The organism is Pseudomonas sp. GL_139_B (assembly GCF_057834475.1).
The window spans coordinates 2082500-2196579 of sequence record NZ_CM174403.1 but is presented as its reverse complement, the minus strand read 5'-3'; the positions used below and the strand labels follow the sequence as shown (position 1 = coordinate 2196579).

Below are 114080 nucleotides of genomic sequence, written 5' to 3'. Positions count from 1 at the left end.
GCGAGTAGCAACAACGACTGGCTCGGTCTGGCCGGCAAAGTGTGCGTGGTAAATGGCGCTGCCAGCGGGATTGGCGCCGCAATTGCTACCGCACTGGCGGAACTCGGTGCGCATGTCGCCCTGCTCGACCGCAATGTTCAAGGTTGCGAGGCCTTGCATCAGACGCTCGCCGATCTGCCCGGACGCCGACTCAGCCTAGGTTGCGACATTGCCGATGAAGCTCAGGTCAAGGCAGCGGCTGAAGCCGTCGCCCGCGAGTTCGGTGCCTGTGATGCGTTGGTCAACGCCGCCGGCATTTTGCGTTCGGTGAACCTGGCGGATATCGAACTGGCCGACTGGAACGCGATGCTTTCGGTCAACCTCAACGGCTACTTGTTGTGCGCACGCGAGTTCGGTCGGCAAATGCGCAACGCGGGTGCAGGCAGCATCGTGCACATCAGCTCGATCGCCGCGCACAATCCCCAGCCGTACAGCGGCGCCTATACGCCAAGCAAGGCCGCAGTGTCGGCATTGTCCCAGCAACTGGCCGTGGAATGGGGGCCGCACGGAGTACGCAGTAACTGTGTGGCTCCGGGCATGATCCGCACCGCATTGACCGCTGCCTACTACGACCACCCCGGCATCACCGAAGCGCGCGAAGGGTTTACTGCCACCCGCCGCATCGGCACGCCCGAGGACATCGCCAACGCGGTGTTGTTTCTGCTCAGTGAACGGTCCTCCTACATCACCGGCAGCGAAGTCGAAGTGAACGGTGGTTTGTCGTGCATGTTGATGGGCAAAATCCCGCGGCCAGGGTTCTCCGCTAATCCACAGTAACCTGTAGGAGCAAGCTTGCTACGGGCGGCGTTCCGACGATGGTCGTTAACGATAACGCTGGCAGCCTGACAACCCGCGGTGGTCTCGGGTCTTTCGCGAGCAAGCTCGCTCCTACAGTTACAGTTACAGTTACAGTTACAGTTCCAGTTCCAGTTCCAGTTACAGCCCTAAAGCCTTTCGGGCCTGGGCAATCGAAGCCGGTGCAATCCCGGCGAACAGATTCGCCGTACTTTTCACCAGCCCGGTGCACTGCGCCACACCCACCATGGCCTCCAGGTACTTGAGCGCCACCGTCGACGAGTCCACCACCGGCACATCGGTGCCCTGCACCTGGCGATAGCCGGCTCGACGCAACAGCGGCCCGTAATAGGCGCAACCCACCAGAATCACATCCGCCCCCTCTTCGATGCATTGCCGCGCCACGGCTTCCAGCCTTGGAATGAAGTGCTCCGCCGGAGAATGTGTGGCTTCCAGCAGCAACGAGGCATCCGAAAACGGGTGGATCGAGCGCACTGGCCGGTGGATGCAACGCTCGCTCAGACCATAGCCGATGATATCGCGCTCTATCGCAACAGCCGTTTTCTCCGACACCGTAATCACCGCAAACCGTTGTCCCATGGCGAGCGCTGCCAACATCGACTGCTCACCCACCGAGGCCACCGGGATGTCGAGCATTTCCCGGGCTTCCCAGAGTGGATCATTCCAGCAGCCGAGTAAGACTCCGTCGTAACCGTCAGCCTGGGCCTTGATCGCGGCCTCCACCATCAACACTGAGTTCAGGTGTTCGGCGTAAAGCGAACGGGTAAAGCCACCGCTGTTGTCGAGGAAGCGAAAGTCGAGTTTCGTGCCCTGCGCCAGAGCACCGCCAAGCTCGTCATGAATGGTGTTCCACAAGGGTTCCAGAGTCGCATTACGGCCCGTGGGATGAATCCAGCAAAGTTTCATGGGAAAGCCTTCCAGTCGGCCAAAAAAAACCGGCGACACGGGTCGCCGGTTGGGAAAGTGATACAGCTCAGGGCATTGGTTTGCCGGTGCGGTCTTCGGTCATCAGGATCGCAATCAGTCCCACGACGGCGGCGGCAATCAGGTAGTAAGCGGGGATCATCGTATTGCCGGTTTCGCCAATCAGCCAGGTATTGATCAGCGGCGCGGTGCCACCGAATGCCGACACCGAGATGTTGTAGCTCAGGGCCAGGGCACTGAAGCGCACGGGTGCCTTGAACAGCGAGACCAGCGTTGCACCCATCGCCCCTTCGAACAGCAATTGGGCAACCAACAGACCGAGTACCGCGACGTAGACCAGCACCACATTGTGGGTCTGCAACATGGTGAAGGCAGGAATCGAGAACACAATCAGCAGGATGCAGCCCAGGGCCACCAGACGGTTGCGACCAACCTTGTCGGCGAGCAACCCGGAAAATGGAACCAGCAGCAACATGCTGAGTGTGCCGACCATGCCCAGCACGCTGCCAAAGCTGCTGGAATAGCCCAGTTCGTTGGTCAGATAGCCCGGAATGTAGCCCAGCACGACGTAGTAGCAAACGTTGTAGATGGCGACCAGGCCCATGCTCTTGAGCAAATTCGGCCACTCTTCGATGAGCATCGAGGTTAGGCTTTTCTTGTTCGTCACCTGCTTGAGTTCGTTCTCTTGCATTTCCTTGAAGATCGGAGTTTCTTCCAGGTTCAAGCGCAGGTACAGGGCGATCATGCCCAGCAGCCCGCCGATCACGAACGGAATCCTCCAGCCCCAGGCACGCATGGTTTCTTCACCCAGCGCGAGCATCAGCACACTGACCACCGCCCCGCCGAGCAGGAACCCGGAGAGAATCCCTACCTCCAGCCAACTGGTGAGAAAGCTTCGACGGTTGTCCGGTGCGTGTTCTGCGATGAAGATCACCGAGCCGCCGTATTCGCCGCCGGTGGACAGCCCCTGAAGCATGCGCATGGCCACCAACAGTATGGGTGCCATGATGCCAATGCTTTCATACGAGGGTATCAGTGCAATGCAGAAGGTTGCGATCGCCATCAGGGCGATGCTCAGGGTCAGTGCCGCACGACGGCCAAAGCGGTCACCGATGGGGCCGAATACCAGGCTGCCGAGGGGCCGCATCAGGAAGCCTGCGGCAAAGGTGGCATAGATGGCGATGAGTTGGGTGGTTTGGCTTTCACTGTGAAAGAAGATGTCGCCGATCATCACTGCCATCGACGAATACAGGGCGAAGTCGAACCACTCCACCATGTTGCCCAGGGTCACCCCCAGTACGGCCTTGTTCAGCGGCTTGCTCTTTGCCTTGGTTGACTGAGTCGACTGCGGGTCGTTGCCCACAAGCCCTTCGATAATGCCGGGTGCTGCTGTTGAAGTACCGTTCATGATGCACGCCTCTGAAATTATTGTAATTCGTGGCAGAGAGTTGGATGGGGCGGTCGGAACGGCAGGATCAAGTCTTGGCTGCAATCTTCTGCTGAGTGTTCCGGCCCCTTGTAACAAGAGCGATCGGGACCCGTGGGCGCATTGTTGCGCTCTTTTTGCAGAGGGATGAACAGGACGATTCCAGTGTGTGGCATAGGCGATGCCTATACCTGACAGGCAGGTCAGCCCGTGGGAACGGCGTGGCATTGAAGTACGAGACGATAAGTCAAACTCGATTTGTCGCGACCGCATTTTGCTGATCGCGGTCAAAGCTCACTGGCAGCTAAGGGTCGATTGCTGCCCTTCGTAATCGGCAGCAAAGCATCCGCAAACGATGCTGCTAGGTCGCCTGCGAAAACCTCATGGCAAGATACAGCAAGACTTGAATTTATCCCTTTTCCCACTAGGCCATCTAGCTACCGAGATAGCGTTGGGCTCCCGCTATTATTCCCCGACTTGTACATACAACCCTTCCCGCCGATCCCCATGCAAATCATTGCGCGCACTAATCCGCTTATTCCGCGCCTCGGCAAGGTTGAGGGTTGCCAACAAAACCCGCTCCCCCCCCTGCTCCGCCGGCCCCGCCAACGGATACCCATCCGCATCAACAATCACCGACCCCTGCACCCAACCCACTCCCCGCTCAAATCCATGCCGATCACACGCAGCTATAAACATCCGATTCACCGAAGCATTCGCCTGAACCCGCACCACTTCCGCCGGACGCTCCGTCGGCGGCCTGGGCCCATCCGGCCAATTAACCGGCGCACACAGCAAATCCGCACCCGCCAGCGCCGGTAGCCGCACCCACTCCGGAAACTCCAGGTCATAACAAATCAACATCCCAATCCGCCCGTGAACCGTTTCAACCACCGGCGGTGCGACATCACCGGCAGTGAAGATTTCACTCTCCGCATCCCACAGATGCGCCTTGCGGTACACGGCGCGCAGGCCTTTGGCATCAATCATCGCCGCGCTGTTGGCCAGTTCATCGCCTTCCAGTCGCTCGCAAAATCCACCGACCACGACGATGTTCAGTTCGCGGGCGAGCGCCTCCCACAGACGCAAGGTCGGCCCATCAACCGTTTCCGACAGCGACAACGCTTCATTGCGGTCATTGAACACATACCCGCTCTGCACCAACTCAGGCAACACCACAACCTGCGCCCCTTGATGCGCCGCCGAACGAATCGCGCGTTCGGTCAGCGTCCGGTTGAAAGCAAGATCACCAATCTTCGGCGCCACTTGGCAGCAAGCAACTACCGTATTTTTTGCAGTGTTCAACGTCCCTCCTCCACAGCCGGTTGGGTCATGGCAATGATGTCGCTCTCGGTAATTGCGTCGATGATCCGGCGCTCGGCCGCGAGGTCTATTGAACGGCTGAGGATGTAATACGTCAGGCCCGACACCACCAGCCCCACCAGCCAGGCGATGTCCACGCCTTCGAGCATGCGCGCCAGCGGGCCGACGAAGACTTCTTTGTTCGCCGCCGCATCAAAGATGTAGAAGAACGGGACCATCGCGGCAAAGCCGATCAGGTACGAGACGATGCCGCGAAATTGCCAGGCGCCGTAGATGCCGTTCGGGGTGAAGAAGTGCGGGATGGCGTAGCGGCCTTTGCGCACGAAGAAGTAATCGACCAGGTTGACGGCGGTCCAGGGCACGAGGAAGTACAGCATCAAGACGAGGAAGGTGTTCAACAGCGCGATGCCATCGCCTTTGACCGACAACACGCAGGTCAGCAGGATTGCGCTGATCGCGGCAATGGACAGGATGCGGGCGCGGGGGGTCGGGGTGATTTTCTTGATCGAATCGGCACCGGTGAGCAGCGTGAGCATGGCGCTGTAGGTGTTGAGCGCGATGATCGGCAGGAAACCCGCCACCGAGACGATCACCAGCACATTGCCCAGCCCCGGAATCATCGAAGAGCCGACTTGGTTCAACGCCACCAGCGCATCCACTGCTTTCAGCTGCTGTGCCAGCCACGCACCGAGGCCGATCATCCAGCCACCGGACAGCGAGGCACCGATGAACACGGCGGCGATCAGTTTTGGGCGGCTGGTGTTTTTCGGCAGGTAACGGGAGTAGTCGGAGACGTAGGGTGCGTAGGAAATGTTGTAGCTGGCGCCGATGGCGAACAGCGTGGCGAACGCGACCCAGTTGAAGCCGAGGTCCGTCGCAGGGGTAACGCCCTCCTGGCCGGCGCCGAACATCAGGGCGATGGTGACCAGCGCGTACAGCGGCAAGGTGGCGAGCAACGCCCATTTGAAGGCTTTGTGCATCAGGTCGTGGCCGTAGATAGACAGCAGCGCGCCAATCAGCACCACCGCCACCGCGACAATCGTCGGGTTGAATCCGAAGACATGTTCGAGGCCGCTCATGATCAGCGAGATGTTCACCACGTTGAAGCCGACGAACACAAACATTGTCGCCATCAAGGCCAGGATCACGCCGCGATAACCGAACTGGGCGCGGGACTGGATCATTTGCGGCAGGCCCATTTCCGGACCTTGCGAGCCGTGGAACGCCATGAAAATCGTGCCGAACATGATGCCCAGCGCACCGGCGAGCATGGTCCACAGCGCCGACAAGCCGAGGCTTGGGCCGACGAAACCGATGGAGATGGTGAAGAAGTGGAAGTTGCCCAGAAACCAGAACGGTCCCTGGCTGCTGAGTTTGGCGTGACGTTCGTTTTCCGGAATGTAATCGATCGAGTGGCCTTCGATGGCCAACCCGCTGCTCGCTTCGAGGGCGTGCGCAGATTGTGGGGACCCTGACATACGAATGTTCCTATGCTGGTGATTGTTGTTTTTATGGGCAAAACGCCGGTTTCATTGCAATGTAGGGCGTTGGTCAGGACGGTAAAATACCGAAGGCGCACTGTTTACATAGATCGGCGCCTATGTAATGAACATCGGAGGCAATACATGCTGGGCACTGTATCGGAGCTGGACCTGCGCTTGATCCGGGTCTTTTTGACTGTCGTCGAGGCCGGCGGAATCTCGGCCGCGCAAACGGCGCTGAATACCACGCAACCCACCATCAGCGCGCAATTGGCGACGCTGGAAGCGCGGGTAGGTTTTCGCCTGTGCGAGCGCGGGCGCGGCGGGTTTTCGGTGACGCCCAAGGGTGGCCAGTTTGTCGACGCGGCCCGTCGGTTACTGGCGGCGACCGAGGGCTTTCGGGTTGAAGTACAGCACATCAACCGCAAGGTGTCGGGCACTATCAATATCGGTTTGCTCGGTCAAATCGACCCGTCCGCCAACAAGAACATCGCCCTGGCCATTGCCCGTTTGCGCTCGCGACATGAAGGGTTGTACTTCCACTTCACCGAACTGTCGTCATCGCTGCTGGAAGAGAAAATCATCAACGGCCATATCGATCTGGCCATCGGTTATTTCTGGCACCGCTTGCCCAACATCGATTACTACCCGTTGTTCCAGGAAACCCAAATCGCCTACTGCGCCCCGGCGCATCCGCTGTTCGATCACGTCGGTGCGCTGAGCCGCGAGGACGTGCGCGATTACGATTGGGTCTGGCCCAGCCACCCTTTGCCGGAAATGCCCGCGCCCACGTCCATCGAGCGCTTGACGGTACTCACCGACAGCATGGACGGCGCCGCCCTGCTGATTCTGTCGGGGCAGCATTTGGGCTTTTTGCCACAGCACTACGCGGCCAAACATGAACAGCTGGGGCAATTGCATCCGCTGAATTCGGAGCAGTTGCGCTATGAGGTTGGCTTCCATGCCGCCGTTCGACATTCGGCGCGACAACGGGAGGTGGTGAGTGCATTTCTGGCGGAGTTGATCGGGATTTTTGCAGCCGGGTGAGTTCACAAACAGGTGTACGGCGACTTCGCAGCTGGCCCTTACGCTATATAGTTTTGTATATTGCGCAGCTCGAATCGCCAAGACCTCCTCCATGAGCCGCATTCGCCAACACAATCAGCACCTCATTCTGGCCGCCGCCAGAGAAGAGTTCGCCGCCAACGGTTTCGATGCCACCCAGACCCGGGACATCGCAGCGCGTGCGGGTGTGCCCAAGGCGAATCTGTATTACTACTTTCAAAGCAAAGAACACCTCTACGCCTGCGTACTGCTCGGGTTTGTCGAGCCGCTGCTGCAAGCCTCGGCTGTGCTGCGCGAAAGTGATGATCCGGTGGTGGGATTGCAGGCCTACATCGCCGCGCGGATCCGCATCGCCCGGGAGCATCCACACATTGCGAAAGTGTTCAGCGGGGAACTGCTGCTGGGGGCCCGGCAATTGCCTGAAGATTGCAGGGACCTGCTGTATGCCGAGGCACAGCGCAATGTTGACTGCCTGCGCAGCTGGATTGATCGGGGCTTGCTGGCGCCGGTGGACCCGGAACATTTGATGCTTTTCATCTGGTCGGCTACCCGGACCTACACCAATCTGGGCTGGCAAATGGCGCATATCACCGGTCAGGAAACGCCGCGGGACGAGGACTACGCAATGGCGGCGGCGACGATTACCCGGCTGGTATTGGGGGGTGTGGTGCCGGAAGTTGAGCAAGCGCCAAGGTTGTTGTTTGCAACTTGAGCGTTGAGGGCTGCTGCGCAGCTTGAAGCGTGCGAGCCACAGGGCTGAAAGCGGAATCAGATGCGGATTTCACCCGAAGACATGACGCCAATCCGGGCCACCGAGCCGCGAGTCAGGGACGAAAATAGATCCGTCCCCTTTTAGACACTCAATGTTCTTCAAGCACACCGAAGCGTAGGTTGTTGGCCACGTAATCCGGATGGAAGACATCCTGATCGAGCTGGAACAGTTCTTTGTGCTGCTGCGGACTCTCGTTGAATGGGCCTTCGGGGATCACGCCTGTTAGCTCGGCGAGAAGTTCGCCAATCAGTTTTTCTACGCTCATTTTATTTTTCTCTTGACGGCTGAAGGTCTGCGCGGTCGAACCGCCGAATTGCGGGGCTTGCAGCGCAGATCTGAACAGAGTTTTACAGGCGGGGGCGTTATCAATTTTTCAATCGGCGACAGCGTTTTATCATTTCATGACAATTTATGTCCGTTGATCCGGCAGTCGTTTCAGATGCGGATTTCCCCCGCAGGCATGACGTCAATCCGCGCCACTGAACCGGTCAGGTGCGCCAAATCCTTGTTGTACTCGGTGATGATGTCTTCGGCGCTAAGGTTGCCGTTGTCGACGGTGGAGTGCGCGTCCGACGCCAGCACCACGTCGTACCCCAGTTTCAGCGCCTGGCGCACGGTCGCGTTTACGCAGTAGTCGGTTTGCAGCCCGCAGATGATCAGGCGCTCGAATTCATCTCTCGGCAGCTGGTTTTCCAAGTGGGTCTGGTAGAACGAATCCGGGGTGGTTTTGCGTACGCGGATATCTTCGGGGGCGGTTTCCAGCGCTTCGGCCAGTTGCCAGCCAGCGGTGTCGTGCACCAGAGGACCGTCCGCGTCTTCGTGCTGGATGAACACGACCGGAATCCCGGCTATCCGGGCTCTGATGCTCAGGTGATTGATGTTCTCGATGACACGGTTGATCTCAAAGCACTCATCCTCGCCAGCGCAGAGCGCCTGCTGGACGTCGATGATTAACAGCGCAGAGGCCATGATCCGCTCCTTGAAAATCAGTGAATCAGGGGACGAAAATAGACCCGTCCCCTTTCAAACTCAACCCTTAGTAGCCGAGCGACAACCCGGTGTTTCGACGAGGGTCGTTGGCGCCGTAGAAGCAGTTTTTGCCGACCGGTTTACCTTCCAGTGAAGGCGCGCCGACCATGATCGCCGCGACGTGGTTGGCATCCTGTGGCCCGGCAAATTTATGCCCCCAGCTTTCGAGGATCTTCACCGTGTCCGGACTGCTGGTGAAGGTCTCCAGGTTGGTTTCTTCCGGCAACCACTGCTGATGGAAACGCGGCGCGTCCACCGCTTCCTGGATGTTCATGCCATAGTCGATCGCGTTGAGCATGGTCAGCAAGGTGGCGGTGATGATACGACTGCCGCCGGGGGTGCCGAGGACCATCACCACCTTGCCGTCCTTGGTGACGATGGTCGGGCTCATCGACGATAGCGGCGCTTTGCCGGGAGCGATGGCGTTGGCCTCCCCTTGCACCAGGCCGTACATGTTCGGCACACCGACTTTCGAGGTGAAGTCGTCCATTTCATCGTTGAGGATGACCCCGGTTTTACTGGCCATGACACCGGCGCCAAACCAGTCGTTGAGGGTGTAGGTCATCGACACCGCATTCCCCCATTTGTCGACGATGGAGAAGTGCGTGGTGTTGCTGCCCTCATGCGGTGCTACGCCGGGTTTGATGTCGCGGGACACGCCGGCCTTTTGCGGTTGGATAGCGGCGCGCAGTTGGGTGGCGTAGTTTTTGTCCAGCAGGTGCGCGATCGGATTTTTCACGAAGTCCGGGTCGCCGAGGTAGCTGTTGCGGTCCACATACGCGTGACGCATGGCTTCGATCTGATAGTGCATGCCTTGGGCCGAGTGGTAGCCCAGGTCTTTGATCGGGTAGCCTTCGAGGATGTTCATGATCTCGCAGATCACCACCCCGCCGGAGCTTGGCGGCGGTGCCGAGACCACGTGGTAGCCACGGTAATCGCACTCAATCGGCGCCAGTTCGCGGGTTTTGTATTTGTCGAGGTCGGCCTGGGTGATGATGCCTTTGTTGGCCTGACTGGAGGTGACGATGGCGTCGGCGACCCAGCCTTTATAGAACCCGTCGGCGCCCTTCGCGGAAATTTCCCGCAGGGTCTTGGCCAGATCCTTCTGCACCAGTTTTTGCCCGACCTGCATCGGCTCGCCATTGCTCAGGAAAATCGCGCCCGAGTCTTTCATGTCTTTCTTGAACACGTCGGTGGCGTAGTCCAGCAAATCGACATCGCCCTGCTCCAGGACAAAACCGTCTTCGGCCAGTTTGATCGCCGGGGCGATCACTTCCTTGCGTGGTTTGGTGCCGTACTTGGACAGGGCCAACTCCATGCCGGACACAGTTCCTGGCACGCCGACGGCCAAGTGGCCACGGGTACTGAGGTCTGGAACGACATTGCCTTCTTTATCGAGGTACATGTTGGCGGTGGCGGCCAGCGGTGCTTTTTCACGGAAATCGAGGAAGGTCTTGCGCCCGTCCGCCAACTGAATGGTCATGAAACCGCCGCCACCCAGGTTACCCGCCGCGGGATACACCACCGCCAGCGCATAAGCCACCGCGACGCCGGCATCGACAGCGTTGCCGCCGTTCTTTAACACATCGACCCCCACCTGGGAGGCCAGATGCTGGGCCGTGACCACCATGCCGTTTTCGGCCGCGACGGGGGCCACGGAGGCGGCGTAGGCAGTCAGGCAGCTGAGCGCCAAGGAAGTCGCGATGAGCGATTTGGCAAAAGGTTCGTACTTCATGAGTCGGTCTCTTTTTTGTTTTCGGGCTCGGTTCAAAAGCACAGGCAAGTATGGTCGGGATTGCGTATTGCGCCTCCCCGTCGAAGCAGTATGCTGAGCCCCTGTTCAGCCCTTCTGCGGAGACCGCCAGCATGACCTACACCTTCACCACCCTGGCGTCTCCGGTCGGCGAACTGAAGCTGGTGGCGAAAGATGCACGACTGGCAGCCATCCTCTGGGAAAACGACAAACCAAACCGGGTGCGGCTTGGCCCGATGCACGAAGCCCCGGACAACCCGATCCTGGTGCGCGCCGTTCAGCAGTTGCAGGAATACTTTGCCGGTACGCGAAATCGCTTCGAGCTGGAACTGGATTTTGCCGGGACAGACTTTCAGAAGAAGGTCTGGCAGGCCCTGCTGACCATCCCGTTCGGAGAGACACGCAGCTATAGCCAGATTGCCCAACAGATCGGCAATCCGAGCGCGGTGCGGGCGGTGGGCGCGGCGAATGGGAAGAACCCGATCTCGATTGTTGCACCCTGCCATCGGGTGATCGGCGCCTCGGGCAAGCTCACCGGGTTTGCCGGCGGGCTTGAAGCGAAAGAGCGGTTGCTGACGCTTGAAGGGTGCGAGTGGTCAGGTGTCGGCCGGATGGATGATCTGTTTTGAAGTGCGCTCAAGGCGCCGAGAAGATGTCCTTCATCGCCGCATATTGCAGGAGCATGATGGTCTTGGCGTCGCAGATCTCACCGCGGTAAAACGCCTCCAGTGCCTCGTCGAAGGCCCACTCCAGTACTTCCAGCTCCTCGGTCTCTTCTTCCAGCCCGCCGCCCTCGCTGACTTTCAATCCAGCGTCATATTCGGCGATGAAGAAGTGCAGCTTTTCGGTGACCGAACCCGGGCTCATATAGGACTCGAAGACCTTCTGCACATGGTGCACGCGATAGCCGGTTTCTTCTTCGGCCTCGGCGCGAATGCGTTCTTCGGGATCGGCACCCTCAAGCAACCCGGCCGCCACTTCGATCAGCAAACCATCATGACCGTTGACGAACACCGGCAGCCGAAACTGGCGTGTCAGCACAATGGTTTTCTTCGCGCGATTGAACAACAGAATCGCCACGCCGTTACCCCGGTCGTAGACCTCGCGGGTCTGGCGCTGCCAATCGCCGTTGTTGCGTTGATAGTCGAAGGTGATTTTCTTCAGCAGGTACCAGTCGTGGGACAACACCTGGGATTCGATGATGTTGACCCGTTCGGCTGTGTTCGCCATGACACCGTATCCTTTTTTTTCGTCGGAGTGGCCCATGGTAGGCGAAAACGAAAAAGCCCGGCATCCCCCCGAGTTCAGGACAGCTGAGCCTTGTATTCCTTTTCATATTGGCCGGCGAGTGCTTCTTTCTGCTTGTCATCGAGTAGCTTGCCGGCCATCTGGAAGAACTTCTGCTCTTCCTCCTCCAAGTGGTGATGCACTTTCTCGGTGAGTTTTTTCGCGGTCGCCAGCCAAGCCGGGCTGGACATATCGGTCTCGTCCAGTGCCTCCATCATTTCGTCCATTTCATGGTGTTCGGCGATGGCGTGGCGGCTCAGGTCGACGCCATTGTCGAACTCCATCAGCGGAATATAGAAATAGCGCTCTTCAGCGGTTTCATGGGCCTGCAGTTCGGACTTGAGCTGCTTGTAAGCTTCGACCCGTTCCGGGGTGTCACCACTGGTTTTGACCAGGGCTTTGGAATAGCTGCGTTGACGCTCGTGGCTTTCACGCAAGGCTTCGAAAATATTCACGGGGTGTCCTCGTTGGCCGCGTTCCGAAATGACGCTGTTTAGGCTAGACATCCGCGCGACTGCGACGGTTCCACTCGCGTCGGGGGGATAGAACAATCGCCGCGAGCGCGATAGGCTCCAGACTCATTGCCATAAGGATGTAGCTCATGACCCTGCGAATCGAACGCTCGCAAAACCCCACCGATGAAGAGCGCGAGGCCATCCTCACGCCGCTGCGCGCCTATAACGCGGCACAGGCCGGACCGTCGAATGCGCAACCACTGGCCTTGCTGGTGCGCGACGACAACGGCGAAATTCTCGGCGGGTTGTATGGCCGGTTTTTTTACCAGTGGTTGCTCATCGAATTGCTGTCCGTGCCCGAACAGGCCCGGGGACAGGGTCTGGGCTCGAAACTGATGCAGATGGCCGAGGATCTGGCGCGGGAAAAGGAATGCGTGGGGATCTGGCTGGACACCTTCGACTTTCAGGCGCCCGAGTTCTACAAACGGCTCGGCTACAGCGAATTGGGACAGATTGCCGACTACCCGCCGGGGCACAAGCGCTTTTTTTTCCAGAAACGCCTGATCAACTGATCAACACACAAAACCCTGTAGGAGCGGACTTGCCCGCGAAGGGGCCATCAGCTTCAACATAAACGTTGACTGACATACCGCTTTCGCGGGCAAGCCCGCGCCTACAGGGGTATGCGTCAGCCTTGGATTAGAGGCAAGTCGCCAACGCCGCCAAGCGGCGCTTGGCGACGAAGTCGTCATGCTGCGCGTAATAATTCAACACGGTGCCGGAAGCGTCGGTGGTCACGTCCACAAAGGATTCCGCCGACCGCGTGTAGACCGTCGAACCGCCATTTTTACCGGGCTGCAAATAGGCGGCAGCGTCCACACCGAACACCGCCTCGTCCTGCCAGGAAAACTGCACGCATTGGGCCACGACCAAATGCGGTTTGTCCGACTTCAGGGTTTTGTACGGGGTCTTGGTGCGAGCATCGTCCATCACCGAGCCCGCGCATCCCGCCAGCAACGTTACGGCCAGCGCCACCATCAGAATTCGCATTACGTTCGCTCATCAAGAAAAAGCGGACTTTATCACCGTGGCGCAGCGTTTCGTTCTGCTTTACTTCATTTATACCGCGACACCGCGTAACGATTCGCGCACCCTGTCGCGCCATAAACACCGTATCGCGCCTTTTTTCTGGAAACCCCAATGACACCCAACGCCGAATTCTACAAACCGACCCCTGAATACGCCGACAAGCTGATCAGCCAGATCGGCCAGACACCGTCCTGGATTGCCAAGCGCATTGGCGTCACCGACAAACGCATCCGTTACATCCTCGACGGCGAACGCACCGTCAAAGGCGAAACCACGCCGATCAAAATGACCTACACCGAGCAGTTCGCCCTCGAATGCCTGGCCGCAGCGGCCAAGGCCAGCAAGAAACAATCTTCTTAACCCGTGACCAAGGAGCGACCATGGCGGCAACCGATCAGCAACACGAACAGGCGCTGAAGAAGTTTCTCGATGAGCGCCCCGAACTGCGCCACGAACTCGACAACCTCAACCCGCTGCTGGCTCAGGCCAAGGGTGAAACCCCCGCGCAGTACCGCGACGAGCGACTGCACGAGGCGTTCGAAGCTGAAGCCGAACGCCAGGGGCTGTTCGCCTGGGAACTGACGCTGTTCCTGACGGCCGCCACACCTCAGGAATACGAGGCCCAGCGCCGGGAAGTACATATCGAAGTCGCAGAGATGGCCGCAATGGACTGGCTGGATTATTGCGAGTTGTACGGGATAGAACCCTAACCACTGCTCAAGGATGTCCTCGCCGATGCTGCCTTCCGCTTCGTCTACCCACGCCAGCCCTGGCCACCTGCACACGCAAAAGTGGCGTGGGCGCATCGGCATGACGCTGGTGGCCATGCTCTCGGTGCTCGCCGGCATGACCGACGCCATCGGCTTCATGGCCAGCGGCGATTTTGTCTCGTTCATGAGCGGCAACACCACCCGCCTCGCCGTCGCCATCAGCGTCGGCGACCTGGGGCTGACCGGGCGACTGCTACTGCTCGTGGCCACCTTCATCGTCGGCAATGCCTTCGGCATTATGGTCAGCCGCCTCGGCGGGCGGCGGGCGCTGCCGTTGATGCTGAGCATCGCCGCACTGCTGTGCGCCGCCGCGATCTGGCCGTTTGACGAACAACTGCCCGCACTGCTGGCCGCGATCATCGCCATGGGCATGCTCAACGCCGCTGTCGAGGAAGTGAACGGTCTGCCGGTCGGCCTGACCTATGTCACCGGCGCCCTGTCGCGCTTCGGACGCGGGCTGGGGCGCTGGCTGCTCGGCGAGCGGCGCAATGGCTGGCGGGTGCAACTAATCCCGTGGACAGGCATGTTTGCCGGGGCTGTCCTTGGAGCAGTGCTGGAGCATCATTTGGGGCTTCAGGCGTTGTTTGCCAGCGGGTTGCTGGCGGGGGTGCTGGGGGTGGTGTCGTTGAAGATTCCGCGGCGGTGGCAGTTGGGGTATATGCCTCGCTGAATTTTGTATTGACCATGCGGGCCCCTTCGCTGGCAAGCCAGCGAAGGCGGCCTGACAGACAACATCGATTTAGCCCCCCCGCCGATAAAGCTTTATCATGGCCGCAGTTTCGCTGATCGAGTCCGTCATGAAGTTCGCCATCGCAGTGTTTTCCGCCGCCCATGCGCCCTCCTCGCGCCGCGCCCTGTTGTTTGCCCAGGCTGCGCTGGCCGGTGGTCATGAGATTGTCCGGCTGTTTTTTTATCAGGACGGCATCTACAATGCCTCCGCCAGTGTGGTCACGCCGCAAGATGAACTGGACCTGCCCAAGCAATGGCGCGCGTTTGTCAGCGAGCATCAACTGGACGGCGTCGTGTGTATCGCCGCCGCCTTGCGCCGTGGTGTGTTGAACGAGGAAGAAGCCGGACGCTATCAGCGTGACGCTGTTGCCGTGGGCGCGCCGTGGGAATTGTCGGGGCTGGGTCAGTTGCACGACGCGGTGCAGGACGCTGACCGCCTGATCTGTTTCGGAGGCGCGTGAGATGCCTAAATCCTTGCTGATTATCAGCCGTCAGGCGCCATGGTCCGGCCCGAATGCGCGCGAAGCACTGGACATCGTGCTCGCCGGCGGCGCCTTCGATCTGCCCATCGGCCTGTTGTTTCTCGATGACGGCGTGTTTCAGCTCGCCGCGAAACAGGAAGCCAAAGCGCTGCAACAAAAAGACCTGAGCGCCAACCTGCAAGCCTTGCCGATGTTCGGTGTCGAGGAACTGTTCGTCTGCGCTGACAGTGCCGCAGAACGTGGGCTGGACCCTTCCGGTTTCTCGCTGGAAGAAGCCCGAGCGCTGACCGCCCACGACATCACCGCCCTTATTGACCGTTACGACCAGGTGATCACCCTCTGATGTCGACTTTGCATGTGTTGTCTCATTCCCCGTTCGGCGGCGATCGCCTGACCAGTTGCCTGCGCGTGATCGGCGCCAACGATGCGCTGCTACTGACCGGCGACGCGGTCTATGCCCTGCAGCCGGGTACCGCGCCTTTCAACGCGCTGAATACTCGCGGCCTGAAGCTGTTCGTACTGACCGAAGACGTTCAAGCCCGGTCCATTGAAGTGCCAGATTGGGCCAAGTCGATCGATTACCCGGCCTTCGTCGAGCTGTCGATTCACTACGACAAGGTCAACAGTTGGCTATGAATTCCCTGACTGTCGGCGCTCGCGCCATCGAGTTGGACAAGGACGGTTTCCTGGTTGAACTGAGCGACTGGTCCGCCGATGTGGCCAGCGCCCTGGCCGCCGCCGAAGACATCGAGTTGAGCCCTGAGCATTGGGAAATCCTCGAACTGCTGCGCCGTTTCTACGACGAATACCAGCTGTCGCCGGCCACCCGCCCGTTGATCAAATACACCGCGTTGAAGCTCGGCCCGGAAAAAGGTAACAGCCTGCACCTGAACCGACTGTTCAAAGGCACCCCTGCCAAACTCGCCGCGAAACTGGCGGGCCTGCCCAAACCGACGAATTGCTTATGACCGACTTTCCAGCACTGACCCTCGAAACACCCGCCGAGCACCCGTTCGCCCAGTTCGTGCGAATCCTCGGTAAAGGCAAACGTGGAGCCCGCGACCTGACCCGCGAAGAAGCACGCGACGCCATGGGCATGGTGCTCGACGACAAGGTCGAAGACACCCAGCTCGGCGCGTTTCTGATGTTGCTGCGCCACAAGGAAGAAAGCGCCGAGGAAATGGCCGGTTTTACTGAGGCCCTGCGTGAACGTTTGCAAGCTCCCACGTTAAATGTCGATCTGGACTGGCCGACGTATGCCGGCAAGAAGCGTCATCTGCCGTGGTACCTGCTGGCGGCCAAGTGCCTGGCGCAGAACGGCGTACGCATTTTCATGCATGGCGCCGGCGCCCACACGGCCGGACGGCTGTACAGCGAACAACTGCTGGAAGGACTTGGCATTCCGCTGTGCCGGAATTGGCAACAGGTGGGTGCGGCACTCGATAACGGCGGTCTGGCGTTCATGCCGTTGGTGGATTGGGCGCCGCAACTGCAGCGCATGATCGACCTGCGTAACACCTTGGGCCTGCGCTCTCCAATTCATTCCCTCACGCGCATCCTCAATCCGTTGGGGGCCCGTTGCGGACTGCAAAGTATTTTCCACCCCGGCTATCAGGCCGTGCACCGCGATGCCAGCGGCTTACTGGGCGATACGGCGATTGTGGTCAAAGGCGACGGCGGCGAGATCGAGATCAACCCGGACGCCGACAGCCACTTGTATGGCACCACCGGCGGAGAAAGTTGGGATGAGGAATGGCCGCAACGGTCGGCCCAGCGTCACGTCAAACCCGCCGCCCTCGACCCTGAGCACATGAAGGCGGTCTGGCGTGGTGACGTGGTCGACAGCTACCCGCAAATGGCCCTGATTTCGACCATGGCCTTGGCCCTGCGTGGGCTCGGTCAATCCCGTGATCAGGCGTTCGAAACCGCCCAGAAATACTGGGACGCTCGCGACAGATCGATTTAACCGATCATAACTGCCCAACCTTTGCGCTATTTGTTCGAACTCATGAGCATAGACTCCTCTCCAACGATTTAGGGTTTGAGGAGTCTTGATCATGGGTTTATTAGTCGAAGGCCACTGGCAGGACCAGTGGTACGAAAGCAGCAAAGACGGCGCGTTTCAGCGTGAGCAGGCACAGCGCCGCAACTGGGTGACCGCCGACGGCAAACCGGGCCTGACCGGTGTCGGTGGCTTTGCCGCTGAAGCCGGCCGCTATCACCTCTACGTGTCCCTTGCCTGTCCGTGGGCGCACCGCACACTGATCCTGCGCAAACTCAAAGGTCTCGAAAGCCTGATCGACGTGTCGGTGGTCAGTTGGCTGATGCTGGAAAACGGCTGGACCTTCGATCAGAGCCTCGGCTCCACCGGCGACAAACTCGATCACCTCGACTTCATGCACCAGCGCTACACCGCCGATACCGCCGACTACACCGGCCGCGTCACCGTACCGGTGCTGTGGGACAAACAACAGAATCGCATCGTCAACAATGAATCGGCAGAAATCATCCGCATGTTCAACAGCGCATTCGACGACCTGACCGGCAATGACCTGGACTTCTACCCAGCGCCACTGCGCAGTGAGATCGACGCGTTAAATGAGCGGATTTACCCGGCAGTAAACAACGGCGTTTATCGCGCCGGGTTTGCGACCTCGCAACACGCCTATGAAGAAGCGTTCGATGGACTGTTTGAAGAGCTGGATCGACTGGAGCAACTGTTAAGCGCCAATCGTTACCTGACCGGTGAATACCTGACCGAAGCGGACATTCGGCTGTTCACCACGTTGATTCGTTTTGACGCGGTGTACTACGGGCACTTCAAGTGCAACCTGCGGCGGATTGCCGATTATCCGAATCTGTCGAACTGGTTGCGCGAGATTTATCAGTGGCCGGGGATTGCCGAGACGGTGGATTTCGAGCACATCAAGAACCACTACTATGGCAGCCACAAGACCATCAACCCGACGGGAGTGGTGCCGAAAGGACCGGCGCAGGATTTCACCGCGGCGCATGATCGAGCACGGCTGAACGGGAAAGGAGTTTGGCGCAAGGCCTGAGGTTTGTGCTGGATTTGAAGGCCCCATCGCGAGCAGGCTCGCTCCCACATTGGATCTGTGTCGTTCACAAATCCCCTGTGGGAGCGAGCCTGCTCGCGATGGCGACAACTCGGTATTCAGACCTGCGCCTGAGCCCCTTCAAACCACGCCAATTTCTCGCGCAGTTGCACCACTTCCCCGACAATCACCAACGTCGGCGCATGCACTTCATGCTCCGCCACCAACCGTGGCAAATCCGCCAACGTGCCGGTAAACACCCGCTGATTGACCGTGGTGCCCTGCTGGATCAACGCCGCCGGGGTGTCTGCCCCACGACCGTGCTTGATCAACTGCTCGCAGATGATCGGCAAGCCCACCAGACCCATATAGAACACCAACGTCTGCGCCGGCGCGACCAGGTCGGCCCACGGCAGATCGGTGGAACCGTCCTTCAAATGTCCGGTGACAAACCGCACCGACTGCGCGTAATCGCGGTGGGTCAGCGGAATCCCGGCATACGCCGCGCAACCGCTGGCCGCCGTGATACCCGGCACCACCTGGAACGGGATGCCCTGGGCTGCCAGTTCTTCGATCTCTTCACCGCCGCGACCGAAGATGAACGGATCACCGCCCTTCAGCCGCACCACCCGCTTGCCCTGTTTGGCCAGGTCCACCAATTGCTGGTTGATCTGATCCTGCGGCACCGCGTGATCGGCGCGGCGTTTGCCGACATAGACCCGCTCGGCATCGCGACGGCACAACTCCAGAATGGCCGGAGCCACCAGGCGGTCATACAGCACCACATCGGCTTGCTGCATCAGGCGCAAGGCGCGGAACGTCAGCAGGTCGGGATCACCCGGCCCGGCCCCCACCAAGTAAACCTCGCCCGTGGCTTCCGGCGCCTTACCTTCGATTTTTACTTGCAGCAGACGCTCTGCTTCGGCGCCCTGCCCGGCCAGTTGCCGGTCGGCAATCGGGCCCTGGAACACATCTTCCCAGAACGCCCGGCGTTGCTGCACGTCCGGGAACAGACGTTTGACCTGGCCGCGAAAACGCGCAGCCAGACCGGCCAATTGGCCGTAGGTGGACGGTATCCAGGTTTCAATCTTGGCGCGGATCAATCGTGCCAGCACCGGCGCATCGCCGCCGCTGGACACTGCAATAATCAAGGGTGATCGATCGACAATGGCCGGAAAGATCACGCTGCACAGGGCCGGCGCGTCCACAACGTTGACCGGCACACAACGCCGATGGGCGTCGGCAGAGACTTGCGCGTTCAATGGCTCGTCGTCGGTGGCGGCAATGATCAGCCCGCAACCGTCCAGATCCGTCTCGGCATAACCGCGCAACAGGCACTCGCCACCGCTGCCGACCACCAATTCGCGCAGTTGCGGTTCGATTTCAGGTGTAACCACCCGCAGCAGCGCACCGGCGTCGGCCAGCAGGCGGGATTTGCGCAAGGCAATTTCCCCCCCACCGACAACCAACACACGACTGCCGCGCAGGTTGTGAAACAGCGGCAGATAGTTCATTTAGCCGATGACCTCAAGGCCACCCATGTACGGCTTCAGGACTTCAGGCACACGGATCGAACCGTCGGCCTGCTGATAGTTTTCCACCACGGCCACCAGGGTACGACCGACCGCCAGGCCGGAACCGTTCAAGGTGTGAACCAGCTCAGGCTTGCCGGTTTCCGGGTTACGGAAACGCGCTTGCATACGACGGGCCTGGAAATCGCCGCAGTTGGAGCACGACGAAATTTCGCGGTACTTGTCCTGGCTCGGGATCCACACTTCCAGGTCGTAAGTCTTGACCGCACTGAAGCCCATGTCGCCGGTGCATAGCGCCAGGGTGCGGTAAGGCAGCTCCAGCAGTTGCAGGACTTTCTCGGCGTTGGCGGTCAGGCCTTCCAGCGCTTCCATCGACGTCGATGGCTCAACGATCTGGACCATTTCGACTTTGTCGAACTGGTGCTGACGGATCATGCCGCGGGTGTCACGACCCGACGCGCCGGCTTCACTGCGGAAGCAGGGCGTGTGCGCAACGAACTTGATCGGCAGCAGCTTCGAATCGACGATTTCGCCGGCGACGATGTTGGTCAGCGACACTTCGGCAGTCGGGATCAGGTACAGATCAGCTTCGCCTTCACGAGCGATCTTGAACAGGTCTTCTTCGAACTTCGGCAGTTGACCGGTGCCTTGCAGCGCCGGGGCCTGGACCAGATAAGGCGTGTAAGCCTCTTCGTAGCCGTGCTCGGTGACGTGCAGGTTGATCATGAACTGCGCCAGGGCGCGGTGCAGACGGGCAATCGGGCCGCGCAACAGGGCGAAACGCGCGCCGGAGAGCTTGGCGGCGGTTTCGAAGTCCAGCCAGCCGAATTTCTCACCCAGGGCGACGTGGTCCTGAACCGGGAAATCGAACGCGGTCGGGGTGCCCCAGCGGCGCACTTCGACGTTGCCGTCTTCGTCATCGCCAATCGGCACCGATTCGTGCGGCAGGTTCGGAATGCCCAGCAGGATCGAGTCCAGATCGGTCTGGATGGCGTCCAGCTCGACTTTACCGGCGCTCAACTCGGTGGCCATGCGCTCGACGTCAGCCATCAGTGGCGCGATGTCTTCGCCGCGCTGCTTGGCCTGACCGATGGATTTGGAACGGGCATTACGTTCAGCCTGCAGTGCTTCAGTGCGGGTCTGGACGGTCTTGCGCTGTTCTTCCAGCGCTTCGATGCGCGCGACATCCAGCGTGTAGCCACGGGATGCCAGGCGGTCCGCTACGTCCTGAAGGTTGCTACGTAACAGTTTGGAATCGAGCATGTCGGTTTCTCGTTTATCAAAGTTTGGTCAAGGACAGGCCGGCCCAGGTGGCAAGCAGCCCGCCGAATACGCTGAGCGTCGCATAGCCCAAAGCCAGCGGCACTTGCCCGCTTTCCAGCAAGCGCACCGTATCCAGTGAAAAGGATGAAAAAGTCGTCAGCCCTCCGAGGAAGCCGACGATCAACCCGGCACGCACCTCAAACGGCACCTCCGGGCGTATCAAAAACAGACCGTATAGAACGCCGATCAGCAAACAGCCCACGATATTAACGGCCAGCGTAGCCGTATAGAAGTGCCTCGGCCAATTAGCATTGATCCAGTTTCCGGTCGCGAACCGCAACAGCGTGCCGGCGACACCGCCGATGGACACCGCGATGACCAATGGAATCACTATTTTCTCCGCTGCCGGGGGCTCAAACGGTCAAGTTGGGCGAGGTGATTGAGCTTCTCGCCGATCTTAAGCTCCAGGCCACGCGGCACCGGCTGATAGAACGGCTGCGGTTCGAGTTCTTCCGGGAAATAATCTTCGCCAGCGGCATAGGCATCCGGCTCATCGTGGGCGTAACGGTATTCGTCGCCGTAACCGAGTTGTTTCATCAGTTTGGTCGGGGCGTTGCGCAGGTGCAGCGGCACTTCCAGCGAACCGTGCTCGGTGGCACTGCGCATGGCGGCCTTGAAGCCCATGTACACCGCATTGCTTTTCGGCGCGCAGGCCAGATACGTGATGGCCTGGGCCACCGCCAATTCACCTTCGGGGCTGCCCAGGCGCTCCTGCACTTCCCACGCGGCCAGGCACAGGCTCAGGGCGCGCGGGTCGGCGTTACCGATGTCTTCGCTGGCCATGCGCACCACGCGGCGAGCCAGGTACAGCGGATCGCAACCACCGTCGATCATCCGCGCGAACCAATACAGCGCGCCGTCGGGGTTGGAGCCGCGTACGGATTTATGCAGCGCGGAAATCTGGTCGTAGAACGCCTCGCCGCCCTTGTCGAAACGCCGACGGGTATCACCGAGCAGGCTTTGCAGCAGATCGACGCCGATTTCGCTGTTGTCTTCGGCCAGGTCCGACGCGTTTTCCAGCAGATTCAGCAGTCGCCGGCCATCGCCATCGGCGGCGGACAGTAGCATCTGGAAGCCTTCATCACTTAGCGTCAGTTGCCGCTTGCCCAAGCCACGCTCTTCAGTCAGTGCGCGATGCACCAACTTGCGCAGAGCCGCTTCGTCGAGGCTTTTGAGCACATAGACGCGGGCCCGCGAGAGCAAGGCGTTATTGAGTTCGAACGAGGGGTTTTCGGTGGTCGCGCCGATGAAAATCAGCGTGCCGTCTTCAACGTACGGCAGGAACGCATCCTGCTGGGACTTGTTGAAGCGGTGTACTTCATCGACAAACAAAATGGTGCGCTTGCCGTACTGCCCGGCTTGCTGTTTGGCAATTTCTACCGCCTGCCGGATTTCCTTCACACCGGCCAGCACCGCCGAGACCGTTTCGAAGTGCGCATCCGAGACTTCCGCCAGCAGCCGCGCCAGGGTGGTTTTGCCCACACCCGGTGGGCCCCAGAAAATCATCGAATGCAAGGCACCCTGCTCCAGGGCTTCGCGCAAAGGTTTGCCGCGAGCCAACAGGTGTTCCTGACCGACGTACTCGTCCAGATTGGCCGCACGCAAGCGGGCGGCCAAGGGCTGAGCTATCGGGGCGCTGCGAAACAGGTCCATCACTACTTGCGAAACCTCACTGACTATCAGCCAATCACTTGAACACCGCCGCTCCCACAGGTCCGGTGCCTTACTCTTGGATCACGTCCGCCCCTTTAGGGATGTCGAACTTGAACTTGGACGGCGGAATCGGCTCGTTGGCCTTCACGCCGGTGAACAGAATATTGGTGCGCTGACCAACGCTGTCGATCATTTGCATGTCGTTGACCAGACCGTTACGGAACGACAAACGCAGGCTGTCGAACAGGGTGTCTTTGGTTTTCGGCTTCAGGGTGAAGTCGATCACGCCGCCGGCTTCCTTGGAGGTAATGTCGAAGCTCTGGCTGATCTTGGACACATCACCGGACAACAACAGTGCAGGCGTCTGGGTCAGGCGTTGATCGAGTTTCTTGATCGTGGCCTGCTCCAGGTCCGGGTCCCACAGGGTGACCTTTTGGCCGTCGGAGACCATTGTTTGTTCAGCCGGTGCATTGGTGTGCCAATAGAACAGGCCCGGACGCTGCAACGACATCTCGCCAGCGGTTTCCTGCAACTGGGTACCGCTGCCATCCAGCGTCAGCTGGGAGAAACGCGCAGTCAATGTCTGGGATTTTTCCAGCAATTGGGTCAGGCGCGCCACATCCTTGTCATCGGCGTGAGCCGAGAGCGTGGTCAAAGCCAATACCGGCAGCAACAGCATGCGGATAAGACGCATGGGAGTCCTCATAACATTCGTAGGGGATCGGGCGGCGCGTGTGCGCCACTCGCTTTTCAATTTAAGGAGGCGATTCAAATCTAATCAGTCGCGCACCGGGCCCGGGGCCAGGACTTCACGCGAACCGTTGGTGTTCATGGACGTCACGACCCCGGCCATTTCCATGGCTTCGATCATGCGCGCGGCGCGGTTGTAGCCGATTTTCAGTTTGCGCTGAACCGCAGAGATGGACGCGCGACGGCTTTCCAGGACGAACTGCACCGCTTCGTCATAAAGCGCATCGGTTTCGGCATCATCATCGCCACCACCACCGCCATTCTCGAAGCCGCTGCCGGCTTCTTCGACACCGGCGAGGATGTCGTCGTTGTATTCCGGCGCGCCGCGCAGTTTCCAGGCTTCTACCACGCGGTGAACCTCGTCATCGGAGACGAACGCGCCGTGAACACGAATTGGCAGACTGGTGCCCGGCGGCATGTAGAGCATGTCACCGTGACCCAGCAGTTGTTCGGCGCCGCCCTGGTCGATGATGGTCCGGGAGTCGATTTTGCTCGACACCTGGAACGCCATACGCGTCGGGATGTTGGCCTTGATCAGGCCGGTGATCACATCCACCGACGGACGCTGGGTGGCGAGGATCAAATGAATACCAGCGGCACGGGCCTTCTGGGCGATACGGGCGATCAGTTCTTCGACCTTCTTGCCGACGATCATCATCATGTCGGCGAACTCATCGACGACCACGACGATGGTTGGCAGCTTGGTCAGCAGCGGTGCTTCGTCATGAATGCTTTCGCGTTTGTACAGCGGATCGGTCAGCGGCGTGCCGGCGTCCTGGGCTTCCTTGACCTTGGCGTTGAAGCCGGACAGGTTACGCACGCCCATCTTCGCCATCAATTTGTAGCGACGCTCCATCTCCGCCACGCTCCAGCGCAGGGCGTTGGCTGCGTCCTTCATGTCGGTGACGACCGGGCACAACAGGTGCGGGATGCCTTCGTAGATCGACAGTTCAAGCATCTTCGGGTCGATCATGATCAGCTTGGCGTCTTCCGGGCCGGACTTGAACAGGATCGACAGGATCATCGCGTTCACACCCACCGACTTACCGGAACCGGTCGTACCGGCCACCAATAAGTGCGGCATTTTCGCCAGGTCAGTGATGACCGGCTTGCCGCCGATGTCGTGACCGAGGGCCAGGGTGACCGGCGACTTGAAGTTGTCGTACTCGGGGGTCGACAGCACTTCGGAGAAGCGCACGATTTGCCGGTCTTCGTTCGGGATCTCGATACCGACGGTGGTCTTGCCGGGAATCACTTCAACCACACGCACGCTGGTCACGGCCAGGGAGCGCGCCAGGTCTTTCGCCAGGTTGGAGATGCGGCTGACCTTCACGCCTGCGGCCGGCTGAATTTCGTAACGGGTAATCACCGGGCCGGGGTGAATCGAATCCACCGAGACTTCGACGCCAAATTCCTTGAGCTTGATTTCCAGCAAATGGCCAACCGCAGCCAGGGATTCGGGCGAGTAATTGAGTTGTTTCTTTTCCGCGGGATCGAGAATGGAGATCGGTGGCAAGGTGCCTTCCACGGCGCTGTCGATGAACAACGGCGTCTGTTTCTCTTTTTCCACTCGCTGGCTCGGTGCAGCCGGTTTCGGCGGCGCTGGTGCAATGACCGGCGGAACCTGCTTTTCGCGTTCCGACATGTGCTTGCTCAGGGCTTGCTCACGTTCGATCAGGCGTTCCTTGACCTTGGCCTGCTCGCGCTTGTCGGTAACGGTTGGCGCGACCACCTCATTCACGCGATCGTCGACTTCACGCAGTTGCGCCACCAGTTGCTTGCGTTCGTTACGGGCCGCCCACCAGCGATTGGCCGCGCCCTGGAACAGTTCGAACAGGTCGAGGGTAATCTTGCCGGTGAGGTCCATCACCTTGAACCACGACAGGTCGGTAAACACCGTCAGGCCGAACAGGAACAGAGCGATGAACAGCAATGTGCTGCCCTGAACGTTCAGCGCGTTCCTGGCCAGATCGCCGAGGCTTTCACCCAGCGCTCCGCCGGCACCTGCCGGCAGACCCGTGGCGGCGTGGAAATGGATGTGCGCCAGCGCAGCACCCGACAGCACCAGGAACACCAGGCCAATCAGGCGCCAGGAGAATAGCCAGCCGCTCCACTGCCACGGTTCGTGGCGCTGACGGAAGATCTGATAGACCTTGACCGCGAGCAACAACGGGAAGATGTAGGCGAAGTAACCGAGCACCATGAACAGAATGTCGGCGCTGTAAGAACCGGCCGGGCCGCCGAAATTCTGCACGTCATCAATCTTGCTGTTATGGCTCCAGCCCGGATCGTCCTTGCCGTAGGTCAGCAATGCCATCATCAGGAACAGGCACAAGGCGCCGATGGCGATCAATGCACCTTCCTTGAGCCGGTAGTGCAAATGCTGGCGCCAGAGCGGCACGACTGTTTTGGGTGCTGCGGTGGATTTCTTCAAAACGTTACTTTTCCTGCGCCTGGGGCGCGTCCATCTGTTGAATGACTATAAAAAACTGCCCAATCCAGGCAGGTAAAAAAGTTAACAGGCGCAACCGGGACTACTTTTAACACTGCACCCGGTGTTTTATAAACACGGAGCGCACTGCTTATTTTGTTACACCCCCCTTTGCACGCAGGCATTGTACGGGTTTGTTCGCCCGATAACATGCGTGAGGCATTGGGTACAGCATAGCCAAAAAGTGCCGGTACATGCGGCCAATTTGAGCATGCATTCTCTTTCGTGACAAAGGCTTATGAGGTGTTTTTATGAGCGAAGCGAAGCATTCACGCCTGATCATTCTGGGTTCCGGCCCTGCCGGTTACAGCGCAGCCGTTTATGCCGCCCGCGCCAACCTCAAACCCGTTGTCATTACCGGCATACAGGCAGGTGGCCAGCTCACAACCACCGTCGAAGTCGACAACTGGCCCGGCGACGTCGAAGGCCTCACCGGCCCGGTACTGATGGAACGCATGCAAAAACACGCCGAACGCTTTGACACAGAGATCGTTTACGACCACATCCATACCGCCAAGTTGCAACAGCGCCCATTCGAACTCATCGGTGACGGCGGTACCTACACCTGCGACGCCCTGATTATCGCCACCGGCGCTTCGGCGCAATATCTGGGGTTGCCCTCGGAAGAGACGTTCGCCGGCAAAGGCGTTTCAGCCTGCGCCACCTGCGACGGGTTCTTTTATCGCAATCAGGTGGTGGCGGTAGTCGGCGGCGGCAATACCGCCGTCGAAGAAGCCTTGTACTTGTCGAACATCGCCAAGGAAGTCCACCTGATTCACCGCCGCGATAAATTGCGCTCGGAAAAAATCCTCCAGGACAAGCTGTTCGAAAAGGCAGCCAACGGCAATATTCGCCTGCACTGGAATCAGAATCTGGATGAAGTGCTGGGCGATGCCAGTGGTGTGACCGGCGCCCGCCTGCGTGACAGCAAGACCGGCGAAACTCGTGAATTGGCGCTGGCCGGGGTGTTCATCGCCATCGGCCACAAACCCAACACCGATCTGTTTGTCGATCAATTGCCCATGCGCGACGGTTATCTGCTGATCAAAAGCGGCAACGAAGGCGACGCCACTGCCACTGCAATCCCCGGCGTGTTTGCCGCCGGCGATGTCGCCGATCACGTTTACCGCCAAGCTGTCACGTCTGCCGGGGCCGGCTGCATGGCCGCGCTGGACGCCGAGAAATACCTCGACGACATTCCCGGCGTTTAACGGCACACTTTACGGCGGGCCGACCAGCCCGCCTCTGCCCTCCCCTTCTGCAAGCCCGGATGCCATGCTGACTTGGTTACAACGTAATACCCTGACCTTCCCCCCGCTGGAAAAAGCCATGCGCGACCCCAACGGGCTGCTGGCTGCAGGTGGAGATTTGTCTGCCGATCGTCTGATTCAGGCCTATCGCCATGGATGTTTTCCATGGTTCTCCGAAGGCCAGCCGATTCTTTGGTGGTCGCCGGATCCGCGCACGGTGCTGTTTCCCGACGAACTGCACGTTTCCCGCAGCCTGGGCAAATTGCTGCGCCAACAACGCTATCAAGTGACCTTCGATCAGGATTTCGCCGCCGTCATCCGCGCCTGCGCCGCACCGCGTGATTACGCCGACGGCACCTGGATCACCCAGGCCATGCAGAACGCTTACATTGAACTGCACAGACGCGGTCACGCGCATTCAGTGGAAGTCTGGGACCAGAGTGAGCTGGTCGGCGGGCTGTACGGACTGGCGATGGGGCAGCTGTTTTTTGGCGAGTCCATGTTCAGCCGCGCCGACAATGCGTCCAAATATGGCTTTGCCACACTGGTGCGACATCTGAAAGACTCGGGTTTTGTGCTGATCGACTGCCAGATGCCGACCGATCATCTGCACAGCCTTGGCGCACGAGCGATTCCTCGCCGCGAATTTGCTGGCTACCTGGCGCAGCATCTGGATCAACCCAACCGCGCCACATGGGTTTGCTGAGCGACTTTTGCGCAGGTGGCTTACACTTAGGGGGCGTTCTCAACGAGTTTCGCGGCGGTGAAACTCATTGAGAACGAACGCCCCCAATCAAAGCTTATCCCGAGGGTTGATCATGACCGAGTTGGCGCGTTTGAAGTTCTATGCCACTCAGCCCCACTCTTGCAGCTATCTGCCAGATGAACAGGCTACAACCCTGTTCCTCGACCCTAGTCAGCCCATGGATGTGCATGTCTACGCAGATTTGTCTGAAATGGGTTTTCGTCGCAGTGGCGATCATCTTTACCGGCCACATTGCCAGAACTGCAATGCGTGCGTGCCGGCGCGCATCCCTGTTGCGCAATTTACCCCCAACCGCCAACAGAAACGCATTTTCAAACGCAATGCCGACCTGCAGGTTCGCCCGGCTCGGGCACAGTTCACCGAAGAATATTTCGGCCTCTATCAGCGCTATATTGAACAGCGGCACGCCGATGGCGACATGTACCCGCCAAGTCGCGATCAGTTCGCGACCTTCCTGGTGCGCGACCTGCCGTTCTCGCGCTTCTACGAATTTCGCCTCGAAGGACGGCTGCTGGCGGTAGCGGTCACCGACTTACTGCCGAACGGCCTGTCGGCGGTGTATACCTTTTACGAACCCGACGAAGAACGCCGCAGCCTGGGGCGCTACGCGATTCTCTGGCAGATCGGCGAGACCCGCCGCCTCGGACTGGACGCTGTCTACCTCGGCTACTGGATCAAAAACTGCAAAAAGATGAGCTACAAGACCCAATATCGGCCTATCGAACTGCTGATTAATCAACGCTGGGTCGTCCTGAACTAGAACCCCTTGGCTTAACCCCCATTTTTCGGGCACAATGCACGCCGCTTTTGCCTGGCGCAGTTGCACCGGGCCATTCATTGGACACCGAGGGCTTTACTGCATGTCGAAAGAAGACAGCTTCGAAATGGAAGGCACTGTCGTCGACACCCTGCCCAACACCATGTTTCGTGTGGAGTTGGAAAATGGGCACGTCGTAACCGCGCATATCTCCGGCAAGATGCGCAAGAACTACATCCGTATTCTTACCGGTGACAAAGTGCGCGTCGAGCTGACGCCCTATGACTTGAGCAAAGGGCGCATCACTTACCGCGCTCGCTAATCAAGTCAATACAAAACGCCCGGCTCTGCCGGGCGTTTTTGTTTGCCTGCGATTTGATGCAGCACGCCGACCCCATGTAGGAGCTGGCTTGCCAGCGAAGGCGTCGGCATGTCTTGTATTAGTGTTGCCTGCTCCATAGCTTTCGCTGGCAAGCCTGCTCCTACAGTTGATCTCGGGTGCTCTCTGGACAGCAAAAAGGCGCCTCTCGGCGCCTTTTGCTTTGGAGCGGTTAACGTCAGGCCATTTCAGCCGTGGTCTCGAACTCGAAGGTCAGCTCGCCGTCCTTGAGATCGATATGCACCACACCGCCATGGTCGGCCAGTTCGCCAAAGAGGATCTCTTCGGCTAGCGGACGCTTGATCTTGTCCTGGATCAAACGCGCCATTGGTCGAGCGCCCATTGCCGTGTCGTAGCCACCCACTGCCAGCCAGCCGCGCGCCGCGTCCGTCACTTCCAACTGCACGCGCTTGTCTTCCAGCTGCGCCTGAAGCTCGGTAAGGAACTTGTCCACCACGCTTTTGATGACCTCATGACTGAGGCGACCAAACTGGATAATGGTGTCCAGACGGTTGCGGAACTCTGGCGTGAAGCTCTTCTTGATCACTTCCATCGCATCGGACGAGTGGTCCTGATGGGTGAAACCGATCGAAGCACGCGCTGCTGTTTCGGCACCGGCGTTGGTCGTCATGATGACGATCACGTTACGGAAATCCGCCTTGCGCCCGTTGTTATCGGTCAGCGTACCGTGGTCCATGACCTGCAGCAGCAGGTTGAAGACTTCCGGATGCGCCTTCTCGATCTCATCGAGCAATAGCACGCAGTGAGGCTGCTTGGTGATGGCTTCAGTCAGCAGGCCGCCCTGATCGAACCCGACGTAACCTGGAGGCGCACCGATCAGACGCGATACGGTGTGGCGTTCCATGTATTCGGACATGTCGAAGCGAACCAGCTCGATGCCCAACGCCTTGGCCAACTGACGCGCCGCTTCGGTTTTACCGACACCGGTCGGCCCTGCGAACAGGAACGAACCGACAGGCTTGTCAGGCGACTTGAGGCCGGCACGGGACAGTTTGATCGCCGTCGACAACGAGTCGATGGCGGCATCCTGGCCAAATACGGTCAGCTTCAGGTCACGCTCAAGGTTACGCAGCAACTCTTTGTCAGAGCTGGTAACGTGCTTGGGCGGAATCCGCGCGATTTTCGCTACGATGTCCTCGACCTGAGGCACCTCGATGCGCTTCACACGCTTCTCGATCGGTTGCAGACGCTGATAGGCGCCCGCCTCGTCGATCACGTCGATGGCCTTGTCCGGCATGTGCCGGTCATTGATATAGCGCGAAGCCAGTTCGGCAGCCGCACGCAGCGCTTCATCACTGTATTCGATGTTGTGGTGCGCTTCGAAACGCCCCTTCAGGCCGCGCAGGATGCCGATGGTGTCTTCCACCGAAGGTTCCGACACATCGACCTTCTGGAAGCGCCGGGCCAAGGCACGGTCCTTCTCGAAGATCCCGCGAAATTCCTGGAACGTGGTCGAACCGATGCAACGGATATCACCCGAGGACAGCAGTGGCTTGAGCAGGTTCGAGGCATCCATGACGCCACCGGACGCGGCGCCCGCACCGATAATGGTGTGGATTTCGTCGATGAACAGGATCGCCTGCGGACGTTTTTTCAGCTCATTGAGCAGCGCCTTGAAGCGCTTCTCGAAATCGCCACGGTATTTGGTCCCGGCCAGCAAGGCACCCAAGTCGAGGGAATACACCACACTGTTGGCCAGCAAGTCCGGCACCTGGTTGTCGACAATGCGCTTGGCCAAGCCTTCGGCAATCGCGGTTTTACCCACGCCCGCCTCGCCCACCAGCAGCGGATTGTTTTTGCGACGGCGCGCCAGAATCTGCGCAACGCGTTCGACTTCCAGCTCACGGCCTACCAATGGATCGATTCGACCCTGACGCGCGAGCTCGTTGAGGTTGCTGGCATAAGCATCCAGAGGATTGCCTGAAGAAGAAGACTCACCGCCCTCGTCGTCCTGCATATCTTGCTCACCTTCAGAGTGATCGCCATGCCCCGGCACTTTGGAAATGCCATGAGCGATGTAGTTGACGACATCGATGCGCGCAACGCTCTGCTGTTTCAGCAGGAACACAGCTTGACTCTCTTGCTCACTGAAAATGGCGACCAGCACGTTGGCACCAGTCACTTCACGCTTGCCCGAGCTCTGTACGTGAAAAACAGCACGCTGCAGTACACGCTGGAAGCCCAAGGTTGGCTGGGTTTCGCGATCCTCATCATGAACGGGGATCAATGGCGTGGTGGAATCGATGAACTCCTGCAGGTCATGCTTGAGTTTGTCGAGGTTTGCGCCGCAGGCACGCAAAACGGTGGCGGCAGCCTCATTGTCCAATAGGGCCAGCAGGAGATGTTCGACGGTCATGAATTCATGACGCTTCGAACGGGCCTCCTTGAAGGCAAGATTGAGGGTGACTTCGAGCTCGCGGTTTAACATAGCTTCACCTCATACCCAAGTGGTCGGCGATTAACCGTCCTTCTCGATTTCACAGAGTAGCGGATGCTGGCTTTCCCTGGCGTACTGGTTGACCTGCATGGCCTTTGTCTCGGCAATGTCGCGGGTAAACACGCCACATACTGCCCGCCCTTCTGTATGGACGGCCAGCATGACCTTGGTCGCCAGCTCGCGATTCAGGTTAAAAAACACCTCGAGCACTTCGACGACGAAATCCATCGGTGTGTAGTCATCGTTGAACAAAACCACCTTGTACATCGGCGGCGCCTGTAACGCAGGCTTCGCCTCCTGAACAGCAATGCCTGCGGAATCGTCGTCGTGTTCCTCCGGGCGATCTTTCTGGAGAGTCGGGCGATCCTGATTGAATGTTAGTCGAATCTGGCTGATTGCATGCATGGAAAGAAAGGTTCGTCAGTTGTGCTAATACAGTGGTGGGGGCGTTTATGGACGATTTCAACACCGACCACCCGGTCACCTTGACTATCGGGAAAACGGTGTTACAACCAATAGAGCCCACAGTGGGTAAAAAAGGTCCGCAGAGTCAATCTAATTTATAAAGACTGACTGTGGATGTACCGGATGATACTCCAGTGATGGAGTCTGTTGCAGAGGGATATGAGCATGTCAGTCGGCAAGGTGAAATGGTTCAACAATGCCAAGGGATTCGGTTTCATTAACACCGACGCCAGAGAAGGCCGTGACGAGGATGGCAAGGAAATCGATTTCTTTGCCCACTATTCGGCCATTGAGATGGACGGCTACAAGACCCTCAAAGCCGGACAGATCATCAACTTCGAGATCGTTCAGGGCCCCAAAGGTTTGCATGCAGTGAAGATTACCGCTGCCACGCTCGCGAGCGAACAGACAGCGCCCGTCACCCAGCAAGAAACGGTGTCGAGCTGACGCAACCCGTCATCCAGCCATAAAAAACCGCCCGCCTCAACGTATTGAGGCGGGCGGTTTTGGTGTGGCCGTGATTCAGCTACACAGGCCGCTTACATGTGCGAGATGAGCGCATCACCAAACGCAGACGAAGACAACAGGGTAGCCCCTTCCATCAGACGTTCGAAGTCATAGGTCACGGTCTTGGCGGAGATCGCGCCATTGGTGCCCTTGATGATCAGATCTGCCGCTTCGGTCCAGCCCATGTGACGCAGCATCATTTCAGCCGACAGGATCAGCGAACCCGGGTTGACCTGGTCCTTGCCGGCGTACTTCGGTGCAGTACCGTGGGTCGCTTCGAACATGGCAATGGTGTCGGAAAGGTTGGCACCCGGTGCGATACCGATACCGCCCACTTCCGCCGCCAGGGCGTCGGAGAGGTAGTCGCCGTTCAGGTTCAGGGTCGCGATCACATCGTACTCGGCCGGGCGCAGCAGGATCTGCTGGAGCATGGCATCGGCGATGGCATCCTTGACGATGACATTTTTGCCGGTTTTCGGGTTCTTGAACTGCATCCACGGACCACCGTCGAGCAGGGTTGCGCCGAACTCTTCAGCGGCCACTTCGTAGGCCCATTCCTTGAAGGCACCTTCGGTGAACTTCATGATGTTGCCTTTGTGCACGATGGTCAGCGAGTCGCGGTCATTGTCGACCACATACTGCAGGGCCTTGCGTGCCAGACGCTTGGTGCCTTGCAGCGAAACCGGCTTGATGCCGATACCGCAGTTTTCGTCGAAACGGATCTTGGTGACGCCCATTTCATCTTTAAGGAACTTGATGACTTTGGTCGCTTCCGGCGAACCGGCTTTCCATTCGATACCGGCGTAGATGTCTTCCGAGTTCTCACGGAAGATCGTCATGTCGACGTCGCCTGGCTTTTTAACCGGGCTAGGCACGCCTTCGAACCAGCGCACAGGGCGCAGGCACACATAAAGGTCGAGCTGCTGGCGCAGGGCCACGTTCAGGGAACGAATGCCGCCACCGACCGGAGTGGTCAGAGGGCCCTTGATGGAAACCACGTAATCCTTGACCGCGTCCAGGGTTTCCTGAGGTAGCCAGGTGTCCTGATCGTAAACCTGAGTCGCTTTCTCCCCGGCGTAGACTTCCATCCAGGAAATATTTCGCTCGCCGCCGTAAGCCTTCTTAACAGCAGCATCGACAACCTTGATCATGACCGGGCTGATATCAACACCAATACCATCGCCCTCGATGAAGGGAATGATCGGGTTGTTAGGAACATTGAGAGAATGGTCCGCGTTGACGGTGATTTTGTCGCCGACGGCTGGAACCTGAATCTTCTTGTATCCCATGCTGAACTCCATTGTTTGGATTGAACATCTGGCTTGGTTCGAGCGTAACCCAGTTAAATCGGCGCGCAAACCCTATGTTCCATTCATCTGCCGCAAAGCGGCATGCGTCGCGAGCTACAAGCCTGAAAGCAAAGGGAAAAACGCCAAACTCAAGCACGCCGAACGAATCTACGCGCAGCCCGCCCCTGCGACCTTTAGACCAATGGACGAGAATTGTCATGCATCAACCATCGGCAGATTGCCAGCTACCTATGTATAATGCCGCCGCTGACTAAAGGGTCACGAAGGCTGGACGGCTCTATGATGAGCCTTTCGCCGGAAAAGCCGGTCTGTTACCGCAGCCCGAACGCTTGACGCCCTACTGATGCACCCAACATCACAGCAACGAAATCTCGATATTCGGCTCATGGATGACTTTGAACGAACGCGCTTACCCGGCGCCCCTCGAGTTTCTGCGCACGCTTTAGCAAAGAAGAGAGAGTTAATCCGAATATGCCCACCCGCTCGAAGATCATCTATACCTTCACCGACGAAGCCCCAGCCCTCGCCACCTATTCACTGTTGCCTATCGTAGAGGCTTTCACCGCCTCGGCTGATATCGCCGTTGAAACCCGCGATATCTCTCTTGCAGGACGCATTCTGGCCAGCTTCCCCGAGCAACTGGGTGATAAAGCCGTAGCCGACCACCTCGCCGAACTGGGCGACCTGGCCGTTACGCCAGAAGCCAACATCATCAAGTTGCCAAACATCAGCGCTTCCGTTCCGCAGCTGCAAGCAGCCATCAAAGAACTGCAAGCCCAGGGCTTCGCGCTTCCTGACTACCCGGAAACCGTGACCAGCGACGCCGACAAACTCGCCAAATCGCGCTACGACAAGATCAAGGGCAGCGCCGTAAACCCGGTTCTGCGCGAAGGCAACTCCGATCGTCGTGCACCACTGTCGGTCAAGAACTACGCACGCAAGCACCCGCACAAAATGGGCGCCTGGGCTGCTGACTCCAAGTCCCACGTCGCACACATGAGCACCGGCGATTTCTACGGCAGCGAAAAAGCCGCCCTGATCGAAGCCGCTGACGCCGTCAAAATCGAACTGATCGCTCAAGACGGCACCACCACCGTCCTGAAAGAAAAAACCACCGTACAAGCCGGTGAGATCCTCGATTGCGCGGTTATGAGCAAAAACGCTCTGCGCAGCTTCATCGCTGCCGAGATCGAAGACGCCAAAGCCGAAGGCGTGCTGCTGTCGGTTCACCTCAAAGCCACCATGATGAAGGTCTCCGACCCGATCATGTTCGGCCAGATCGTTGCCGAATTCTATAAAGACGCACTGGCCAAGCACGCTGACGTGCTGGCTCAGATCGGCTTCAACCTGAACAACGGCATCGGCGACCTGTACGCTCGCATCAAAGCCCTGCCGGCTGAGCAGCAGGCTGCCATCGAAGCCGACATTCAGGCGGTCTACGCCGTTCGTCCGTCGCTGGCCATGGTCAACTCCGACAAAGGCATCACCAACCTGCACGTGCCGAGCGACGTCATCGTCGACGCCTCGATGCCGGCAATGATCCGTGACTCCGGCAAAATGTGGGGAACTGACGGCCAGCTGCACGACACCAAGGCCGTGATCCCGGATCGCTGCTACGCGACCATCTACCAGGCGGTCATCGAAGACTGCAAGGCAAACGGCGCTTTCGACCCAACCACCATGGGCAGCGTGCCAAACGTCGGCCTGATGGCGAAGAAAGCCGAAGAGTACGGTTCGCACGACAAGACTTTCCAGATCAAGGCCAACGGCGTTGTCCGCGTGACCGATAGCAAAGGCACCCTGCTGCTGGAGCAATCGGTTGAAGCCGGCGACATCTTCCGCATGTGCCAGACCAAAGACGCGCCGATCCAGGATTGGGTCAAACTGGCCGTCAACCGTGCTCGCGCAAGCAGCACCCCAGCGATTTTCTGGCTGGACCCGATGCGCGCTCACGATGGCGTAGTGATCGAAAAAGTTCAGGCCTACCTGAAGGATCACGACACTGCCGGCCTGGACATCCAGATCATGGCACCCGTCGACGCCATGAAATTCACCCTGCAGCGCACTCGCGAAGGCAAGGACACCATCTCGGTGACTGGCAACGTATTGCGCGACTACCTGACTGACCTGTTCCCGATCATGGAACTGGGCACCAGCGCCAAGATGCTGTCGATCGTTCCGCTGATGAATGGCGGCGGCCTGTTCGAAACCGGCGCTGGCGGCTCGGCACCGAAGCACGTCCAACAGCTGCTGGAAGAAAACTTCCTGCGCTGGGATTCCCTGGGCGAGTTCCTGGCCCTGGCCGCTTCCCTTGAGCACTTGGGAGTGACCTACAACAACCCTAAGGCGCTGGTTCTGGCCAAGACCCTGGATCAGGCCACCGGCCAATTCCTGGACAACAACAAGTCGCCATCGCGTAAAGTCGGCAACATCGACAACCGCGGCAGCCATTTCTACCTGGCGCTGTACTGGGCTCAAGCCCTGGCTGCCCAGACTGAAGACGCTGCACTGCAAGCGCAGTTCACGACTTTGGCCAAAACCCTGACCGAGAACGAAGCAACCATCGTTGCCGAGCTCAACGCCGTTCAGGGCAAGCCAGTGGACATCGGCGGTTACTACCACGCCAATGCCGAGCTGATCAGCAAGGCCATGCGCCCTAGCCCAACCTTCAACGCGGCAGTAGCTGCGCTGGTTTAAGGTTGTAAGGATGCATCACAAACCCCGGCCATGTGCCGGGGTTTGTGTTTTCGGGCTAAACACACATTTAACTATTTGAACCGGACCCTGTGGGAGCGAGCCTGCTCGCGAATGCGGTATATCCTTCAACACTGCATTGACCGGCCTACCGCTTTCGCGAGCAGGCTCGCTCCCACACTGATTTTTATTCCAACTTCAGAATCGAGGAAGCTTCATGGACTGGAAACCCCACATCACCGTCGCCACCATCGTCGAAGACAACGGCCGCTTCCTGATGGTCGAAGAACTCAAACACGACCGTGTCGTAATCAATCAACCCGCCGGCCACCTCGACCCGAATGAAACCCTGATCGAAGCCGCGGTACGCGAAACCCTCGAAGAAACCGGCTGGGACGTCGAAGCCACCGGCGTAGTCGGCATTTACCTCTACACAGCCCCGAGCAACGGCGTGACTTACCAGCGCGTTTGCTTCACGGCAAAACCGCTCAAACACCACCCGGACTATCAGCTGGACGACGGCATCGTCGGCACCAAGTGGCTGACGCGTGACGAATTGCTGGAACAGCGCGCAAACTGGCGCAGTGAGCTGATCATCCGCTGCATCGATGATTATCTGGACGGTAAACACTTCGGTCTCGAACTGATCCGCCCTTCTCTTTAGCCTTGCGGGCTCCGGCCTGTTAGAATCGCGTCCTTTTTCAAGACACTCATTGAATCCCTATGCGTGATCCAGCCCCTTCTGACACACAAAAGAAGCGCGTCATTGTCGGTATGTCCGGCGGCGTGGACTCTTCCGTTTCCGCCCTCCTGCTGATCGAGCAGGGCTACGAGGTGGAAGGCCTGTTCATGAAGAACTGGGAAGAAGACGATGGAACGGAATACTGCACTGCCATGGACGACCTGGCGGACGCCCAGGCTGTGTGCGACAAAATTGGTATCAAGCTGCACACCGCCAACTTCGCCGCCGAGTACTGGGACAACGTGTTCGAGCACTTCCTGGCCGAATACAAGGCCGGGCGCACGCCGAACCCGGACATCCTGTGCAACCGCGAGATCAAGTTCAAGGCGTTCCTCGACTACGCCATGATATTGGGCGCCGACCTGATCGCCACTGGCCACTACGTGCGCCGCCGCGATATCGCCGGTCGTACCGAGTTGCTCAAGGGTCTGGACGCGAACAAGGACCAGAGTTACTTCCTGCACGCCGTTGGCGGCGAACAAATCGCCAAGACCCTGTTCCCGGTCGGCGAACTGGAAAAGCCCGAAGTGCGCGCGATTGCCGAGAAGTACGAGCTGGCGACCGCGAAGAAAAAGGACTCCACCGGCATCTGCTTTATCGGCGAACGCCGCTTCAGCGACTTCCTCAAGCAGTACCTGCCCGCGCAACCGGGCGAGATCAAGACCACCGAAGGCGAAGTGATCGGCCGTCACCACGGCTTGATGTACCACACCATCGGCCAGCGTCAGGGTCTGGGCATCGGCGGCTTGAAAGACGCCAGTGACGAGCCGTGGTACGTGCTGATCAAGGACCTGGAACACAACGAGCTGATCGTCGGCCAGGGCAATGACCATCCGTACTTGTTCTCCCGCGCCCTGCTCGCTTCGGACATCTATTGGGTCAACCCGATTGATTTGACCGAGCCGCGCAAGTTGACCGCCAAAGTCCGCTATCGCCAGAGTGATCAGCCTTGCACGCTGGAGAAAACCGCCACCGGCTACCGCGCAACCTTCGATGACCCGCAACGCGCGGTTACCCCAGGTCAGTCTGTGGTGTTCTATGACGGAGAAATCTGCCTGGGTGGTGGCGTGATTGAAATTGCCGAGCCATGGACCAGCAAAGGCCAGCATCAATGAGCCCGACCCAGGAGCAACTGACGGCGCTGGGCGGCGTATTTCTCGCCGCTGTCCTGGTCGACAAGATTGCCAAGAGCGGCCAAACCTCTGAAGCCGGCCTGACCTGCATGCTCGGCAGCCTGCTGATTCGTGACCCCAAGGACACGCTGGAAGTCTACGGCGGTGACGACCTTAATCTGCGCGAAGGCTATCGCGCCCTGGTCGGCGCACTTGAACGCGACCCGAGCGCCCTTCAGCGTGAGCCCTTGCGTTACGCGCTGGCAATGCTGGGTCTGGAGCGTCAGCTGGCCAAGCGCGGCGACATGCTGGAGGTGATCGGCAAGCGCTTGCCGCAGATCCAGTCCCAGGTCGAGCACTTCGGCCCGGCCCATGAAAATGTAATTGCCGCGTGCGGCGCACTGTACCAAGACACCCTGAGCACCTTGCGCCAACGGATTCAGGTCCACGGCGACATGCGCAACCTTCAGCAGCCGAGCAACGCCTCGAAAATCCGCGCCCTGTTACTGGCAGGGATTCGCTCGGCACGCCTGTGGCGGCAGTTGGGCGGCCATCGCTGGCAACTGGTGATCAGCCGCCGCAAGTTGCTGAAAGAGCTTTACCCCTTGATGCGTAACGAATAAGTCGCGCAGACAACCATTTACTCTGCATTACGCGTAATACGCCGGTCAGTTGGCGACGGACCGGCGGATTTTTTCATGTATGATACGCGCCCCATTTCGTTGCCCGACTGTCCGAGAACACCCCATGCAGCTTTCTTCGCTCACTGCGGTTTCCCCTGTTGACGGCCGCTACGCCGGCAAAACCCAGGCCCTGCGCCCGATTTTCAGCGAATACGGTCTGATCCGTGCTCGCGTCCTGGTTGAAGTGCGCTGGCTCCAGCGCCTGGCCGCTCACTCTGCCATCAGCGAAGTACCGGCGTTCTCCGCCGAAGCCAACGCTGTGCTGAACACCCTGGCGGAAAACTTCTCTCTGGAGCACGCCGAACGCGTCAAAGAGATCGAGCGCACCACCAACCACGACGTCAAAGCCATTGAATACCTGCTCAAAGAGCAAGCGGCCAAACTGCCGGAGTTGGCTGCCGTCAGCGAATTCATCCACTTTGCCTGCACCAGCGAGGACATCAACAACCTGTCCCACGCCCTGATGCTGCGCGAAGGCCGTGATGATGTGATGCTGCCGCTGATGCGCCAAACCGCCGAAGCCATCCGCGAACTGGCCATCCGCTTCGCTGACGTGCCGATGCTGTCGCGCACCCACGGTCAGCCGGCTTCGCCGACTACCCTGGGCAAAGAGCTGGCGAACGTGGTTTACCGTCTGGAGCGTCAAATCGCTCAGGTCGCTGCCGTTCCGCTGCTGGGCAAGATCAACGGCGCTGTCGGCAACTACAACGCTCACCTGTCGGCCTACCCTGAGATCGACTGGGAAGAAAACGCCCGCGCCTTCATCGAAGACGAACTGGGCCTGGGTTTCAACCCGTACACCACGCAGATCGAACCGCACGACTACATTGCCGAGCTGTTCGACGCCATCGCGCGCTTCAACACCATCCTGATCGACTTCGACCGCGACATCTGGGGCTACATCTCCCTGGGTTATTTCAAACAGCGCACCATCGCTGGCGAAATCGGTTCGTCGACCATGCCGCACAAGGTCAACCCGATCGACTTCGAAAACTCCGAAGGCAACCTGGGCATCGCCAACGCACTGTTCCAGCACTTGGCGAGCAAACTGCCAATTTCCCGCTGGCAGCGTGACCTGACCGACTCCACCGTACTGCGCAACCTCGGTGTCGGCTTCGCCCACAGCGTGATCGCGTACGAAGCGAGCCTCAAAGGCATCAGCAAGCTTGAGCTCAACGCTCAGAAAATCGCTGCCGACCTGGACGCCTGCTGGGAAGTGCTGGCCGAGCCGATCCAGACCGTGATGCGCCGCTACAACATCGAAAACCCGTACGAAAAACTGAAAGAGTTGACGCGCGGCAAGGGCATCAGCCCAGAAGCGCTGCAAACTTTCATCGACGGCCTGGACATGCCAGCCGCTGCCAAGGCCGAGCTGAAACTGCTCACCCCGGCGAACTACATCGGTAACGCTGTAGAACAAGCCAAACGCATCTGATTGACCGCTGGACATGCTTGAAACGCCCGGCCGCGCCGGGCGTTTTTATTCATGTCTCAAAAGTGCTTTTTTTCAATAGGTTACACATGAATCCTGACATTCCTCTTCAACTTCTGGGCGGCATCACGGCACGCGAATTCCTGCGCGATTACTGGCAGAAAAAACCGCTGCTGATCCGCCAGGCGATTCCTGATTTCGAAAGCCCGATCGACGCCGACGAACTGGCCGGTCTGGCACTGGAAGAAGAAGTCGAATCGCGCCTGGTGATCGAGCACGGCGAGCATCCTTGGGAATTGCGCCGCGGCCCGTTCGCCGAAGACGAATTCAGCAAACTGCCGGAACGCGAGTGGACCCTGCTGGTTCAAGCGGTCGATCAGTTTGTGCCCGAAGTCAGCGAACTGCTGGAACACTTCCGCTTTCTGCCGAGCTGGCGCGTCGACGACGTGATGATCAGCTTCGCCGCCCCAGGTGGCAGCGTCGGTCCGCACTTCGACAACTACGACGTATTCCTGCTGCAAGGCCACGGCAAGCGCAACTGGAAAATCGGTCAGATGTGCAACTCCGAGAGCGCACTGCTGCAACACGCAGACCTGCGCATCCTCGCTGACTTCGAAGCCACCGATGAGTGGGTGCTGGAACCGGGCGACATGCTGTATCTGCCACCACGCCTTGCCCATTGCGGCGTCGCGGTCGATGATTGCATGACGTACTCCGTCGGTTTCCGTGCACCGAGCGCCGCTGAAGTGCTGACCCATTTCACCGACTTCCTCAGCCAGTTCCTGACAGACGAAGAGCGCTACACCGACGCCGACGCGCTGCCTGCGGTGGATCCGCACCAGATCCAGCACGACGCCCTTGATCGCCTCAAAGCCCTGCTGGCAGAGCACATGAGCGACGAGCGCCTGCTGCTGACCTGGTTCGGCCAGTTCATGACCGAGCCGCGCTACCCGGAACTCGTGGCAGGCCCGGAAGAGATCGAGGAAGACGACCTGCTCGCCAGCCTTGAGCAAGGCGCCGTCTTGATCCGCAACCCAAGCGCCCGCCTGGCCTGGTCCGAAGTCGATGACGACCTGCTGCTGTTCGCCAGCGGCCAAAGCCGCTATCTGCCGGGCAAGTTGCGCGAACTGCTTAAAATGATCTGCGCCGCCGACGCGCTGCACATCGACAACCTTGGCGAGTGGCTGGCCGACGAAGACGGTCGCGGCCTGCTGTGCGAACTGATCAAGCAAGGAAGCCTGGGGTTTGCTGATGAATAAAATTCACGTAAGTGTCGCAGACTGGCAGAAGGATATCGCCGAGATCCGGCGCATTCGTGAGACGGTGTTCATCGCCGAGCAACACGTTCCACCTGAGCTGGAATGGGATGCCGATGACGCCACCGCGGTGCATTTCCTGGCCTTCGAAGGGGACTTCCCGATTGGCACCGCCCGCTTGTTGCCGGACGGTCACATTGGCCGGGTATCGGTACTCAAGGACTGGCGCGGCCTGAAGGTCGGCGATGCACTGATGCAAGCGTTGATCGGTGAAGCCGAAAAGCGCGGGCTGAAGCATCAAATGCTCAGCGCACAGGTGCAGGCTACGGCGTTCTATGAGCGCCTGGGCTTTCACATTGTCAGTGAGGAGTTCCTGGAAGCCGGGATTCCGCATGTTGACATGGTGCGTCACTCCGCTTGAGACCCTGTAGTGAGGGGCTTGCCCCCTCGCCACAGAGAACACCACAAAACGCCCCGCCATTTTCGGATGTCGGGGCGTTTTGCTGTCTACGATTCAACTTGCGCCATGCCGGGCCGACAAACTGGCACTATCAAGGCATTAGAAGTCGGAGATAACGGATATGTCCCTACGCACCCTGCTCACCACCCTGCTGCTGACCTGCAGTTTTTCAGCCGTAGCCGCCACCGAAATCGTGCCCCTGAACTTCCGCACCAGCGCCGACATGCTGCCCGTGGCGCAGGATTTCATTGGCAACGAAGGCCAGGTCAGCGCCTATGGCAATCAGCTGATCGTTAACGCGGATCAGCGCAAGATCGACGAACTTAAAGCCCTGATCAGCCAACTCGATGTCACCGCCAAGCGCCTGCTGATCACCGTCGACACCAGTGACAACAATTACCAAGGCAACGGCGCCAAGGCGAACCAGACCCGAATTATCCATCGCAGCACCGCCAGCCGTGACGGCGGAGTCCAGCAGGTACAGGCCAGCGAAGGCACACCCGCACTGATCCAGGTCGGCCAGAGCGTTCCACTCGTGAGCGCGCAGACCGACTCCTACGGTGATTTGCGCAGTCAGACCGAATACCGCAACGTCACTCAGGGCTTCTACGTCACCGCCAGCGTCACCGGTGAAATCGTTCACTTGGCGATCAGCACCAACCATGACCGCATGAGCCAGGAACGTCCCGATGTAGTGAACGTGCAAAGTACCGACACAACTGTCACAGGTCGCCTCGGCGAATGGATTACGGTGGCCGGCATCAACCACCAGAACCTGGCTGACAAACGGACCCAAACCCGCAACTACGCGACTCAGGGCCGGGACGACATGACCTTGCGAGTGAAAGTCGATACTTTGGACTAAAGCACCGATAACTGACTGATTAGTCGTATTAGACCAAAGATGTAGTGGTTGAAAAAAAGCACTACAAAATGTTTGACGATCGAAAAAAGCAAAGGCATGATGGCCTCGCTCCCGCTAATCAGGGGCCCTGGCAAGGGCCTTCGAAGCGATGCTCGCACCTATCCCGCGAGCCGCTTCGTGTCTGTACCGCCCACAAGGTGTGTTTGACGAGGTTGCCGACTGGAACGAAGTTGTCCCGAGGGACGGAAGCGTAATTAGGTAACCCGGCACCACACTGAAGTTCGCAACAAGGCCCACGATGCCCGAATGCGCTCACCAGTTTGCCCTTACCTGCTCACTTCCCCTCGAGCCCATCGTTCATCCCGTCGCTACCCCGCCGAATCCGACTTGACCATCCAAGCTTCTGGTCAGCGAGCGCATGAATTTTCCACCGCAGAACAACTTTCCGTAAAAGACGCGACGAGGTTTATCTCCATGGCACTGACACGCGAACAGCAAATTGCAGCCCTCGAAAAAGATTGGGCTGAAAACCCACGCTGGAAAGGCGTGACACGCGCTTACTCCGCTGCTGACGTCGTCCGCCTGCGTGGCTCGGTTCAACCTGAGCACACCTTTGCAAAACTGGGCGCCGAGAAGCTGTGGAACCTGGTCACCCAGGGCGCCAAGCCTTCCTTCCGCCCCGAGAAAGATTTCGTCAACTGCATGGGCGCCCTGACCGGCGGCCAGGCTGTACAACAAGTCAAAGCCGGTATCCAGGCGATCTACCTGTCGGGCTGGCAAGTCGCTGCGGACAACAACTCCGCCGAATCGATGTACCCGGACCAGTCGCTGTACCCGGTGGACTCGGTTCCGACCGTGGTCAAGCGCATCAACAACTCGTTCCGTCGTGCTGACCAGATCCAGTGGAAAGCCGGTAAAGGCCCGGGCGACGAAGGTTACATCGACTACTTCGCTCCGATCGTGGCTGACGCTGAAGCCGGTTTCGGCGGTGTACTGAACGCTTACGAGCTGATGAAGAGCATGATCGAAGCAGGCGCCGCCGGCGTTCACTTCGAAGACCAACTGGCCTCCGTGAAAAAATGCGGCCACATGGGCGGCAAAGTACTGGTTCCAACTCAGGAAGCCGTACAGAAGCTGACCGCTGCTCGCTTGGCTGCTGACGTTGCCGGTACTCCGACCATCATCCTGGCCCGTACCGACGCAAACGCAGCTGACCTGTTGACCTCCGACTGCGACCCGTACGACCAGCCATTCGTGACTGGCGAACGTACCCAGGAAGGTTTCTACAAAGTGCGCGCCGGTCTGGACCAGGCCATCGCTCGCGGCCTGGCTTACGCTCCGTACGCCGACCTGATCTGGTGCGAAACCGCCAAGCCGGATCTGGACGAGGCTCGTCGCTTCGCTGAAGCGATCAAAAAGGAATACCCGGACCAACTGCTGTCGTACAACTGCTCGCCTTCCTTCAACTGGAAGAAAAACCTGGACGACGCGACCATCGCCAAGTTCCAGCGCGAACTGTCCGCCATGGGTTACAAGCACCAGTTCATCACCCTGGCCGGCATTCACAACATGTGGCACAGCATGTTCAACCTGGCGCACGACTACGCCCGCAACGACATGACTGCCTACGTGAAGCTGCAAGAGCAAGAGTTCGCTGACGCTGCCAAGGGTTACACCTTCGTGGCTCACCAGCAGGAAGTGGGCACCGGCTACTTCGACGACATGACCACTGTGATCCAAGGTGGCTCGTCTTCGGTAACCGCACTGACCGGTTCGACTGAAGAAGAACAGTTCCACTGATTGGCTTCGCCTGAGTCAACGGCCGTTGCGGACCGGATAGAAAGCTAACCGCAACGCTGCACTTCTGACGCCCCGACTGGTTCGGGGCGTTTTTTTGCCTGCGATTTTCGACCACTGCATAACCTGTGGGAGCCGGGCTTGCCCGCGATGGCGGTCTTTCAGTCAACATCTACAGCGCCTGACACGCCGCCATCGCGGGCAAGACCGACTCCCACAGGGAATGTGCAGGCCGAAAACCGCGGCCAAAAACATTGATGCAGCGCGGTATCGGCACCAGAAAAACCCACTAAAACACTCACTGTCGCTACTTGCAGTAATGCGCACAAAAGACAACTTTGCGGCCCCCACCCCGTTAATCAGTTTAAAAACCAGCGCAAACAATATTGATTATCATTTAACTACAACTATGTTCGTTGCATTTCCCACAAAACAATATTGATGAAAAGCCGGCTAATGCCCGCCATGCATGGGCTGTGGGGCTTTGGAGGTGCGCCATGTCCTTATTCCTATAAATAATTTCGCTATAGGAATTTTACTTGCTGAGTGTTGTGCCATAAAATCAGCGGGATTGATTGCTGCGACATATCGTCACTGCGTTGTTACTTTTTCAAGCTCAGAGACCTTTGCTCTCTGTTAAGGATTACCAGCATGCCCGAAGCGACAGGACTCATGGCCCACAACTGGGGCTTTGCCATTTTCCTTCTGGGCGTCGTCGGCCTATGCGCCTTCATGCTCGGCGTCTCCAGCCTCCTCGGGTCAAAAGCCTGGGGTCGCAGCAAAAATGAACCGTTTGAATCCGGCATGCTGCCTACAGGTGGCGCCCGTTTGCGGCTCTCAGCCAAATTCTATCTGGTCGCGATGCTCTTCGTGATCTTCGATATCGAAGCCCTTTTTCTCTTTGCATGGTCTGTGTCCGTCCGCGAAAGCGGCTGGACCGGATTCGTCGAAGCTCTCGTTTTCATAGCAATTCTGTTGGCAGGCCTTGTCTACCTATTCCGAGTGGGCGCCCTTGACTGGGCTCCGGAAGCTCGTCGTAAGCGGCAAGCGAAGCTGAAACAATGAGGCTTTGGCAATGCAATACAATCTCACCAGGATCGACCCCGATGCTCCTAACGAGCAGTATCCGATTGGCGAACGGGAAACCGTTTCCGATCCGTTAGAAGATCAAGTCCACAAAAACATCTTCATGGGCAAGCTCGAAGACGTGCTTAACGGCACGATCAACTGGGGGCGCAAAAACTCCCTGTGGCCGTATAACTTCGGTCTTTCGTGCTGTTACGTGGAAATGACCACCGCCTTCACGGCGCCCCACGACATCGCGCGCTTTGGCGCCGAGGTTATCCGGGCATCGCCGCGTCAGGCGGATTTCATGGTTATCGCCGGTACCTGCTTCATCAAGATGGCGCCGATCATCCAGCGTCTCTACGAGCAAATGCTCGAACCTAAATGGGTTATCTCCATGGGTTCGTGCGCCAACTCCGGTGGCATGTACGACATCTACTCTGTCGTTCAAGGGGTGGACAAGTTCCTTCCCGTGGACGTCTACGTGCCTGGCTGCCCGCCCCGTCCTGAAGCTTTTCTGCAAGGCTTGATGCTCTTGCAAGAGTCGATTGGACAGGAGCGTCGTCCGCTTTCCTGGGTCGTCGGCGATCAAGGCGTATACCGCGCCGAGATGCCTTCCGAGAAGGAAAAGCGCCGCGAACAGCGAATCGCAGTCACCAACCTGCGCAGCCCCGACGAAGTCTGATCCAGATCTGCTTCTTTAATAGAACGAGACACTGGCTTCATTCTTTACGTTGACCGAAAGCGATAAATAACCATGACTACAGGCAGTGCTCTGTACATCCCGCCTTATAAGGCAGACGACCAGGATGTGGTCGTCGAACTGAACAACCGTTTTGGCCCCGAGGCGTTTACCGCCCAGCCAACCCGCACCGGCATGCCGGTGCTTTGGGTTGCGCGTGCCAAACTCGTCGAAGTACTGACCTTCCTGCGTAACCTGCCCAAGCCGTACGTCATGCTCTATGACCTGCACGGTGTGGACGAGCGCCTGCGCACCAAGCGTCAAGGGCTGCCAAGCGGCGCCGACTTCACTGTGTTCTATCACTTGATGTCGATCGAACGTAATAGTGACGTGATGATCAAGGTCGCCTTGTCCGAGAGCGACCTCAACGTGCCGACCGTGACCGGTCTGTGGCCGAACGCCAACTGGTACGAGCGTGAAGTGTGGGACATGTACGGCATCAACTTTGCCGGTCACCCGCACCTGACCCGCATCATGATGCCGCCGACCTGGGAAGGTCACCCGCTGCGCAAAGACTTCCCGGCCCGCGCCACCGAGTTCGACCCGTTCACCCTGAACCTCGCCAAACAACAGCTTGAGGAAGAAGCCGCGCGCTTCAAGCCTGAAGACTGGGGCATGAAGCGTTCCGGTGCGAACGAGGACTACATGTTCCTCAACCTCGGCCCTAACCACCCTTCCGCGCACGGTGCGTTCCGCATCATCCTGCAGCTGGACGGTGAAGAGATCGTCGACTGCGTGCCGGACGTTGGCTACCACCACCGTGGTGCCGAGAAAATGGCCGAGCGTCAGTCCTGGCACAGTTTCATCCCGTACACCGACCGTATCGACTACCTCGGCGGCGTGATGAACAACCTGCCGTACGTGCTCTCGGTCGAGAAGCTGGCCGGCATCAAGGTGCCGGACAAGGTCGACGTCATTCGCATCATGATGGCCGAGTTCTTCCGGATCACCAGCCACCTGCTGTTCCTGGGGACTTACATCCAGGACGTCGGCGCCATGACCCCGGTGTTCTTCACGTTCACCGACCGTCAGAAGGCGTACACGGTGATCGAAGCCATTACCGGTTTCCGTCTGCACCCGGCCTGGTACCGCATTGGAGGCGTTGCTCACGACCTGCCGCGCGGCTGGGAAAAACTGGTGAAAGACTTCGTCGAGTGGATGCCAAAGCGTCTGGACGAATACCAGAAAGCCGCCCTGGACAACAGCATCCTGCGTGGCCGGACCATCGGCGTCGCCGCCTACAACACCAAAGAGGCCCTGGAATGGGGCGTCACCGGTGCCGGCCTGCGTTCGACCGGTTGCGACTTCGACCTGCGCAAGGCTCGCCCATACTCCGGTTACGAAAACTTCGAATTCGAAGTGCCGCTGGCCGCTAATGGCGATGCCTACGATCGTTGCATCGTACGCGTCGAAGAAATGCGCCAAAGCATCAAGATCATCGAGCAGTGCATGCGCAACATGCCGGAAGGCCCGTACAAGGCGGATCACCCGCTGACCACGCCGCCGCCGAAAGAGCGCACCCTGCAACACATCGAGACCCTGATCACGCACTTCCTGCAAGTTTCGTGGGGCCCGGTCATGCCGGCCAACGAATCCTTCCAGATGATCGAAGCGACCAAGGGCATCAACAGTTATTACCTGACGAGCGATGGCGGCACCATGAGCTACCGCACCCGGATTCGTACCCCAAGCTTCCCGCACTTGCAGCAGATCCCTTCGGTGATCAAAGGCAGCATGGTCGCGGACTTGATTGCGTACCTGGGTAGTATCGATTTCGTTATGGCCGACGTGGACCGCTAAGCATGAACAGCACGCTTATCCAGACAGACCGTTTCACCTTGAGTGAAACCGAGCGCTCGGCCATCGAGCACGAGTTGCATCACTACGAAGACCCGCGCGCGGCGTCGATCGAAGCCCTGAAGATCGTCCAGAAGGAACGTGGCTGGGTGCCGGACGGCGCTCTGTACGCCATCGGCGAGATCCTCGGCATTCCGGCGAGCGACGTCGAAGGGGTGGCTACTTTCTATAGCCAGATCTTCCGCCAGCCAGTGGGCCGCCACATCATTCGCGTTTGCGACAGCATGGTCTGCTACATCGGTGGTCACGAATCCGTGGTCAGCGAAATCCAGAGCAAGCTGGGCATCGGCCTGGGTCAGACCACCGCCGACGGTCGTTTCACCCTGCTGCCGGTCTGCTGCCTCGGCAACTGTGACAAGGCGCCGGCGTTGATGATCGACGACGACACGTTCGGCGATGTGCAGCCTGCCGGCGTTGCCAAATTGCTCGAGGGCTACGTATGACCCTGACTTCCTTCGGCCCTGCCAACCGCATCAAGCGGTCGGCCGAGACTCACCCGCTCACCTGGCGTCTGCGTGACGACGGCGAAGCCGTGTGGCTCGACGAGTACCAGGCCAAGAACGGTTACGCCGCTGCGCGCAAAGCCTTCGCCGACATGGCTCAGGACGACATCGTCCAGACCGTGAAGGATTCCGGCTTGAAAGGTCGCGGCGGTGCAGGCTTCCCCACGGGCGTGAAGTGGGGCCTGATGCCAAAAGACGAATCCATCAACATCCGCTACCTGCTGTGCAACGCGGATGAAATGGAGCCGAACACCTGGAAAGACCGCATGCTGATGGAGCAACTGCCCCATCTGCTGATCGAAGGCATGCTGATCAGTGCTCGCGCGCTGAAAACCTACCGTGGCTACATCTTCCTGCGTGGCGAATACACCACCGCCGCCAAGCACCTCAACCGTGCCGTGGAAGAAGCCAAGGCAGCGGGCCTGCTGGGCAAGAACATCCTGGGCAGCGGCTTCGATTTCGAACTGTTCGTCCACACCGGCGCCGGGCGTTACATCTGCGGTGAAGAAACCGCACTGATCAACTCCCTCGAAGGCCGCCGCGCCAACCCGCGCTCCAAGCCGCCCTTCCCTGCCGCCGTTGGCGTGTGGGGCAAGCCGACCTGCGTGAACAACGTTGAAACCCTGTGCAACGTCCCGGCGATCATCGCCGACGGCGTGGACTGGTACAAATCGTTGGCCCGCGAAGGCAGCGAAGACATGGGCACCAAGCTCATGGGCTTCTCCGGCAAGGTCAAGAACCCTGGGCTGTGGGAACTGCCATTCGGCGTTACCGGCCGCGAGCTGTTCGAAGACTACGCCGGCGGCATGCGCGACGGTTACACGCTCAAGTGCTGGCAGCCAGGTGGCGCCGGTACCGGTTTCCTGTTGCCGGAACACCTCGACGCACAAATGTATGCCGGCGGCATCGCCAAAGTGGGCACCCGTATGGGTACCGGCCTGGCCATGGCGGTGGACGACAGCGTCAACATGGTGTCCCTGCTGCGCAACATGGAAGAGTTCTTCTCCCGTGAGTCGTGCGGTTTCTGCACCCCGTGCCGTGACGGTTTGCCGTGGAGCGTCAAGCTCCTGCGTGCGATCGAGAACGGTGAAGGGCAAGCCGGCGACATCGAGACCCTGCTGGGTCTGGTCGGTTTCCTCGGCCCTGGCAAGACCTTCTGTGCTCACGCACCGGGCGCCGTGGAACCGTTGGGCAGCGCAATCAAATACTTCCGTCCAGAGTTCGAAGCCGGCATCGCTCCCACCAGCGCCGTCGTCCCGCCTCTGGCAAGGCCGATCGTAGTCGGCGCGTAAACGCTTAAAAAAGGCGAAGGGTCCGTGCCCTTCGCTTTCTCGCGTGATGACGCCTTTAAACGGCTGTATTGATTCACGCGAATACAAGATTCCATTAGCCACGCCCGCTGACACCGGGCCAACGAAGAACTTTGAACCATGGCCACTATCCACGTAGACGGCAAAGAGCTCGAAGTCGATGGGGCAGACAACCTGTTACAGGCATGTCTGTCGCTAGGCCTCGATATCCCGTATTTCTGCTGGCACCCAGCCCTTGGCAGCGTTGGCGCTTGCCGCCAGTGCGCGGTCAAGCAGTACACCGACGAGAACGACAAGCGTGGTCGGATCGTCATGTCGTGCATGACCCCCGCCACCGATGGCAGCTGGATCTCCATCGACGACGAAGAAGCGAAAGTGTTTCGCGCCAGCGTCGTTGAATGGCTGATGACCAACCACCCTCACGACTGCCCGGTCTGTGAAGAAGGCGGTCACTGCCACCTGCAAGACATGACGGTAATGACCGGCCACAACGAGCGCCGTTACCGCTTTACCAAGCGTACTCACCAGAACCAGCAACTGGGCCCGTTCATTTCCCACGAAATGAACCGCTGCATCGCTTGCTACCGCTGCGTGCGCTTCTATAAAGACTACGCTGGCGGCACCGACCTCGGTGTGTTCGGCGCCCACGACAACGTGTACTTCGGTCGCGTTGAAGATGGCACCCTGGAAAGCGAGTTCTCCGGCAACCTCACCGAGGTCTGCCCGACCGGTGTGTTCACCGACAAGACTCACTCCGAGCGTTACAACCGTAAGTGGGACATGCAGTTCTCGCCGAGCATCTGCCATGGTTGCTCCAGCGGTTGCAACATCTCCCCGGGCGAGCGCTACGGTGAACTGCGTCGTATCGAAAACCGTTTCAACGGTTCGGTAAACCAGTACTTCCTGTGTGACCGTGGCCGTTTCGGCTATGGCTACGTCAACCGCGAAGATCGTCCGCGTCAGCCTTTGCTGGCCAACGGCGCCAAGCTGAGCCTCGACGAAGCGCTGGATAAAGCCGCTGACCTGCTGCGCGGTCGCAACATCGTCGGTATCGGTTCGCCGCGTGCCAGCCTTGAAAGCAACTACGCGTTGCGCGAACTGGTCGGCGCCGAGCACTTCTACTCCGGTATCGAAGCTGCCGAGCTGGACCGCATCCGTCTGGTCATGCAGGTGCTGAAAGACAGCCCGCTGCCGATCCCGAACATGCGCGACATCGAAGACCATGACGCGATTTTCGTCCTCGGTGAAGACCTGACCCAGACCGCTGCGCGCATGGCCCTGTCCCTGCGTCAGTCGGTCAAAGGCAAGGCCGAAGACATGGCCGACGCCATGCGCGTTCAGCCTTGGCTCGACGCCGCCGTGAAGAACATCGGTCAGCACGCGCTGAACCCGCTGTTCATCGCCAGCCTGGCTGAAACCAAGCTCGACGACGTCGCCGAAGAATGCGTTCATGCAGCACCGGACGACCTGGCCCGCATTGGTTTCGCCGTGGCTCACGCCCTCGACGCCAGCGCTCCAGCGGTTGAAGGTCTGGATGCTGAAGCCCTCGAACTGGCCAAGCGCATTGCCGACGCCCTGCTCGCCGCCAAGCGTCCATTGATCATTGCCGGCACCTCGCTGGGTTCCAAGGCGCTGATCGAAGCCGCCGCGAACATCGCCAAAGCCCTGAAGCTGCGCGAGAAGAACGGTTCCATCAGCCTGATCGTGCCAGAGGCCAACAGCCTCGGCCTGGCCATGCTCGGTGGTGACTCGGTCGACGCCGCGCTGCAAGCGGTGATCGATGGCAAAGCCGACGCCATCGTCGTGCTGGAAAACGATCTGTACACCCGTACCGACAAAGCCAAGGTTGATGCCGCACTGAGCGCCGCGAAAGTGGTGATCGTTGCCGACCATCAGAAGACTGCTACCAGCGACCGCGCGCACCTGGTTCTGCCAGCGGCGAGTTTCGCTGAAGGCGACGGTACGCTGGTCAGCCAGGAAGGCCGCGCCCAGCGCTTCTTCCAGGTCTTCGATCCTAAATACATGGACGCCAGCATCCTGGTTCACGAAGGCTGGCGCTGGCTGCATGCCCTGCGCGCCACCCTGCTGAACCAGCCGATCAACTGGACCCAGCTGGACCACGTCACCGCTGCCGTCGCTTCGAGCACGCCGCAACTGGCGCGTATCGTTGATGCTGCACCGTCCGCCTCGTTCCGCATCAAGGGCATGAAACTGGCCCGCGAACCGCTGCGTTATTCCGGTCGTACCGCCATGCGCGCTGACATCAACGTGCACGAACCGCGTACCCCACAAGACAACGACACCGCGTTCAACTTCTCGATGGAAGGTTACTCGGGCTCGGTCGAACCGCGTCAGCAAGTGCCATTCGCCTGGTCTCCGGGCTGGAACTCGCCGCAAGCCTGGAACAAGTTCCAGGACGAAGTCGGTGGTCACATCCGCGCTGGCGACCCGGGCACCCGCCTGATCGAAAGCACCGGTGACTCGCTGAACTGGTTCGCCGCTGTGCCGCGTGCATTCAACCCGGCTCCGGGCACCTGGCAGGTTGTGCCGTTCTTCCACCTGCTGGGCAGCGAAGAGACCTCTTCGAAAGCCGCGCCGGTTCAGGAACGCATTCCGGCCGCTTACGTCGCTTTGGCCAAGTCCGAAGCTGATCGTCTGGGTGTCAACGATGGCGCCATGCTCAGCTTGAGCGTGGCTGGCCAGACCCTGCGTCTGCCGCTGCGCATCAATGAAGAGCTGGGTGCCGGTCTGGTTGCATTGCCTGCGGGCATCGCCGGCATTCCGCCAGCGATCTTTGGCAAATCCGTTGACGGTCTGCAGGAGGCAGCGCAATGACTTGGTTCACTCCTGAAGTGATCGCCGTGATCATCTCGGTCATCCAGGCCATCGTGATTCTGCTCGCCGTGGTGGTGTGCGGCGCGCTGCTCAGCTGGGTCGAGCGTCGTTTGCTCGCCCTCTGGCAGGACCGTTACGGTCCGAACCGCGTCGGCCCGTTCGGCGCGTTCCAGATCGCGGCCGACATGATCAAGATGTTCTTCAAGGAAGACTGGACCCCGCCGTTCGCCGACAAGATGATTTTCACCTTGGCACCAGTCGTGGCCATGAGCGCCCTGCTGATTGCCTTCGCGATTATCCCGATCACCCCGACCTGGGGCGTGGCGGATCTGAACATCGGCATCCTGTTCTTCTTTGCCATGGCCGGACTGTCGGTCTACGCGGTGTTGTTCGCCGGTTGGTCGAGTAACAACAAGTTCGCCCTGCTGGGCAGCTTGCGGGCCTCGGCGCAAACCGTGTCGTACGAAGTGTTCATGGGCCTGTCGTTGATGGGCATCGTGATCCAGGTCGGCTCGTTCAACATGCGCGACATCGTTGATTACCAGGCCCAGCACCTGTGGTTCATCATTCCGCAGATCTTCGGTTTCCTGACCTTCTTCATCGCTGGCGTGGCCGTGACTCACCGTCACCCGTTCGACCAGCCGGAAGCGGAACAGGAACTGGCCGACGGTTACCACATCGAATACGCCGGCATGAAATGGGGCATGTTTTTCGTCGGCGAGTACATCGGTATCGTGCTGATTTCGGCGCTGCTGGTGACCTTGTTCTTCGGTGGCTGGCACGGTCCGTTCGATATCCTGCCGCAGATCCCGTTCATCTGGTTCGCACTGAAAACCGCGTTCTTCATCATGATTTTCATCCTGCTGCGCGCTTCGATCCCGCGCCCACGGTATGACCAAGTGATGGATTTCAGCTGGAAGTTCTGCCTGCCGCTGACCCTCGTCAACATGCTGGTGACCGCTGCGATCGTGTTGCTCAACACGCCCGCCGTCGCGGCTCAGTGAGGATAGAGAATCATGAAGTACATATTTGACATCGTGCATGGCTTCTTCACCCAGCTTCGCAGCCTGGTGATGATTTTCGGCCACGCCTTCCGCAAGCGCGACACGCTGCAGTACCCGGAAGAAGCCGTGTACCTGCCGCCGCGCTACCGTGGCCGTATCGTCCTGACCCGCGACCCTGATGGCGAAGAGCGTTGTGTAGCCTGCAACCTGTGTGCCGTGGCGTGCCCGGTTGGCTGCATCTCGCTGCAGAAAGCTGAAACCGAAGACGGTCGCTGGTACCCGGACTTCTTCCGCATCAACTTCTCGCGCTGCATTTTCTGCGGCCTCTGCGAGGAAGCCTGCCCGACCACCGCGATCCAGCTGACACCGGATTTCGAGATGGCCGAGTTCAAACGTCAGGACCTGGTTTACGAGAAAGAAGATCTGCTGATCTCCGGCCCCGGCAAAAACCCTGATTACAACTTCTATCGTGTTGCAGGTATGGCGATTGCCGGGAAGCCGAAAGGCTCCGCGCAAAATGAAGCCCAGCCGATCAACGTGAAGAGCTTGCTGCCTTAAGGAAGAAAGATGGAATTCGCTTTCTATTTCGCATCGGGTATCGCTGTGGTGTCCACGCTTCGCGTGATCACCAACACCAACCCTGTGCACGCCCTGCTCTACCTGATCATTTCGCTGATCGCCGTGGCCATGACGTTCTTCGCCCTCGGCGCACCGTTTGCCGGTGTACTGGAAGTGATCGCTTACGCTGGCGCCATCATGGTGCTGTTCGTGTTCGTGGTGATGATGCTGAACCTGGGGCCCGCCTCGGTTCAGCAAGAGCGCGTCTGGCTCAAGCCCGGCATCTGGCTCGGCCCGGTGATTCTCGGCGCATTGCTGCTGGGTGAACTGCTGTATGTGCTGTTCAGCCATTCCAGCGGTCAGGCCGTCGGCCACACCACCGTAGACGCCAAGGCCGTGGGCATCAGCCTGTTCGGCCCGTATCTGCTGGTGGTCGAACTCGCCTCGATGTTGCTGCTTGCTGCAGCCGTCACGGCGTTCCACTTGGGCCGCAACGAAGCCAAGGAGCAATGACGATGCCTGCTATCCCTATGGAGCATGGTCTGGCGGTCGCCGGCATCCTGTTCTGCCTCGGTCTGGTCGGCCTGATGGTCCGCCGCAACATTCTCTTCGTGCTGATGAGCCTGGAGGTCATGATGAATGCCTCCGCTTTGGCGTTCATCGTTGCCGGTAGCCGCTGGGCGCAGCCGGATGGACAGATCATGTTCATCCTGGTGATCAGCCTGGCAGCCGCCGAGGCCAGTATTGGCCTGGCGATTCTGTTGCAGCTGTATCGCCGCTTCCACACTCTCGATATCGACGCTGCCAGCGAGATGCGCGGATGAATCTTCTCTATCTGACTTTCGTATTCCCTCTCATAGGTTTCCTGCTGCTGGCGTTCTCACGCGGCCGCCTCTCGGAAAACCTGTCGGCGCTGATTGGCGTCGGTTCCATCGGTCTGTCTGCCATCGTCTCGGCTTACGTGATCTGGCAATTCAACGTCGCCCCGCCGGAAGGCGGCCACTACACCCTGGTGTTGTGGCGGTGGATGGCGGTGGAAGGCTTTACGCCGAACTTCGCGCTGTACCTGGATGGCCTGTCCGTGACCATGCTCGGTGTGGTCGTCGGTGTCGGCTTCCTGATCCACCTGTTCGCGTCCTGGTACATGCGCGGTGAAGCCGGTTACTCGCGGTTCTTCGCCTACACCAACCTGTTTATCGCCAGCATGCTGTTCCTGGTCCTGGGCGATAACCTGTTGTTCCTGTATTTCGGCTGGGAAGGCGTGGGCCTGTGCTCGTACCTGTTGATCGGTTTTTACTACAGCAACCGCAACAACGGTAACGCGGCCCTCAAGGCTTTCATCGTGACCCGTATCGGCGACGTGTTCATGGCCATCGGCCTGTTCATTCTGTTCGCCCAACTGGGCACGCTGAACGTCCAGGAACTGCTGGTGCTGGCACCGCAGAAATTCCAGGCCGGCGACTTCTGGATGGTCATGGCCACCCTGATGCTGCTGGGCGGCGCTGTCGGTAAATCCGCGCAACTGCCGCTGCAAACCTGGCTGGCGGATGCGATGGCCGGTCCTACCCCGGTTTCGGCACTGATCCACGCTGCGACCATGGTGACCGCTGGCGTTTACCTGATCGCCCGTACCCACGGCCTGTTCACCCTGGCGCCGGAGATCCTGCACCTCGTCGGCATCGTCGGCGGCGTGACCCTGGTGCTGGCTGGTTTCGCCGCACTGGTTCAGACCGACATCAAGCGTATCCTCGCCTACTCGACCATGAGCCAGATCGGCTACATGTTCCTGGCCCTGGGCGTTGGCGCTTGGGACGGCGCGATCTTCCACCTGATGACCCACGCCTTCTTCAAGGCGCTGCTGTTCCTCGCGTCCGGTGCGGTGATCGTTGCCTGCCACCACGAGCAGAACATCTTCAAGATGGGCGGCCTGTGGAAGAAACTGCCACTGGCCTACACCAGCTTCATCGTCGGCGGCGCGGCACTGTCTGCCTTGCCGCTGGTGACCGCAGGTTTCTACTCCAAGGACGAAATCCTCTGGGAAGCGTTCGCCAGCGGCAACCACGGTCTGCTGTATGCGGGGCTGGTCGGTGCGTTCATGACCTCGCTGTACACCTTCCGCCTGATCTTCATCACGTTCCACGGTGAAGCGAAGACTGAAGCGCACGCGGGTCACGGTATCGCTCACTGGCTGCCACTGTCGGTGCTGATCGTGCTATCGACCTTCATCGGCGCGATGATCGTTCCGCCGCTGCACGGTGTGCTGCCGGAAAGCGTCGGCCATGCCGGTGGCGAAGCCAAGCACAGTCTGGAAATCGCCTCGGGCGCCATCGCCCTGTCCGGGATCCTGCTGGCCGCGCTGCTGTTCCTCGGCAAGCGTCGTTTCGTCACTGCCATCGCCAACAGCGGCATCGGCCGCTTCCTTTCGGCCTGGTGGTTCGCTGCCTGGGGCTTCGACTGGATCTACGACAAACTGTTCGTCAAGCCATACCTTGCGATCAGCCACGCACTGCGCAGAGACCCGCTCGACCAGACCATCGGTCTGATCCCGCGTATGGCCAAAGGCGGCCACACCGCCCTGAGCCGTACCGAAACCGGTCAACTGCGTTGGTACGCGGCATCGATGGCAGCCGGCTCCGTGCTGGTCATCGGCGCCATCGTGCTGGTAGCGGTCTGAATATGAACCTTGCGAACTTGCGAAAGGAATTGAGCCCGTCATGATTCTGCCTTGGCTAATCCTGATCCCCTTCATCGGCGGCCTGCTGTGCTGGATGGGTGAGCGCTTCGGCGCCACCCTCCCCCGCTGGATTGCGCTGTTGACCATGACCCTGGAACTCGCGCTCGGCCTCTGGCTGTGGGCCCACGGTAACTATTCATTTGCTCCGGCGCCTGGCGCCGATCCGGTCTGGGCGCTTGAGTTCAAGCACATCTGGATCCAGCGTTTTGGCATCAGCGTGCACCTGGCCCTCGATGGACTGTCGCTGCTGATGATCCTGCTGACCGGTCTGCTGGGTATCCTCTCGGTACTGTGCTCGTGGAAAGAGATTCAACGTCATGTTGGCTTCTTCCACCTGAACCTGATGTGGATCCTGGGCGGTGTGGTCGGCGTGTTCCTCGCCCTCGACCTGTTCATGTTCTTCTTCTTCTGGGAAATGATGCTGGTGCCGATGTACTTCCTCATCGCGCTCTGGGGTCACAGTTCTTCGGACGGCAAGAAAACCCGGATCTACGCGGCGACCAAGTTCTTCATCTTCACTCAGGCGTCCGGCCTGATCATGTTGGTGGCGATCCTGGCGCTGGTCCTGGTCAACTTCAACGACACCGGCGTGATTACTTTCAACTACGCCGACCTGTTGAAAACCAAGATGTCGATGACCACCGAGTACATCCTGATGCTCGGCTTCTTCATCGCCTTCGCGGTCAAGTTGCCCGTCGTACCGTTCCACTCCTGGTTGCCTGATGCTCACGCCCAGGCGCCAACCGCGGGTTCGGTCGACCTGGCCGGTATCTTGTTGAAGACGGCGGCTTACGGTCTGCTGCGTTTCGCCCTGCCGCTGTTCCCGAATGCCTCGGCCGAGTTCGCGCCGTTCGCCATGACCTTGGGTCTGATCGGGATCTTCTACGGTGCGTTCCTGGCCTTCGCCCAAACCGACATCAAGCGTCTGATCGCCTATTCCTCCGTTTCCCACATGGGCTTCGTGTTGATTGGCATCTACTCCGGCAGCCAACTGGCGCTGCAGGGCGCGGTGATGCAGATGCTGGCACACGGTCTGTCGGCGGCAGCACTCTTTATCCTCAGCGGTCAGCTGTACGAACGCACTCACACCCGCGACATGCGTGAAATGGGTGGCCTGTGGTCGAAGATCGCTTACCTGCCGGCCATCAGCCTGTTCTTCGCGGCTGCTTCCCTGGGCTTGCCGGGTACCGGCAACTTCGTCGGCGAGTTCCTGATCCTGATCGGCACCTTCCCCGCTGCGCCGTGGATCACCGTGATCGCAACGTCCGGCCTGGTGTTCGGTTCGGTCTACTCGCTGATCATGATCCACCGTGCCTACTTCGGCCCGTCCAAGTCGGACGCAGTGATGCATGGCATGGATGGTCGCGAACTGATCATGGTGGTCGGGCTGGCGGCGCTGCTGATTTACATCGGCGTGTACCCACAACCGTTCCTCGATACCTCTGCCGCGACGATGCATGGCGTGCAGCAGTGGATCGGCTCCGCCTTCACTCAACTCGCTTCGGCCCGGTAAGAGCGCTATGGAATTCACGACTCAACACTTTATCGCGCTAGCGCCGTTGTTGATCACCAGCGCCACGATCATCGTGGTGATGCTGGCGATTGCCTGGCGCCGCAACCACTCGCAGACCTTTCTGATTTCGGTGGCAGGTCTGAACCTGGCGCTGCTGTCGATCCTGCCAGCCCTGAAAGTCGCGCCATTGGCCGTGACCCCGTTGCTGCAAATCGATAGCTTCGCTTGCTTGTACATGGCGCTGATCCTGGTCGCCACCCTCGCTTGTGTGACCCTCGCCCACGCCTACCTCGGCGATGGCGGTTCGGGTTACCCAGGCAACCGTGAAGAACTGTACCTGCTGATCCTGATGTCCGCCGCCGGTGGCCTGGTTCTGGTCAGCGCACAGCACCTGGCCGGGTTGTTCGTCGGTCTGGAACTGCTGTCGGTGCCGGTCTATGGTCTGGTGGCGTATGCCTTCTTCAACAAGCGCTCGCTTGAAGCCGGTATCAAGTACATGGTGCTGTCGGCCGCCGGTTCTGCATTCCTGTTGTTCGGTATGGCGCTGCTGTATGCCGACTCGGGCAGCCTGAGCTTCAGCGGTATCGGCCAGGCGCTGGCCGCTACTGGTCTGCCAAGCTCGCTGGCGCAACTGGGCTTGGGCATGATGCTGATCGGTCTGGCGTTCAAGCTGTCGCTGGTGCCGTTCCACCTCTGGACCCCGGACGTGTACGAAGGTGCTCCGGCACCGGTGGCCGCATTCCTGGCGACCGCTTCCAAAGTTGCCGTGTTCGCGGTGATGGTGCGTCTGTTCCAGATCTCGCCAGCGGCGAGCAGCGGTGTGCTGAGCGACGTACTGACCATCATCGCCATTGCGTCGATCCTGTTCGGTAACCTTTTGGCTCTGACCCAAAGCAACCTCAAGCGTCTGCTGGGTTACTCGTCCATCGCGCACTTCGGCTACCTGCTGATCGCCCTGGTGGCGAGCAAGGGTCTGGCCGTGGAAGCCATCGGCGTGTACCTGGTCACCTACGTGATCACCAGCCTCGGCGCTTTCGGCGTGATCACCCTGATGTCCTCGCCGTACAACGGTCGTGACGCGGATGCCCTGTACGAATACCGCGGCCTGTTCTGGCGTCGTCCGTACCTGACCGCCGTGCTGACCGTGATGATGCTGTCCCTGGCCGGTATCCCGCTGACCGCGGGCTTCATCGGCAAGTTCTACATCATCGCTACCGGCGTCGAGTCCCATCAGTGGTGGCTGGTCGGTTCCCTGGTACTGGGCAGCGCCATCGGCGTTTTCTACTACCTGCGTGTGATGGTCACTCTGTTCCTGATCGAGCCGAACCTGCGTCGCCACGATGCGCAACTGCACTGGGAACAACGTGCAGGCGGCGTGATGCTGCTGGCTATCGCGCTGGTCGCGTTCTTCCTCGGCGTCTACCCACAACCGCTGCTGGTTCTGGTTCAGCAGGCAGGTTTGGCGGGCTGATCCCTCGGCGACATCAGGCTACAAAAACATAAACGGCACCTTCGGGTGCCGTTTTTGCGTTTGGGGATAGTGGTTTTCAGACATCGATATATGCACCGCTTCCCTGGTCAGTCCTACTGCCTGCCAAGCATCCCCTCTCCTTTATCGAATGCTCTCACCGCACTGGTCGACTCGTCCTACAGGTGTTTTTACGACCGGGGTCTACCGTTGAAACGGGAGCGAAAAAGGATGGCTTGAAGGCCTTGACCGATTCGATTATCGAGACAACACTATACGTAGGTAGCGTACAGAACATGGATGCTCTTTTTATCGAATTACGTATGTTTCAAAAACACCGAGACGATTATCTGGACGACGATCTGTTTCGCAGCTTCCAGTTGGAGTTGCTGAGGAATCCGGAAGCGGGCGATCTCATTGAGGGCACTGGTGGATTGCGCAAAATTCGCTTCTGCGATCAACGACGAGGTAAAGGCAAGCGCAGCGGATTACGGGTGATTTATTACTGGTGGTCAGGCTTTGATCAATTCTGGCTATTCACCGTGTACAGCAAAAACGAGCAAGACGACTTGTCGTCCTCCCAGAAGAAAATTTTCAGACAAGCACTAGAAAGAGAAATCAACACGAGATCCCACTATGAAACGTGACATTTTTTCCGAACTGATGGATGGCCTGGAAGCCCTGGCCGATGAGCGCCAAGGCAAGATCACTCTGCGTACCCACAAGGTCCAGCTGCCAAAACTGATGCCCATCACTGCCGAGGAAGTGCTAGCCATCCGCCAACAGCTAAACCTCTCCCGGTCAGTGTTCGCCATGTATCTGCGCACCAACACCCGAACTCTCGAGAACTGGGAACAGGGACGAGCGACGCCCAATGCCCAAGCCACGACACTGATCCGTCTGGTTGAACGCTATCCGCAAACGATCGAACAACTCGCAGCCTTGACCTGAACCATTTAGGCAAAACGGGCTGTCAGCCATTCAATAAAAATGCGGCCCTTCTAGCGCCGCGTTTTTTGGTATCTGCCCCGTCCCGTTGATCAGCCAGCGGGGTCGACGTTATCCAATGCCTTGTTCACTGCCAGTTCGCCGAGCATCACCACCTGCGCAATCCCCAATAACGTCTGACGGTGCGTGCCTTCCAGCAGCGCGGCAAAGTCACCGAGCATGACCGTGGCCGAGGCCAGGGATTCGCAGGCATTGGCCAGCAGCGATTCGGTGTCGGCTTTGGGATTGACGAAGAACATCTTATTGGGGGTGTATGGCGTGGCCATGATTTTGGCGCTGGGGTTGAGGTAATAGTCGAGGGCGCGGTCAGCGGCTTCGTGGAGTTTTCGGGTGTCGACAGAGGCGTAGGGGGATGTTGGGTCGGCGTCCGCAACAGCGTCTGCTTCGGGAGGGTTGGGTGTTGATTTTTTCATGATGTATTTCCGGTGAGGAGGTGGAGCTGGCCCATTCGGTTCCACGCGAAGGGGTGGCAGCTGTACGCAGGTTGGAACCCGGGCCACCGAAAAACCCGACAGACTCGAAGTCTCCCGCGCACAGCCGCCATAACGGAGTGCACACCATCAAGGTGCGCAAGCATACGTCATGAAAGCCACTTTTGCGCTTTCGGGGTTCCGGGGTTCCAATCCCGATCGCTGAATTGGCAGCGACGTCCACTGGCTAGAGAGCTGACGTCCGACGGGCAACCTGAAAACATTGTGGGAAGGTTCTGCCAATCCACCTAAACGCTTAAACATCCAGAATTGAAATACGAACTGTGGTTCACGGCTTTCCCGCGAATGCGGTAGGCCAGGCAACATCAATGGTGAATGTCAGCCCGTTATCGCGAGCAGGCTCACTCCTACAGATTTTGCGTCGGTCACAAATGCTGTGAACATCGCAGATCATTGTGGGAGTGAGCCTGCTCGCGATTGCAATGGATCAGGCACAAAAGCAAACGGCACCTTTCGGTGCCGTTCGCCTTTCTCAGGACAGTGCTTACTTAGGCGCGTTCGCCCACGACTTCAGCAGCTCGTTGTAGCTGACCGTTTCACCCTTAGGCTTCTCGTTCGCCAACTTAGGCTTCGGTGCGCCCGGCTGATCGAACCAGTATTGCGCATCGCGCTCGGGGTTCATTTTCGGGGCACAGGTGATTTGCGCCTTCGAACGTTCCAGACGGGACATGATCGCGTCCTGATCCTTGGCCAGACCGTCCAGAGCCTCTTGCGGAGTTTTCTCGCCGCTCGCCGCTTCGGCGATGTGGCTCCACCACAGTTGCGCCAGACGCGGATAGTCCGGCACGTTGGTCCCGGTCGGGGTCCATTGCACGCGGGCCGGGCTGCGGTAGAACTCCACCAGGCCACCGAGCTTCGGTGCCAGGTCGGTCATCGCTTGCGAGTTGATGTCCGACTCGCGAATCGGCGTCAGGCCGACGATGGTTTTCTTCAGCGACACGGTTTTCGAGGTCACAAACTGGGCATAGAGCCAGGCAGCCAGTTTCTGTTTCTCAGGTGTGGACTTCATGAACGTCCAGGAACCCACGTCCTGATACCCCAGCTTCATGCCCTCTTCCCAATACGGACCGCGCGGGGATGGCGCCATGCGCCATTTCGGCGTGCCATCGGCGTTTACCACCGGCAAACCGGGCTTGGTCATGTCCGCAGTGAACGCGGTGTACCAGAAAATCTGTTGGGCAATGTTGCCTTGGGCCGGTACCGGGCCGGCCTCGGAGAAGGTCATGCCCGCCGCCTCCGGTGGTGCATAGGCCTTGAGCCAGTCGACGTATTTCTGGGTGGCGAACACCGCCGCCGGGCCGTTGGTGTCGCCACCGCGGGTCACGCTGGAGCCCACCGGATGGCAATCCTCGACCCGAATGCCCCACTCGTCCACCGGCAAACCGTTGGGCAGGCCCTTGTCACCGCCACCGGCCATGGAGAACCAGGCATCGGTGAAGCGCCAGCCCAGGGACGGGTCTTTCTTGCCATAGTCCATGTGCCCGTAGACTCGCTTGCCGTCGATTTCCTTGACGTCTTCGCTGAAGAATTTGGCGATGTCTTCATAGGCTGACCAGTTCACTGGCACGCCCAATTCGTAGCCGTATTTTTCTTTGAACTTGGCTTTCAACTCCGGCCGCTCAAACCAGTCGGCACGGAACCAGTAGAGGTTGGCAAATTGCTGATCAGGCAGCTGATAGAGCTTGCCGTCCGGGGCCGTGGTGAAGGAAGTACCGATGAAGTCCTTGATGTCCAGGGTCGGCGAGGTGAAGTTCTTGCCTTCGTTGGCCATCAGGTCGGTGATCGCTTCGGTCTTGCCGTAGCGGAAGTGCGTACCGATCAGGTCCGAGTCGTTGACCCAGCCGTCATAGATGCTCTTGTCCGATTGCATCACAGTCTGCAGCTTTTCCACCACGTCGCCTTCTTGCAGCAGGTCGTGGGTGACCTTGATCCCGGTGATCTCGGTAAAGGCCTTGGCCAGCACCTTGGACTCGTACTCGTGAGTGGTCAGGGTTTCCGAAACGACCTTAATGTCCATCCCGCGAAACGGCTCGGCCGCCTTGATGAACCACTTCAATTCCGCGAGCTGCTGATCGGCCGTCAGGGTGGACGGTTTGAATTCGTCGCCAATCCATTTCTTCGCAGCGTCTTCATAGGCGTCGGCCCAGGCCGCAGCGCTCAACCCACTGAGTGCCAGCATGGCTGCCAATGAAATGCTATGTCGCAGCTTATTGTTTTTGTCGAACATAGAAACCTCCCGTTTAAGTTTCGGAGCAACATTGCCGAGCGATTCGACTAGCCCCAACGCATCACAGCCAACAGCCACACCAGGGACAACGCGGACGCTACCCAGATGCTCCAGTCGGTGACGCCAATTACCAGCAAATGCAGGTAGGCGCTGCCGAGAAGACCGATAAACAGCCGATCGCCACGGGTAGTGGCAATCGGCAACAAACCCCGCCGAAGAATGCTCGGCGAACGCAATTCCCAGGTCGTCATGCCCACCAGAATCAGGCCAATGACAACGAAGAATGCCGCTGTGGGGACCGTCCAACTCATCCATTCCATCATCAGCTCCTTATACCCGGCCGAGGGCAAAGCCCTTGGCCACGTGGTTGCGAACAAACCAGATCACCAGCATGCCCGGCAGGATGGTCAATACCCCCGCCGCTGCCAGTACGCCCCAATCGATGCCGGACGCCGAAACCGTGCGGGTCATTACCGCCGCAATCGGTTTGGCATTGACCGACGTCAGAGTGCGCGCCAACAACAACTCGACCCAGGAAAACATGAAGCAGAAAAATGCCGTGACGCCGATACCGGAGCCGATCAGCGGGACGAAAATCTTCACGAAAAACTTGGGGAAACTGTAGCCGTCGATGTAGGCCGTTTCGTCAATTTCCTTGGGGACGCCGGACATGAAGCCCTCAAGAATCCACACCGCCAACGGCACGTTAAACAGGCAGTGAGCCAAGGCCACCGCGATGTGGGTGTCGAACAGACCGATCGAGGAATACAGCTGGAAGAACGGCAACAGGAACACCGCCGGTGGTGCCATGCGGTTGGTCAACAGCCAGAAGAACAGGTGCTTGTCGCCGAGGAAGCGATAGCGCGAAAACGCATACGCCGCCGGCAGCGCCACGCTCAGGGAGATCACCGTGTTCAGGCTCACGTAATACAGCGAGTTGAGGTAACCGGTGTACCAGCTCGGATCAGTGAAAATCACCTTATAGTTATGCAGGGTGAAATCGGCGGGGAACAACGTCAGGCCGCCGAGGATTTCGGTGTTGCTCTTGAACGACATGTTCAACAGCCAGTAGATCGGCACCAGCAGGAACAGGATGTAGATCAGCAGTGGAATGAGTTTTCTCTTGCTCATGGCAGACCTCAGCGGTTGGCGTCAGAGTGAGTCATAGCGGTGTAGAACAGCCACGACACCAACAGGATGATCAGGAAGTACACCAGCGAAAACGCTGCGGCCGGCCCCAGGTCGAATTGCCCTACGGCCATCTGGGTCAACGTCTGACTGAGGAACGTCGTTGCGTTCCCCGGCCCGCCACCGGTCAGCACGAACGGCTCGGTGTAGATCATGAAACTGTCCATGAAGCGCAGCATCACCGCGATCAGCAGCACGCTTTTCAGCTTGGGCAACTGGATGTGCCGGAATACCGCCCAGGCCGAGGCCCGATCAATCCGCGCCGCTTGGTAATACACGTCCGGAATCGCCCGCAAACCGGAGAAACACAACAGCGCGACCAACGACGTCCAGTGCCACACATCCATCACCAGCACCGTGACCCAGGCGTCCATGGTGTTCGACGCATAGTTGTAGCTGATGCCCATGGCATTGAGGCTCGACCCCAGCAGGCCGATGTCGGCCCGGCCGAAAATCTGCCAGATCGTGCCGACCACGTTCCATGGGATCAACAAAGGAATCGCCAGAATAATCAGCACCAGCGACGACCAGCGCCCCTTGGTCGGCATGGTCAGGGCGATGGCGATTCCCAGCGGGATTTCGATCAGCAGCACGCAGGCGGAGTAGATGAACTGGCGCAGCAGCGAGTCGTGCAGACGCGGATCGAGCAGCACTTGCCTGTACCAGTCGGCGCCGACGAAGTAGCGGCTGGACTGGTCGAAGATGTCCTGCACCGAATAGTTGACCACCGTCATCATCGGGACCACGGCACTGAAGGCCACCAGCAGAAACACCGGCAACACCAGCCACCAGGCCTTGTTGTTTTGCACCTTGTTCATGGCTGTGCCTCCAGCAGGAATTCATCGGCATAGACCATCAACCACTGCGCCGGAAAACTGATGTACGCCGTGCCTTCGGGCACCGGTTTGTCTTCAGCCAGGCGTACTTTCAACGGAGCGCCGTCGAGGTTCAGGCTCAGGATCTTGTAGGTGCCGAGGTCTTCAATGTGTACGACCTGTGCCTTCATCGCGTCATCAAAGGGTTCTTCCCACACATGCACGAACTCTGGCCGGATGCCGACCTTGAGGGTTTCCCACTCGGACTCGGCGATGCGTTTCTGTTGTGCTTCAGACAACGGTAGATGCGTCGAGGCGAACCCCACGCCCCCCGGTTGCGGCTTGACCTCGATCAGATTCATCCCCGGGCTGCCGATGAAATAGCCGACAAAGGTGTGGCTAGGCCGTTCGAACAATTCACGCGGCGTACCGAACTGCACGATCTGCCCGCCGTACATCACCGCGATCTTGTCAGCGAAGGTCGAGGCCTCCAGCTGATCGTGGGTGACGTAGACCATGGTGATGTTGAACTGCTCGTGGATCTGCTTGAGCTTGCGCCGCAGCTTCCACTTCAGGTGCGGGTCGATCACGGTCAGCGGTTCGTCGAACAAGATCGCCGAGACGTCATCGCGCACCAGCCCACGACCCATGGAGACTTTCTGCTTTTCGTCAGCGGTGAGGTTGCTGGCCTTTTTACTCAGCAGCGCCTGCAGGTCCAGGACCTCGGCAATTTCCTGCACCTTGCTGTGAATTCTGGCTTCGGCCATACCCTGATTACGCAGCGGAAACGCCAGGTTATCGAACACCGTCATGGTGTCGTAGACCACCGGAAACTGAAAAACCTGGGCGATGTTGCGCTTCTCTGGCGTGAGGTTGTTGACCGTTTTGCCGTCGAACAACACATGCCCTTGAGAGGGGCTGAGCAGCCCGGAAATGATGTTGAGCAAGGTTGACTTGCCACACCCCGAAGGCCCGAGCAACGCGTAGGCGCCGCCCTGTTCCCAAACATGGTCCATCTCGCGGATCGCGTAATCCTCGGGTCCGGCCGGGGTTTTGGTGTAGCTGTGGGCGAGGTTCTGCAAACGGATTTCGGCCATCAGGCAACCCTCGCAATACGGCGGCTGGGCGCCTGGATCAAACGCCCCTGCGCATCGAACACAAACAGTTTATGGGTCGGGATATAAATGCGGATCGGCGCATCGACGTCGTATTCGTGAACGCCGGGCAAGTGCAGCACCAGCAAAAAATGCTCGTTGCGCACATGCAGGAAGGTTTCCGAACCGCTGATCTCGGCCACCTCAACGGTCACGGCCAGCTCCAGGTCATCGTCGTTGCTCGGCACCAGCGAGATGTGGCTCGGCCGCACGCCAAAGCGGAACTCGCCCTCGCCCACCGACCGCAAATCCACGTTCAACGGGAAGTGCACGAAATTGGCAAAACTCACTTCGTTGCCGGCAATGCGCCCCGGCATCAGGTTGATCGGGGGCTCGGAGAACAGCTCTGCCGCGAGCACGCTTTGCGGCTGGTGATAGACCTCGGAGGAATTGCCGCTCTGGATCACCCGGCCCTCGTGAAGAATGGTCGTGGTGCCGCCCAGTGCCAGGGCTTCGTTGGGCTCGGTGGTGGCGTAGATGGCGATGGTGTGCCGCGCCTTGAACAGCTCGCGCATTTCCTGGCGCAGTTCTTCGCGCAGCTTGTAGTCGAGATTGACCAGTGGCTCATCGAACAGGATCAGCTCGGCATCTTTGACCAGCGCGCGGGCCATGGCCGTGCGCTGTTGCTGGCCGCCGGAAAGTTCCAGGGGATGGCGCTGAAGGAACTTCTCGATGCGCAGCATCTTCGCGGTTTCCAGCACTTTGCTCTGGATCAGTTCATTGGAAACACCGCCCTGGCGCAACGGCGAGGCAATGTTTTCGAAAACGGTCATGGTTGGGTAATTGATGAACTGTTGATAGACCATCGACACGTTACGCAGCCTCACAGGGCGTTGGGTGACGTCGACGCCATTCATCAGGATGCGGCCGCTGTCGGGCTTGTCCAGACCGGCCATTAAACGCATGAGGCTGGTTTTGCCGGACAGCGTGCGCCCGAGCAAAACGTTGAAGGAACCGGGTTCAAAACTCAGGCAGGCATCGTCGATCCAGGTCTGGCCCTCGACGGTGCGGCTGACGTGCTCCAGGGTTAATGACATGGCTCGGCCTTTTTTATTATTTGGAGTCAAGCGACCGGAGCTACAGAGCGAGTTTCGTGCCAAAAAATGCAAGCCTTTGATCTGGCTTGAAAATCCCTTAATTGGCAACTTGCACACTTTCGTTGATGAACAGAAATGAACAACCGTGACTGAACAACTGAACAATCCACCGATTGACAATGAACAATAGTGAACAACACTCTACGGACTGTTCACGCCCCCTGTAGGAGCCCGGCTTGCCGGCGATGGCGTCATCAAAATCGCCATCGCCTGGAACAATCCCGGCGTGCGCTCCCACAGAGAACTACCCATAAAAACAATAAAAGCTTGCTCAGAGATCGACTGCCATGGCCGCACCTGCCTCGCCGCTCTCCCACGATGCCGTCATTCAGGACTCCTGGTCTCGCTGCCGCGCGTTCGGCCTCAGCCATCAGAGCGCCCCGGCGTTTGACCAACTGCCCGCCGAAGGCATCGCACAATTGCTGGAGAGCCAACATTCGCTGGTGCAGACCACGCACCAGGAAGTGCTGCCCTATTACGAAAACATCCTTAGCAATTCCAACTGCCTGATCATGCTCGCCGACAATCAAGGCCAGGTCCTGACGTCGTGGGGCACCCAGCGGTTTATCGAGCCGAGCCTGACCCGTGGTTTCAGCGCTGGCGCCAGCTGGATGGAGCATTGCAGCGGCACCAATGCCATCGGCACCGCGCTGGTGTGCGAGCAAGCCGTGCACATTGAGCACGATGAACACTTTCTGAAAGCCAACCGCTTCATGACCGGTTCCGCCGCACCGATTTTCGATGCCGAGCGCAAAGTCATTGCGGTGCTGGATGTGTCCAGCGACAGCTACCTGCCGCCGTCGCACACCCTGGGCATGGTCAAAATGATGAGTCAGACCGTGGAAAACCGGCTGATTCTCAACCTGTTCCATGGCCAGCATTTTCAACTGACCTTCAACACCGGGCTTAACAACCTCGACAGCCAATGGGCCGGCCTGCTGATCTTCGATGAGACCGGCCAGGTGTTATCCGCCAACCGCCGAGCCGACAATCTATTGGGCATCAGCCTGTCGCGAGTGAGCATCGAGAGCTTGTTCAAAGTCTCGTTGCTCGAACTGCTGAACCAGCCCGACGGCCTGCCGTTCGCCCTGCAAGCGTCGGGGCGCAACCGCTTTCAATGCCTGTTGAGGCGGCCGAAACAAGTGCCTATTCAGGCGCGACTGTTTTCTGAACCCAAGAGCGCGGAGCCGGTCGTGGCGGCACCCGAAGCAATCACCCTCAATTCCCTGCACTTCGGCGACAGCCGCGTTGAAAAAGCCGTGCGCCAAGCCGAACGTCTGTTGGAAAAGGACATTCCGCTGTTGATTCACGGGGAAACCGGGGTCGGCAAGGAAGTGTTCGTCAAAGCCTTGCATCTGGCCAGCTCCCGCAGCAAAAAACCGTTCATTGCGGTTAACTGTGCAGCGATTCCCGCCGAACTGGTGGAATCCGAACTATTCGGGTATGAAAAGGGCGCGTTCACCGGAGCTAACCAGAAAGGCAGCATCGGGCTGATTCGCAAGGCGGATAAAGGCACCCTCTTCCTCGATGAAATCGGCGACATGCCGTTGCCGACTCAAGCTCGGTTATTGAGGGTGTTGCAGGAACGTTGCGTGCAGCCAGTGGGCAGCAGCGAGCTGTTCCCGGTCGATATCCGGATCATTTCGGCGACTAATCGTGCGTTGCGCGAGCAGGTGCAACTTGGCCGCTTTCGCGAAGACCTGTATTACCGGATTGGCGGCTTAACCCTGGAGTTGCCGCCGCTACGGGAACGCAGCGACAAGCAGGCGCTGTTCAAGCGCTTATGGGAACAACACCGCGAGCCGTCGCAGTGGGCCGGGTTGAGTCGTGAGGTATTGGAGTTGTTCGACCGTCACCCGTGGCCGGGGAATTTGCGTCAGGTCAGCAGCGTGATGCAAGTGGCGCTGGCCATGGCCGAGGAGCAACCGGTGCGGCCGGAGCATTTGCCGGATGATTTTTTTGTCGATCTGGAGATGGAGCCAGTCGATTCGCCTGAAACGCTGGCGGTGGACTTGAATGATGTGGAGGACTTGAATCGGCAGTTGCGAGCGGCTGGGGGGAATATTTCGTATCTGGCGCGCCGGTTAGGGGTTAGCCGTAATACCCTTTACAAGCGCTTGCGCCAGACTGAATGATGGGTTGGCCGGACGGGCCCCTTCGCTGGCAAGCCAGCTCCTACATCTATGGTTACCCCCTTTTCTGCAATACTGTTTTTGATGTCGTGTTTGGCTTGCTTTCATCTATCCGGCGTCTGAGTGAGAGTGTCACTCCGCGCCTCGATGAGAATCGATGCCCAACGACCCTAATTAGTGGAACGGCCTTTCAGCCGTGTAGGAGCTCAGGGTTGTCGTCAGGCCGGTTGGCCGTTCACGTCATCAGTTATCCAGCATCGCAAAACCAGGTGGGTGGTGCTCGGGTGACAGCGGGGTCAGGCGTTCATCGCGGCGGGCCCCGCATCGAATTCAGTGTGATGGGCCGCGATTGCCCAGGCGATTCTTGCCAGCTTGTTGGCCAGCGCGCAGACCACGAGATTGGAGTGATGGCGGGAGGCTAATAGTTGGCGGACCCAGTCCGCCAGGGCTCCTTTCTGTCGCTCCAGCTGTATCAGGTACACACGGGCGCACTGAATGAGCAGGCGTCTCTGGTTTCGATCACCACGCTTGCTGATGCCCAACAGCACGGTTTTGTCGCCCGTGCCGTGCTGTTTGGGCACCAATCCGATCGAGGCCGCATAGCCCCGCCCGCATTTGAACTGTTTGCCATCGCCCAACTCGGCAGCCAGGACGGTGGAGGTGATCGGCCCGACACACGGCATGGTCATCAAGCGCGTCGCCAGGTCATCTTCAGCGGCCTGGCATGCCACATCCTTGTCCAGCGTTTTGACCTTCCCATCCAGATAGTTGAAGTGTTCATGCAGCCCCATCAGAATTTTTTTGATGGAGCCGGAAAATGAACTCATCTCAAGCAACGCTGGAAGCTCTTTGATCGACTTGAAGCCGGGAGCCAGGCTGACACCCACTTCCAGCAGGGCTGCATGAATCCGGTTGACGGTGGCGGTACGGTCTTTGATGTACGACTCACGCACCGAATTGAGCATCGCCAACGCCTGCTGAGCCTGGGTTTTTGGGTGCACGAAGCGCATTGTGGGGCGAGTTGCCGCCTCGCAAATTGCTTCGGCATCGGCGAAGTCGTTCTTGTTGCTTTTCACGTAAGGGCGTACCAGATGCGGCGCAATAAGCTTGGGCGTATGTCCCAGTTTGGCGACCTCCTGTGCCATGAAGTGGGCACCGCCACAGGCTTCCATCACGACGGTGCAAGGTTCCAGTTTCGCCAGATACTGGGTGAGCGCTGCCCGCGTAAACTTTTTGCGGTAAACCTCGTGGCCGCGATCATCTTGAGCATGCAGATGAAAGGAATGTTTTCCGAGGTCGATGGCGGCAATAGCTACATTGTTCATGGCAATGATCTCCGATGAGCCCCCTGTGAAAGCTTAGTGGGCGATCACAGGGAGCGGCGGGGGTAGCCATTTCATTAGTGTCCGTGGTGTACGTAATTTTGGCGAACGGCGCGACCTTGTAGGAGCTGGCTTGCCAGCGAAGACGCCAGCCCTGTCACCGCAGAATTAGCGAACAGCCCTTAAAAACAAAACCCGCACTTAGCGGGTTTTGTTTTTTAGCATTACATCTATCAGTCAGCCAAACGCCAGGTCGTACCGCCCTTCCCGTCTTCCAGCACCACACCCATCGCAGTGAGCTGGTCGCGGATACGGTCGGATTCGGCCCAGTCTTTACCGGCACGTGCCGCCAGACGTGCAGCAATCAGCGCATCAACTTCAGCCGCATCAACACGGCCTTCAGCGCCGGCCTGCAAGAAGTCATCAGCCTCAAGCTGCAACACACCCAGCACGCTCGCCAGTTCTTTCAAGCGCGCCGCCAGACCCGCCGCCGCATCAAGATCGCTCTCGCGCAGACGGTTGATCTCACGCACCATCTCGAACAGTACGGCGCAGGCTTCAGGGGTGCCGAAGTCGTCGTTCATCACTTGGGTGAAGCGCTCGACGAAGGCTTCGCCGCCAGCAGGCGCTACGTTCGGCAGGCCTTTCAACGCGTGGTAGAAACGCTCGAGTGCGCCTTTGGCGTCCTTGAGGTTGTCTTCCGAGTAGTTGATCGCGCTACGGTAGTGGCTCGACACCAGCAGGTAACGCACGACTTCCGGGTGGTACTTTTCCAGCACGTCGCGAATGGTGAAGAAGTTGTTCAAGGACTTGGACATCTTCTCGCCATTGATGCGAATCATCCCGCAATGCATCCACGCGTTGGCGTAGGTCTTGCCGGTGGCCGCTTCGCTCTGGGCGATTTCGTTTTCGTGGTGCGGGAACTCGAGGTCACTGCCGCCGCCATGAATATCGAAGGTTTCACCGAGGCAGCAGGTCGACATCACCGAGCACTCGATGTGCCAGCCCGGACGACCGTCGCCCCACGGCGAAGGCCAGCTCGGCTCGCCCGGCTTGGCGCCTTTCCACAGCACGAAGTCCAGCGGATCCTGCTTGGACTCGTCGACTTCGATCCGCGCGCCGATGCGCAGGTCTTCGATTTTCTTGCGCGACAGCTTGCCGTAGCCCATGAACTTGGCGACGCGGTAGTACACGTCGCCATTGCCCGGGGCGTAGGCATAACTTTTGTCGATCAGGGTCTGGATCATCGCGTGCATGCCGGGGATATGCCCGGTGGCGCGCGGTTCCATGTCCGGCTTCTTGATGTTGAGGCGCGCTTCGTCTTCGTGCATCGCCGCGATCATGCGCTCGGTCAACGCTTCGAACGACTCGCCGTTCTCGTTGGCCCGATTGATGATCTTGTCGTCAATGTCGGTGATGTTGCGCACATAAGTCAGGTCATAACCGCTGAACCGCAACCAGCGGGTCACCAGGTCGAACGCGACCATGCTGCGGCCGTGGCCCAGGTGGCAGTAGTCGTACACGGTCATCCCGCACACGTACATGCGCACCTTGTTGCCATCCAGCGGTTTGAAAACTTCTTTGCTCTTGGTGAGCGTGTTGTAGATCGTCAGCACGTCATGTTCCTTGAATCACTGGCCCCAGGAGTCACGCAGGGTCACGGTACGGTTGAATACCGGAGCGCCCGGTTTCGAGTCCTTGATATCCGCAACGAAGTAACCTTCGCGCTCGAACTGGAAACGGTCTTCCGGCTGTGCATTGCCCAGTGAAGGCTCGGCACGACAACCGGTGAGTACTTGCAGCGAGTCAGGGTTGATGTTGTCCAGAAAACTGGCGCTGTCTTCGGCCTTCTCAGGGTTGGCCGAGCGGAACAGGCGATCGTACAAACGCACTTCGCACTCGACGCTGGCCGCGGCCGGCACCCAGTGCACCACGCCTTTGACCTTGCGGCCTTCAGGGTTCTTGCCCAGGGTTTCCGGGTCGTAGGAGCACCGCAGTTCAACGATGTTGCCATCGGCGTCCTTGATCGCTTCGTCGGCACGGATCACGTAGCTGCCGCGCAGACGCACTTCGCCAGCCGGTTCCAGGCGCTTGTAGCCTTTTGGCGGTTCTTCCATGAAGTCTTCACGGTCGATGTAGATTTCACGGGCGAACGGCAGAACGCGCAGGCCCATGTCTTCTTTCGGGTGGCACGCCAGTTCGAGGTTCTCGACCTGGCCTTCCGGGTAGTTGGTGATCACGACTTTCAGCGGACGCAGCACGCACATGGCACGCGGGGCGCTGTGGTCGAGGTCGTCACGGATGCTGAATTCGAGCATGCCGAAGTCGACCACGCCGTCGGAACGGTTGGTGCCGATCATTTCGCAGAAATTGCGGATCGATTTCGGGGTGTAGCCACGGCGGCGGAAGCCCGACAGCGTGGACATGCGCGGGTCGTCCCAGCCATTGACGTGCTTTTCGTCCACCAGCTGCTTGAGCTTGCGCTTGCTGGTGATCGTGTAGTTCAGGTTCAGGCGGCTGAACTCGTACTGACGCGGGTGCGCCGGCACCGGCAGGCTGTCGAGGAACCAGTCGTACAGCGGACGGTGGCTTTCGAATTCCAGGGTGCAGATCGAGTGGGTGATGCCTTCGATGGCGTCCGACTGACCGTGGGTGAAGTCGTAGTTGGGGTAGATGCACCACTTGTCACCGGTCTGGTGGTGGTGAGCGTGACGGATGCGGTACATGATCGGGTCGCGCAGGTTCATGTTCGGCGAGGCCATGTCGATCTTGGCCCGCAGCACACGTGCGCCGTCCGCGAATTCGCCGGCACGCATGCGGGCGAACCAGTCGAGGTTTTCTTCCACGGAGCGATCACGGAACGGGCTGTTTTTGCCCGGTTCGGTCAGACTGCCACGGTATTCCTTGGCCTGCTCCGGGCTGAGGTCGTCAACGTAGGCCTTGCCGGCCTTGATCAGTTCAATGGCCCAGTCGTGCAACTGATCGAAATACTGCGAGGCGTAGCGCACTTCGCCGGACCATTCGAAGCCCAGCCATTTGACGTCGCTTTCGATCGCGTCGATGTATTCCTGGTCTTCCTTGGCCGGGTTGGTGTCGTCGAAACGCAGGTGGGTGACGCCGCCGAATTCCTGGGCCAGGCCGAAGTTCACACAGATCGACTTGGCGTGACCGATGTGCAGGTAGCCATTGGGCTCAGGCGGAAAACGGGTGACGATCTGCGTGTGCTTACCCGAGTCCAGGTCCGCCTGGATGATCGGGCGCAGGAAATTGACCGGCACGGCAGGGCCGGTCTTGGCATTCGAGGTAGGGTCGACAGTGGGCTTGCTCATAGGATCCTTGAACGTACAAGTGCGCGGCCAGAAGAAGGGCCAGATAAAACAAAGCCGCTATCATAGCCGATGCTGTCAAGCAGCTGACAGAGCGCGCCTGCAAACGGTCGTATTTAATCGGCTATCGATGAAAAACAACCTCGAAATTCGCGCCCGGCACGCTAAACTGCGCACCTTGGCCGACGCTGGCCAGACCGGTTGCGGGCTGTAATGCCCCGAAACCCACGAATTCCTTTAAAGAGTACCGATCATGACCCAAGTCAAACTGACCACCAACCATGGCGACATCGTCCTGGAACTGAACGCTGAAAAAGCCCCGATCACCGTGGCCAACTTCATCGAGTACGTCAAAGCCGGTCACTACGAAAACACCGTTTTCCACCGCGTCATCGGCAACTTCATGATCCAGGGCGGCGGTTTCGAGCCAGGCATGAAAGAAAAGAAAGACAAGCGCCCAAGCATCCAGAACGAAGCCGACAACGGCCTGCCGAACGTGAAGTACAGCGTTGCCATGGCCCGCACCATGGAGCCGCATTCGGCTTCCGCCCAGTTCTTCATCAACGTGGCTGACAACAGCTTCCTGAACCACAGCGCCAAGACCACTCAGGGCTGGGGCTACGCCGTGTTCGCCAAAGTCGTTGCAGGCGAAGAAGTCGTCGACAAGATCAAAGGTGTTTCCACCACCATGAAGGCCGGCCACCAGGACGTACCAGCAGAAGACGTGATCATCGAGAAAGCCGAGATCATTGAGTGATACTGCTGATTTCAGACTTGCATCTGGAAGAGGAGCGCCCGGACATTACCCGGGCGTTTCTGGATTTGCTCGCCGGACGCGCCCGCTCGGCGAGTGCGTTGTATATCCTGGGCGATTTTTTCGAGGTGTCGATTGGCGACGACGCCATGACGCCCTTTCAGCGTTCCATCTGCCAGGCCCTGCGCGAATTGAGCGACAGCGGCACGGCCATTTTTCTGATGCACGGCAATCGCGACTTCATGCTCGGCAAGGCCTTTTGTAAACAGGCCGGCTGCACGCTGTTGAAGGACCCGAGTGTCGTTCAGTTTTACGGCGAGCCGGTGCTGCTGATGCACGGCGACAGCCTCTGCACCCGCGACGAAGCCTATATGAAGCTGCGTCGCTACCTGCGCAACCCGATCAGCCTGTTCATCCTGCGGCACTTGCCACTGCGCACACGACACAAACTGGCGCGCAAGCTGCGCAGTGAAAGCCGCGCGCAAACGCGGATGAAGGCCAATGACATTGTGGATGTCACGCCAGAAGAAATTCCGCGGATCATGCAGGAATACGGCGTGAAAACCTTGATCCACGGGCATACCCATCGCCCGGCCATCCACAAGTTGCAACTGGGCGAGCAAGCGGCCAAGCGCATTGTGCTGGGGGATTGGGATCGTCAGGGCTGGGCGTTGCAGGTGGATGAGCAAGGCTTTGCCCTGGCACCGTTCGATTTCGCCCCGCCACCACAATTGGCAGCCCCCGCCAACTGACGGCCCAACACAAGCCCGCTCCCACAGGGTTTTGTGTCTGGCTTAGTGACCGCTGGCAGCAGGCCCGGCCTTGGCCGTGAACGGTGGTTTGGCCAGCCACACGATCAATATCAGCCCCATGAACATCCAGCCCAGCAGGGTGAAGTAATCCACCGTGGACATGATGTACGCCTGGCTGATCACCATCTGATCAAGCTGCGAATAGGCCTTGGCCCCTGCCCCGCCCAGCGTTTTCAGCGTCTCGCGGGTGGCCGAATCAAACGGGGTGATGCTTTCGGTCAGGTAAGCGTGGTGTTGATCAGCCCGGCGAATCCAGATCCACGTCGTCAACGACGCCGCGAAACTACCGCCCAACGTGCGCAGGAACGTCGCCAGCCCCGAGCCATCAGCAATCTGGTTCGGCGGCAAATCCGACAGCAGGATGGTCAGGGTCGGCATGAAGAACAGCGCCACACCGACCCCCATGAACAGCTGCACCAGGGCAATGTGCTGAAAGTCCACTTCGTTAGTGAATCCGGCACGCATGAAGCAACTCATGCCGATGGCCAGGAACGCCAGCCCCGCCAACACCCGCATGTCGAACTTCGGTGCGTATTTACCGACAAAGGGCGCCATCAACACCGGCAGGATGCCCAGCGGCGCCGTCGCAAAACCGGCCCAGGTTGCGGTATAGCCCAACCGCGTCTGCAACCATTGCGGCAGGATCAGGTTGATCCCGAAAAATCCGGCATACCCCAGCACCAACACGATGGTGCCGAAACGAAAGTTGCGATACGCGAACAGCCGCAGGTTGACCACCGGATGCTCGTCGGTCATTTCCCAGATCACGAAGAACACCAGGGCGATCACCGAAATCACCGAGCCGATGACAATGAAGCTGGACTCGAACCAGTCGGCATCGTTGCCCTTGTCGAGCACAATCTGCAACGCCCCGACCCCGATGATCAGCGCAATCAACCCGATGTAGTCCATCGGCTGGCGGCTGGTGACCACCGGGCGTTTTTTCATCTGCTGGGTGACCACCCACGCCGCAAACAGGCCGATCGGTACGTTGATGAAGAAGATCCACGGCCAGCTGTAGCTGTCAGTGATCCAGCCACCGAGTATCGGCCCGGCAATCGGCGCGACCACGGTGACCATCGCCAGCAGTGCCAGGGCCATCCCCCGTTTCGCCGGGGGGTAAACCGCGATCAGCAGCGTCTGGGTCATCGGGTACAACGGCCCCGCGACCACACCTTGCAGGACGCGAAAGCCCACCAACTCGGGCATCGACGTGGCAATCCCGCACAGAAACGAGGCCAGCACAAACAGCAGGGTCGCCCAGATAAACAGCTTCACCTCACCGAAGCGGCGGCTGAGCCAACCGGTCAACGGCAGCGCAATGGCGTTGCTCACGGCAAATGAAGTAATCACCCACGTGCCCTGCTCCGAACTCACGCCCAGGTTGCCGGAAATCGTCGGCAGCGCCACGTTGGCAATGGTAGTGTCGAGCACTTGCATGAAGGTCGCCAGCGACAGGCCGATGGTGCTGAGCAGCAGGCTGGGCGGCGTGAAAGAGGCGTTATTGCTCATCGCGAATCCTTTGAAACCGGGTGGGCGCGGCGCCCTTTAGCCAGGCGCAGCTAATGGATTGGCGAATCAGCGTTGCGCGGTCTTGCTGACCGCAGCGCTGTTGTCGTGGATCAACTGAGTGATCATCGCGTCGGCTTCGGCCAACTGACGGTCATAGATGCTGGTGCTGAACGAGGCTTTTTGCGGCGGCTGTTGCGCCAGTACCGGGCCGCTCTGGTCGCGCAGGTTCACATCGACCTGAGTCGACAGCCCCACGCGCAATGGATGCTTGGCCAGTTCTTCGGCGTTGATGTGAATCCGCACGGGTACGCGCTGCACGATTTTGATCCAGTTACCGGTAGCGTTTTGCGCTGGCAGCAGGGCAAACGCGCTGCCGGTGCCGGCGCCGAGGCTGTCGATGGTACCGCTGTATTTCACGTCGCTGCCGTAGAGGTCGGCTTCGATGTCCACCGGCTGACCGATGCGCATGTCACGCAGCTGGGTTTCCTTGAAGTTGGCGTCGATCCACAGCTGATCCAGCGGAATCACCGCCATCAACGCGGTGCCCGGCTGAACCCGTTGACCCAATTGCACGGAACGCTTGGCCACGTAACCGGTGACCGGCGCGATCAAGGTACTGCGCGAGTTGTTCAGGTAGGCCTGACGCAGTTGCGCGGCAGCCGACATCACGTCCGGATGCGATGAGACCACGGTGTCATCCACCAAAGCGCTGGTGGTGTTCAATTTCTGTTTGTCGTTGGCCAGGGCGTTTTGCGCCGAGGTCAGGTCGTCGCGAGCGTGGGACAGCTCTTCCTGGGAAATCGCGCCGCCGGCGGCGAGGTTTTTCCGGCGATTGAAGTTGTCCTGCGCCTTCTGCACTTCAGCCTGCTGGGCATTGACCTGGGCTTTCATGCCGTCGACGTTGCTGTACAAGCCGCGTACCTGACGCACGGTGCGGGCCAGATTGGCCTGGGCACTTTGCAGCCCGACTTCAGCGTCGTTCGGGTCGAAGTTGATCAGCACCTGACCTTCGTGGACCAGGTCACCGTCATCGGCACCGATGCTGACCACGGTGCCGGTGACCAGCGGGGTGATTTCCACCACGTTGCCATTGACGTAGGCGTCGTCGGTGCTTTCTTTCCAGCGCCCGTAGAGTTCGTGATAACCCCAGACGCCGACACTGGCGAGGACGACCAGGATCGCCAGCGCGACCAACATGACTTTGCGTTTGCGCGGATTGTTTGTGTCTTGCGCGTTGTCCGGGGCTTGAGGTGCATCGACAGTGGCCATGACCAATACCTTGAATTAGTTGTACTGCGTGGCTGGGGTTGCGTTGGCTGCGGTCAGGGTGTCGCCCTGAAATCCACCGCCCAGCGCTTGCATTAATTGGATCGACAGGTCGATCTGCTCGGCATTCAAGTTGGCCAGCTGACGCTGGGCCTGGAGCAACTGCTGCTCGATGCTGAGCACGTCCAGATAGTTGCCGATGCCGGAACCGTACCGTTGGAGCGCGGTGTTGTAAGAATCCTGGGCAATATCGGTAGCGTGCTGCTGAGCACCGATCTGCCGGCCGATATCGTGTAACTGATTAATGGTGTCGCTGACGTCACCGAGTGCTTTCACCAGGCTTTTGTTGTACTGCGCCACGGCGAGATCGTAATCGGCGTCGCGCGAATCGAGGTTGGCACGCAGGCGGCCGCCGTCGAAAATCGGCACGGAAATCGTGGGGGCGATATTGAAGAAGCGGCTCGCCGAACCAAACATTGCGTCGCCCAACAACGATTCGGCACCGGCGGCGGCGCTGAGGTTCAAGTTGGGATAGAACTGGGTTTTGCCGGCGGCGATGTTCTTGCTCGCCGCCTCGACTCGCCAGCGTGCGGCCACCAAGTCGGGACGACGACCGAGCAACTCGGCGGGCAACACCGACGGCAGAGCGACAGCGCTGGCCTGAAGGATCTTCGGCCGAGCGATTTCTTTGCCGCGATCCGGGCCTTTGCCTAACAGCACGGCCAGAGCGATTTTTGCGCTGTTCAGGCGTTTTTCGGCATCAATCAGGCTGGCCTCGGACGTGGCTTCCAGGCTTTGGGTTTGCTGGAGCTGGTACTCGCTGTCGATGCCTGAACTCAGGCGACGCTGGCTCAAGTCGAGCATTTTGCGGGTGCGTGTCAGGTCTTCATTAGCCAGGTCATAGACGATGTGCGCCTGACCCAAATCGCTATAGGCGCGGGCGACGTCGGCGGCCAAGGTCAACTGCGCGGCCTGTTGATCGACTTCGGCAGCACGGGCTTGGCCCAACGCTGCTTCCCAGGCGTCGCGCTGACCGCCCCATAGATCGAAGTTGTAATTGAAACTGGCGCCGATGTTGCGCACGGTGGCGTAAGTGTCGCCCTGCCCGGTCGGGTCTTGGTCACGGGACAGTCGCGAACGGCTGACGCCGGCGCTGGCATCGAGGGTCGGCATGCGCGCGGCGTCGGCGGCGTAGGCAGCGGCGCTGGCCTGATGCGCGCGGGCGTCGGCGATTTGCATGTCCGGGCTGTCGTGCAGGGCTTCGCGGATCAGACCGTCCAGCTGCGGGTCGCCGAGGCTTTTCCACCAGTCGGCTTTCGGCCAGGCCGCCGGCGACAGGGTTACGCCACTGAGGGATTGACCGGCCTTGAGGGTTTTCGCGTCGAGGCTTTGGCCTTTGGTGGTCAGGCCGCTGTAGCTGGCGCAACCGGCCAGGGTCATGGCGGCCAGTACCAGACTGAGGCCGGTACGCAGGGTTTTACTGTTCATTTGTCACCTACCCGCAGCAGGGTGATCGAATCACCAGCTGCTACCAGGATTTTCTTCAGAATCTGTTCCAGCGTTTTCAATTCAACCGGGGTGATGGCCCTGGCCAGTTCGTTCATCGCGTCGGCGCCGATGTGCGGCAGACGGTCGGCGAGTGCCTGGCCTTCTTCGGTCAGCACCAGTTGAACCTGGCGGCGATCCGCCTCGGAGCGTTGGCGGACGAGGAAGCCTTTCTGTTCCAGACGATCAAGCATGCGGGTCATCGAACCGCTGTCCAGCGACAGGTGACGGCACAGCTCGGCCGGGGTATCGACGCCGTACTGGGTAATGATGATCAGCACTTTGAACTGCGCAGCAGTGATGCCGTGAGGTTCCATGTGAGTGTCGATGAGCCGGTCCTTGAGTAGCGCGGCGCGCCCGAGCAAAAGGCCGAGGTGGCAATTGCGGAATTCGTCTGGCGTGAAATGTTTCATCAGTCCACCAATTAGCTGCCTAGGCAGTGAATGTATGACCGAATGTTACTGCCTAGGCAGCCAATGTCAACGTAATAGTTAGCCTGCTTGGTAATTAGTTGACCAATGGTGTCGGGTATTTTGCGTCGGGCACACTGACGCCATCGCGGGCAAGTCGAATCGTCGCACCGCCGCTCCCACAAGTTCACAGCGGACCTTGTGGGAGCGAGCCTGCTCGCGATGGGGGCGACTCGGTGTCTTTGAAGGAAACGGGCCTAGAAATCCCGCTTGTAGAAGATGTCCAGCGAACTCGCCACGCCGCTCGCCGCTTCGAGGAAAACCTTCTTGCTCAGCTTGTAGCGCAGGGCAATGGTGTTGGCCGGTTCAAAAACGCCTACGCCATAACGCAGGCTGAGTTTTTCCGAGAGGTTACCGCTGGCCACGACGGCGGTGGTGTTGCCGCTGCCCTCGGTATCCAGCTGGAAATCCTGGATTCCCAGGTTTTTGGCCAATCCGCCGGTCACCCCCGAACTGCCCATCAAACCCAAGCCGAGCGCGGCCTGGGCGAGCACGTTGTTGTCTTCGCCGTTGGTGCTCAGCGGACGCCCCAACACCAGATAGGACAACGCCTGTTCCTGGCTCATGGACGGTTCGGAGAAGATCTGCGTGGTCGGCTGTTCGGCGCTGCCGCTCAGGCGAATACCGGCGATCACGTCATCAGTCTGGCGAATCGCCTCGATGTCCAGGTACGGCTGATCAAGGGGACCGGCAAACAACAAGCGTGCCCGGCGTACGGTCAGGCGCTGACCGTAGGCGCGATAACGCCCGTCGTTGAGCCACAGTTCGCCCCGCGTATCCAGGTTGTCGCCGATGTGCACCTGCCCCTGCACATTCGCGGTCAGGCCAAACCCGGCAAAGCTCAGCTTGTCAGCGCCGACCACCACATCAATGTCCATCTTCATGGCCAAGGGTGGTTTGCCCTCTTCGGTCTGTTGGCCAACGATCACCACGTCATCGGATACCTTGACCGTGGAAGGCGGCAACTCACGGATGGTGATATCGCCTTTGGGCACCAGCACTTTGCCGGCGATCGCCAGCTCGTCACCTTTCATCGAGATCTTCAGGTCCGGCGCGACTTCCAGCTTGGCGTACGGCTCGACGCTAACCGGTAACTGCGAGCCCTTGAGCGCCAGGTCCACCACCAGCGCCTGCCCCCAGGCGATGTTACCGTTGAGGGTGCCCTGCCCGGTCTTGCCGCTTTTCCAGTCGCCATTCAATTGCACGGTTTCACCGGCAATCACTGCTCGCAGCTGCAAAGCTTGCAGCGCCATCGGCAACTCCGGCCCGGAGACTTCGCCGTCGCTAAGCAACAGGCTGCCGTTAACCTGCGGCGCCAACAGGCCACCGGTAATCGTGCCACTGCCATTCAAGCGCCCGGTGAGTTTCTCGACCATTGGCACGAACGGTCGCGCCACCGACAGGTCCAGGCCGCTCAAGCGGAACGAGCCGGTCAGCGGTTTGTTCTTTGGCAATGGATTGAGCTGCGCCTGAACCATCAACTCGCCGAGCTTGCCGCCGACGAAGTTGAGGTCGGTGTCGATGCGTTTCGGTGTGAGTTTGCTGGTGAGTTTCAGCGTCTGGTACGGGAAGTCCAGCCACTGGTCCTTCTCTTTCATGCGCAACGTACCGCCGCTGGCGTCGATACTGATCAGGCCATTCGGGCCGCTGGCGGGCAGGTCAAGTTGCAGGTCGGCGTTGAGCCTGCCCTTCCAGGCGAGATCTTTGGGCAGCCATTGCGCCAGGCTTTCAATCGGGAACTGCTTGAGGTGAAAACGCAGCGTGGGCTCCGGCATTAAGCGCTGGTCGTCACCGCACAGGCTGGCCGGGCCGGACATCCAGCAGTGAGCGCCGAGGTTGATTTTGCCGTCCGCCAGCCGCTCCAGTTTCGCCGGGCCTTGCAGTTTCCAGTCCTGACCACCGGTCTGGATGTCACCGCTGGCCAGGCGCCCACGCCAGTTGCCTTGGTCCAGCGCACCGTCTAGACCAAGGGCCAGTTTCAATTGCGGCCCTTGCAGATCGAGGCTGAGTTTCTGGTTTTTGATGTCACCCTGACCGCTGGCGGTCAGCGTGCCCAGCGACGTGGCGCCAGCTTGAATGCCGCTGCCCTTGAGGTCGATTTTCGCCCGTTGCGCACTGTCGAGGGTCGCGTCGAGGTTGAGGCTTTGCAGGCGATTGTCGTCGAAAGCCAGTTGCGTGCCTTGCAGCCCTAGCTTGCCTTGCGGCGCCTTGAGCGTGCCGGCGACATCGATGCGGCCGTTCAGTTGTCCGCGCAGTTGCGGCCAGAGTTGGGCCAAACGCGGCATCTTGATGTCGATCTGACCGGCGAGTTTCTGTTGCAGGCTGCCCTTGCCGCTGATGCTGTTGTCGCCGAGGCGGATTTGCAGCGCATTGAGGTTCCATTGCTCGCCGCCGCCATCCGCTTTGGCCTGGATCACGGCAGGTTGCCCGCGCAGTTTGCCTTTCAGGTCGAGGTCCGCATTGAGGCTGAGTTTGTCATGCTTCATCTCGCCTTTGCTGCGCAACGGCCCGGCCAGTGTGCCCGGCAGCTCCGCCACCCAATACGCCGGGTTGATCGCTGACAGGTCGAGTGCGGTGTCCCAGGCAATGCCGTCGGCAAATTGCAGGTTCAGGTGCCCTTCGGCCTTGCCCTGCCCCGCCTGGAGCTGGATTTGTTGCAGGTAGATTTTCGTCAGATCGCCGCTGAACGGGCTGTTCAGGGTGAAGGCGCCGGCCGGGCCATCCAGCGCCGCTGTGAAGCTGCCGAGGTACTGGCCGTCGGTGTAGGAGATGTCGCCATTGAAGCTGCGCAACGCGACGTCCGGCTCGTCTATCAACGGATAGAGGCGGTGCCACGGAAAATCCAGCCAGTCGATTTTCGCGTCGGCACTCAGGCCTTTGCTCCAGTCGAGGGTGCCGCTAAGTTTGAGGCTTTGCTTGTCGTTGGCGGTGAGGTCAAGGCCGGCGATCTGCGCGCCCTTGGCGTCAACCTTGCCTTGCAGCAGCAACGCGACCGGACCTTGTTCGGCAGGGAGCGTGGCTTTGCCTTGCAACTGGTAACCGTTTTTCAGGTCGCCGTCGCCGGTGAGTTCCAGCTGATTGAGTTGCAAGGTGTCTGGCAAGTCGGCGGCAGGTTTGAAGCCGTCGGCGGTGATTCGTACCTTGGCCGGCAGGTTGTCCGCCAGCGGTTGCAATTCACCGGTCAGTTGCCCGTTCAAGTAACCGCTGCTGTCGGCTTTCAGGTTCAGGGTTTTCAGCAGGTCGCCGTCCACTTTCAGCGCCAGCGCCCAAGGCTCCGGGGCCGGCAGGGTCAGGTTGCCTTCAGCCTTGAGCGGCCAGTTACCGCTGGGTTGCAGCAGGCCGGAGAGGTTCAGGCTCAGGTCATCGCGTTGCAACTTCACTGAATCAATTTGCAAGCCTTGCGCCGTCCAGTGCGCCGCCAGTTGCAGGCCTTTAAGTGCTTCGCTGCCGTTGAACAACAGGCTGCCGACCTGGACATCACCCAGTTCAATCGCCAACGGCAATGTCAGATCCGGAAGGCTGATCGGCCCGCTGCTTGCTTCTTCGGTGCCCGGCGGAAACTGCAGGGTGACCTGATCGACTTTCAGTTGCTCGATGCACAACGTCATCCGTGTCAGGCACAGCGGTGACCAAGCGAAAATCACTTTGCTCAGTTCGACCCGGCGGGTGTCCTGCTGCCACACCAGATGATCGGCACTCCATTGTCCACCCAGACGCCCCTGAAAATTTTCGAGGGTCAGCCCTGGCACAAAACCGAGCGCCCAACGGCTACCCCCAGCGGTGCCTAATACCGTGGTGACGGCGACAACGACCAGCATTAGCAGCGCCAGAGTCGCCAGCAGCACTATTTTCAAACCACGATTCACAACTCAGGCCCCATGGAGAAGTGCAGTCGAATGCCGCCGTCGTCATCCAGCGCGTGGGCCAGATCGAGGCGCAACGGCCCCACCGGCGAGATCCAGCGCAGGCCGATACCCACCCCGGTCTTGAGGCTCGGCAGATCAAGTGTATTAAAGGCGTTGCCCTGGTCAACGAAGGTCGCAACCCGCCATTTTTCGGCGATTGAGTATTGGTATTCTGCGCTCGCCGCCACCATGTAGCGGCCACCGATACGGTCGCCCTCGGAGTTTTCCGGGGACAGACTTTGAAAGTCGTAACCGCGCACGCTCTGATCGCCACCGGCAAAAAACCGTAACGACGGCGGCACTGACTTGAAGCCATTGGTAGCGCTGCCGCCGACCTGCACCCGGCCGAGAAACCGGTGTTTGTCGAAAACCGTGGTCAAGCCTTTTACCAACGCAGTGCCGTACAACAAGTTGTTGTCCGAGCCCAGGCCTTCTTTAGCCACTTTGGACTCGAATTGCAGGCGGTAACCGTTGTGCGGATCGATGCGGTTGTCGCTTTTTAGGTAGGAGTAGCTGACGCCGGGCATGAGCAAATTACTCAACCCCGAATCGTCACCCAGTTTGTAATCCTCGCGCTGCCACTTCAGCGACACCACGCGTTGCCAGCCACTGGGCAGTTTGCTGTGCCACTCGGGCCCGATGGTCAGCAATTTGCTGCGGGTGTCGGTGCCGTCAATTTCTTCGTTCTGATAACCACCGGCAAAACGCAGTTTGTCGGTCAGCGGCGGGTCCAGGGGAATGTCGTAGAACAGCCCGACGTTTTGCCGGGGCGCCGAGACTTCAGCCTCCCAGCCATAACTGTGCCCCTGTGGGTTGACCCAGTGCCGGGTCCAGTTCGCCTTGATCCGGGGACCGACGTCGGTCGAGTAACCCAGCCCCAGGCCCATGGTCCGAGGTTTGCGGGTTTCGAGTTTGACATCAACCGGGATCACATCATTTTTGGACGCCGTCGGCGTCGCATCCACTCGAACACTGTCGAAATAACCACTCGATTGCATGGCCTGATTGAGCTCCGCGATCAGTTCGGAGTCGTAAGGAGCGCCTTGCTTGAACGGCACCATGCGTTGCAGCAGGTCTTCGTCAAACGGTGTGTCGCCTTCGAAACTGACCTTGCCCAAGGCGTAGCGCGGGCCGCTGCTATAAATAAGCTCGATATCGGCCACGCCAGCGCGCGGGTCCACCAACAGTTTTTGACTGGTGAAGTGACCGCTGAAAAAGCCGAAGCGCGAGGCTTGATTCTGAATCAGGCGTTTGGCGTCTTCGTAATGACCATGATTGAGCACCGCGCCGGTTTTCAGCGAAGCGCTTTTGGGCACACGAAAAGACTTGAGTGAAGCGGCCGGGCCGTCGATGCGAATCGTGACATTGCGCAAGTGCACCGGTTCGCCGGGGTCGATATTGAGCACCAGGCGCGGCGTTTTACCGCCCGTCACATCGCTGTCGATCTGCGGCTGGTAATAACCCAGGGCCTGGGCGGCCTTGCGCGCCTGCTCCTCGGCGCCTCGACTGAAGCGCTGCAAAGCTTCTTCGTCACGATCGCCGAGGCTGCCGATATAGCCTTCTATATTGACTTTGAGTTCATCGTTGGACGGTTTGATCCGCACATCCAATTCACTTTGGGCCAGCGCCGCGCAGCTGGTGAACAGCATCAGCACGCCACTGGTGAATCTTCCTGGAAACTTCATAGGCGCGGATGCTATCACGAGCTTGGGAGCGTGATAGAGCCTGGCGTGGCGTTAAAGTTCTACCGTTTATGCCGTTGCGGTTTGTACCACCTGAGGATTGGCGTGAAAAAAAACGTGTTCGCGAATCGGTCCTACGGCGACCTCGCCGATTTCCTCATAGCCCTGACGCTTATAGAACTCCAGATAGCGAGGGTTGCCGGTGTCGAGGATCACACCCTGAGAGGTTTCATCCACCGCGCACCAGTTATGCACCGCTTGCAGCAGTTGTTCGCCGAAGTGTTTGCCCTGAAATTGCGGGTGAATGCCCAGCATTGGTAGCACATGGACCGAGTCACTCGGCACGCAGGCGGCAACGGCGGCGTGGTAGTCGAGATAGCGGCGGGTGCTGCGAAAACCCGCGCTGAGCACCATGCGCAAACGCCAGGCCCAACTTTCGGTGATGCCCAGGCGTCGTAGCGGCGGCGCGATCAGGGCGATGCCGATCAAACGGTCGTTGACCAACAGGCCAATGGCCGGCAAGTCCTGAAGAAAGTGCTGTTTAACCAGCTCTCGCACGGTCGCCCGCACGCGATGTTCATAGCCGGGGCGTTCGGCCTCGAACAGGTAACCGAAGGTCGGTTCGTGCCGGTAAGCGTGATACAGCAGGGAACGCGCTTCGTGGGCATAACCACTGTCGAGCATGTGAATGTCGGCGATGGCGGTCGAGGTTTCAGGCATAACGGTTGATCTCCCCGGTACAGCTCAAATGGCTGTGCTCTTGTTGTGACGAGCCTATCGGTACTGACACAGTTCCTTACTAATCGACATCAGTGCTGACGCCATCGCGAGCAGGTTCGCTCCCACAGTTATAGACCAGACTGGGACTGTAGGAGATTAGCCTGCTCGCGATGAGGCCCGCATGAGCCATAGAAGACCTACCGCCGAACACGAATCCCCTCACCCCACACTGGCCCGATTCCTACATGTCAGCTAGCATCGCCCTTTTGCCAGGACTGCCGACCATGAAGATCGTCTCCTTCAACATCAACGGGCTGCGTGCTCGCCCGCATCAGCTGGCGGCGCTGATTGAAAAACACCAGCCAGACGTCATCGGCTTGCAGGAAACCAAAGTTCACGACGACCAGTTCCCGCTGGCCGAGGTACAGGCGCTGGGCTACCACGTGTATTTCCATGGGCAGAAAGGCCACTACGGCGTCGCCCTGCTCTCGCGCAAAGAACCACTGGCCTTGCACAAAGGCTTCGCCACCGATGAAGAAGACGCTCAACGACGCTTCATCTGGGGCACCTTCGCCGACGCCAATGGCGTGCCGGTGACCATCATGAACGGCTATTTCCCACAAGGTGAAAGCCGCGATCACCCGACCAAGTTCCCGGCCAAGCAACGTTTCTACAGCGACCTGCAACAACTACTGGAAAGCCAATTCAGCAACGATCAGCCGCTGGTGGTGATGGGGGACGTGAATATTTCCCCGGAAGACTGCGACATCGGCATCGGCCCGGACAACATGAAGCGCTGGCTGAAAACCGGCAAGTGCAGCTTCTTGCCGGAAGAACGCGAGTGGATGGCCCGTCTGAAAAACTGGGGCCTGGTGGACAGTTTCCGTCACCTGAACCCGGACGTAACCGACCGTTTCAGCTGGTTCGATTACCGTAGCCGCGGCTTTGAAGACGAGCCCAAGCGCGGGCTGCGAATCGACTTGATCATGGCCTCCCATGGCTTGTTGCCACGCGTCAAGGATGCGGGTGTTGATTACGACCTGCGCGGGATGGAAAAACCGTCCGATCATGCGCCGATCTGGCTTGAATTGAGCTGATATTCAAAGCGCAACACAAACCCCTGTAGGAGCTGAGCTTGCTCGCGATAGCGGTATACACACCGCAGATTTGACTGGACGACCGCTATCGCGAGCAAGCTCAGCTCCTACAGGGGCAACTGTCATCTTTCGGAAATCTTGCTGACTTATTCTCGCCGCACTTTCTATGATTTTTTAAGGTGCCGGTATGCCGCTGCGCGTTTTGTTTATATTGATGCTGTGCGCCGGCCTGCCATTGACGGCATCGGCCGCTGATTTAGCGATACCCGCCAATGGCCCCGTGCTTCGCATCCAGGGCTCCAACACCATCGGTGCGGCCTTGGGCCCGGAACTGGTCGAAGGCCTGATGCGCGAGCAGGGTCTGATCAAGGTTCACAGTGAACGTGCAGAAAAAGCCAACGAACAACGCATCGTCGGCGAAACCGCACAGGGTCGCCGAGTCGTGGTTGAAGTCGCGGCGCATGGCTCCAGCACCGGGTTCACGGCCCTGAAAAACGCCAGCGCCGACCTCGCCGCTTCCTCGCGCCCGATCAAAGACAGCGAACTGGTAGACCTCGAATCCCTTGGCGACTTCAAAAGCCCTGAGGCCGAGCAAGTCATCGCCATCGACGGGCTGGCCATCATCCTTCACCCACAAAACCCGCTGAATCAACTCAACACTGAACAACTGGCGAGAATTTTCAGCGGCGAAGCAAAAACCTGGGAAGCACTCGGCGGGACCGGTGGAGCGATTCACCTCTATGCGCGCGATGACCAATCCGGCACCTATGACACGTTTAACGAAATAGTCCTCAGTCAGCGTGGGAAAACGCTAAACAGCGCCACGAAACGCTTCGAATCCAGCGAGCAATTGTCCGACGCCGTCAGCCTCGACCCGCAGGGCATCGGGTTCATCGGCCTGCCTTATGTACGCCAGGCCAAAGCCGTGGCGATCGTCGATGGCCAATCCCAGGCCATGCTGCCGCTCAATAGTCTGATCGCCACGGAAGACTATCCGTTGTCCCGCCGACTGTTCTTCTACCTGCCGCCCCACGGCAAAAACCCTTGGGCCGAGGCCCTGGCGGTGTTCGCGCAAAGCCGCCAAGGTCAGGCGATTGTCGCAGCCAACGGCTTTATCGCTCAGTCCGTCCAGGCCATCACGGTCACACCGAATGCGTTGATGCCGGAGGGTTATCAGGCCCTCAGTCGTCATGCTCAGCGGCTGTCGGTGAATTTCCGTTTTGAAGAAGGCAGCGCGACGCTCGACAACAAGGCACAGCAAGACCTGTCACGGGTGCTCGACTACATAAAGCAGCGTGATAAAACCAATCGCCAAGTCACGCTGGTAGGGTTTGGCGATGCCAAGAGCGACCCGGCGCGCGCCGATTTGCTGTCGAAACTGCGGGCCATGGCGGTGCGGCGGGAACTGGTGAAAAGCGGCGTGGTGTTTCGCGATATTCGCGGCTTTGGTGCCGAAATGCCGGTGGCGGCCAATAGCGCGGATGAGGGGCGGATCAAGAATCGGCGAGTTGAGGTTTGGGTGTATTGAGTCAGAGGCTTCTGTGTTGAATTGACCGACGCCATCGCGAGCAGGCTCGCTCCCACAGGGTTCACCTTGACCTTGTGGGAGCGAGCCTGCTCGCGAATGGCAGGCGCCGAGGTGTTACTGCCCGCTACGCATCATCTCTTTCGGCACATATTTGCCAATTTCGAACTTGCCAATCGCCGCGCGGTGCACTTCGTCCGGGCCGTCGGCCAGGCGCAGGGTCCGCTGCATCGCATACATGTAGGCCAACGGGAAATCGTTGGAAACCCCTGCCCCGCCATGGATCTGAATCGCCCGATCGATGACCCGCAAGGCCACGTTCGGCGCGACTACCTTGATCTGCGCGATCTCGCTTTTCGCCACCTTGTTGCCCACGGTGTCCATCATGTACGCCGCTTTCAGCGTCAGCAGGCGGGCCATGTCGATTTCCATCCGCGAATCGGCGATCTTGTCGATGTTGCCGCCCAGACGCGCAAGTGGCTTACCGAATGCGGTACGGCTGACCGAGCGTTTGCACATCAATTCCAGCGCCCGTTCAGCCATGCCGATCGAACGCATGCAGTGGTGAATCCGGCCCGGGCCAAGGCGCCCCTGAGCAATTTCGAAGCCGCGTCCTTCGCCCAACAGGACGTTTTCGTAGGGCACGCGGACGTTTTCGAACAGCACTTCAGCGTGGCCGTGAGGGGCGTCGTCATAACCGAACACCGGTAGCGGACGGACGATCTTCACGCCAGGGGTATCCACCGGCACCAGGATCATCGAGTGCTGGGCATGGCGCGGCGCATCCGGATCGCTCAGGCCCATGAAGATCAGAATCTTGCAGCGTGGATCGCAGGCGCCAGAGGTCCACCATTTTTTGCCGTTGATAACCCACTCGTCGCCATCACGCACGGCGCGAGCGGCCATGTTGGTGGCGTCAGAGGAGGCAACATCCGGTTCGGTCATGGCAAACGCCGAGCGGATCTCGCCGCGCAGCAGCGGTTCGAGCCAGCGTTGTTTCTGTTCTTCGTTCGCGTAGCGCACCAGCACTTCCATGTTGCCGGTGTCGGGCGCTGAGCAGTTGAACGGCTCCGGCCCCAGCAACGAGCGGCCCATGATTTCGGCCAACGGTGCGTATTCGAGGTTGGTCAGGCCGGCGCCGAGTTCGGATTCAGGCAGAAACAAATTCCACAGGCCTTCAGCCTTGGCCTTGAGTTTGAGCTCTTCCATGATCGCGGTCGGCTGCCAGCGATCGCCTTCGGCAACCTGGCGTTCGAACACCGCCTCAGCGGGATAAACATAAGTGTCCATGAACGCGGTTACGCGCTCACGCAGTTCCTGAACCTTGGGCGAATAAGCGAAATCCATGAGCATTACCTTCTTGGGCAGAGGTTGTTTAGGTCATGGAATTGATGCTAGAACAGCGCTGATAATTTACCTAGCCTATTCTCGTCGTGTATTAACATTCATCACCGATATATGATCAGCTGATCGAGAACCTACAATAAGAGTGCAGCGCAAATGAATCTGAGCAAGGTCGATCTCAACCTTTTCATCGTCTTCGACGCGATCTACACCGAAGCCAACCTGACCCGCGCCGGACAGATTGTCGGCATAACCCAGCCAGCGGTCTCGAACGCTCTGGCTCGTCTTCGTGAGACTTTCAACGATCCGTTGTTTGTGCGTACCGCCCAGGGCATGGTTCCGACGCCCATGGCCCAGAACATCATCGGGCCGGTGCGTAACGCCCTTTCCCTGCTGCGCGTGTCGGTGCAGGAAAGCCGCATTTTCAACCCGCTGCAAGCGGTCAAAACCTATCGCATCAGCATGACCGACCTCACCGAAGCGGTGATCCTGCCGCCGCTGTTCCAGCGCCTGCGCCGCCTGGCCCCGACGGTGATCATCGAAAGCTTCCTGTCCAAGCGCCGTGAAACCACCAAGGAACTGGCAGCCGGGCGTCTCGACTTCGCGGTAGATGCGCCGCTCAACACCGACCCGCAAGTACGTCACGTCAAGTTGATGGAAGACCGTTACGTGTGCGCCATGCGCAAGGGACATCCGCTGGCGGGCAAAGAGAAATTCAGCCTGGATGATTATTTGTCGCTGACCCACATCCACATCTCCAGCCGCCGTAGCGGCCTGGGCCATGTTGATCTGGCTCTGGGAAAAATGGGTATCCAGCGCAAGATCGCCCTTCGCTCCCAGCACTACTTGATGGCCTCGCAAGTGTTGCAACAGACCGACATGGTCATGACCGTCCCGGAGCGCTTTGCCCGTCGCAACGATTTGCACGCCTTCAGTCTGCCGGTCAACGACGTACCACCGGTGGAAACGCATCTCTACTGGCACGAAAGCACCGACCAGGACCCGGCCAACCGCTGGATGCGCGAGCAAATGATCGAGTTGTGCCAGCAGGTGACGGCGCATGAGAAGAAGCTCGAAAAGGTGTAGGACTTGGTACCGAGGCGCCCCCATCGCGAGCGGGCTCACCCCTACAGGAGATCTCTACACGGACATAGATTATGTGTTCACTGTAGATCCATGTGGGAGTGAGCCTGCTCGCGATGAGGCCAGTGATGACTCAGAAGATCTCCGCCCCTTGACGTAAACGTCAACCTGCCATTAGCTTAGCGCCATGACCTTTTTCGAGCGCTTCCATGAGCAGCCAGACCTATAGCATCTCCGACCTCGCCCGCGAGCTCGACATCACCACGCGAGCCATCCGCTTTTATGAGGAACAAGGCCTGCTCAGTCCCGAGCGTCGTGGCCAGGAACGCATCTACTCGCCCCGCGACAAGGTCAGCCTGAAACTGATCCTGCGGGGCAAGCGCATTGGCTTCTCCCTGGCCGAGTGCCGCGAGCTGATCGAGCTGTATGACCCCACCGGCGGCAATCAGAAACAACTGCAAACCATGTTGAACAAGATCGCCGAGCGCCGCGAACAACTGGAGCAACAGATGCTCGACATCGAGCAGATGAAGCTGGAGCTGGACACCGCGCAGGAGCGCTGTACTCAGGCGCTGGAGCAGACCATCAAAAGCCAGCAGGTCGTGTAGGAGCTGAGCCCAGCTCCTACAGGGTTCTGTGAACATTCATACAATTACAACAGGTCCAACACCATGTCCCTTCCCACCCACGTACGCATTGTCGAAGTCGGCCCTCGCGACGGTCTGCAAAATGAAGCCCAACCGATCAGCGTTGCCGACAAGGTGCAGTTGGTCGATGCGCTGACCGCCGCCGGCCTCGGTTATATAGAAGTCGGCAGCTTCGTCTCGCCCAAGTGGGTACCGCAAATGGCCGGTTCCGCCGAGGTCTTCGCGCAGATCCAGCGCAAGTCGGGCGTCACCTACGGCGCACTCGCCCCCAATCTGCGAGGGTTTGAAGATGCGATGGCGGCCGGGGTCAAGGAAGTCGCGGTGTTCGCCGCCGCGTCTGAAGCCTTTTCCCAGCGCAACATCAACTGCTCGATCAGCGAAAGCCTGGAGCGTTTCGTGCCGATCATGGACGCCGCCAAACAACACGGCGTGAGCGTACGCGGTTATGTGTCCTGCGTGCTGGGCTGCCCTTACGAAGGTAACGTCGCCCCCGAGCAGGTCGCCCGGGTTGCGCGCGAGCTCTACGCCATGGGCTGTTACGAAGTGTCGCTGGGCGACACCATCGGCACAGGCACCGCGGGCGCCACCCGCAAGATGTTCGAGGTGGTCGCGGCCGACGTGCCCCGTGAAAAACTCGCCGGGCACTTTCACGACACCTATGGCCAGGCCATGGCCAATATCTACGCCAGCCTGCTGGAAGGCATTTCGGTGTTCGACAGCTCCATCGCCGGCCTCGGCGGCTGCCCGTACGCCAAGGGCGCCAGCGGTAACGTTGCCACCGAAGACGTGGTGTACCTGCTCAACGGCTTGGGTATCGAGACCGGTATCGACCTGGATGCGTTGATCCTGGCCGGTCAGCAGATTTGCACGGTACTGGGTCGTCCGACTGGTTCGCGTGTGGCCAAGGCTCGCAGCGCACAGTGAGTGTGTCCGGGTGTTACCGCACGGTCTCAAAGGTGGGAACAAGCGAGTAACACGGAAACAGATTCTAGGGTTTTACCTGAGGCGCAAAACCCTACAAAATCTCAAGCAGTTGATTTATAAGGATTTTTAAAAGTTGGCACGGCTTCTGCTATATCTTCTGCATAACAAGAACAAAAAAAGCAGCAAACACTAATAAAAATAAGACGTAACGACTCTGACATAACAAAAACAACACGGCAGAGACGCAGCTAACAGATTTTTTTGGAGAAGATGTGCTTTTCAGGGTGCTTTTCGGAGTTACCCGCAACCGGGCAGAGAACAATAAAACTACCTTCAGGTAGCTCCCGAACTGGTTGGATCGCTCAGCGAAAAAGTGATCAGCGCTCAAAAAAATACGTTTGCTCTTGATCCCGGATGGGGATCGACAAAAACAGCGGTAAAGGGTCACGGTTTCCAAAAACAAAAACAGACCGCCCCTCAATAACAAAAAAAGAGCACGCGCAACGACAAAATTAAAGGGGAGCTTCGGCTCCCCTTTGTGCTGTCTGGCGTTCAGGTTTTCGCTGTCCTTTGCCCCTTATCCTTTGTAGGAACGAGGCTTGCCCGCGATGGCGGTGGGTCAGTCAACATGAATGCTGGATGTTCCGCCGCCTTCGCTGGCAAGCAAGCTCCTACAGCTTCGCTTTGAGCTCCGCGACGCTGATCTCGCGCATCCGGAATTTCTGGATCTTGCCGGTCACGGTCATCGGAAATTCCTCCACGAACTTGAAGTAACGCGGCGTCTTGAAATGCGCGATGCGTTCCTTGCACCAGGCTTGCAGCTCTTGCTCGGTGGCGCTGTGGCCCGGGTGGAATTTGATCCAGGCAACAATCTCTTCGCCATAGCGCGAGCACGGAATGCCGATCACTTGCACGTCCGCCACCGCCGGGTGGGTGAAGAAGAACTCTTCCAGCTCCCGTGGGTAAACGTTCTCACCACCCCGGATAATCATGTCCTTGTTGCGCCCGGCAATGCATACATAGCCATCGTCGTTCATGCTCGCCAGGTCGCCGGTGTGCATCCAGCCGGCCTGATCGATGGCCTCGGCCGTGCTTTGCGGGTTGTTCCAGTAACCGAGCATCACGCTGTAACCGCGGGTGCACAGTTCACCGATGGTGCCGCGCGGCACGAGGTTGCCTGCCTCGTCGATGATCTTGCTTTCCAGTTGTGGCTGGGTGCGACCGACGGTGGTCACGCGTAACTCCAACTCGTCTGACGGACCGGTCTGCAACGACACAGGACTTGTTTCCGTCATGCCGTAGGCAATTTGCACTTCGCTCATGTGCATTTCGTTGATGACCCGGCGCATTACCTCGATGGGGCAGGTTGCACCGGCCATGATCCCGGTGCGCAGGCTCGACAGATCGAATTCCGCACGCTTGGGCTGATCGAGCATGGCGATGAACATCGTCGGTACGCCATACAGCGCCGTGGCTTTTTCTTCAGCGACGGTAGCCAGAGTCAGCAGCGGATCGAAGGCATCGTTTGGGTAAATCATGGTGCTGGCATGGGTGATGCAACCGAGGTTGCCCATGACCATGCCGAAGCAGTGATACAGCGGCACCGGGATCACCAAACGATCATCGGCGGACAGGCCCAGGCTTTCGCCGACCATGTAGCCGTTGTTGAGAATATTGTAATGACTGAGGGTCGCGCCCTTCGGGAACCCGGTGGTGCCGGAGGTATACTGGATGTTCACCGGCTGATCGAAATGCAGGTTGTCTTGGCGTTCGCGCAGCTGTTGAATCGAAACGCTAGCGCCCAGATCGGCCAATTGTGACCACGGCAGAAAACCTGAAGGCGGCTGCGCATCCAGGCTGATGACGCCGCGCAGGTCGGGCAGGCGTTCGCTGTGCAATTTTCCGATGGATTGCTCGGCCAGTTCGGGAACCAGGCCTTGCAGCATCCCGTGATAGTCGGACGTTTTGAAAGCTCCGGCGCAGACCAGCCATTGGCAACCGGATTGCTTCAACACGTATTCGAGTTCGGAGCTGCGGTACGCCGGGTTGATGTTGACCAGAATCACGCCGATTTTTGCGGTGGCAAACTGGGTGACGCACCACTGCGCGCAGTTCGGTGCCCAGATGCCGAGACGGTCACCGGCCTGCAAGCCTAGCGCGAGCAGCGCTCTGGCATGCAGATCTACGGTGTCGGCCAGTTGCTGCCAGGTGTATCGCACCTGCTGATGGCGCACGACCAGCGCCTCCCCGTTCGAATATTGCGCAACGGTGTTATCGAATGCCTGACCGATGGTCATCGCCAGCAAGGCTTTGTCCTGGGAACCGCGGGTATAGCTGCGCTGCGGGCTTGCACTGGGTTGATCCATGACGACCCCTATTGTCTTTATTAGTGGGTTATTGGACCGAAGCATATGACTAGCCTCGATCATTAAGAACTGCCTCTACTCTCGCTCAAGTTGACGTTAACGTAAAGGGTGATTGACAGCCATTCGTCACAGGCTTACGTTAACGTAAAGGTGAGAAGCGAATCGCCGCCCTCCCCGCCCTACAAAAAAGCCAAAAGGTGCCCCATGAGCTATCCATCCCTGAATTTTGCCCTCGGTGAAACCATCGACATGCTGCGCGATCAGGTTCAGTCCTTTGTCGCCAAAGAGATCGCACCGCGCGCCGCTCAGATCGATATCGACAACCTGTTCCCCGCCGACCTGTGGCGCAAATTCGGCGACATGGGCCTGCTCGGCATTACCGTGCCGGAAGAATACGGCGGTGCCGGCCTGGGTTACCTGGCGCACGTCGTGTCCATGGAAGAAATCAGCCGTGGGTCGGCGTCGGTTGCCTTGTCCTACGGTGCGCACTCCAACCTTTGCGTCAACCAGATCAACCGTAACGGCAACCATGAACAAAAATCCAAGTACCTGCCGAAGCTGATCAGCGGCGAGCACATCGGCGCCCTGGCCATGAGCGAACCGAATGCCGGTTCCGACGTGGTCTCTATGAAACTGCGTGCCGATAAACGCGGCGATCACTACGTGCTCAACGGCAGCAAGACCTGGATCACCAACGGCCCTGACGCCAACACCTACGTGATCTACGCCAAGACCGACCTGGAAAAAGGCCCACACGGCATCACCGCGTTCATCGTCGAACGTGACTGGAAAGGCTTCAGCCGCAGCAACAAGTTCGACAAGCTCGGTATGCGCGGTTCCAACACCTGCGAGCTGTTCTTTGACGACGTCGAAGTGCCAGAAGAAAACATCCTCGGCGTGCTCAACGGTGGCGTGAAAGTCCTGATGAGCGGCCTCGACTACGAGCGCGTTGTCCTCTCCGGCGGCCCGACCGGAATCATGCAGGCCTGCATGGACCTGATCGTTCCCTACATCCACGACCGCAAGCAATTCGGCCAAAGCATCGGCGAATTCCAGCTGATCCAGGGCAAGGTTGCCGACATGTACACCCAACTCAACGCCAGCCGCGCTTACCTATACGCAGTGGCACAGGCCTGCGAACGTGGCGAAACCACGCGCAAGGACGCTGCAGGCGTGATTCTGTACAGCGCCGAACGCGCCACGCAAATGGCCCTCGACGCGATCCAGATTCTCGGTGGCAACGGTTACATCAACGAATTCCCGGCCGGCCGTCTGCTGCGTGACGCCAAGCTGTACGAAATCGGCGCCGGCACCAGTGAGATCCGTCGCATGCTGATCGGTCGCGAACTGTTCAACGAAACCCGCTAATCGGAGCTGTCCATGGCTATCCTGCATACCCAGCTCAACCCTCGTTCGGCGGAGTTCGCGGCCAACAGCGCGGCGATGCTCAAACAGGTCGACGACCTGCACACCTTGCTCGCCCAAGTGCAGCTCGGTGGCGGCCCGAAGGCTCAAGAACGCCACACCTCGCGCGGTAAATTGCTGCCCCGCGAACGCATCAACCGCCTGCTCGATCCGGGTTCGCCGTTTCTGGAAATCAGCCAACTGGCGGCCTATGAGGTTTACGGTGAAGACGTTCCAGCCGCCGGCGTGATTGTTGGAATCGGCCGCGTGGAAGGCGTCGAATGCATGATCGTCGCCAACGACGCCACCGTGAAAGGTGGCTCGTACTACCCGCTGACCGTGAAAAAACACCTGCGCGCCCAGACCATCGCCCAGCAAAATCGTTTGCCGTGCATCTATCTGGTGGACTCCGGCGGCGCGAACCTGCCGCGTCAGGATGAAGTGTTCCCGGACCGCGAACACTTCGGGCGGATTTTCTTCAACCAGGCCAACATGAGTGCCATGGGCATTCCGCAAATCGCGGTGGTGATGGGCTCGTGCACCGCCGGTGGTGCGTATGTGCCTGCGATGGCTGACGAAGCGATCATGGTACGCCAGCAAGCGACGATTTTTCTTGCCGGCCCGCCACTGGTAAAAGCCGCGACCGGTGAAGTGGTCAGCGCCGAAGACCTCGGCGGGGCCGATGTGCACTGCAAGATTTCCGGCGTCGCCGACCATTACGCCGAAAGCGATGAACACGCCCTGGCCATTGCCCGACGCAGCGTCGCCAATCTCAACTGGCGCAAGCTCGGCGAAGTGCAACAACGCGCGCCTATTGCGCCGCTGTACAGCAGTGACGAGTTGTACGGCGTGGTGTCGGCGGACGCCAAGCAACCGTTCGATGTGCGCGAAGTTATCGCACGTCTGGTCGACGGTTCAGTGTTCGATGAGTTCAAAGCGCTGTTCGGGACCACGCTGGTGTGCGGCTTTGCCCACTTGCACGGTTACCCCATCGCGATCCTCGCCAACAACGGCATCCTGTTCGCTGAAGCTGCGCAGAAAGGCGCGCACTTTATCGAACTGGCCTGCCAGCGCGGCATCCCGTTGCTGTTCCTGCAAAACATCACCGGTTTCATGGTTGGCCAAAAATATGAGGCCGGCGGCATCGCCAAGCACGGTGCGAAATTGGTGACGGCGGTGGCCTGCGCCAAAGTGCCGAAATTCACCGTGATCATCGGCGGTAGTTTTGGTGCCGGTAACTACGGCATGTGCGGTCGGGCTTACGACCCGCGCTTCCTGTGGATGTGGCCAAACGCGCGCATTGGTGTGATGGGCGCGGAACAGGCTGCCGGGGTGTTGGTACAGGTCAAACGCGAGCAGGCTGAGCGCAGTGGTCAAGGATTCAGCGCCGTGCAGGAAGCCGAGATCAAACAACCGATCCTCGATCAATACGAAGAACAGGGTCACCCCTACTATTCCAGCGCACGGCTGTGGGACGACGGCGTCATCGACCCGGCGCAAACCCGTGATGTGCTGGCCCTGGCCTTGTCCGCGTCGTTGAACGCGCCTATCGAACCGAGCCGCTTCGGCGTGTTCCGGATGTGATCGGGAGAAAACCATGAGTGACTTCAAAACCCTCGAACTGCTGACCGACCCACGGGGTTTCGCCACCCTGTGGCTCAGCCGTGAAGAAAAGAACAACGCGTTCAACGCCGAAATGATCCGCGAACTGATCCTCGCGCTGGACACCGTGGCGAGCGACTCCAGCCTGCGCTTTTTGCTGGTGCGTGGACGCGGCAAACATTTTAGCGCCGGCGCCGACCTGGCATGGATGCAGCAATCGGCCGAACTCGATTACGGCACCAACCTCGATGACGCCCGGGAACTGGCGGAGTTGATGTACAACCTCGCCAAGTTGAAAATCCCGACCCTGGCCGTGGTGCAAGGCGCGGCCTTCGGCGGTGCGCTGGGCTTGATCAGTTGCTGCGACATGGCGATTGGCACCGACGACGCGCAGTTCTGCCTGTCGGAAGTGCGCATCGGCCTGGCGCCAGCAGTGATCAGCCCGTTCGTGGTGCAGGCCATCGGTGAACGCGCGGCACGCCGTTATGCGCTGACCGCCGAACGTTTCGGCGGGCAACGGGCGCGGGAAATCGGATTGTTGTCGGAAAGCTATCCGGCCGCCGAGCTGGAGCAAAAGGTCGACCAGTGGATCGACAACCTCCTGCTTAACAGCCCCGCCGCCATGCGTGTCAGTAAAGACTTGTTGCGTGAAGTCAGCCATGGCGCGTTAACCCCGGCACTGCGCCGTTACACAGAAAACGCTATCGCCCGTATCCGCGTCAGCCCCGAAGGTCAGGAAGGCCTACGCGCCTTTTTGCAGAAACGTCCACCAAGCTGGCAAGTCACCACCAAGGAGCCGCGTTGATGAGCGCACCTGTTCTCACCACCCTACTGGTGGCCAACCGTGGCGAAATCGCCTGCCGGGTCATGCGCACCGCCAAGGCCTTGGGCCTGACCACTGTGGCCGTGCACAGCGCCACTGACCGTGACGCGCGACACAGCCGCGAAGCGGATATCCGCGTCGACCTCGGTGGCAGCAAAGCCGCCGACAGTTATCTGCAAATCGACAAATTGATTGCGGCAGCCAAAGCCAGCGGCGCTCAGGCGATCCATCCGGGTTATGGCTTTTTGTCAGAGAACGCCGGGTTTGCCCGCGCGATTGAAGACGCCGGCCTGATTTTCCTTGGCCCGCCTGCCTCGGCCATCGACGCCATGGGTAGCAAATCCGCGGCCAAAGCGCTGATGGAAACCGCTGGCGTGCCTTTGGTCCCTGGTTATCACGGCGAAGCGCAGGACTTCGACACCTTCCGCGATGCCTGTGAGCGCATCGGTTATCCGGTACTGCTCAAAGCCACCGCCGGCGGTGGTGGCAAAGGCATGAAAGTGGTCGAGGACGTCAGCCAGTTGGCCGAAGCCCTGGCGTCGGCCCAGCGTGAAGCGAAATCCTCCTTCGGCGACTCGCGGATGCTGGTGGAGAAGTACCTGCTCAAACCGCGCCACGTCGAAATCCAGGTCTTTGCCGATCAGCATGGCAATTGCCTGTACCTGAATGAACGTGACTGCTCGATCCAGCGCCGCCATCAGAAAGTCGTTGAGGAAGCACCTGCGCCAGGCTTGAGTCGGGAACTGCGTCGCGCCATGGGCGAGGCGGCTGTTCGCTCGGCACAGGCCATCGGTTATGTCGGCGCCGGCACCGTGGAGTTTTTGCTGGATTCGCGCGGTGAGTTCTTCTTTATGGAAATGAACACGCGCCTACAGGTTGAGCATCCGGTCACCGAAGCCATCACCGGCCTCGACCTCGTAGCCTGGCAAATTCGCGTGGCCCGTGGCGAAGCGCTGCCGATGACCCAGGCCGAAGTGCCGCTGATCGGTCATGCGATTGAAGTGCGTCTGTACGCAGAGGACCCGGCCAATGATTTCCTGCCGGCCACCGGGCGCCTGGAACTGTATCGTGAATCAGCCGAAGGCCCGGGACGTAGGGTCGACAGTGGTGTTGAAGAAGGTGATGAGATTTCGCCGTTCTACGACCCGATGCTGGGCAAGCTGATTGCCTGGGGCGAAGACCGCGAACAGGCGCGCCTGCGGTTGTTGAGCATGCTCGATGAGTTCGCGATTGGCGGACTCAAGACCAACATCAACTTCCTGCGCCGGATCATCGCACACCCTGCGTTTGCAGCGGCAGAACTGGACACCGGGTTTATCCCGCGCTTTCAGGAGCAATTGTTGCCAGCGCCCTCGGACCTTAGTGACGGGTTTTGGCAAGCCGCCGCTCAGGCGGTTGCCCAGAGCCAGCCAGGTTCACCGCGCGCCGATGACGTGAGTTCGCCATGGGCAATCGGCAATGGTTTCCGGGCTGGGTTGCCAAAAGAAATCACCCTGCACTTGAGCTGCGAAGGCCAGGACCGCGCACTGACCTTGGGCGACATCCGCACCGCCCACCTTCAAGGTGAGCAATTGCTGACCGAGCACAACGGCGTACGCCGCCAGCATCGGGCAATCCGTCATGGCGACTCTGTCTATCTGCAATGGGACGGTGAACTGCGCCGTATCGAGTCCTACGACCCGATCAGCGCCGTCGAAGCCAGCCACAGCCATCACGGTGGGCTCACCGCGCCAATGAACGGCAGCATCGTGCGAGTACTGGTGGAGGCCGGGCAAACGGTCGAAGCCGGGGCGCAACTGGTGGTGTTGGAAGCGATGAAAATGGAGCACAGCATTCGTGCGCCCCACGCGGGCGTGATCAAAGCCTTGTATTGCCAGGAAGGCGAAATGGTCAGCGAAGGCAGTGCGCTGGTCGAACTGGAAGAAGCGTGAAATGAAGATCGGTCCTACGTTTTACGCGGACCGATCTGATTAGAATTTGGCTGTTGCCTGAACCACTACACCGATAATTCGACATTCATCGGTGTAAAGGGCCTTCGGATACGTCGGATTGAGCGGGACCAGATAACGCTGCCCGCCCTCTTCGATCAGTTTGCGAAAGGTCGCCTCGGTGCTGTCCGACCACTGCGCGATCACCAGCTTTCCAGGCTCCGGCACAATGGCCGGATCCACCAGGATCATCATGCCCTCGGCTATGCTCACGCCGGTGGGTGCGGTCATCGCATCTCCCACCACCACCAGCCAGAACGCCGCACCTTGCGCGTGGTAATCGGTCAGCTCGAAACGCGGCTTGCCGTAGACCGAAAGCTCACCATCACGCACTTGCGCGGGCTCTCGCCAGTCACTGACCGGGTAACGGAAGTACGGGTTGTACTTGTGGGCCAGGCAAGGCTCGTCGGCATGCGAGACCAGACGCTCGCGAATCACCGTCGCCACTTCCAGAAAATCCATCCCGAGCGCGCGCAAGACACGATTCATGTCTTCGATGCTCGGCTGACGGCGCTTATTCAGCCAGTGGCCCACGCCACCCTGGGACATCCCGAGGCGGTCGGCGAGGACCTCTTGAGTGACTTTGAGGTCACTCATCTTGGCTTTGACTAACTCAATCCATTTATCCATGTGCGGCACGATACGTGGGGTACTCCGACCAACAAAACACAAATTGTAGTATTTAAATTCCAGTCACAAATACAGTTTGTACTAGGATGGATTCACGGATCTGAATTTATCACGGAGCTTGCCATCGTCATGACGTTACCCTGCAATGACCTGCCAGATATGGAAATCGATACCACGTTGACCTCGCCAAAAGGCAACGCCGCCGCGCAACGAGCGCTGGATTATTACTTGAAACCAACTGTGTCCGAACCCGCTGCTGTAGAGCGGTTCTTTGATGTGAACCCACAGATCAGCGCAGAAGAGGCACTGGTTCATGCCTCGGATTTATTGCGATGCGCTGCGGCAACTGCCCATGAGTCAGCCAACAACCTGCACGGTGCAAGCCGAGACCTGGCCTTTTCGACGGTGCACATGATCGACATGGCCAAGGCGATGATCGATCGATCTTTGCAAGGGCATCAGAATGTGTGAACCAGGCGTGCTTTCAGGGAGACAGGAAAGAATTTTCCAATCGAGCAGATAAAATCATTTGACTCTTAAACGAGAATGATTATTATTGCACCCAGCTGATCGCGAGATCAGTCGATCGTCCAGATGACCTTAGGTCGGTCTCCTGGACTGTCTCCTCATCAGGCTAATCACGGTTTTTGACCCGGCTTTTTTTGCCGGGTTTTTTTTCGCCCGTTACTCTGGCTTTCCCTTCAGGCGAATGAAGTCTTCAGGTGCTGCAAATTCGATGGCGCGGGCAATATCAAAAGAATATCAGTTGGCAAAAAAAGCCCCGGTAGCATTGGGCCAAACTAATGTACAAATAGCACTTGAGAATCAATCGCACAGCCTCTAAGCTGCGCCTGCGTCATGGAGGACGCCCCCTTTTTACCCCGCAATTTCCCCCGATTCTCCTTCGGTAAGCAATGCCGCTTTCGACACCACTCTTGGCTGAACGACCTGCGATTCCTCGCTCACTGTCGAGGTGACCATCGTCGCGATAATCGACTTAAGCGCCAACTGTCCCAGTGGCTGACCCTGACTGCCTGTGACGACTAATTCATCGAGCCCCGCCTCAACCAGTCTTTTAACCGCAGACTCCAATGACGTCCCGATGGGTACGGCCAACGTCGCCCCGACTTTCAACTGAACAATGGGCCGCATGATTGCCTCGACGCCGATGACCCGCCCCCGATTCACTTCTTTGACGAAATTGGCGATGTAATCATCGGCAGGATTCATGACGATTTCCTGTCGGGTGCCTTGTTGTACCACCTCACCATCTCGCAAGATTGCAATGCGATCTCCGATGCGCAGTGCCTCATCAAGATCATGGGTAATGAACACGATGGTCTTCTTGATCTCTTTTTGCAGGTCCAGCAGCACAGACTGCATGTCCATGCGGATCAACGGATCCAGGGCCGAGAATGCTTCATCCATCAGCAGAATCGGCGCATCACTGGCCAATGCCCGGGCCAGGCCAACGCGCTGCTGCATGCCTCCAGACAGCTGATTGGGATAGTGATTCGCGTAACCCTGGAGCCCTACCCGGTCCAACCAGCCTGTGGCGATCTCTACTTGTCTGTCACGGGGCAATCCCTGGATCTCCAGCCCATAAACGGCATTGTCGAGCACGGTGCGGTTGGGCAGCAGCGCGAACTTCTGAAACACCATGGAGATTTTATGCCGGCGAAACTCTCGCAAATCCTTCTGGCTCATCTTGAGCACATCCACGCCACCGACGATGACTTCGCCGGCGGTAGGTTCGATCAATCGGTTGATATGGCGGATCAAGGTCGACTTGCCCGAACCGGAGAGTCCCATGATCACCTGAATCCCCCCGGACGGCATGCTGATATTGATGTCTTTCAACCCCAGCACATGACTGTGATTGCTCAACAGTTCAGCCTTGCTCATGCCCTGTTTGACCCGCTCGATACTGGCCTGCGCCTGGTAACCGAAGATCTTGTAGAGATGCCTGATTTCGATGCCGAAATCGTTGGTCAGATTAATGGCCATGAACCCTCTCCAAATGCTTTTGCAGTCTTCGGCCATAGGCTTGGCTGACTCGGTCGAAGATCACCGCAATACCGACAATGGCCAACCCGTTGAAAATACCCAGGGTGAAATATTGATTGGAAATAGCCTTGAGCACCGGTTGGCCCAAGCCTTGAACCCCGATCATCGACGCGATGACCACCATGGCCAGCGCCATCATGATCGTCTGGTTGATGCCGGCCATGATCGAGGGCAACGCCAAGGGTAACTGGACGTTTTTCAGTTTCTGCCAACTGGACGAACCAAAGGCGTCGGCGCACTCCAGCATCTCGGCGTCAACGTGACGGATGCCGAGATTGGTCAGGCGGATCATCGGCGGCAAGGCATAGATCACAACCGCTATCAGCCCCGCGACCTTGCCGATCCCCAGCAACATCACCACCGGAATCAAGTAGACAAAGCTCGGCAGGGTCTGCATCACGTCCAGTACCGGGTTGACCAGGTTCTGCAGACGATTGGAGCGGGCCATCGCGATCCCGGTCGGCAAACCGATGACGACCGATATCACCGTGCAGACGAAGATCATCGACAGTGTCTTCATCGTGTCGGACCACATGTCCAGATAACCGATCGCCATGAGTGTGAACACGCACCCCAGGACGATTCTCCAGCTGCGGCTGGCGAACCAGGCAATCAAGGCAACCAGCACAATGATGATCGGCCATGGCGTCGTGGTCATGAACCTTTCGGACTGATTGAGGAAAATCTGCAATGGCTGGAAAAAGGCTTCGAAGCTGTCGCCGTAAGTGCTGGTGAAGTTACGAAAGGCTCCATCGATGACCTTTTTCAAAGCCCGGAGTCTTTCGTCCTCCATGTGTGGAAAGCTGAGTAACCACTCCATGACATTCCCCTTTTGTAGAAGACCGTGAAAAGCTGGCAGGTCGTTTCAATACGTGGGTGTTTTTATTTTTATCAAAGTGCGAGGTTCAATGCAGCGCGCGCCGGCGAGCTGCATCGATCCCAGTGGATTAAAGCGCAGCCTTGATCTTGCCGCTCGCTTCAGGGGTGACCCATTTAGTCCAGAGCGCTTCGTTGTTTTTCAGGAAATACTTGGCGCCCTCTTCACCGGTGGCCTGGTTGTCGGTCATCCAGGCAATCAGTTTGTTCACCGTCTCGTTGGACCAGGCGCGCTTGTTCAGGTACGCCATGACCGTAGGCGAGCGAGCGGCGAAGGATTTGGTGGTGAGGGTGTAGACCCGGTCAATCGGCCAGCCATTGGGTTTGGGATCAGGACAGTCGGCGACGGTATTGCAGCGCTTCCACTCTGCGGCATCGATCGGATGGCCATTGTCCAGTTTGACCATCGGGTACTTGCCCAATAAAGCAGTCGGTTCCCAATAAAACCCCAGCCAGGGCGCCTTGCGCTCGTAGGCCTTGGCGATGGAGCCATCCAGCGCCGCGGCCGAACCGGTGTCCACCAGCACAAAACCGGCCTTCTCGAAGTCGTATGCCTTATAGAACTGACTGGTGACCACGGTGCCGCCCCAACCTTGCGGGCCGTTGTAGATCGCGCCTTTTTTCGTGTCGTCAGGGGCCGGGAACAGTTCGGGATGCTTTTTCACATCCTCGAAACTTTTGATGTCCGGATGGGCGTCGGCGATGTACTTCGGAATCCACCAGCCTTGCGAGCCACCGTCGGACAACGAGTTCGCCGCCTGGATCAGGTTGCCGCTCTGAATGCCGGTCCTGGTGACTTCCGGGACCAGGTCGATCCAGCCTTCGGGCGCGATGTCAGGCCGGCCCTTCTCGACCATGGAGGTGATGGTCGGAACCGTATCCCCAGTGACCAGATCGGCATTGCAACCGTAACCTGCATTGAGAATCAGCTTGTCGACGTTGGCCATGACTTCAGCCGATTGCCAGTTCATGTTGGCAATCGTCACATCACCACACTCGGAGGCTGACACCCAACCGCTGAAGGCGACGATGCCGAGTGCAAGTCCCGTTTTCGAGAAAGACTTTAAATTCATAAACGCTAACCTCGATTGCGGCCAGAGTTAAGGAGGGCCAACTACCGCGTCATTGGACCTTCTTTCGTGTCAGCAGAATGGGCAAAGGAACTCATGGAACTGGCGACCGAGGCCGCTGCTTCCAGCCCTGTTTTTATTGTTTTTTCAAATCCGCTGGCGAGCATGGCGTCGAGACCCGCCGCCGTGACACCGCGATAACTGATGAGCGCCTGCAAGAGTTCGTCGACGGAGTGCCCATTACCAATCAACTGGCTGGCTTGCACCACCACTGCATGGGCGGCACGCTGGGCGATCACCGGTGGCAGGCCGCTGCTCACGGCATGTTGAAACAGGCTGCGAGCCAGCAACGCCGGGTAAGCAGGCCCTGTTCCCACCAACGCCGTCAGGTAATTCAAATGACTTTCGCTGAAGACTTCATCGGCACCACCAAAGGTTTCGAACAACCGCTGGGCGAACGCTTTCTGCTCTTCGCCGACCTCTAGAGTAGCCAGCCAAGGCGTATAGGATTTGCCGATTTCGGCGGCGGCATTGGCCATGGCGCGAATCACCTGCCGACTGCCGGTACGCTGCACTACGTCTTCCAGAGAAACACCTGCCATCAAGGAAATCACCAGCCGGTTTTCAGCGAAGATTTCCACCTCGGCAAACTGTTCGGGGCGCACGGACAAGATAACTACTTCACAGCGCTCCACCAGCTCCTGGTTGTTGCGCGTTACCGTCACCTGCGGCCACTTGGCACTCGACAGCGGGTTGCTCGCGCTGCGATTCGAAAGCACCAACGCACCGGGCTGGACAAAAGCCTTGTCGAGCATCGCCAGGGCAATCGAACGGCCAAGCCATCCCGATCCACCGATAATGCCTATCGTGGGTTCTTCAAACATGTGAACCTGCCTTCGTCAGTCAGACGGTGAGATCAGTCTTGGGTAGACGATGAAACCTCATCCATCACATACCCATGGCGGGAGTAGAAGCGTTTCAATTCGCGCTCCAGGGGTTCCTGGCCGGTGAATATCTTCACGTACTCGGGAATCCGCCGCATTCGCTCCCCGATATCCTCTCGGGTGTTGGTGCTGATGTAGCCAATCTGTGTCAGGTAAATCGTCCGGGCCCGCACATCGGCACCCTCGTATGTGTAGTCGAAGCGCATGAACATCCGGATCAGGGCTTCGCGCCGGGCAATGTCGGCAACGCGGATATGCTCGGACACTTCAGCGGACTGCAAGGCCCAACTGCGCATGGCAAATTCGAACTGTGAATCGAACAGGTCGGGGTTTAGCCAACAGTCGAAAACGTTAAGCATCGCTTCGGCAATGCTCTCGGCATAACACTCGGTCTGGGCGACCAGATTACCGGTGTTCTTCACCCTCCAGCGCTCGATCAAAGCCGCGAGCAACTCTTCGCGGTCCTTGAAAAACCAGTAAAAACTGGTTCTCGACAACCCCAGCTTTTTCGCCAGCGGCATCACCCGCACCGTGTCGACCCCGCACTCGGTCAGGCTTTCATAAGCTGCATCGAGCCACCCTTCCAGTGACCCTCTCCAGCCGGTTTCTACTGCTTTGGTTTGTTCGTTCATGGCTCGATCCTAGTCGCTGAAACAACACCACGCAAGCAAAATGTACACCTGTGTCCACAGTGTTGACACAGGTGTACATTTCACCCTAACGTAATTTCAACGTAGGTCCTTGCCCTCTTTCGGAGAGTCTTGACGATGCTGAATGATCCGCTCCTCCAGCCCTATCAGTTGAAGCATCTGACTTTGCGAAATCGCATCATGACCACCGCCCACGAACCGGCTTATCCCGTGGACGGCATGCCCAAGGAGCTTTATCGCGCCTACCACGTGGAACGGGCAAAGGCCGGCGTGGCCTTGACCATGACTGCAGGGTCCGCTGCGGTCTCCCGGGACAGCCCGCCGGTGTTCAACAACATTCTGGCCTACAAGGACGAAGTGGTCGGCTGGATGCGCGACTTGAGCGACGCCTGCCACGAGCATGGCGCGGCCGTCATGATCCAGTTGACGCACCTGGGCCGGCGCACGCGCTGGGACAAGGGCGATTGGCTGCCCGTGGTGTCACCCTCATTCGAGCGCGAAGCCTCCCATCGCTCCTTCCCGAAGAAGATGGAAGACTGGGATGTGGAACGCATCATCAAGGACTATGCTGACGCTGCCGAACGGATGAAGTTTGCGGGCCTGGACGGCATCGAACTGCAAGCCTACGGGCATCTGATGGATCAATTCTGGTCGCCACTGACCAACGACCTCGATGCCCCGTATGGCGGTTCCATCGATAACCGGCTGCGTTTTACCTTCGATATCCTCCGCGCCATTCGCCAGCGCGTCGGCCACGAGTTCATCGTCGGCGTGCGCTATACCGGTGACGAATTAATGCCCGGCGGGCTGACCGCGGCCGACGGCCTGGACATTTCCAGGCGCTTGAAAGACAGCGGCATGGTGGACTTTCTCAACGTTGTCCGCGGCCACATCGACACCGACGCGGGTTTGACCGACCTGATTCCGATCCAGGGCATGCGCAACTCACCGCACCTGGACTTCGCGGGAGAAATTCGCGCCGCCACCGATTTCCCCACCTTTCACGCGGCGAAGATTCCGGACGTCGCCACCGCCCGCCATGCCATCGCCTCGGGCAAGATCGACATGGTCGGCATGACCCGCGCGCACATGACCGATCCGCATATCGTGCGCAAGATTGTCGAGGGGCGCGAAGAGGATATTCGCCCCTGTGTCGGCGCCAACTATTGCCTGGACCGGATCTATCAGGGCGGTGCTGCCTATTGCATTCACAACCCGGCCACCGGCCGTGAAACCAGCATGCCCCATGACATTCCCAAGGCTGCGCGCAAACGTAAGATTGTGATTGTCGGGGCCGGTGTCGCCGGGCTGGAAGCGGCGCGAGTGGCGGCCGAACGTGGCCATGAGGTGGTGGTGTTCGAAGCCGCCAACCAGGCCGGTGGTCAGGTTCGGCTTACCGCGCAATCGGAACGCCGGCGGGAAATGATCAGCATCGTCGAGTGGCGCATGGCCCAGTGCCTGGCGCGCGGCGTCAGCTTTCGTTTCAATACCTGGGCCGAGGCCAGCACCGTCCACGACGAAAACCCGGACGTGGTGATCATCGCCACCGGCGGCCTGCCCCATACGGAGATTCTCTCGGCGGGCAATGAGCTGGTGGTTTCCACCTGGGACATTATTGCCGGGGATGTGAAACCCGGGCGCAATGTCCTGCTGTTCGACGATGCCGGTGATCATGCGGCGCTGCAGGCGGCCGAGTTCATCGCCAGAAGTGGCGCAAAAGTCGAGATCATGACGCCGGACCGAACCTTCGCGCCCGAAGTCATGGCGATGAATCTGGTGCCCTACATGCGCTCGCTGCAAGCATTGGATACCACCTTCACCGTCACCTTCCGGCTGCTCGCCGTCGAGCGCGAGGGTCAGGATCTGCTGGCAACGATCGACAGCGATTACGGCAGTGCGCGCAAGGTTCGACGCGTCGACCAAGTGGTGGTCAACCACGGCACCCGACCGCTGGATGACCTGTATTTCGAATTGAAATCCGCTTCCAGCAACGGCGGTGTGGTCGAACATCAGGACCTGATCGTCGGCAACCCTCAGCAGGTGGTGACCAACCCGGACGGCAGATTCCAGCTGTTTCGCATCGGAGATGCCGTGGCTGCACGCAACACCCACGCAGCGATCTACGATGCCTTGCGACTGGTCAAGGACTTGTAAACGAACCCAGGTGAAAAACATGCCAAGCGATGAAACACCCTCATGGAGAATTGCCGGGAAAAACGGCATCCAGGGACCGGTCGAAGGCTCTCTCTATTACGCTTCCTCGATGGATGACTGGCTGCCGACAAAGGCAGAAGGTTTCTGGATCAAACCGCTGTTCGAGGACAGCGAGCGCGGTGAAAAAACGCTATTGATGAAGGTCGACCCTGGCGCCCATGTCGCCAGTCATACCCATGAAGGCGAGCTTGAGCAACTGTTCGTATTGCAAGGCTCATTCTACGATCAGAACCGAACACTGAACGTCGGCGACTACTGTTGCCGCGCGCCGAACGCGGCACATAGTGCGGGCTCGGTGCTGGGGGCCATCCTGATGGTGATCTATACACGTCGATGAAGGTTTCACTTCACCGCAACGCTATGTTCCGAGTGAATGGCGCCACGGCGACCTATAGGGCCTGGCGATTTTTCCAGCCGCCTATTCCCTTCCCAGCGTGTAAAGTAGCAGCCATAAAATCATATTCAGGAACCGACTATGACTGCGGCCAAATCCTCCTTCGACATCAGTGCAAACTTTGACAGCGGCAACATTGAAGTGCTGGATATCAGCAATCCGCTGCAAGCGTTACTGGCCATCACACCCGACACCCGCAGCCAGCATTTTCAATGGTTCCACTTCAAGGCCAGCGGTCTGCACGTCGGTCAGGAACACTGGTTTCGCCTGAACAACGCCAGCAAGTCCTCGTACAACAAAGCCTGGGACGGTTATCAAGCTGTTGCATCGTACGACCACGTCAACTGGTTCCGCGTCCCCACCATCTTTGAAGGCGACTGCCTGCGCTTCAGCCTCGAAGCCACCGCTACTCACGCCTGGTTTGCCTATTTCGAACCTTACGGCCGTGGCCGTCACGACTGGCTGATCGAGCAGGCGCTGACCAAGGCCGGCACCGAGTTGCTGGCCACCGGCAAAAGTGTTGAAGGTCGAGACATCCAGCTGCTGCGTAAGGGCACGGGTGCTGAAGGCCGGCGCAAGGTCTGGATGATTGCTCAGCAACACCCCGGCGAACACATGGCCGAATGGTTCATGGAGGGCGTGATCGAGCGCCTGGAAAAACACGACGACCCGGTACTGAACAAGCTACTGGCCAGCGCCGACCTGTACCTGATCCCAAACATGAATCCCGACGGGGCCTTCCATGGTCACCTGCGCACCAACGCCATGGGCCAGGACCTGAACCGTGCCTGGCAGAGCGCCAACCAGGAGATCAGCCCGGAAGTGCTGTTCGCCCAACAGCAGATGGAAAAATATGGCGTCGACTTGTTCCTCGACGTCCACGGCGATGAAGAAATCCCTTACGTGTTCACCGCTGGCTGCGAAGGCAATCCCGGCTATACGCCGCGAATCGAAAAACTCGAAGAGCATTTCCGCAGCCATCTGAAACACCTGACCAAGGATTTCCAGACCAAGCACGGCTACACCCGCGACGAGCCGGGAAAAGCCAATATGACCCTGGCCTGCAACAGCGTCGGTCAAAAATTCGACTGCCTGTCGTTGACCCTGGAGATGCCGTTCAAGGACAACGACGATGCACCCAATACGCTCACAGGCTGGTCCGGCAAGCGTTCGAAGCAATTGGGCAAAGACGTGTTGACCACCATCGCCGACATGGTCGACACCCTGCGCTGATGGCCTTCAATGGCTGCATGCCGGGCATGCAGCCATACCACACTCAGCCGCGATCCTTGCCGCGCAACATGCTGTCCAGCACGTCATCGCGCCGCACCCAACCGTGAAACAACGCCGCTGCCAAATGCAGCAGCACGGTGAGAAACAGCAGATACGCCAGATACCCATGCGCCTTGCGCAAGAACGCAAACACCTGCGCATTGGCCGGCAGGATCGATGGCAACTGGAGCGAGTTGCTGATCATCACCGGGTCACCCGCCGCCGAAATCATTGCCCAACCGAGCAATGGCAATACCAACATCAAGACGTACAGCAAGACGTGCGAGGCCTTGGCCGCCAGCGCCTGCCAGCCCGGCAGATCCGCTGGTAACGGTGGCTGTTGCGTGGAAAAGCGTACAAACAAACGCACGATCACCAGCAGCAAAATCGCAACGCCCAATGGCTTGTGGAGATGGATCAACCACTCATGGCGCTCGGACACCGACGCCACCATCCCCGCGCCAATAAACAGCATCGCAATGATCATCAGCGCCATCAGCCAATGCAGCAGCCGCGCCAACGGCGCGAAATGATTCGGTTGAGCGCTCATTGTTGAGCCTCCTGTTTAGCGGCGGGCAACTGACTGACTTCACTGGTACGGCGCAGGTAGGAATTGGCGTAACCGGCTGAGCGAGCAGCGAGCAATGGGTCGTCGGAACCTTCGATGCCGCTGGGCAGCACGAGCGGATCGTAGTTGATGTCACGGCACTCGCCATTGAGTTGTGGCTGGGTGCGCTCAAGGACCAAGGTGCCGGCATTCAGGACTTTTCGACCGTCGGGCCAGGCCTTACTGGCGTCGTCGATCGGATCCTCCGGGTTCGCCAACGTGATCCTCAACTGCCAACGCAGCGGTCCGGCCGACAACCGCTGAACCAGGTCTTTCTCAAGAAAATCGCTGCCTTCAGGCGCTGTGGCACCCGCTGCATCCTGTGCCACGGGCACCATGCTCCAACGCACTGCCTGGCGT

106 protein-coding genes (2 of these 106 running past the window's edge) are annotated in these 114080 nt (G+C 59.1%); 60 read left to right on the top strand and 46 right to left on the bottom strand.

Features of this window, described 5'->3' with window-relative positions:
• A protein-coding gene (locus tag AC3ISI_RS10150; protein ID WP_489336758.1) for an SDR family NAD(P)-dependent oxidoreductase crosses the window boundary here: on the top strand, positions 1–816 show its 3' portion. It extends 21 nt beyond the left edge of the window; 816 of the gene's 837 nt are visible here — the last part of the coding sequence; its start codon lies beyond the left edge, outside the window; its stop codon occupies positions 814–816.
• A gap of 159 nt (positions 817–975) precedes the next feature.
• Here the strand turns inward: AC3ISI_RS10150 and AC3ISI_RS10145 are convergent, their stop codons facing one another.
• From AC3ISI_RS10145 to AC3ISI_RS10130, 4 genes are all read right to left on the bottom strand, one after another.
• Entirely contained in the window at positions 976–1761 is a 786-nt protein-coding gene (locus AC3ISI_RS10145; RefSeq protein ID WP_489336757.1) for an aspartate/glutamate racemase family protein, read from the bottom strand.
• A gap of 67 nt (positions 1762–1828) precedes the next feature.
• On the bottom strand, positions 1829–3187 hold the full coding sequence (locus AC3ISI_RS10140; RefSeq protein WP_489336756.1) for an MFS transporter: 1359 nt from the start codon (positions 3185–3187) through the stop codon (positions 1829–1831).
• A gap of 483 nt (positions 3188–3670) precedes the next feature.
• Complete coding sequence (locus AC3ISI_RS10135; protein ID WP_489336754.1) at positions 3671–4510, bottom strand: nitrilase family protein; 840 nt, start codon at positions 4508–4510, stop codon at positions 3671–3673.
• Entirely contained in the window at positions 4507–6006 is a 1500-nt protein-coding gene (locus tag AC3ISI_RS10130) for a purine-cytosine permease family protein (RefSeq protein WP_489336753.1), read from the bottom strand. Before AC3ISI_RS10130 ends, AC3ISI_RS10135 begins: the two co-directional genes overlap by 4 nt.
• Before the next feature lie 147 nt (positions 6007–6153).
• On the opposite strand from AC3ISI_RS10130, the gene AC3ISI_RS10125 reads away from it, so the two are divergent.
• Entirely contained in the window at positions 6154–7056 is a 903-nt protein-coding gene (locus AC3ISI_RS10125) for a LysR family transcriptional regulator (RefSeq protein WP_489336752.1), read from the top strand.
• 91 nt (positions 7057–7147) lie between these two features.
• Positions 7148–7786: a TetR/AcrR family transcriptional regulator gene (locus AC3ISI_RS10120; protein WP_489336750.1), complete on the top strand. Its 639-nt coding sequence runs from the start codon at positions 7148–7150 to the stop codon at positions 7784–7786.
• A gap of 148 nt (positions 7787–7934) precedes the next feature.
• Here AC3ISI_RS10120 and AC3ISI_RS10115 read toward each other — a convergent pair whose 3' ends face one another.
• The 3 genes from AC3ISI_RS10115 to ggt all read right to left on the bottom strand — a co-directional run bounded on the left by AC3ISI_RS10115 (position 7935) and on the right by ggt (position 10610).
• Positions 7935–8111, bottom strand: a complete 177-nt coding sequence (locus AC3ISI_RS10115; protein ID WP_489336749.1) for a hypothetical protein — start codon at positions 8109–8111, stop codon at positions 7935–7937.
• 170 nt (positions 8112–8281) lie between these two features.
• Positions 8282–8815: a cysteine hydrolase family protein gene (locus tag AC3ISI_RS10110; RefSeq protein ID WP_489336748.1), complete on the bottom strand. Its 534-nt coding sequence runs from the start codon at positions 8813–8815 to the stop codon at positions 8282–8284.
• A gap of 67 nt (positions 8816–8882) precedes the next feature.
• Positions 8883–10610, bottom strand: coding sequence for a gamma-glutamyltransferase (ggt, locus tag AC3ISI_RS10105; protein WP_489336746.1), 1728 nt, complete (start codon positions 10608–10610; stop codon positions 8883–8885).
• A gap of 131 nt (positions 10611–10741) precedes the next feature.
• Here ggt and AC3ISI_RS10100 point away from each other — a divergent pair, with 131 nt between their 5' ends.
• A complete protein-coding gene (locus tag AC3ISI_RS10100; protein ID WP_489336745.1) occupies positions 10742–11257 on the top strand; it encodes a methylated-DNA--[protein]-cysteine S-methyltransferase in 516 nt (171 codons plus the stop codon).
• 7 nt (positions 11258–11264) lie between these two features.
• Here the strand turns inward: AC3ISI_RS10100 and AC3ISI_RS10095 are convergent, their stop codons facing one another.
• Together AC3ISI_RS10095 and AC3ISI_RS10090 are read right to left on the bottom strand one after the other, a co-directional pair.
• Complete coding sequence (locus AC3ISI_RS10095; RefSeq protein ID WP_489336744.1) at positions 11265–11858, bottom strand: NUDIX domain-containing protein; 594 nt, start codon at positions 11856–11858, stop codon at positions 11265–11267.
• Between the two features lie 74 nt (positions 11859–11932).
• Positions 11933–12370, bottom strand: coding sequence for a hemerythrin domain-containing protein (locus tag AC3ISI_RS10090; protein ID WP_489336743.1), 438 nt, complete (start codon positions 12368–12370; stop codon positions 11933–11935).
• Between the two features lie 146 nt (positions 12371–12516).
• On the opposite strand from AC3ISI_RS10090, the gene AC3ISI_RS10085 reads away from it, so the two are divergent.
• On the top strand, positions 12517–12942 hold the full coding sequence (locus AC3ISI_RS10085) for a GNAT family N-acetyltransferase (RefSeq protein WP_489336742.1): 426 nt from the start codon (positions 12517–12519) through the stop codon (positions 12940–12942).
• Positions 12943–13069: 127 nt separating this feature from the next.
• Here the strand turns inward: AC3ISI_RS10085 and AC3ISI_RS10080 are convergent, their stop codons facing one another.
• Positions 13070–13420 carry a hypothetical protein gene (locus tag AC3ISI_RS10080; protein ID WP_489336741.1) on the bottom strand — a complete coding sequence of 117 codons (351 nt, stop codon included), beginning with the start codon at positions 13418–13420 and terminating at the stop codon, positions 13070–13072.
• Positions 13421–13570: 150 nt separating this feature from the next.
• On the opposite strand from AC3ISI_RS10080, the gene AC3ISI_RS10075 reads away from it, so the two are divergent.
• From AC3ISI_RS10075 to AC3ISI_RS10035, 9 genes are all read left to right on the top strand, one after another.
• Positions 13571–13819, top strand: coding sequence for a hypothetical protein (locus AC3ISI_RS10075; protein WP_027925145.1), 249 nt, complete (start codon positions 13571–13573; stop codon positions 13817–13819).
• A gap of 20 nt (positions 13820–13839) precedes the next feature.
• The gene (locus tag AC3ISI_RS10070; protein WP_489336740.1) at positions 13840–14169 is read left to right on the top strand and encodes a DUF6388 family protein; all 330 of its coding nucleotides are present in this window, start codon (positions 13840–13842) and stop codon (positions 14167–14169) included.
• Positions 14170–14194: 25 nt separating this feature from the next.
• Positions 14195–14899: a YoaK family protein gene (locus tag AC3ISI_RS10065; protein ID WP_489336738.1), complete on the top strand. Its 705-nt coding sequence runs from the start codon at positions 14195–14197 to the stop codon at positions 14897–14899.
• Between the two features lie 127 nt (positions 14900–15026).
• On the top strand, positions 15027–15419 hold the full coding sequence (gene tusD, locus AC3ISI_RS10060) for a sulfurtransferase complex subunit TusD (RefSeq protein WP_489337690.1): 393 nt from the start codon (positions 15027–15029) through the stop codon (positions 15417–15419).
• Position 15420: 1 nt separating this feature from the next.
• Entirely contained in the window at positions 15421–15783 is a 363-nt protein-coding gene (tusC, locus tag AC3ISI_RS10055; RefSeq protein WP_489336737.1) for a sulfurtransferase complex subunit TusC, read from the top strand.
• Positions 15783–16076: a sulfurtransferase complex subunit TusB gene (gene tusB / locus AC3ISI_RS10050; RefSeq protein WP_489336736.1), complete on the top strand. Its 294-nt coding sequence runs from the start codon at positions 15783–15785 to the stop codon at positions 16074–16076. Before tusC ends, tusB begins: the two co-directional genes overlap by 1 nt.
• On the top strand, positions 16073–16408 hold the full coding sequence (locus AC3ISI_RS10045; RefSeq protein ID WP_489336735.1) for a TusE/DsrC/DsvC family sulfur relay protein: 336 nt from the start codon (positions 16073–16075) through the stop codon (positions 16406–16408). The genes tusB and AC3ISI_RS10045 overlap by 4 nt, the downstream gene beginning before the upstream one ends.
• Complete coding sequence (locus AC3ISI_RS10040) at positions 16405–17406, top strand: glycosyl transferase family protein (RefSeq protein ID WP_489336733.1); 1002 nt, start codon at positions 16405–16407, stop codon at positions 17404–17406. The genes AC3ISI_RS10045 and AC3ISI_RS10040 overlap by 4 nt, the downstream gene beginning before the upstream one ends.
• A 91-nt stretch (positions 17407–17497) precedes the next feature.
• Complete coding sequence (locus AC3ISI_RS10035; RefSeq protein ID WP_489336732.1) at positions 17498–18499, top strand: glutathione S-transferase family protein; 1002 nt, start codon at positions 17498–17500, stop codon at positions 18497–18499.
• Between the two features lie 116 nt (positions 18500–18615).
• On the opposite strand, the gene cysG is transcribed toward AC3ISI_RS10035, so the two are convergent.
• The 6 genes from cysG to AC3ISI_RS10005 all read right to left on the bottom strand — a co-directional run bounded on the left by cysG (position 18616) and on the right by AC3ISI_RS10005 (position 26188).
• Complete coding sequence (cysG, locus tag AC3ISI_RS10030) at positions 18616–20010, bottom strand: siroheme synthase CysG (RefSeq protein ID WP_489336731.1); 1395 nt, start codon at positions 20008–20010, stop codon at positions 18616–18618.
• Positions 20011–21291 carry a serine--tRNA ligase gene (serS, locus tag AC3ISI_RS10025; RefSeq protein WP_489336730.1) on the bottom strand — a complete coding sequence of 427 codons (1281 nt, stop codon included), beginning with the start codon at positions 21289–21291 and terminating at the stop codon, positions 20011–20013.
• Positions 21292–21307: 16 nt separating this feature from the next.
• Complete coding sequence (crcB, locus tag AC3ISI_RS10020) at positions 21308–21682, bottom strand: fluoride efflux transporter CrcB (protein ID WP_223518297.1); 375 nt, start codon at positions 21680–21682, stop codon at positions 21308–21310.
• The gene (locus AC3ISI_RS10015) at positions 21682–23004 is read right to left on the bottom strand and encodes a replication-associated recombination protein A (protein ID WP_027925133.1); all 1323 of its coding nucleotides are present in this window, start codon (positions 23002–23004) and stop codon (positions 21682–21684) included. Before AC3ISI_RS10015 ends, crcB begins: the two co-directional genes overlap by 1 nt.
• Before the next feature lie 70 nt (positions 23005–23074).
• A complete protein-coding gene (gene lolA, locus AC3ISI_RS10010) occupies positions 23075–23698 on the bottom strand; it encodes an outer membrane lipoprotein periplasmic chaperone LolA (RefSeq protein WP_489336728.1) in 624 nt (207 codons plus the stop codon).
• Between the two features lie 84 nt (positions 23699–23782).
• Entirely contained in the window at positions 23783–26188 is a 2406-nt protein-coding gene (locus AC3ISI_RS10005) for a DNA translocase FtsK (RefSeq protein ID WP_489336727.1), read from the bottom strand.
• A 308-nt stretch (positions 26189–26496) separates the two neighbouring features.
• Between AC3ISI_RS10005 and trxB the strand changes: the two genes are divergently transcribed.
• From trxB to infA, 4 genes are all read left to right on the top strand, one after another.
• Positions 26497–27456 (top strand): thioredoxin-disulfide reductase, encoded by a 960-nt coding sequence (gene trxB, locus AC3ISI_RS10000; protein ID WP_489336726.1) that lies wholly within the window; start codon positions 26497–26499, stop codon positions 27454–27456.
• A gap of 64 nt (positions 27457–27520) precedes the next feature.
• Positions 27521–28201, top strand: a complete 681-nt coding sequence (gene aat, locus AC3ISI_RS09995; RefSeq protein WP_489336725.1) for a leucyl/phenylalanyl-tRNA--protein transferase — start codon at positions 27521–27523, stop codon at positions 28199–28201.
• Between the two features lie 112 nt (positions 28202–28313).
• Positions 28314–29021 (top strand): arginyltransferase, encoded by a 708-nt coding sequence (locus AC3ISI_RS09990; protein ID WP_489336723.1) that lies wholly within the window; start codon positions 28314–28316, stop codon positions 29019–29021.
• A 100-nt stretch (positions 29022–29121) separates the two neighbouring features.
• Positions 29122–29340: a translation initiation factor IF-1 gene (gene infA, locus AC3ISI_RS09985; RefSeq protein WP_002553999.1), complete on the top strand. Its 219-nt coding sequence runs from the start codon at positions 29122–29124 to the stop codon at positions 29338–29340.
• Positions 29341–29575: 235 nt separating this feature from the next.
• Here infA and clpA read toward each other — a convergent pair whose 3' ends face one another.
• Both clpA and clpS read right to left on the bottom strand, forming a co-directional pair.
• Positions 29576–31846 carry an ATP-dependent Clp protease ATP-binding subunit ClpA gene (clpA, locus tag AC3ISI_RS09980; RefSeq protein WP_027925125.1) on the bottom strand — a complete coding sequence of 757 codons (2271 nt, stop codon included), beginning with the start codon at positions 31844–31846 and terminating at the stop codon, positions 29576–29578.
• 30 nt (positions 31847–31876) lie between these two features.
• On the bottom strand, positions 31877–32260 hold the full coding sequence (gene clpS, locus AC3ISI_RS09975) for an ATP-dependent Clp protease adapter ClpS (protein WP_020799529.1): 384 nt from the start codon (positions 32258–32260) through the stop codon (positions 31877–31879).
• A gap of 225 nt (positions 32261–32485) precedes the next feature.
• Between clpS and AC3ISI_RS09970 the strand changes: the two genes are divergently transcribed.
• A complete protein-coding gene (locus AC3ISI_RS09970) occupies positions 32486–32767 on the top strand; it encodes a cold shock domain-containing protein (protein ID WP_489336721.1) in 282 nt (93 codons plus the stop codon).
• Between the two features lie 92 nt (positions 32768–32859).
• Here AC3ISI_RS09970 and icd read toward each other — a convergent pair whose 3' ends face one another.
• Entirely contained in the window at positions 32860–34116 is a 1257-nt protein-coding gene (icd, locus tag AC3ISI_RS09965) for an NADP-dependent isocitrate dehydrogenase (RefSeq protein ID WP_489336719.1), read from the bottom strand.
• Between icd and AC3ISI_RS09960 the strand changes: the two genes are divergently transcribed.
• The 25 genes from AC3ISI_RS09960 to AC3ISI_RS09840 all read left to right on the top strand — a co-directional run bounded on the left by AC3ISI_RS09960 (position 34115) and on the right by AC3ISI_RS09840 (position 61718).
• A complete protein-coding gene (locus AC3ISI_RS09960; protein WP_489336717.1) occupies positions 34115–34375 on the top strand; it encodes a hypothetical protein in 261 nt (86 codons plus the stop codon). The two genes, icd and AC3ISI_RS09960, sit on opposite strands and share 2 nt — an antisense overlap.
• Positions 34376–34608: 233 nt before the next feature.
• Positions 34609–36834: an NADP-dependent isocitrate dehydrogenase gene (locus AC3ISI_RS09955; protein ID WP_489336716.1), complete on the top strand. Its 2226-nt coding sequence runs from the start codon at positions 34609–34611 to the stop codon at positions 36832–36834.
• Positions 36835–37048: 214 nt separating this feature from the next.
• Complete coding sequence (locus tag AC3ISI_RS09950) at positions 37049–37495, top strand: NUDIX hydrolase (RefSeq protein WP_489336714.1); 447 nt, start codon at positions 37049–37051, stop codon at positions 37493–37495.
• Between the two features lie 59 nt (positions 37496–37554).
• The gene (gene mnmA, locus AC3ISI_RS09945) at positions 37555–38688 is read left to right on the top strand and encodes a tRNA 2-thiouridine(34) synthase MnmA (RefSeq protein WP_489336713.1); all 1134 of its coding nucleotides are present in this window, start codon (positions 37555–37557) and stop codon (positions 38686–38688) included.
• Positions 38685–39308: a high frequency lysogenization protein HflD gene (gene hflD, locus AC3ISI_RS09940; protein ID WP_007946431.1), complete on the top strand. Its 624-nt coding sequence runs from the start codon at positions 38685–38687 to the stop codon at positions 39306–39308. The genes mnmA and hflD overlap by 4 nt, the downstream gene beginning before the upstream one ends.
• A gap of 124 nt (positions 39309–39432) precedes the next feature.
• The gene (gene purB / locus AC3ISI_RS09935) at positions 39433–40803 is read left to right on the top strand and encodes an adenylosuccinate lyase (protein WP_150778306.1); all 1371 of its coding nucleotides are present in this window, start codon (positions 39433–39435) and stop codon (positions 40801–40803) included.
• 86 nt (positions 40804–40889) lie between these two features.
• Positions 40890–42059 carry a ribosomal protein uL16 3-hydroxylase gene (locus AC3ISI_RS09930; RefSeq protein ID WP_489336712.1) on the top strand — a complete coding sequence of 390 codons (1170 nt, stop codon included), beginning with the start codon at positions 40890–40892 and terminating at the stop codon, positions 42057–42059.
• Positions 42052–42477 carry a GNAT family N-acetyltransferase gene (locus tag AC3ISI_RS09925; RefSeq protein ID WP_489336711.1) on the top strand — a complete coding sequence of 142 codons (426 nt, stop codon included), beginning with the start codon at positions 42052–42054 and terminating at the stop codon, positions 42475–42477. The genes AC3ISI_RS09930 and AC3ISI_RS09925 overlap by 8 nt, the downstream gene beginning before the upstream one ends.
• 160 nt (positions 42478–42637) lie before the next feature.
• On the top strand, positions 42638–43381 hold the full coding sequence (locus tag AC3ISI_RS09920; protein WP_489336710.1) for a secretin N-terminal domain-containing protein: 744 nt from the start codon (positions 42638–42640) through the stop codon (positions 43379–43381).
• A 474-nt stretch (positions 43382–43855) separates the two neighbouring features.
• A complete protein-coding gene (gene aceA / locus AC3ISI_RS09915) occupies positions 43856–45181 on the top strand; it encodes an isocitrate lyase (RefSeq protein ID WP_008032724.1) in 1326 nt (441 codons plus the stop codon).
• A gap of 648 nt (positions 45182–45829) precedes the next feature.
• Entirely contained in the window at positions 45830–46243 is a 414-nt protein-coding gene (locus AC3ISI_RS09910; RefSeq protein WP_003223812.1) for an NADH-quinone oxidoreductase subunit A, read from the top strand.
• 10 nt (positions 46244–46253) lie between these two features.
• Positions 46254–46928, top strand: coding sequence for a NuoB/complex I 20 kDa subunit family protein (locus tag AC3ISI_RS09905; protein ID WP_007946424.1), 675 nt, complete (start codon positions 46254–46256; stop codon positions 46926–46928).
• A gap of 72 nt (positions 46929–47000) precedes the next feature.
• Positions 47001–48785, top strand: a complete 1785-nt coding sequence (gene nuoC / locus AC3ISI_RS09900) for an NADH-quinone oxidoreductase subunit C/D (RefSeq protein ID WP_007946423.1) — start codon at positions 47001–47003, stop codon at positions 48783–48785.
• A 2-nt stretch (positions 48786–48787) separates the two neighbouring features.
• Complete coding sequence (gene nuoE, locus AC3ISI_RS09895) at positions 48788–49285, top strand: NADH-quinone oxidoreductase subunit NuoE (protein WP_008020715.1); 498 nt, start codon at positions 48788–48790, stop codon at positions 49283–49285.
• Positions 49282–50637, top strand: coding sequence for an NADH-quinone oxidoreductase subunit NuoF (nuoF, locus tag AC3ISI_RS09890; RefSeq protein ID WP_109629418.1), 1356 nt, complete (start codon positions 49282–49284; stop codon positions 50635–50637). The genes nuoE and nuoF overlap by 4 nt, the downstream gene beginning before the upstream one ends.
• A gap of 138 nt (positions 50638–50775) precedes the next feature.
• On the top strand, positions 50776–53490 hold the full coding sequence (gene nuoG / locus AC3ISI_RS09885; protein WP_489336709.1) for an NADH-quinone oxidoreductase subunit NuoG: 2715 nt from the start codon (positions 50776–50778) through the stop codon (positions 53488–53490).
• Positions 53487–54494, top strand: a complete 1008-nt coding sequence (gene nuoH, locus AC3ISI_RS09880) for an NADH-quinone oxidoreductase subunit NuoH (protein ID WP_046032492.1) — start codon at positions 53487–53489, stop codon at positions 54492–54494. Before nuoG ends, nuoH begins: the two co-directional genes overlap by 4 nt.
• A gap of 12 nt (positions 54495–54506) precedes the next feature.
• On the top strand, positions 54507–55052 hold the full coding sequence (gene nuoI / locus AC3ISI_RS09875; RefSeq protein WP_007946418.1) for an NADH-quinone oxidoreductase subunit NuoI: 546 nt from the start codon (positions 54507–54509) through the stop codon (positions 55050–55052).
• 9 nt (positions 55053–55061) lie between these two features.
• The gene (gene nuoJ / locus AC3ISI_RS09870) at positions 55062–55565 is read left to right on the top strand and encodes an NADH-quinone oxidoreductase subunit J (RefSeq protein ID WP_489336708.1); all 504 of its coding nucleotides are present in this window, start codon (positions 55062–55064) and stop codon (positions 55563–55565) included.
• Positions 55566–55567: 2 nt separating this feature from the next.
• Positions 55568–55876, top strand: coding sequence for an NADH-quinone oxidoreductase subunit NuoK (gene nuoK / locus AC3ISI_RS09865; protein WP_007946416.1), 309 nt, complete (start codon positions 55568–55570; stop codon positions 55874–55876).
• Positions 55873–57726, top strand: coding sequence for an NADH-quinone oxidoreductase subunit L (gene nuoL, locus AC3ISI_RS09860; RefSeq protein WP_489336707.1), 1854 nt, complete (start codon positions 55873–55875; stop codon positions 57724–57726). The genes nuoK and nuoL overlap by 4 nt, the downstream gene beginning before the upstream one ends.
• 40 nt (positions 57727–57766) lie before the next feature.
• Positions 57767–59299, top strand: coding sequence for an NADH-quinone oxidoreductase subunit M (gene nuoM / locus AC3ISI_RS09855; protein WP_489336706.1), 1533 nt, complete (start codon positions 57767–57769; stop codon positions 59297–59299).
• Positions 59300–59306: 7 nt separating this feature from the next.
• Positions 59307–60770, top strand: coding sequence for an NADH-quinone oxidoreductase subunit NuoN (gene nuoN, locus AC3ISI_RS09850; protein ID WP_489336705.1), 1464 nt, complete (start codon positions 59307–59309; stop codon positions 60768–60770).
• A 293-nt stretch (positions 60771–61063) separates the two neighbouring features.
• Entirely contained in the window at positions 61064–61414 is a 351-nt protein-coding gene (locus AC3ISI_RS09845; protein ID WP_489337687.1) for a toxin, read from the top strand.
• Entirely contained in the window at positions 61404–61718 is a 315-nt protein-coding gene (locus tag AC3ISI_RS09840) for a helix-turn-helix domain-containing protein (protein WP_489336703.1), read from the top strand. Before AC3ISI_RS09845 ends, AC3ISI_RS09840 begins: the two co-directional genes overlap by 11 nt.
• Positions 61719–61807: 89 nt before the next feature.
• Here AC3ISI_RS09840 and AC3ISI_RS09835 read toward each other — a convergent pair whose 3' ends face one another.
• The 7 genes from AC3ISI_RS09835 to AC3ISI_RS09805 form a co-directional block, all read right to left on the bottom strand.
• A complete protein-coding gene (locus AC3ISI_RS09835; protein WP_489336701.1) occupies positions 61808–62188 on the bottom strand; it encodes a DUF6124 family protein in 381 nt (126 codons plus the stop codon).
• A 562-nt stretch (positions 62189–62750) separates the two neighbouring features.
• Positions 62751–64493, bottom strand: coding sequence for an ABC transporter substrate-binding protein (locus AC3ISI_RS09830; RefSeq protein WP_489336699.1), 1743 nt, complete (start codon positions 64491–64493; stop codon positions 62751–62753).
• Positions 64494–64540: 47 nt separating this feature from the next.
• Complete coding sequence (locus AC3ISI_RS09825) at positions 64541–64813, bottom strand: DUF2160 domain-containing protein (protein WP_489336697.1); 273 nt, start codon at positions 64811–64813, stop codon at positions 64541–64543.
• Between the two features lie 10 nt (positions 64814–64823).
• The gene (locus AC3ISI_RS09820; RefSeq protein WP_489336696.1) at positions 64824–65624 is read right to left on the bottom strand and encodes a carbohydrate ABC transporter permease; all 801 of its coding nucleotides are present in this window, start codon (positions 65622–65624) and stop codon (positions 64824–64826) included.
• 8 nt (positions 65625–65632) lie between these two features.
• The gene (locus AC3ISI_RS09815) at positions 65633–66499 is read right to left on the bottom strand and encodes a carbohydrate ABC transporter permease (RefSeq protein WP_489336694.1); all 867 of its coding nucleotides are present in this window, start codon (positions 66497–66499) and stop codon (positions 65633–65635) included.
• Entirely contained in the window at positions 66496–67593 is a 1098-nt protein-coding gene (locus tag AC3ISI_RS09810) for an ABC transporter ATP-binding protein (RefSeq protein WP_489336693.1), read from the bottom strand. Before AC3ISI_RS09810 ends, AC3ISI_RS09815 begins: the two co-directional genes overlap by 4 nt.
• Positions 67593–68687 (bottom strand): ABC transporter ATP-binding protein, encoded by a 1095-nt coding sequence (locus AC3ISI_RS09805; RefSeq protein ID WP_489336691.1) that lies wholly within the window; start codon positions 68685–68687, stop codon positions 67593–67595. Before AC3ISI_RS09805 ends, AC3ISI_RS09810 begins: the two co-directional genes overlap by 1 nt.
• Positions 68688–69034: 347 nt before the next feature.
• Between AC3ISI_RS09805 and AC3ISI_RS09800 the strand changes: the two genes are divergently transcribed.
• Positions 69035–70882, top strand: a complete 1848-nt coding sequence (locus tag AC3ISI_RS09800) for a sigma-54-dependent Fis family transcriptional regulator (protein ID WP_489336689.1) — start codon at positions 69035–69037, stop codon at positions 70880–70882.
• A gap of 293 nt (positions 70883–71175) precedes the next feature.
• Here AC3ISI_RS09800 and AC3ISI_RS09795 read toward each other — a convergent pair whose 3' ends face one another.
• From AC3ISI_RS09795 to AC3ISI_RS09785, 3 genes are all read right to left on the bottom strand, one after another.
• On the bottom strand, positions 71176–72204 hold the full coding sequence (locus AC3ISI_RS09795; protein ID WP_489336687.1) for an IS110 family RNA-guided transposase: 1029 nt from the start codon (positions 72202–72204) through the stop codon (positions 71176–71178).
• Positions 72205–72434: 230 nt separating this feature from the next.
• Positions 72435–73817 carry a cysteine--tRNA ligase gene (cysS, locus tag AC3ISI_RS09790; protein ID WP_489336686.1) on the bottom strand — a complete coding sequence of 461 codons (1383 nt, stop codon included), beginning with the start codon at positions 73815–73817 and terminating at the stop codon, positions 72435–72437.
• 15 nt (positions 73818–73832) lie between these two features.
• Positions 73833–75530 (bottom strand): glutamine--tRNA ligase/YqeY domain fusion protein, encoded by a 1698-nt coding sequence (locus AC3ISI_RS09785; RefSeq protein WP_489336685.1) that lies wholly within the window; start codon positions 75528–75530, stop codon positions 73833–73835.
• A 250-nt stretch (positions 75531–75780) separates the two neighbouring features.
• Between AC3ISI_RS09785 and AC3ISI_RS09780 the strand changes: the two genes are divergently transcribed.
• Together AC3ISI_RS09780 and lpxH are read left to right on the top strand one after the other, a co-directional pair.
• Positions 75781–76284, top strand: a complete 504-nt coding sequence (locus AC3ISI_RS09780; protein ID WP_223520393.1) for a peptidylprolyl isomerase — start codon at positions 75781–75783, stop codon at positions 76282–76284.
• On the top strand, positions 76281–77033 hold the full coding sequence (lpxH, locus tag AC3ISI_RS09775) for a UDP-2,3-diacylglucosamine diphosphatase (protein ID WP_489336683.1): 753 nt from the start codon (positions 76281–76283) through the stop codon (positions 77031–77033). Before AC3ISI_RS09780 ends, lpxH begins: the two co-directional genes overlap by 4 nt.
• Positions 77034–77075: 42 nt before the next feature.
• Here the strand turns inward: lpxH and AC3ISI_RS09770 are convergent, their stop codons facing one another.
• The 7 genes from AC3ISI_RS09770 to AC3ISI_RS09740 all read right to left on the bottom strand — a co-directional run bounded on the left by AC3ISI_RS09770 (position 77076) and on the right by AC3ISI_RS09740 (position 88193).
• Positions 77076–78605 (bottom strand): DHA2 family efflux MFS transporter permease subunit, encoded by a 1530-nt coding sequence (locus tag AC3ISI_RS09770; protein ID WP_489336681.1) that lies wholly within the window; start codon positions 78603–78605, stop codon positions 77076–77078.
• Between the two features lie 66 nt (positions 78606–78671).
• On the bottom strand, positions 78672–79874 hold the full coding sequence (locus tag AC3ISI_RS09765) for an EmrA/EmrK family multidrug efflux transporter periplasmic adaptor subunit (RefSeq protein WP_489336680.1): 1203 nt from the start codon (positions 79872–79874) through the stop codon (positions 78672–78674).
• 15 nt (positions 79875–79889) lie between these two features.
• Positions 79890–81359: an efflux transporter outer membrane subunit gene (locus AC3ISI_RS09760; protein ID WP_489336679.1), complete on the bottom strand. Its 1470-nt coding sequence runs from the start codon at positions 81357–81359 to the stop codon at positions 79890–79892.
• Entirely contained in the window at positions 81356–81829 is a 474-nt protein-coding gene (locus tag AC3ISI_RS09755; protein WP_489336678.1) for a MarR family winged helix-turn-helix transcriptional regulator, read from the bottom strand. The genes AC3ISI_RS09760 and AC3ISI_RS09755 overlap by 4 nt, the downstream gene beginning before the upstream one ends.
• 254 nt (positions 81830–82083) lie before the next feature.
• A complete protein-coding gene (locus AC3ISI_RS09750; RefSeq protein ID WP_489336676.1) occupies positions 82084–85752 on the bottom strand; it encodes a translocation/assembly module TamB domain-containing protein in 3669 nt (1222 codons plus the stop codon).
• On the bottom strand, positions 85749–87476 hold the full coding sequence (locus AC3ISI_RS09745; protein WP_489336675.1) for an autotransporter assembly complex protein TamA: 1728 nt from the start codon (positions 87474–87476) through the stop codon (positions 85749–85751). Before AC3ISI_RS09745 ends, AC3ISI_RS09750 begins: the two co-directional genes overlap by 4 nt.
• A 66-nt stretch (positions 87477–87542) precedes the next feature.
• Positions 87543–88193, bottom strand: coding sequence for a GNAT family N-acetyltransferase (locus AC3ISI_RS09740; protein ID WP_489336674.1), 651 nt, complete (start codon positions 88191–88193; stop codon positions 87543–87545).
• Positions 88194–88477: 284 nt separating this feature from the next.
• On the opposite strand from AC3ISI_RS09740, the gene xthA reads away from it, so the two are divergent.
• Together xthA and AC3ISI_RS09730 are read left to right on the top strand one after the other, a co-directional pair.
• Positions 88478–89290, top strand: a complete 813-nt coding sequence (xthA, locus tag AC3ISI_RS09735) for an exodeoxyribonuclease III (RefSeq protein WP_489336673.1) — start codon at positions 88478–88480, stop codon at positions 89288–89290.
• A 187-nt stretch (positions 89291–89477) separates the two neighbouring features.
• On the top strand, positions 89478–90818 hold the full coding sequence (locus AC3ISI_RS09730; protein WP_489336672.1) for a substrate-binding domain-containing protein: 1341 nt from the start codon (positions 89478–89480) through the stop codon (positions 90816–90818).
• Positions 90819–90932: 114 nt separating this feature from the next.
• Here the strand turns inward: AC3ISI_RS09730 and AC3ISI_RS09725 are convergent, their stop codons facing one another.
• Positions 90933–92162, bottom strand: a complete 1230-nt coding sequence (locus AC3ISI_RS09725) for an acyl-CoA dehydrogenase (RefSeq protein ID WP_452627295.1) — start codon at positions 92160–92162, stop codon at positions 90933–90935.
• Positions 92163–92315: 153 nt separating this feature from the next.
• On the opposite strand from AC3ISI_RS09725, the gene AC3ISI_RS09720 reads away from it, so the two are divergent.
• The 3 genes from AC3ISI_RS09720 to AC3ISI_RS09710 all read left to right on the top strand — a co-directional run bounded on the left by AC3ISI_RS09720 (position 92316) and on the right by AC3ISI_RS09710 (position 94813).
• Positions 92316–93245 carry a LysR family transcriptional regulator gene (locus tag AC3ISI_RS09720; RefSeq protein WP_489336671.1) on the top strand — a complete coding sequence of 310 codons (930 nt, stop codon included), beginning with the start codon at positions 92316–92318 and terminating at the stop codon, positions 93243–93245.
• Between the two features lie 206 nt (positions 93246–93451).
• The gene (locus tag AC3ISI_RS09715) at positions 93452–93850 is read left to right on the top strand and encodes a MerR family transcriptional regulator (protein WP_452627296.1); all 399 of its coding nucleotides are present in this window, start codon (positions 93452–93454) and stop codon (positions 93848–93850) included.
• 63 nt (positions 93851–93913) lie between these two features.
• Positions 93914–94813: a hydroxymethylglutaryl-CoA lyase gene (locus AC3ISI_RS09710; protein ID WP_489336670.1), complete on the top strand. Its 900-nt coding sequence runs from the start codon at positions 93914–93916 to the stop codon at positions 94811–94813.
• A 671-nt stretch (positions 94814–95484) separates the two neighbouring features.
• On the opposite strand, the gene AC3ISI_RS09705 is transcribed toward AC3ISI_RS09710, so the two are convergent.
• On the bottom strand, positions 95485–97179 hold the full coding sequence (locus AC3ISI_RS09705) for an AMP-binding protein (RefSeq protein WP_489336668.1): 1695 nt from the start codon (positions 97177–97179) through the stop codon (positions 95485–95487).
• Between the two features lie 204 nt (positions 97180–97383).
• Between AC3ISI_RS09705 and AC3ISI_RS09700 the strand changes: the two genes are divergently transcribed.
• Genes AC3ISI_RS09700 through AC3ISI_RS09685 form a run of 4 tightly spaced genes read left to right on the top strand, consistent with a single transcriptional unit; the run spans position 97384 to position 102939 of the window.
• Positions 97384–98547, top strand: coding sequence for an isovaleryl-CoA dehydrogenase (locus tag AC3ISI_RS09700; RefSeq protein WP_489336667.1), 1164 nt, complete (start codon positions 97384–97386; stop codon positions 98545–98547).
• Between the two features lie 12 nt (positions 98548–98559).
• The gene (locus AC3ISI_RS09695) at positions 98560–100167 is read left to right on the top strand and encodes a carboxyl transferase domain-containing protein (protein ID WP_489336665.1); all 1608 of its coding nucleotides are present in this window, start codon (positions 98560–98562) and stop codon (positions 100165–100167) included.
• Positions 100168–100180: 13 nt separating this feature from the next.
• Positions 100181–100990 carry a gamma-carboxygeranoyl-CoA hydratase gene (locus AC3ISI_RS09690; protein ID WP_489336664.1) on the top strand — a complete coding sequence of 270 codons (810 nt, stop codon included), beginning with the start codon at positions 100181–100183 and terminating at the stop codon, positions 100988–100990.
• Positions 100990–102939, top strand: a complete 1950-nt coding sequence (locus AC3ISI_RS09685) for an acetyl/propionyl/methylcrotonyl-CoA carboxylase subunit alpha (RefSeq protein WP_489336663.1) — start codon at positions 100990–100992, stop codon at positions 102937–102939. The genes AC3ISI_RS09690 and AC3ISI_RS09685 overlap by 1 nt, the downstream gene beginning before the upstream one ends.
• Positions 102940–102978: 39 nt before the next feature.
• On the opposite strand, the gene AC3ISI_RS09680 is transcribed toward AC3ISI_RS09685, so the two are convergent.
• The gene (locus AC3ISI_RS09680) at positions 102979–103626 is read right to left on the bottom strand and encodes a LexA family protein (protein ID WP_489336662.1); all 648 of its coding nucleotides are present in this window, start codon (positions 103624–103626) and stop codon (positions 102979–102981) included.
• A gap of 129 nt (positions 103627–103755) precedes the next feature.
• Between AC3ISI_RS09680 and AC3ISI_RS09675 the strand changes: the two genes are divergently transcribed.
• Positions 103756–104097: a DUF6124 family protein gene (locus AC3ISI_RS09675; protein ID WP_489336661.1), complete on the top strand. Its 342-nt coding sequence runs from the start codon at positions 103756–103758 to the stop codon at positions 104095–104097.
• A gap of 405 nt (positions 104098–104502) precedes the next feature.
• Here the strand turns inward: AC3ISI_RS09675 and AC3ISI_RS09670 are convergent, their stop codons facing one another.
• The 5 genes from AC3ISI_RS09670 to AC3ISI_RS09650 form a co-directional block, all read right to left on the bottom strand.
• A complete protein-coding gene (locus tag AC3ISI_RS09670; protein ID WP_489336660.1) occupies positions 104503–105633 on the bottom strand; it encodes a quaternary amine ABC transporter ATP-binding protein in 1131 nt (376 codons plus the stop codon).
• Positions 105623–106486, bottom strand: coding sequence for an ABC transporter permease (locus AC3ISI_RS09665; protein ID WP_489337685.1), 864 nt, complete (start codon positions 106484–106486; stop codon positions 105623–105625). The genes AC3ISI_RS09670 and AC3ISI_RS09665 overlap by 11 nt, the downstream gene beginning before the upstream one ends.
• Before the next feature lie 154 nt (positions 106487–106640).
• Entirely contained in the window at positions 106641–107642 is a 1002-nt protein-coding gene (locus tag AC3ISI_RS09660) for an ABC transporter substrate-binding protein (protein ID WP_489336659.1), read from the bottom strand.
• A 41-nt stretch (positions 107643–107683) separates the two neighbouring features.
• A complete protein-coding gene (locus AC3ISI_RS09655) occupies positions 107684–108523 on the bottom strand; it encodes a pyrroline-5-carboxylate reductase family protein (protein WP_489336657.1) in 840 nt (279 codons plus the stop codon).
• Between the two features lie 32 nt (positions 108524–108555).
• Positions 108556–109215: a TetR/AcrR family transcriptional regulator gene (locus tag AC3ISI_RS09650; protein ID WP_032833623.1), complete on the bottom strand. Its 660-nt coding sequence runs from the start codon at positions 109213–109215 to the stop codon at positions 108556–108558.
• 135 nt (positions 109216–109350) lie between these two features.
• On the opposite strand from AC3ISI_RS09650, the gene AC3ISI_RS09645 reads away from it, so the two are divergent.
• From AC3ISI_RS09645 to AC3ISI_RS09635, 3 genes are all read left to right on the top strand, one after another.
• Positions 109351–111387: an oxidoreductase gene (locus tag AC3ISI_RS09645; RefSeq protein WP_489336655.1), complete on the top strand. Its 2037-nt coding sequence runs from the start codon at positions 109351–109353 to the stop codon at positions 111385–111387.
• A gap of 19 nt (positions 111388–111406) precedes the next feature.
• Positions 111407–111784 carry a cupin domain-containing protein gene (locus AC3ISI_RS09640; protein ID WP_489336654.1) on the top strand — a complete coding sequence of 126 codons (378 nt, stop codon included), beginning with the start codon at positions 111407–111409 and terminating at the stop codon, positions 111782–111784.
• 138 nt (positions 111785–111922) lie between these two features.
• Complete coding sequence (locus AC3ISI_RS09635) at positions 111923–113074, top strand: M14 family metallopeptidase (RefSeq protein ID WP_489336653.1); 1152 nt, start codon at positions 111923–111925, stop codon at positions 113072–113074.
• 43 nt (positions 113075–113117) lie between these two features.
• Here the strand turns inward: AC3ISI_RS09635 and AC3ISI_RS09630 are convergent, their stop codons facing one another.
• Both AC3ISI_RS09630 and AC3ISI_RS09625 read right to left on the bottom strand, forming a co-directional pair.
• A complete protein-coding gene (locus tag AC3ISI_RS09630) occupies positions 113118–113663 on the bottom strand; it encodes a cytochrome b (protein WP_489336652.1) in 546 nt (181 codons plus the stop codon).
• Positions 113660–114080: the final stretch of a catalase family peroxidase gene (locus AC3ISI_RS09625; protein WP_489336651.1), read on the bottom strand. It continues 665 nt past the right edge of the window; 421 of the gene's 1086 nt are visible here — the last part of the coding sequence; its start codon lies beyond the right edge, outside the window; its stop codon occupies positions 113660–113662. The genes AC3ISI_RS09630 and AC3ISI_RS09625 overlap by 4 nt, the downstream gene beginning before the upstream one ends.

What these genes read in the sequence shown, in the direction of transcription:
- AC3ISI_RS10145 (WP_489336757.1), bottom strand. Translation starts at nt 1,761, where the DNA reads ATGAAACTTTGCTGGATTCATCCCACGGGCCGTAATGCGACTCTGGAA.
- AC3ISI_RS10140 (WP_489336756.1), bottom strand. Translation starts at nt 3,187, where the DNA reads ATGAACGGTACTTCAACAGCAGCACCCGGCATTATCGAAGGGCTTGTG.
- AC3ISI_RS10130 (WP_489336753.1), bottom strand. Translation starts at nt 6,006, where the DNA reads ATGTCAGGGTCCCCACAATCTGCGCACGCCCTCGAAGCGAGCAGCGGG.
- AC3ISI_RS10125 (WP_489336752.1), top strand. Translation starts at nt 6,154, where the DNA reads ATGCTGGGCACTGTATCGGAGCTGGACCTGCGCTTGATCCGGGTCTTT.
- AC3ISI_RS10120 (WP_489336750.1), top strand. Translation starts at nt 7,148, where the DNA reads ATGAGCCGCATTCGCCAACACAATCAGCACCTCATTCTGGCCGCCGCC.
- AC3ISI_RS10115 (WP_489336749.1), bottom strand. Translation starts at nt 8,111, where the DNA reads ATGAGCGTAGAAAAACTGATTGGCGAACTTCTCGCCGAGCTAACAGGC.
- AC3ISI_RS10110 (WP_489336748.1), bottom strand. Translation starts at nt 8,815, where the DNA reads ATGGCCTCTGCGCTGTTAATCATCGACGTCCAGCAGGCGCTCTGCGCT.
- ggt (WP_489336746.1), bottom strand. Translation starts at nt 10,610, where the DNA reads ATGAAGTACGAACCTTTTGCCAAATCGCTCATCGCGACTTCCTTGGCG.
- AC3ISI_RS10100 (WP_489336745.1), top strand. Translation starts at nt 10,742, where the DNA reads ATGACCTACACCTTCACCACCCTGGCGTCTCCGGTCGGCGAACTGAAG.
- AC3ISI_RS10095 (WP_489336744.1), bottom strand. Translation starts at nt 11,858, where the DNA reads ATGGCGAACACAGCCGAACGGGTCAACATCATCGAATCCCAGGTGTTG.
- AC3ISI_RS10085 (WP_489336742.1), top strand. Translation starts at nt 12,517, where the DNA reads ATGACCCTGCGAATCGAACGCTCGCAAAACCCCACCGATGAAGAGCGC.
- AC3ISI_RS10080 (WP_489336741.1), bottom strand. Translation starts at nt 13,420, where the DNA reads ATGCGAATTCTGATGGTGGCGCTGGCCGTAACGTTGCTGGCGGGATGC.
- AC3ISI_RS10075 (WP_027925145.1), top strand. Translation starts at nt 13,571, where the DNA reads ATGACACCCAACGCCGAATTCTACAAACCGACCCCTGAATACGCCGAC.
- AC3ISI_RS10070 (WP_489336740.1), top strand. Translation starts at nt 13,840, where the DNA reads ATGGCGGCAACCGATCAGCAACACGAACAGGCGCTGAAGAAGTTTCTC.
- AC3ISI_RS10065 (WP_489336738.1), top strand. Translation starts at nt 14,195, where the DNA reads ATGCTGCCTTCCGCTTCGTCTACCCACGCCAGCCCTGGCCACCTGCAC.
- tusD (WP_489337690.1), top strand. Translation starts at nt 15,027, where the DNA reads ATGAAGTTCGCCATCGCAGTGTTTTCCGCCGCCCATGCGCCCTCCTCG.
- tusC (WP_489336737.1), top strand. Translation starts at nt 15,421, where the DNA reads ATGCCTAAATCCTTGCTGATTATCAGCCGTCAGGCGCCATGGTCCGGC.
- tusB (WP_489336736.1), top strand. Translation starts at nt 15,783, where the DNA reads ATGTCGACTTTGCATGTGTTGTCTCATTCCCCGTTCGGCGGCGATCGC.
- AC3ISI_RS10045 (WP_489336735.1), top strand. Translation starts at nt 16,073, where the DNA reads ATGAATTCCCTGACTGTCGGCGCTCGCGCCATCGAGTTGGACAAGGAC.
- AC3ISI_RS10040 (WP_489336733.1), top strand. Translation starts at nt 16,405, where the DNA reads ATGACCGACTTTCCAGCACTGACCCTCGAAACACCCGCCGAGCACCCG.
- AC3ISI_RS10035 (WP_489336732.1), top strand. Translation starts at nt 17,498, where the DNA reads ATGGGTTTATTAGTCGAAGGCCACTGGCAGGACCAGTGGTACGAAAGC.
- cysG (WP_489336731.1), bottom strand. Translation starts at nt 20,010, where the DNA reads ATGAACTATCTGCCGCTGTTTCACAACCTGCGCGGCAGTCGTGTGTTG.
- serS (WP_489336730.1), bottom strand. Translation starts at nt 21,291, where the DNA reads ATGCTCGATTCCAAACTGTTACGTAGCAACCTTCAGGACGTAGCGGAC.
- AC3ISI_RS10015 (WP_027925133.1), bottom strand. Translation starts at nt 23,004, where the DNA reads ATGGACCTGTTTCGCAGCGCCCCGATAGCTCAGCCCTTGGCCGCCCGC.
- lolA (WP_489336728.1), bottom strand. Translation starts at nt 23,698, where the DNA reads ATGCGTCTTATCCGCATGCTGTTGCTGCCGGTATTGGCTTTGACCACG.
- trxB (WP_489336726.1), top strand. Translation starts at nt 26,497, where the DNA reads ATGAGCGAAGCGAAGCATTCACGCCTGATCATTCTGGGTTCCGGCCCT.
- aat (WP_489336725.1), top strand. Translation starts at nt 27,521, where the DNA reads ATGCTGACTTGGTTACAACGTAATACCCTGACCTTCCCCCCGCTGGAA.
- AC3ISI_RS09990 (WP_489336723.1), top strand. Translation starts at nt 28,314, where the DNA reads ATGACCGAGTTGGCGCGTTTGAAGTTCTATGCCACTCAGCCCCACTCT.
- infA (WP_002553999.1), top strand. Translation starts at nt 29,122, where the DNA reads ATGTCGAAAGAAGACAGCTTCGAAATGGAAGGCACTGTCGTCGACACC.
- clpA (WP_027925125.1), bottom strand. Translation starts at nt 31,846, where the DNA reads ATGTTAAACCGCGAGCTCGAAGTCACCCTCAATCTTGCCTTCAAGGAG.
- clpS (WP_020799529.1), bottom strand. Translation starts at nt 32,260, where the DNA reads ATGCATGCAATCAGCCAGATTCGACTAACATTCAATCAGGATCGCCCG.
- AC3ISI_RS09970 (WP_489336721.1), top strand. Translation starts at nt 32,486, where the DNA reads ATGTCAGTCGGCAAGGTGAAATGGTTCAACAATGCCAAGGGATTCGGT.
- AC3ISI_RS09960 (WP_489336717.1), top strand. Translation starts at nt 34,115, where the DNA reads ATGCTGAACTCCATTGTTTGGATTGAACATCTGGCTTGGTTCGAGCGT.
- icd (WP_489336719.1), bottom strand. Translation starts at nt 34,116, where the DNA reads ATGGGATACAAGAAGATTCAGGTTCCAGCCGTCGGCGACAAAATCACC.
- AC3ISI_RS09955 (WP_489336716.1), top strand. Translation starts at nt 34,609, where the DNA reads ATGCCCACCCGCTCGAAGATCATCTATACCTTCACCGACGAAGCCCCA.
- AC3ISI_RS09950 (WP_489336714.1), top strand. Translation starts at nt 37,049, where the DNA reads ATGGACTGGAAACCCCACATCACCGTCGCCACCATCGTCGAAGACAAC.
- mnmA (WP_489336713.1), top strand. Translation starts at nt 37,555, where the DNA reads ATGCGTGATCCAGCCCCTTCTGACACACAAAAGAAGCGCGTCATTGTC.
- hflD (WP_007946431.1), top strand. Translation starts at nt 38,685, where the DNA reads ATGAGCCCGACCCAGGAGCAACTGACGGCGCTGGGCGGCGTATTTCTC.
- purB (WP_150778306.1), top strand. Translation starts at nt 39,433, where the DNA reads ATGCAGCTTTCTTCGCTCACTGCGGTTTCCCCTGTTGACGGCCGCTAC.
- AC3ISI_RS09930 (WP_489336712.1), top strand. Translation starts at nt 40,890, where the DNA reads ATGAATCCTGACATTCCTCTTCAACTTCTGGGCGGCATCACGGCACGC.
- AC3ISI_RS09925 (WP_489336711.1), top strand. Translation starts at nt 42,052, where the DNA reads ATGAATAAAATTCACGTAAGTGTCGCAGACTGGCAGAAGGATATCGCC.
- AC3ISI_RS09920 (WP_489336710.1), top strand. Translation starts at nt 42,638, where the DNA reads ATGTCCCTACGCACCCTGCTCACCACCCTGCTGCTGACCTGCAGTTTT.
- aceA (WP_008032724.1), top strand. Translation starts at nt 43,856, where the DNA reads ATGGCACTGACACGCGAACAGCAAATTGCAGCCCTCGAAAAAGATTGG.
- AC3ISI_RS09910 (WP_003223812.1), top strand. Translation starts at nt 45,830, where the DNA reads ATGCCCGAAGCGACAGGACTCATGGCCCACAACTGGGGCTTTGCCATT.
- AC3ISI_RS09905 (WP_007946424.1), top strand. Translation starts at nt 46,254, where the DNA reads ATGCAATACAATCTCACCAGGATCGACCCCGATGCTCCTAACGAGCAG.
- nuoC (WP_007946423.1), top strand. Translation starts at nt 47,001, where the DNA reads ATGACTACAGGCAGTGCTCTGTACATCCCGCCTTATAAGGCAGACGAC.
- nuoE (WP_008020715.1), top strand. Translation starts at nt 48,788, where the DNA reads ATGAACAGCACGCTTATCCAGACAGACCGTTTCACCTTGAGTGAAACC.
- nuoF (WP_109629418.1), top strand. Translation starts at nt 49,282, where the DNA reads ATGACCCTGACTTCCTTCGGCCCTGCCAACCGCATCAAGCGGTCGGCC.
- nuoG (WP_489336709.1), top strand. Translation starts at nt 50,776, where the DNA reads ATGGCCACTATCCACGTAGACGGCAAAGAGCTCGAAGTCGATGGGGCA.
- nuoH (WP_046032492.1), top strand. Translation starts at nt 53,487, where the DNA reads ATGACTTGGTTCACTCCTGAAGTGATCGCCGTGATCATCTCGGTCATC.
- nuoI (WP_007946418.1), top strand. Translation starts at nt 54,507, where the DNA reads ATGAAGTACATATTTGACATCGTGCATGGCTTCTTCACCCAGCTTCGC.
- nuoJ (WP_489336708.1), top strand. Translation starts at nt 55,062, where the DNA reads ATGGAATTCGCTTTCTATTTCGCATCGGGTATCGCTGTGGTGTCCACG.
- nuoK (WP_007946416.1), top strand. Translation starts at nt 55,568, where the DNA reads ATGCCTGCTATCCCTATGGAGCATGGTCTGGCGGTCGCCGGCATCCTG.
- nuoL (WP_489336707.1), top strand. Translation starts at nt 55,873, where the DNA reads ATGAATCTTCTCTATCTGACTTTCGTATTCCCTCTCATAGGTTTCCTG.
- nuoM (WP_489336706.1), top strand. Translation starts at nt 57,767, where the DNA reads ATGATTCTGCCTTGGCTAATCCTGATCCCCTTCATCGGCGGCCTGCTG.
- nuoN (WP_489336705.1), top strand. Translation starts at nt 59,307, where the DNA reads ATGGAATTCACGACTCAACACTTTATCGCGCTAGCGCCGTTGTTGATC.
- AC3ISI_RS09845 (WP_489337687.1), top strand. Translation starts at nt 61,064, where the DNA reads ATGGATGCTCTTTTTATCGAATTACGTATGTTTCAAAAACACCGAGAC.
- AC3ISI_RS09840 (WP_489336703.1), top strand. Translation starts at nt 61,404, where the DNA reads ATGAAACGTGACATTTTTTCCGAACTGATGGATGGCCTGGAAGCCCTG.
- AC3ISI_RS09835 (WP_489336701.1), bottom strand. Translation starts at nt 62,188, where the DNA reads ATGAAAAAATCAACACCCAACCCTCCCGAAGCAGACGCTGTTGCGGAC.
- AC3ISI_RS09830 (WP_489336699.1), bottom strand. Translation starts at nt 64,493, where the DNA reads ATGTTCGACAAAAACAATAAGCTGCGACATAGCATTTCATTGGCAGCC.
- AC3ISI_RS09825 (WP_489336697.1), bottom strand. Translation starts at nt 64,813, where the DNA reads ATGGAATGGATGAGTTGGACGGTCCCCACAGCGGCATTCTTCGTTGTC.
- AC3ISI_RS09820 (WP_489336696.1), bottom strand. Translation starts at nt 65,624, where the DNA reads ATGAGCAAGAGAAAACTCATTCCACTGCTGATCTACATCCTGTTCCTG.
- AC3ISI_RS09815 (WP_489336694.1), bottom strand. Translation starts at nt 66,499, where the DNA reads ATGAACAAGGTGCAAAACAACAAGGCCTGGTGGCTGGTGTTGCCGGTG.
- AC3ISI_RS09810 (WP_489336693.1), bottom strand. Translation starts at nt 67,593, where the DNA reads ATGGCCGAAATCCGTTTGCAGAACCTCGCCCACAGCTACACCAAAACC.
- AC3ISI_RS09805 (WP_489336691.1), bottom strand. Translation starts at nt 68,687, where the DNA reads ATGTCATTAACCCTGGAGCACGTCAGCCGCACCGTCGAGGGCCAGACC.
- AC3ISI_RS09800 (WP_489336689.1), top strand. Translation starts at nt 69,035, where the DNA reads ATGGCCGCACCTGCCTCGCCGCTCTCCCACGATGCCGTCATTCAGGAC.
- AC3ISI_RS09795 (WP_489336687.1), bottom strand. Translation starts at nt 72,204, where the DNA reads ATGAACAATGTAGCTATTGCCGCCATCGACCTCGGAAAACATTCCTTT.
- AC3ISI_RS09785 (WP_489336685.1), bottom strand. Translation starts at nt 75,530, where the DNA reads ATGAGCAAGCCCACTGTCGACCCTACCTCGAATGCCAAGACCGGCCCT.
- AC3ISI_RS09780 (WP_223520393.1), top strand. Translation starts at nt 75,781, where the DNA reads ATGACCCAAGTCAAACTGACCACCAACCATGGCGACATCGTCCTGGAA.
- AC3ISI_RS09770 (WP_489336681.1), bottom strand. Translation starts at nt 78,605, where the DNA reads ATGAGCAATAACGCCTCTTTCACGCCGCCCAGCCTGCTGCTCAGCACC.
- AC3ISI_RS09765 (WP_489336680.1), bottom strand. Translation starts at nt 79,874, where the DNA reads ATGGCCACTGTCGATGCACCTCAAGCCCCGGACAACGCGCAAGACACA.
- AC3ISI_RS09760 (WP_489336679.1), bottom strand. Translation starts at nt 81,359, where the DNA reads ATGAACAGTAAAACCCTGCGTACCGGCCTCAGTCTGGTACTGGCCGCC.
- AC3ISI_RS09755 (WP_489336678.1), bottom strand. Translation starts at nt 81,829, where the DNA reads ATGAAACATTTCACGCCAGACGAATTCCGCAATTGCCACCTCGGCCTT.
- AC3ISI_RS09745 (WP_489336675.1), bottom strand. Translation starts at nt 87,476, where the DNA reads ATGAAGTTTCCAGGAAGATTCACCAGTGGCGTGCTGATGCTGTTCACC.
- AC3ISI_RS09740 (WP_489336674.1), bottom strand. Translation starts at nt 88,193, where the DNA reads ATGCCTGAAACCTCGACCGCCATCGCCGACATTCACATGCTCGACAGT.
- xthA (WP_489336673.1), top strand. Translation starts at nt 88,478, where the DNA reads ATGAAGATCGTCTCCTTCAACATCAACGGGCTGCGTGCTCGCCCGCAT.
- AC3ISI_RS09730 (WP_489336672.1), top strand. Translation starts at nt 89,478, where the DNA reads ATGCCGCTGCGCGTTTTGTTTATATTGATGCTGTGCGCCGGCCTGCCA.
- AC3ISI_RS09725 (WP_452627295.1), bottom strand. Translation starts at nt 92,162, where the DNA reads ATGGATTTCGCTTATTCGCCCAAGGTTCAGGAACTGCGTGAGCGCGTA.
- AC3ISI_RS09720 (WP_489336671.1), top strand. Translation starts at nt 92,316, where the DNA reads ATGAATCTGAGCAAGGTCGATCTCAACCTTTTCATCGTCTTCGACGCG.
- AC3ISI_RS09715 (WP_452627296.1), top strand. Translation starts at nt 93,452, where the DNA reads ATGAGCAGCCAGACCTATAGCATCTCCGACCTCGCCCGCGAGCTCGAC.
- AC3ISI_RS09710 (WP_489336670.1), top strand. Translation starts at nt 93,914, where the DNA reads ATGTCCCTTCCCACCCACGTACGCATTGTCGAAGTCGGCCCTCGCGAC.
- AC3ISI_RS09705 (WP_489336668.1), bottom strand. Translation starts at nt 97,179, where the DNA reads ATGGATCAACCCAGTGCAAGCCCGCAGCGCAGCTATACCCGCGGTTCC.
- AC3ISI_RS09700 (WP_489336667.1), top strand. Translation starts at nt 97,384, where the DNA reads ATGAGCTATCCATCCCTGAATTTTGCCCTCGGTGAAACCATCGACATG.
- AC3ISI_RS09695 (WP_489336665.1), top strand. Translation starts at nt 98,560, where the DNA reads ATGGCTATCCTGCATACCCAGCTCAACCCTCGTTCGGCGGAGTTCGCG.
- AC3ISI_RS09690 (WP_489336664.1), top strand. Translation starts at nt 100,181, where the DNA reads ATGAGTGACTTCAAAACCCTCGAACTGCTGACCGACCCACGGGGTTTC.
- AC3ISI_RS09685 (WP_489336663.1), top strand. Translation starts at nt 100,990, where the DNA reads ATGAGCGCACCTGTTCTCACCACCCTACTGGTGGCCAACCGTGGCGAA.
- AC3ISI_RS09680 (WP_489336662.1), bottom strand. Translation starts at nt 103,626, where the DNA reads ATGGATAAATGGATTGAGTTAGTCAAAGCCAAGATGAGTGACCTCAAA.
- AC3ISI_RS09675 (WP_489336661.1), top strand. Translation starts at nt 103,756, where the DNA reads ATGACGTTACCCTGCAATGACCTGCCAGATATGGAAATCGATACCACG.
- AC3ISI_RS09670 (WP_489336660.1), bottom strand. Translation starts at nt 105,633, where the DNA reads ATGGCCATTAATCTGACCAACGATTTCGGCATCGAAATCAGGCATCTC.
- AC3ISI_RS09665 (WP_489337685.1), bottom strand. Translation starts at nt 106,486, where the DNA reads ATGGAGGACGAAAGACTCCGGGCTTTGAAAAAGGTCATCGATGGAGCC.
- AC3ISI_RS09660 (WP_489336659.1), bottom strand. Translation starts at nt 107,642, where the DNA reads ATGAATTTAAAGTCTTTCTCGAAAACGGGACTTGCACTCGGCATCGTC.
- AC3ISI_RS09655 (WP_489336657.1), bottom strand. Translation starts at nt 108,523, where the DNA reads ATGTTTGAAGAACCCACGATAGGCATTATCGGTGGATCGGGATGGCTT.
- AC3ISI_RS09650 (WP_032833623.1), bottom strand. Translation starts at nt 109,215, where the DNA reads ATGAACGAACAAACCAAAGCAGTAGAAACCGGCTGGAGAGGGTCACTG.
- AC3ISI_RS09645 (WP_489336655.1), top strand. Translation starts at nt 109,351, where the DNA reads ATGCTGAATGATCCGCTCCTCCAGCCCTATCAGTTGAAGCATCTGACT.
- AC3ISI_RS09640 (WP_489336654.1), top strand. Translation starts at nt 111,407, where the DNA reads ATGCCAAGCGATGAAACACCCTCATGGAGAATTGCCGGGAAAAACGGC.
- AC3ISI_RS09635 (WP_489336653.1), top strand. Translation starts at nt 111,923, where the DNA reads ATGACTGCGGCCAAATCCTCCTTCGACATCAGTGCAAACTTTGACAGC.
- AC3ISI_RS09630 (WP_489336652.1), bottom strand. Translation starts at nt 113,663, where the DNA reads ATGAGCGCTCAACCGAATCATTTCGCGCCGTTGGCGCGGCTGCTGCAT.